The organism is Arcobacter aquimarinus (assembly GCF_013177635.1).
Classification (GTDB): Bacteria; Campylobacterota; Campylobacteria; order Campylobacterales; family Arcobacteraceae; genus Aliarcobacter; species Aliarcobacter aquimarinus.
The window spans coordinates 173014-288356 of the sequence record NZ_CP030944.1; the positions used below are offsets into that span (position 1 = coordinate 173014).

The window sequence follows — 115343 nt, forward strand, 5'->3', positions numbered from 1 at the left end:
TGAATATGTTCAAATTGTGAATGTTTTAAGCGCAAAAGATTTTAAGAAAGGGCATATAAAAGGTTCTATAAATATTGAAGCAGAAAAATTTAGTGCAAAAGAGTTATTTGAAAAACTTCCAAAAGGGAAAACAATTATTTTTAACTGTACAGCAGGTTCAAGATCTATTGAGGCTTGGAGTAAATTAAAAAAAGGAAATGTTGATATTTCTGATATTTTATATTTTGATGCTAATATAAATTGTGAAGGTGAAAAGTGTAAAATAGAGGTAAATGAACCTTTAGGAGCTTAAGAAATAAAAAAAGGGAGAAAGTTTGACTTTCTCCCTTTTTTAATGTAATGTTTGCAAATTTATTTTAGTGCGGCTTTAGCAGTTACCACTAAAGATGCAAATGCAGCAGAATCATTCATAGCCATATCAGCTAAGATTTTTCTATCTAATTCTAAACCAGACAATCTTAATCCATTCATGAATCTTGAATAATTAATATCATTTAATCTACAAGCTGCATTGATTCTTATAATCCATAATTTTCTGATATCTCTTTTTTTCTGTCTTCTATCTCTGAAAGCATAAACTAAAGATCTTTCTAATTGTTCTTTAGCTTTTCTAAAGTGTTTTCTTCTACCACTAAAGAATCCTCTAGCAGCTTTTAATACCTTTTTATGTCTTCTTCTTCTTACAAAACCAGTTTTTACTCTAGGCATATATATTTCCTTTCTTTACCATTATTTCTAATAAGGTGTCAGTATACTTACTGAACTTTTCCATCATTTGATGGAGGGACAAAATTACTTTTATTTTTAGTAATTACGCTTTACACAACGCTACAAGAATTCTACCAGCATCTGTACTATGCACAGTTTTTGGTCCTCTTAAGTTTCTTTTTCTTTTTTGAGTCATTTTAGTTAAGATGTGGCTTCTAAAAGCTGAACCTCTTTTAATTGACCCATTTTTCTTCACTTTAAATCTTTTTAAAGCGCCACTAACACTTTTCATTTTTGGCATTGAAGAATCCTCCTTATAAATTTGCAATTTCATTAATTTTATGAAAAAGTTTTGGATTTTACTGAAATTTTGTTTAGTTTAAGTTTAAATGAAAGTTAATTATAGAATAAAGAAGAAGAATCTTCTTTATTTTAATCTTTTTTAGGAAGAGCCATAAGGTTTACATATCTTCCTTCAAGTTTTGGTTCTTTATCCATAACGGCAATATCTTCTAACATTGGCCAGATTTTTTTAAGTACATCTATACCCGATTGAGGATTAGCCATTTCTCTACCTTTTAAGAAGACTCTGAATTTAACATGATTTCCATCTTCTAAAAATTCTCTTGCATGTTTTACTTTATAGCTAATGTCATTTTCTGCAATTTTAACAGATAATTTTATTTCTTTTATAACTATAACTTTTTGATTTTTCTTAGCTTCTTTTTTCTTTTTTTCTTGTTGATATCTAAATTTACCATAATCCATAATTTTTGCAACTGGAGGTTTTCCATCAGGAGCAATTAATACTAAATCTAAGCCCATTTCATCAGCAAGTTTAAGAGCATCTGCTGTGCTTATAATTCCATGATTAGTTCCATCATCAGTTGTACATCTAACCTCTTTAGCTGTAATCATTTCATTCATGATTACATCGTCTTTTCTTTTGTCTTTACTCAAATTTTGCTCCCGCTTATGATTTCATTTAGCATTGATATAAATTCATCTTTGCTCATATTTGACTGCTCTCTAGTTCTTCTATTTCTTAATGCAATAGTTTTATTAGCAACTTCTTCATCTCCAATTACTACAATCATTGGAACTCTTTGTTTTTCAGCCATTCTAATTCTTTTATTCAAACTCTCATTCATGTTATAAATTTCAGAATCCATGTCATTTTCTATAAGCATTTTCTGTAGTTCTTTAGCATATTCAAGATGTGAATCAGCAATAGGAACAAAAATAACTTGAGTTGGTGCAATAACAAAAGGAAATTCTCCTGCACAATGTTCTGTTAAAATCCCAATAAATCTTTCAAATGAACCAAGAATTGCTCTATGAATCATAACTGGTTGTTCTTTTTCACCTTTTTCATTAATATACTCAACATTAAATCTAGAAGGTAAGTTCATATCTACTTGAACTGTTCCACATTGCCATTTTCTTCCAATTGCATCTAAAATTTTGATATCAATTTTTGGACCATAGAATGCTCCTCCACCTTCATCAATACCATATTGGATATTTTTTTCATCCAATGCATCCATAATACCTTTTGTAGTTTTTTCCCAGAAGATATCATCACCAATTGCTTTTTCAGGTTTTGTAGAAACTTCTATTTCATATTTAAAATCAAACATTTTAAGTAAAGAATCAACAAATTCTAATACTTCAAATATCACTTCTTTTATCTGATTTTGTGTACAAAATATATGTGAATCATCTTGAGTAAATTCTCTTACTCTAAATAATCCATGCATTGCTCCACTCATTTCATGTCTATGAACTACACCATATTCAAAAAGTTTTTTAGGTAAATCTTTATACGAAACTAGACTATTTTTAAAGATTTGAATATGTCCAACACAGTTCATAGGTTTTATTCCATATTCTTGTTCATCAATAGTAGTAAAATACATATTTTCTTTGTAGTTCGCATAGTGACCAGAGATTTTCCACATTTCAGCTTTTAAAATTTCAGGACCACGAACAGGTTCATATCCCCTAACTCTATGAGCTTTGTATAAAAGATGCTCAAGTTTACTTCTAAGTCTTGCACCATTTGGTAACCACATAGGAAGACCAGCACCTACATCATCATTAAATGTAAAAAGTTCAAGTTCAGTTCCAAGTTTTCTGTGGTCTCTTTTTTTAGCTTCTTCAATCATTCTTGTATAATCAAATAATGCTTGTTTATCGAAAAATGCAATACCATAAATTCTAGTAATCATCTCGTTTTTTTCATCCCCACCAAGATATGCGCCAGCAACACGTGTGAGTTTAAAACTTCTAATCATTCTAGTATTTGGTAAATGAGGACCTCTACATAAATCTTCAAAATCACCTTGTCTATATATTGTTAAAGTATCATCTTTGATATTTTTTAGAACAGCTTGTTTTAATTCATCATTTTTGAATTTCTCAAAAAACTCTTCTTTAGTGGTTTCATGTCTAGTAATAGGAAGTTTTCTATCAGCTAATTCTTTCATTTTCTTTTCAATAGTAGGTAAATCTTCATCTGAAATTTTACTTTCTACTTTAAAATCATAGTAAAAACCTTCTTTTACAACAGGTCCAACGAAGAATTTTGCTTCAGGATAAAGTTCTTTAATAGCTTGAGCCATTAAGTGAGCACAAGAGTGTCTTAAAATATCTAAAGATTCTTTTGAATCATCAGCTTTTATTTCATCTCCTTGGATATTTAAAGCCATAGCAGTCTGAAGGTCATATACTTGACCATCTTTTAATATACCAATAGGTTCCAATAATTTCCTTTTTTTCTTAATTATTTATTAAATTGAAATTATTTTACCTCAAAACGACTTAAACTTAATTAGATATAAGATAATTTATAGAATTTTTGTTACAATTAGAGATGATTTTAAATATATCAAAAATAAAAACAGAAGCTTTATTATTGTTTTGTAAGGATTTGATTTTATCTTATCAAAATAATTTAAATGAAAATAGTTTTGAGATAGATAAAGAGATTATAGAAGAATTTAACAATATTAGTAATGATATGTTAAAGCAGATTTCAAATGTTACTTTACCAAATCAGTACTATTTACAAAATAGAAAACATTATAAAATAAAATCTATTTTAGATGCTTATAATTTCATAAATAATGAAATATCTACAAATTTAAAAAAGAATGAAGAATTTAATCCTTCAATGTTATATTTCTCACTTTTAGCACTTTGGTTTAAAGAGTTAAATAAAGAGTCACATTCAAAAGAGTATATATATTTTATTTTGTATCCTTATAGTTTCGTATATGACAAATTATTAGTAAAAATGCAAAATCAAGATTTTAAAAGATTAAATATAAAAATGATTGAATTAGCAGAAAAGATAATATATAAGTTTGATAGTTATAATTTAAAATAAAGAGAGAAAATTCTCTTTATTTTAAGATTTTATTAGCAAGAAGGAACATTTCCCGAATCACTAGCGAAGTCAACTGAAAAATCAAAAATATGTTCCATAACTGATTCTTTTAATTCACCTGCTTTTACATTTGGACAAATTTTTATAATTTCTTCTTCAAATTTACCATCTGTTTTAATTTGTTTCCACTCTGCTTGAGTGTGTTTAACTGCAAACTTTGCACCAGTCATACCGCAAGGCTCTTTTAATAATTTATTAAAAAGTTTTTGACCTTTAACCGAATCAGCTGATAAAGAAGTTGTTGCTAAACCTAAAGCTAAAGAACCAGCTACAATAATTTTTAATAATTTCATATTATACTCCTAATGAAAAATTAGGTACAATTATATCTAATGTATATAAAAAACCTCTTAGTTGATTTTAAGAGTATAAAGTGAAGTAATTGTGAAATATTTTTTATTAAAACAAATAGTACAATATTTGTCTTTGAATGCCCAATTTATAAGAACTATTAGAAGAATTGACAACAATTTAATTATAATAGAATTTAATGATAGAAATATAGTTTATTTTGATGTTTCTAAAGGAAATGCAACTATATTTAAACATAAAAAGATTTTATCTTCTAAAAAAGATTTTAATGCTCCTTTTGATGTAAATTTACAAAAAAGATTTAATAATTCTAAAATAGAAAATATTGAACTTTACAATGATGATAAAATTATTAATATAAAGGTTAATTCCTCATCTTCTTATAAAAAGCTTACAACAATTTTACAACTTGAATTTACAGGAAAACATACTAATATTATTATTTTAGATGAAAATAGGGTAGTTATTGAAGCATTAAGACATATTGATGAATTTTCTTCTAGTAGAGTTGTAAAGGTTGGACAAAAGTTAGATGAAGTTCCAAAACAAAGTTTTGTACCAAAAATAGATGAAGTTTCTAATATTGAAGAGTACTTATATGAGATTTACGAACAAAGAGAAAAAGAGAATCTTGAAAATGTAAAAAAACAAAAAATTTCTCAAATTGAGAAAAAGGCTAAAAAGTTAGAATCTACAATTAATTCTTTACCTAAAAAAGAGGAATTAGAGTTAGAATCAAATATGCTTTATGAAAAAGCTAATTTGATTCTTTCAAATCTACATAATATTAAACCTTATCAAAAAGTTTTAAAAGTTTATAATTATGAAGGAAATGAAGTAGAAATTGATTTAGAAGAAAAAGCTTCCGCTTCAAAATATTCAAATGAATTATTTAAAAAAGCAAAAAGAGCAAAACAAAAAGCTTCAAATATTTCTTTAGAAAAGGACAATTTAGATGAGAAGTTGGATTTCTTATTAAGGTTAATTAATAATATTAGAAATGCTATTTCTATCGAAGAATGCGAGTTTTTATTACCTAAAAAAGAGAGAAATCAAATAAAAACAAAAAAAGCTCAGATTTATGAAAGTTTCTTTTTTGAAGGCTTTAAAATAATGCTTGGAACTAGTCAAAGAGAAAATATATATTTATTAGAAAACTCAAAAGCTAGTGACTTCTGGTTTCATTTAAAAGATAGACCTTCATGTCATGTAATAGTTCAAAATACAAAAAAAGAGTTACCTTCTTCTGTGATAAACCAAGCCGCAAGTTTATGTGCTAAATTCTCTGTTGATTATGTTGGTGTTTATGAAGTAGATTATACACAAAGAAGAAATGTGAAAATTCAATCAGGGGCGAATGTGTTATATAATCCATATAATACAGTGGTTGTGAAGATTTAAAGAAGTTTTTCTAAATGATAGTAAATTTACATGATTATACTTGAGATTAATAATTAGAAAAAGTATTTTTACTTTTTTTTATTAAAAAATGAAAAAAAGAGTCATTTGTGAGTCATTTCAATTGTATAATTCAAATAATTTATTTAGAAGAGGAGAAAATGTGAAGGTAATTCTAAAAGTGGGATTAATAACAATTTTAGGGCTAGGATTCTTTAGTGGATGTAGCAGTAAGAATGAATTAGCAGTTGTAGATGATTTGACAAATAAAGAAGTAAAAATTAAATCGTCAACACCTTTTTCTGAAGATGCATTTATTAAAGCATCTATAAAAGAAGAGTGTGATATTCAGAAACAATTAGCAGATTATACAAAAAAGTATTCAAATGATAATTCAGTTGCTATTCAGATTGATGATAATGCAAATAAAGATAATAGTGAGTATTTTTTAGATCTTAAAATTATTGATGCAATTAGTGAGGGAAATGCTTTTTTAGGACATAATAAAAGAACAAGAATTGCAGGTGATTTATATAAAAATGGTAATAAGATAGCAACTTTTAAGGGGCAAAGACATTCAAGAGGTGGATTTGGAGCAGGATTTAAAGGTTCTTGTACAGTATTAGAAAGAACAGTACAAGCTTTAGGAGAAGATGTTAGTGAATGGATAAGATATCCTAAAAATGGTTCAATGTTAGGTGAATAATAATTATTAAATTATTTTAATGTATAATCTAATTTAAATTTAAAAACAAAGGAGACGAAAGATGAAAAAAGGTTTAAATTTACTTTTAACACTAGTGGTTACAGTAATTGGTGTTTTATTTTTAACAGGTTGTGGTCCAATGAAGGAGCCAACTCCTTCAATGCAAGGTACTATGTATACTCAAGTTAATATGTGGGAAGAAAAAGGCAAAATAATTGCAACTAATTACCAAAGAGGAAGATTAATTCCTGTAAATAGTTTAGTTACAATTAATGGATACTCATCAAAATCTATCAGTTTTACAATCAATGGTGAATCTACACCTTTAGAAGTTGTTAATGTAGAAAAATTTACTAAATTACCTGTTGAGGGATTATCTTCAAGATTATTCTCAAAATCAAAAGTTGATTTATCAAAATTTTCTAAAAAAGCAAGAGAAGCAATTGAATATGGTAATGTTGAAAATGGAATGACTAAATCGGAGGTTTTAATATCAAGAGGTTTCCCACCTGCGCATGTTACTCCTAATACACAAAGTAATTTATGGAAGTATTGGCAAAATAGATGGGTTACAAGAAATGTAGAATTTAAAAATAATAAAGTTTCTGGTTTAGCTGGATGGGGAACAGGTAATAATTAATAATTATAAATATAAGAACAATGTAAAGTTTTATTTTCATTGTTCTTAGTTTATTAATTATTAACAGAAATAATGATATTCTAAATACGTTAAATCTATTCTACAGGCATCAAATTTGAATCAAAAAAAAATTTTAGTAATTTCTTATTCCCAAACAGGTCAATTAACTAGTTTGGTAAATAGTTTTACAAAGCCATTACAAAATAATCCTGATATTAAATTATTTTATAAAAATATTCAACCTATAAAACCTTATCCTTTTCCATGGGATTTTATGACATTTATGGATACTTTTCCTGAATCAGTACATTTAGAACCTTGTGAAATTGAAAAGTTTGATGAAGATGAAAATGACTATGATTTAATTATTTTATCTTATCAAGTATGGTTTTTATCACCTTCTATCCCTGTAACATCATTTTTAAAATCTGATTGGGCTAAAAAGAAATTAAAAAATAAACCAGTTATCACTCTTATTGGTTGTAGAAATATGTGGGTAATGGCTCAAGAGAAAATGAAACAATTATTATTAGATATTGATGCAAAATTAATTGATAATGTTGTTTTAATTGACAAGGGTAATTCATTAGAAACTTTTATTACAACTCCTAGATGGATGTTAACAGGAAAAAAAGATTCAATTTTTGGATTAAGTACAGCAGGAATTGATGAAAATGAAATTAAAAAATCTGAAAGATTCGGTAAAGCTTTAGTTAAAGCATTAAAAGAAAATAAAGAAAAAGAGAATAGAAGTTTATTAAAAGGATTGAAAGCTGTTGAAGTAGATATTAAACTTATAAAAAGTGAGAAAATAGCTACAAAGAGCTTCAAAATTTGGGGTGCTTTAATTAGAAAATTAGGGAAACCAGGTGCTTTAAAAAGAAAACCAGTTGTATTGTTGTATTTAATATTTTTATTACTTATTATTGTTACTGTAGTTCCATTAAATATGATAATTCAAACAATATTAAGAGCAATAAATAAAGACTCAATAAATAAACAAAAAGAGTTTTATGAATTACCTTCTGGTAATAGCGATGAAAGAATAAAGGAATTTTTGTAAATGATAAATGTATATATAAATGATATTCAAAAATTTATGCCAAATGAACCTGTAGAAAATAAAGATATTGAGGAGTATTTGGGATATATTGGTGGGAAAAAATCAAAAGCAAAAAATATTGTTTTAAGAAGTAATGGGATTAAAAGAAGATTTTATGTTTTAGAGAAAGAGACACAAAAACCCTTATTTACAAATGCACAATTATGTTCAAATGCAATAAAAAAACTTGTTAATGAAAAATTTTCATTAAATGATATTGAGTGTTTGGCTTGTGGAACAACATCACCTGATCAATTAATGCCTGGGCATACTTTGATGGTTCAAGGAGAATTAGGTATTTCTAATATTGAAACTATTTCTGCTTCAGGAATTTGTCTTAGTGGAATTAATGCTTTGAAATATATTTATTATGGTATAAAAGCTGGAGAGATTAAAAAAGCTATATCATGTGGTTCTGAAGCTTCTTCTCCAATCTTAAGTGCGAGAAATTTTACTGAAGAATCAAATCATCAATTAGAAGAATTGGAAAAAAATGCAGGAATTGCATTTGAAAAAGATTTTTTAAGATGGATGCTTTCAGATGGTGCTGGAGCTATGAGAGTTGAAAATAAACCTAATGAAAATAAATTATCTTTAAAAATCGAATTTATTGAAGTATTATCGTATGCAGGGGAAATGCCAGTTTGTATGTATAGTGGTTTAGAAATTCAAGAAGATAAAAGTATAAAATCTTGGAGAGCCTTTGAGCAAAAAGAGGTTATGGAAAAATCCCTTTTAAGTGTAAGACAAGATGTGAAACTTTTAAATGAGAATATAATTGAATATACTGTGACAAAACCAGTGATTGAAATTGTAAAAAGAAAAAATATTAAAGTTGATGATTATGATTATTTTTTACCCCACTACTCTTCTACATATTTTAGAGATAAAGTATATGAAGGATTAAAAAGAGCAAATTTTGAGATACCTTATGAAAAATGGTTCACAAATTTAGTAACTCATGGAAATACAGGAAGTGCATCAATGTATATAATGCTTGAAGAGTTGTTTAATAGTGGAAAATTACAAAAAGGTCAAAAAATTCTTTGTTATATTCCTGAAAGTGGAAGATTCTCAACAGCATTTATGTCTTTAGAAGTAGTATAATGAAAAAAATTGAGGTACCACAAGAAAAAAACTCTACATTAGATGGACAAAGAAAAGTAATGTATGGACTAAATGAAAGTGGAGAATTTCAAAGAATAAATTATGCTAGTAATGTTGAAGAATTTGCAACGATTACAGCAGTAGAAGAATATAAAGAATTAGAAAAAGAGTGTTTAGAAGAGATTAAAAATAATATTTCTTCTCCTATTAAATATTTTATGTATAAAAATAGAATGGATTTACCAACTTTATCAAATGCAGTTAGTATGTTTTCTTTTAGAGTAAAAAGACATTTAAAAATGAAGCATTTTAGAAATTTGAATGATAAGATTTTACAAAAATATGCAATAGCATTTAGTATTAATATAGAAGAATTAAAGGATTTTAATTTATGATTAATGAATTTACACATTCCCAATTTGCTCATTGTGAAAGCGGTGTAGTTTCAACTTTATTAAGTCATTATGGTTTAAAAGTTAGTGAACCAATGGCATTTGGTATGACTAGCACTTTATCTTTTGTTTTTCTTCCTATTATTAAATTAAATAATATGCCTTTAATTGCATATAGAGATTTACCTAAAAATATTGTTAAAAATATTGAAAAGATTTTGGGTATAAAGGTTTTTAAAAAACAGTATAAAGATATTTTAGAGGCTAATATTGAATTAACAAGATTAGTCGAAGAAGAAAATAAGCTTGTTGGTTTACAAACTTCAGTATTTTATTTACCTTATATGCCAGAAAATATGAGATTTCATTTTAATGCTCATAATCTTTTAGTTTATGGAAAAGATGGAAAAAATTTTAAAATTTCGGATCCTGTTTTTGAAGATGTAGTTGAATGCAGTGAAAAAGATTTAACTAAAGCTAGATTTGCAAAAGGAGTATTTGCTCCTAAAGGCTTTATTTATTATCCAACATATATTCCTAAAAATATTGATTTTAGTGTTATTCTAAGAAAATCTATTAAAAAAAATGCTAAATCTATGCTCACTCCTTTCCCATACGCAGGGATAAAAGGAATGAAAAAATTAGCAAAAGCGATTGAAAAATTACAAAATAAAAAAGATGAAAGATATATTAAAAATTATTTAACTCATATTGTAAGAATGCAAGAAGAAATAGGAACAGGTGGAGGAGGTTTTAGATTCTTATATGCAGCATTTTTACAAGAATCAAAAGAATTTGGTTTAGATAATAAAAAACTTCAAAAAGCAAGTGAATTGATAGTTGAATCGGGAGATACACTTAGACTTTTTGCTTTAAAATGTGTTGAATCTGCAAAAAAAATTGAGAAATTTAATGCTAAAGAGATTTCAGAAGTTTTAATAAAAGCTTCTACCCTAGAAGAAGAAGCTTTCAAAATTTTAAAAACTATTTAGTATTTGTAAAATAGAATAAATAGGCTCTTTTTTTAGAGTCTAAGCTTATATAAATTGAAGAATTTTTATTTTCATTTAAAATATCAATAATATCAGATGCACTAGTTGTTCCATAAAAATTATCTTGATTTTTAAAGATTAAATTTTTATTTATTTCTAATTCACTTTGATATTTTTTAGCATATTGATTTAATCCTACGTTATCGTAATCAAGAGTTTGAAGATGTTTATTTAGTTCTTGGATATTTGTAAAAAAATCAAAAGATTCTATTTTTGCTATTGAGTTTTCTTTTTCATCATTTATATAAATCCATGATGAACCATCTTTTGAAATAAAATTCTCTAAATTATGAATTATTGAATTATGATTACAGATATTTTCTACTGATTCATCAACTCCACCAATCAAAATATCTTTTATATCTTTTGTAGTAAACTCAAAATATGCTAATTCAAAAGCTTTTTCAAATGATAAATCTTCAGATGAAATATTTACATTATTTCCTAAAGTATTTAAAGCTTGTGCTACAAGAAAACCAGTATTATTTGTATTAACATTTAAGAAATCAAATGGCATTAACATAGAATCTTCATCATTAATTTGTTCTAAAACTTTCACCAAATCTTCGACACAACCATATTCACTAGCTATATAAATAGATAAGTTTTCTTTATATTTTATATCTTTTAGACAATTTAATGCTCCATAAATTGACATAATATTAAATTTAGAATTTCTTCGTAAATTTAATTTACAAATACTTTTTAGTTCATCTCTATAAAATTTTGCAGGTTGATTTTCATTTATTTGTTTAAATATACTTTTAATATACATATTATTTCTCATTACTTAATATTATTGAAGTATTACTTCCTCCAAATCCAATAAAATGGAAAAGAATAGTTGCATGATTTATTTTTTTATTTTCTAGTAAAGGAGTAAAACTTACATCTTTATATTTTTCATTAAAATTGATAGTTTTAGGTAAAAAATTGTTTTTAATTGTCTCGCATAACAAAACAATTTCATTTGTTCCACAAGCTCCAAGTGTATGTCCAATATAAGGTTTTAAAATTACTACATCGGTTTTTTGATTATATTTTTTGAATAATTTATCTATCGCTGTTACTTCTGATAAGTTAGAGTTTTCACTTCCTGTTGCATGAGCTTTTAAACAGGTTAAATTACTAATCTGCAAATTTGCTTTTTCTAAAGCTTGTTCCATACACGAAAGAGTTATTTCTCCATTTGGATTTGAACTTGTAACTGAATAACTATCAAAACTGTTATTTGAAGATAAAATTTCGAAATCATTCTCTCTTTTTTTCAAAGGTTCTAAAATAACAGCAGAACAGGCTTCTCCTAAAATTAAGCCATCACTATTGATATCAAAAGGTTTATATTCTCCTGATGGACTTAATAACATTAATGATTGAAATCCTCTAAAAGTGGTATAATTGAAAAACTCAAAACCAACAACTAAAGCTTTTTTTATTTTATTTTGTTTAATTAAATCATTTGCATAACATATAGAGTTTACACTAGATGTACAGGCTGTTTGTACAATTGTACTATTATATTTTGAATTAATTAGTGTTTCAATAAAATTACCAATTTCTCCATAACCGATATTTTTAATAGCATATTCTGTAGAATCTTTTTTATGTTTTAAATGTTGTTCTTCAACTATTGATATAGACATAGAAGTTGAACCTAAAAATATATGTAAATCTTGTGCTTCTTCTTTTGTAAGTTTTGCATCTTCAATTGCTTTTAGAACAACTTCTTCTAAAATAGAGTAAAATTTCTCTTTATGGGAATTAAAATTTTTTTTAATTCTAAAATATTTTATATCTTCGTAGTTATTCTTTAAATATTCAGAATAATTATTATCATTTATAGTTTTAATATTTTCTATTGCTTCTTGTTTATTATTTCCAAGTGCGGAAATAATCGAATTTCCTGTAATATAAACCTTATTCATTATTGGATTCTATATAATCAGCTAGAGTATTTATTGAAACCATTATTTTTCGTAATTCTTTACTATCTGTAGTTTTTAATCCATATTTTTTATGTAAGGCCATTGATATTTGAAGTGCATCCATAGAATCTAGTTCTAAAATAGACTCAGGACCAAATAACAATTCATCATCTTTTATATCTTCAATTTCACACTCTTTTTCACATTCTTCAATAATTAACTGTTTTAATTCATATTTTAATTGTGACACTAATTTCTACCTTTCTTTAATAATATATATGCCAATAATATAGATATTGTAGCAAATAGTAATAAATATAACAAATAAATTTTTATATCATTAAAATTTCCACCTCTAACAAAAATTTCTAATAATCCCTCTAATCCCCAAGACATAGGGGAATAAGAAGTTATATTTTGCATAAATTCAGGCATTACAAATTTAGGAACCATTATTCCTCCTAATGCTGCAAAAATTATATTTATTACTCCTCCTATTGAAGTAGCTTCTTCAGTTGTTTTACTGATATTTGCAATAAATAAAGCAAAACAAATAGCTGCAATAGAAATTGCACTACTCATGCAAAATATGAGTAAATAATTCCCATTTATTACTAATGAATCCCCACCAAATATAGGGATAATATAAATACCTATTAAAATCATAATAATTACTTGAATTTGATTTATTATAAAGTAAGGTATGATTTTACTTGCTAATATAGGAAATAAAGATACATTAATACTTCTAATTCGTGAAATAGTTCCAAAATTTTTTTCATTTATGAAGGTATTTGAAATTGGAATTAAAATAAAAAACATCGAAAAAACAAGCCAAGAAGGAACACTTTGTTGTACAGAATTTGCTTTTGTTTCTATTTTATCATTTTTGTAAATATATGAATTATTTATCTTATTGTTTAATTCAGATAAAACTTTTGCATCAATTTTTGATTTTATAAAATAATCTTTCATAATTGTTTTTGAGATAATCTCAACAATAGAGTTTTTTAGAATATGAAAATGTTCTTTGTTTATATCTGCTTTACTAAAACTTTGAATTTGGAAATTCTCTTCGTTTGAATTTATTTTATTTTTAAAATCACTATCTAGCTTTACAATAAAATCATATTTTTTATCATAAATTAAAGTTTTTATTGATTCATCGCTAGTTAAATAAGCAGTAAAATAAGAGCTATTATTTAACTCTTTTATGAAAGTTTTAATATCTAAATTTTCTTTTGCAATAATTGCAACTTTTAATTTCACATCAAATGAATCTGAGTAAGTATTTTTCAAAGCTAAAGACATAATTAAAATAAAAACAGCTGGCATTACAAATAATACAAGAAGAGCGTGTATATCTCTAAAAATTAAAAGAAATTCTTTTTTCAAAATATATCTAAACATCAATCTCTAAGCTCTTTTTTTGTAATTGATAAAAACATATTTTCAAGATTTTTATCTGCAAAATTTATATTAACTATTTTTTCATTTTCATTTTTTAATTTTATGATTGTATCTGAAAAGCTATTATAAGAATTTGATATATCAATTTCAATAGTTTGATTTTCTGTTTGTATTGAAATGGTAGATTTCATTTGTGTTAGATTTTCTTTTGTATCTTGAAGTATGATTTTTTTGTTATCTAAAATAGCAATTTCATCACATAAAAATTCTATTTCTTCCATATAGTGTGAAGTATAAACAATCGTTGTATCTTCTGTTTTATTTAGATTCTTAATCATTTCTAAAATATATTTTCTTGATTGAGGATCAATTCCTACTGTTGGTTCATCAAAATAGATAATTTTAGGAGAATTTAATAATCCTATTGCTATATTTAATCTTCTTTTTACACCACCTGAATATGTAAAAGCTTTTTTATTTACAAATTTTTGTAAAGAAGTAACTTCAATACAATAATTAATTTGTTGTTTTAGTTTTTCACCTTTTAATCCATATAAAGCACCAAAAAACTCTAAATTTTCATAACTTGTAAGATTTGGATAAAATGCATAAGTTTGAGGAATATATGAAGATATATTTTTTATTTCATTTGAGTTTTTTTCTAAATTAAAACCATAAATTTCAATATTTCCTGAATCTTTTTTGATAAGTTGATTTAGTATAGAAACAAGTGTAGTTTTTCCGGCACCATTTGCTCCTAAAAGACCAAAAATAGAACCAGAGTTAATTTGTAAAGATAGATTCTCTAAAATAATTTGATTATTATAAGATTTATTTAAATTGTTAATTATTATAGACATAAAAACTCTTTCTTTTTTGATAAATTATTGAATTGCAAGTTTTTTCCCAACTGAAGAAGTTTTAATTTTATCAACAATTTTTAGATTTATAGAAAATTTTATATTTGATAGTTCTTCTTGTAAAATCTTTTTTATATCTTTATTTAGAAACTCTTTTTTACTTTCAATTGTAATATCTAGTATTTCATCTTTTAAGGTATCTTTTTTTGTATTTACAAAAACAACAGCTTTTTCAATTCCATCTATTTGTTCTAAAATATTTTCAATTTGAATTGTTGAATATCTTTTTCCTGCAATTTTTAAAATTTGAGAACTTCTTCCTATAAGTTTAAATTTATTATCTATGAATTCTACATAATCAAAAGTTTGTATTTGTTGATTTGTTTGTTTTAATTCTTTTTCAAAAATAATGTTTGAAATAAAATCTGATTCAACTTTTAATTCATTTTCCTCATTTAAAGATAAATTAACTCTTTCAAGAGGAGTCCAAAGTGTTTCATCATTGTATTTATATGCGATTCCACCAGTTTCTGTTGAACCAAATATTTGTAATATATTTGATGAAAATTTTTCATTAAACTCTTTTGCATCATCTTTTTGTAGCGGTGCAGTTGAACTAATAAAAATAGAATTACTTAAATTTTTTGAAGAACTTATTCTATTTAATGATTTAATATATAAAGGAGTTGTTACAACTAAAGAGTTATCTTCTATAATGTCTAATAAATCATTTGGTAAAAAATGTTCTTTTAAAACAATATCAATGTTGTTAAATAAAGGATAAAAAAGTCCCATTAAAGAACCATAAAAATGAATAAATGGAACAGTTACTATAACTCTTTTTATTTCATATTTTTTTAAAAGAGAAGTTAAAACTTCTATTTCTGAAATAATATTTTCTTTAGTTTTTAAAGCACCTAAAGGAAAACCTGTACTTCCAGAAGTAAAATATAAAAAAGAAAAATCTTCATTATTAAAGATATTTTTATTATTATAATCTTCATTAAATTCTTTAATATTTAAGTTTTCTAGTTCTTTTAGTATAGATTTATTTGTGCTATCGAATAAAATTGATTTTGCATTTGAAAAATATGATTTGAATATATTTAAGGCATTAGTTTCTTTTTTAGAAGAGGCAATATAAGAGATTTTATTTTTATATTTTTCATCAAAAAATAGTTCTTTTTTTATCTCATAGTTATTTATTAAACCATTATCATTTAAAACTTTTAAAATCATTTATTTTGACCTTTTTAAAATTATTAGTAAAATTGTAATTGCTAAAATTCCAATAGTAGCAGTAATTCCTATTGAAAAAAGAGCATTTATATTTGAAAAGATTAAGACACCAAATCCTGCAAATGTAGATAAAAGTGAATATAAAATTGCTTCATTATTATTTTGATTAATATTTAAAGAACCCATGTAAATGCCATAATCAATAGATATTGATAATATAATAAATAACATAAAAAAATGCAAAATATTAAAACTAGTAAAAAAAGATAACAATAAAATCAATGAAAATGGGAAAATAATATATGAAAGAGTATGAAGATAATTTTTTTTACTAGATATAAATACCATAATAATTATAAATAAAATTGTTAAAGAACCATACAATATCAATTCTTTGTATATAGAATTTAAACTTGCTTCAAACATTTTTTTTACACTTAAACTTTCAACAAAATCATATTTATAAAATTCATTTTCTTGATTTTTTGGAACATTAGCATAAGTGATTAAATAATTCTTAAAGGCTAAAATTTCTAATCCTAGATTTGAAATATCTTCCAAAGTATAGTCTGGTTTTTTCAAATCATATCTATAAGTTGTATCAAAAAAATTCTCTTTAAAACCAAAATCTAAAGATTTTTTTTCTAATTGAGTTTTGATTGAATTTATATTTATTTGCTTTAAAAATTCTTTTCTTTCTAAAAATTCTTCTTCTGTTATTAAAGTAGATAATGGAATAAAAGCATTAGGATATTTGTTTTTCAATATTTTTGAGTTTTTTATCAAAGAATTGATGGAATTTCCTTTTATTAAAACAGGAATATTATCTTGATTAGTTAATTTTTCATTAAAGAAATTTTCTAGTTGATTTAATTTTTTATTCTCAACATCAAGGTTTTTTAAATTTGAATCAAAATTTATTTGATTTAAAGAAATTAAAATTAAAATAATAGAAAATAGGATGATAATACTAGGTTTTATTTTTGAAAAAAGATGAAAATTTATATTTTTTCTTTTTGTATAAATGAAACCTATTTTAGGATATAAAAAAGAGAATTGTAAATAAGAAAAAATTAATGAAACAATTGAGAAATAACAAATTTGTTTTATTAAATCAAAAGATATAAATGAAATAATAAAAAATCCTCCAACAGTTGTAAACATTCCTAAAAAAACTTGTTTGTTAAATTTTTTTTTCTTTTCATAATGATTATGAACATAGTGGTGAAACATATAATCTATTGCTACAGTTGAAATTGATATGCCAAAAACAATCACAAAAATTGACAATTCTTTAAATAAAAATGAACTAATAAATAAAGCCAATAAAATAGATGATGAAAGGGTGATAAAACTATTTATTAATAATTTTATATCTCTTAGTATTAAAATATAAAGTAATATTAAAGTTATAGTTGAAAATAAAATAATAGTTCTAACATCTTGTTGAATAATTCTTGAATTTTCCACAAAGTAAAAAATAGGAGAAAAAATCTTTATATTCTCATACATATTAGTTTTACTTTGAATGGAATCGTAAATATCTTCATATTGTGATATTGAATTAATAGAATTATTTATCGTAAAAATAGATAAATAACCTAAATCTTTAATGATTAATTGTCCATTTTTTAAAGAGTAATTTCTTTCAATTTTATTTTTTTCTAAAAGTGATAAAGGATCATTTTTATCGAAAAAATATGAAAAATTTGCATTTAATAGATTGAATCTTAGTTCTTCAAGTTTAGAATCAATATCTAAATTTATTAAACTATTTTTATCAAAATTATTAATATAAAATTTATAATCTTCTTGAAATTTCTGAAAATTTTTATTAGTTTGATTTTTTTCTAGCTTTAAACCATTAATTTTGAGTAGTTCATTTTCAATTATTTTTAATTTATTAAGTGAATCTTTCTCTAAACCTTCTACAAATAAAAGTATTTTTTTACTATTTTGGAATTCATTAAATTTCTTTAATAACTCTTTTTGTTCACTATTTGGTAGAATAGTTTGTATTTGAGTTGAAATAGTTTTAAAAGAATCAAAATATATAACTAAAGCAACTAAAACTATTAGTATAAAGCTATTAATATAATTAGTTGATTTGAACAATATTTATCCAATCTTCATTTGAAAAATATATTTTAAGAAATTCTAATTTTTCTTCAATTTTTTTATATTCTATTTTTTGTATAGCATTTGATAAATATTCGTTTGGTACTAAAATAGTTTTTTCATTTTCATTTGTGATTTCAAAATATTCTGTTAATTCTTCTTGTTGATTTCTATAAATACCTTTAATTAATTTTGAAAATATTGTTAATTCCATATTCTCTTCATATTTTAGAATCTCTTCTTTTTCTTCTGTTTTTAAACCTATATAATCATCATAAAAAATAAAAGATTTATTAGTTCCTTGATAGATTATTTCAATTGAATTATCTTCAAATTTTAGGATTCCATTTTTTTGTATGCTTGAATGTAAAGCATTTATGTATTTTTCTTCTTTAAATTTTATTGGATTAGAGAATAAAAAAAGAGTTGTAGTTAAAAATAAAAATAGAATTCTAAACATGGATTTTTTCCTTAAAATAGATTTTTTTGTGTAAAAATTGAATAAGTCCTGCAAATATAAATAACAAGTACCATCCAATTGATGAATAAAAAGTCCAATAAATTATATTATCTAATTTTAAAATATATCCATGAACTAAAATATTTATAAATGAAACAAAAAACCAAAATAGTGTTGATTTTTGAATATAATCTTTCTCTTTTTCATTTACTTTTTTGTTTATTTTTTCTAAGAAAATAAATATAAATGATTGTTTAGAAATATAACTATATAAAATAAAAATTGATATTAAACTTGAAATTAATAATGGTAATATTTTTAGTAATAAAAAATCATCTAATAAAAATGCCAAAATAGAGACAAACATATAAAATAAAGGAAAAATAAATTCTTTAAAATCTTTTTTTATATTTGCTATAAACCATAAAAAAGAAAAAATAAATATTACAATAGAAACTGTTTTTAATTCAAAATTTTTAAGAGAATAAAATATAACAGGAGCATAAAGTAAAGATATGAGTAAGTTCATAAATTTATCTAACCATTGCTCCACTGATATTTAAAACTTCACCACTTACATAAGTAGCATTTACCCCTATAAAATAGGCACATGATGCAACTTCTTGAGGTTTTCCAAATCTTTTTAGTGGAATTGCTTTTTTCATCTCTTTTACATTTGGAATATTTTCAATCATTTCAGATTCAATAATCCCTGGTGCTAGAGCATTTACACGGATATTATATCTTCCTAGTTCGATTGATAAAGTTTTTGTAAAAGCTATTACTCCACCTTTACTTGCACTATAATTAGCTTGTCCTGAATTTCCAGTAATTCCTGAAATTGATGCTATATTTACAATACTTCCTCTTTTATTCATCATCATATTTCTAGAGATAACCTTTGTTACATAAAAAAGTCCCGTAAGATTTGTATTAATCACTTTTTCCCACTCATCATCGTCCATAAAGAAAAATAGGTTATCTTTGATAATTCCTGCATTATTTATTAAAACATCAACATCAAGATTTTCTAAAGCAGTTCTAATAGAGTTTTTGTCTTGCATATTAAAACTTATTAGTTCACCTTGATGATTTATTTCTTCTAAAATTTTACTTGCTTTTTCTATATTTGTATTGTAGTGAATATATACAAAAAAACCATTTTTTGCATACTCTTTTACAATCTCTTCACCAATACTTCCTGTTGCACCTGTAACTAATACTTTTTTTCCCATCATAATTATTTAAAATCCTTTTTAAACAAATTTTCCTTCTTTAATTAATGAAACCATAATATTAATTTCTTTATCCATTCTTCTATCTTCATAAAGAGGTTTTATGATTTTTCTAATTTCATCATAAATATTTTTTAGATGAGGTGAAACTTCACTAATTCCTCTAATATCAACAGCTTGTGCCATACCCATAAATGCAATTGCTAACATTAATTGTAAATCAGGAATCATTTTTGCAAAATCATTTGCAGCAGTTGTTCCCATAGAAACCTTATCTTGATTTAGTGATTCTGTTGGTCTTGAGTGAATAGATGCTGCTGTAGTATTTTTAATAACATCAGCACTCAATGAACTTAAACTAATTTGCATTGCTTTAAATCCATGGTAAAAAGGTTCATGTGAAAGTTTTAGATTTTCACCTAAACCTCTGTTAAATTTGTGGTCAACCAATAAAGCAAACTCTTTATCTAATAAATCAGCTAAATTTGCAGCACATATTTTTAAAGTATCCATAGCATGAGCTACATAACCACCATAAAAATTTCCTGATGTATAGATTTTTTTATTTTCTCCATCTATTAGAGGATTATCATTTACGGAGTTAATCTCAGTTTCAACCCAATTTTTAGAAATTATAAGATTATCTCTAATCACACCTAAAACTTGAGGTGCACATCTCATAGAGTAAGTATCTTGAATATTTAAATCATTATCAGCAAAGAACTTATCATATCTATCATCTCTTCCATGAGTTAATTTCGAACCTTGAATTTTATGTTTTATATTTTTTGCTGTTGTTATTTGACCACTAAATGGTTTAGATTCATGTACGAAATCTTCAACAGGTGTATCATCACCTAATAAAACTTCAAACATTCCAGCTACATAAGACTCCATTGATTCTAAAATAGTTTCAAATTCTTCAATGGCTACAAGTGCAATTGCACTCATGATAGTTGTACCATTCATAATAGCTAAGGCTTCTTTTGGTTTAAATTCATAAGGAGTAATGTTTAATTCATTATAAACTTCCATAACATCTTTGATTTCACCCTTATAATAAACTTCTCGCTCTCCTGCAACCACAGCAGCAATATATGAAAGAGGTGTTAAATCTCCACTAGCTCCTACTGAACCTTGAGAAGGAATAACAGGAATAATATCTTTTTGAATTAAAAGTTCAAGTCTTTTAAGCAGTTCTACACTTACTCCTGAACGAGCTTTACTTAAAGAAATAGTTCTCATAATAACAGCATATCTACAAACTTTGTGAGATAAATTTAGACCAATTCCACAACCATGAAATCTAAATAGATTTTTTTGTAAAGTTTTACTATCTTCATAAGTAACATAGTTTTTACCACTTGCTCCATAACCTGTCGTAATTCCATAAATTGGTTTACCATTTTTTATTTCATTCATCAAAAAATCATGTGTATGATTAATATAATCTAAAAATTCTTGATTTTTTGATATTTCAATATTTGAAGCTTTTGTTATCTCATCAAGTGTAATGTACCTTTTATCTATTTGTAAATTCATTTTTCCTCCCAGAAATTGTAGAAATTAAACCATTGATTTGGATATTCTAATAAAATATCTTCAAGTAGTTTGACATATTGCTTTATAGCTATTTCAATAGCTTCATCTTCTTTTAAATCAAAATTTAAATCCAGTTTTATAGTTTTAACTTTATAGGTTTGTAATCCTGAACTTATTACAAAAGCACATAAAATTGGAGTTTTAGTTTTATATGATATCTTAAATGGATTTTTATTAAAGTTAGCAATTTTTCCAAAAAACTCAACTTTATATTTATACTTTTCACTTGTTGGTCTATCTGCCATAATAGCTACAACTTCTTTATTTGAAATAGCATTAGCAATTGCAATTGAAACAGCAAGTTGACCCAAAGATTGGTCTATAATCTTTATGTTTGATGTTGTTTTATCAATATTTCTTTCAATATTTTTAATACTATCTAAGATAACTTCTTTCATTACAATGTTTATTTTATTTTTTGTAGATGGTTTACTTGAACTTGAAGCCCAACCTCCAAAATGAGAAAACAATAAAATAGTTCCATCATCTAAATTTTTTGTAACTCTTTCTCCATGTTCATAGATAAAATTGTATGAATCTGGGTCATATTTTGAAATAAATCTATCACAAAGACACATTGCAAACATTCTTAAATGTTCAAAATAAATCCAATTATTAAATTCTAAATTTAGTGTTTTATAGTATATTTTAAGTGATTCTTTAACATTTTTTGCAAAAATAAAATAAAAAAATGTAACAGGATACATTATTATATAAATAAATTTATAACCAAAAAGTTTATACAAGTTAAATGCAAGCCTTATGCTCCAACCACTACCTCTTTGTTTTACATTCATTTACTTATATCTTTTTTTTAACAAAAACTTAAATGGCAATAATCTAATATGTACCATTACAATAGCAGCTGTATCCCAAAATTTTTTAAAGTGACTAACTCTTTCTTCTGGAGTTGGATAATAACACTCTATAATAACTTCTTTTATTAATCTACCTTTCCAAGAGTGCTTTACAAGAACTTCCATTTCCCAATCAAATCTTAAAGTTTTAATATTTAAATCTAAAATTGAAGTAGGATATAATCTAAATCCTGATAATGAATCTTTAATTTCTTGTTCAGTATCCCAGCAAGCCCAGAAATTACTGAACCATCTACCAAATTTTGAACCATTTGGTACATTGTCAATATCGAAATTTCTTGCTCCAATGATTATTTGGTCTTTTCCATCGTGTGCACTTAAGATTTTTTCTATTTGACTTGCTAAATGTTGACCATCTCCATCTAAACTAATAAAATAGTCATGTCCTAACTCTTTTACTTTTTTTGCTCCAGTTAAGATGGCTTGACCTTTTCCTTGATTAATTTCATGTCGAAGAATTATAATATCAGGATGTGATTCAATTAAGTCAGTTACTTTAATAGTTGAGCCATCATCAACAATGATAAGTTTATATCCATTTTTTATCACATCATTAGCAACATTAACAATAGTTTTAGGATTATTATAAGTAGGAATTACTACGAATATTTTATCTTGTAACAAAAATAAACTCACTGCATTTTTTATTATCTTTTTTAGTAATTATTTTATAGTTTTGTTCTTTTTTTTCAATAATAAATAAAATTTTATCTAAAGGTAAAATAGCTTGCAAAAATTTCGCTTTGGTAATTTTTGATAATTCTTTATCTAATAGCTTACTTGCGATGTCAATGTGTAAAAAACCTGGTAACAAATGATTGTTTGGAAAATGTGCCTGAAAAATAGGATGTTTTTCATCTGTTAATTGAATTTCATATTCAATTAATGATTCTGATACTTTTGAATCAAGTATATGATATAAACCTTCCAATAAAAATACTCCAAAATAATTACTAAAATAACTTTTCACATTCTATCAAAAGTAAACTAAGTATATAATAAGATAATTAATTCTCAAGGAGATAAAGTGGAAAAATGTGATGTATTAATAATTGGTGGAGGACCAAGTGGGTCTTTGGCTGCTTCTAAGCTTTTAAAAAATGGTTTTAGTGTAATAATTTTAGAAAAATTAGATTTTCCACGATTTGTAATTGGAGAATCATTACTGCCAAGATGTAATGAAATATTAGAAAATAATGAATTATTTGAAGTAATAGAACAACAAAAATATATGACTAAAGGTGGAGCAATTTTTGTTAATGAAAAAAATGAAGAACAAGTTATTGATTTTAGTAAGAATTTAGGACAAAAATGGGGAACAAGTTTTCAAGTTAAAAGAGAAGAGTTTGATAATGTTTTATTACAAAATTCTAAAAAAATGGGAGCGGATGTACGTCATGGTTATGAAGTAATAGCTTATGATAATGAAAAAAATCAATTAAAAGCAAAAAATAATAATGGAAATATTGAAGAGTTTGAAGCAAAGTTTATTTTGGATGCTTCAGGATATGGAAGAGTATTGCCAAAACTTTTAGATTTGGATATTCCATCTGATTTAAGATTACGAAATGCAATTTTTACAAGAGTAAAAGGTGAACGAAGAAGAGAAAAAGATTTTGAAGGTTTTATAGATATTGTAATACATGATAATAATAAAGCATGGTTATGGGTAATTCCTTTTAGTGATGGGACAACATCTTGTGGAATAGTATGTGAAGAAGATTATTTTAAGAAAACAGGTTTAAGTCAAGCAGATTTCTGGGATAAAGTAATAAATGAACATGTTTATTTAAAAGAAAAATTTAAAAATGCAGAAAAAATAGTTCCAGTAGGAATTATTGGTGGTTATTCGGCTGCAATCAAAAAAATGTATGGAAAAGGATATGCATTAAGTGGAAATGCTACAGAATTTTTAGATCCAGTTTTTTCATCAGGTGTAACTTTAGCTCTTGAATCATCAAATAAAGTAGCTGAACTTATAATAAAAGAATTAAATGGTGAAAAGGTTAATTGGCAAAATGATTATGAAGATTATATGATGATAGGAATTAATGTCTTTAGAGAATTTGTATATGCTTGGTATGAAGGAAAGTTACAAAAAATATTTTATTCAAAAAATAAATCGGATATTATTAAAAATTCTATTAGTTCAATTTTATCGGGTTATGTTTGGGATGAAAATAATTATTTTGTAAAAGATACAAAACGAAAAATTGAAGCTTTAGTTGCAATGAGTAATTAAAATGTAAGATAGATAAAAGTACAAATTTTGTATAATCTTTACAATAAAATTAGATTTAGGAAAATAGAAAATGGCAGTTAAGAGTGATGAATTTAAGCAGTTTTTAATTAACGGTTTAAAGCTTGAAGATATTGGTGTAGATGATATTAATGATGATGATGCACTTTTTGGTGATGAAGGCTTAGGTTTAGACTCTGTTGATTCTATTGAATTAGTTTTAATTATCGAAAAAGAATATGGTATTAAAATAAATAATAGTGAACAATATCAAGAAATATTTAAATCTGTAAATAGTTTATTAAAATATATAAATGACAATAAATAACAAAGTATATATAAATTATTTTGATTCTGTATCTTGTGCAGGAAATGATTCTTTAGAATTATTTCAATCTGTATGTGAACAAAAAGATACTATTTTTACTGATACAAGTTATATAAAAGAAAAAGTTGTTGCTATTGGTAAAGTATCTAAAGATGAAAATCTGCAAAATATTTTATTAAAAAGATGTGAAAAGTTATTGGAAGAGACAAAATTAGTTGATTTTTCAAAAACTTTATTAATTGTAGGTTCTTCTGTTGGTGGAATGGATGAAACTGAAAGACTTTTTTTTCAAAATGCAAATTATAAAAAAATCAATTATAAAAAACATCCAGTTGATGCAATTGCTTATCATTTAAAAGAAAAATTTTCTTTTTATGATGATGTATCTTTTTCAACAGCTTGTACTTCAAGTGCAAATGCTTTAGGTTATGCAAAAGAAGTTATATCAAAAGGTATTTATGAAAATGTGTTAGTTATTGGAATAGATACATTATCTTATACAACTGTCTGTGGTTTTTCAGCGTTAAGTGTATTATCATCAAAACCATGTACTCCTTTTGATAAAAATAGAGATGGTATGAATGTTTCAGAAGGGTTTGCAATTTTATTACTTCAAAATAAAAAAGAAGAGAATTCTATTGAACTTTGTGGAGTAGGATATAGCTCTGATGCCCATCATATGACTCAACCCCATCCAGAAGGATTGGGAGCAAAAAGTGCAATGCAAAATGCTATTTATGATGCAAAATTAAATATTAATGATATTTCTTATATTAATGCTCATGGAACAGGAACGTATGCAAATGATTTTTCAGAACTAAATGCTATAAATTCTTTGTTTATTGATAAAAAACCAAAAGTAAGTTCAACAAAATCTATTACAGGACACACTTTAGGTGCTGCTGGTGCAATTGAAGCAGTCATTTGTTGTATGATTTTACAAAATCAAATAATTCCCCCAAATAAAGGTTTAGTTGAACCTGAAATAGATGGAATAAATTATTCAATGGAAATATCAAAAGAGAGGGTTAATTATGCAATTAGTAACTCTTTTGCTTTTGGTGGAAATAATACTTCTTTAATTTTTGGAATAACAAAATGAAAATAAATTTAGAAATATTAGAAAGCTCATATTTATTTGGGAATAAAGAAATAGAAAATCTTAATACAAAAGAGTTAGTTCCCACAATGGTATTAAGAAGAAGATTAACAAAAGCTGCAAAATTAGTTATCGAATTAATTAATAATGTAAATTTTAATAATGGAAGAATAATTTACGGTACAGCTTATGGAGAACTTTTAGCTACATCAAATATTTTAAATGCCATATTAAAAAATGATATATTATCTCCAACAGATTTTCAAAATTCTGTATACAATACTGCTGTTTCTTATTCATCTATTTTATTTAAAAATAATAGTGAAATTTTAACAATTTCTTCAGGTGATGAAACTTCTTTAAAAGCTTTAAAAGTGGGTGCGATAAAAGCACTAGATGGAGATGAATTGTTATTAATTTGTACAGAAACATTAAATATTGACAATATAGAAGAAGTGAACAATTGTATAGAATATTTGGAAGTTGCAGTTGCGTTAAAAGTTAGAGTTACAGATCAAGCTGCAACAATAGATATAAATAATATTTCAAATGAAGGTTTTCCAAAATCAGTGGAGCACTTTATGTATATTGCAAAAAAATTTTCAAATGATAAAAAAAATATTATTGAAGTTGATTTATAATGAAACTACCACATCAAGAACCAATTAGATTTGTAAAAGAGTTATTAGAAATAGATGCTGAATATGCATTTGTTTCTTGTATTTTCCCTCATCCCCCAACTTTAGCTATGGTTTGTGAAGCAGCAGCTCAAAGTAGTGCTGCATTTGCACAAGATGATAAAAATATAACTATGGGATTTTTGGTCTCTTTAAAAGATATAGAATTGTTAAATAATCTAGTTTATGATAATTATATTATTAAAATAAAAAGAGAGATGGTATTTGGTTCTATGAGTGAATTTAGATTTGAGTTATTAAATAATTCTACTATTTATGCAACAGGTAATTTAGTTATTGCCTTACAAGATGAAAACTCTAAGTAAAATCACTCTTTTTCTAATTTTAATTAGCTCATATTTATCTGCTAATATATTTTATATAGATGAACCTGTTCTTAATAGTAAAGTTTATATGGAAATACATGGCGATAAAAAGAATGAAGCAATTGTTTTTGTTCATGGATTAGGTGATGAAGCTTCTACAATCTGGAAAGATAGTGTTGAAAAGTTAAAAGAAAATTATTATGTAATAATTTTTGATTTACCTGGATTTGGAAAATCTTCTAAAAGTAGTGCTGAATATACTCCTGAAAAATATGCTTTAGTTCTTGATTATATTGTTTCAAAATATATTAATAAACCTTTTTATTTGATTGGTCATTCAATGGGTGGTGCAATTAGTATAAAGTATACGACATTATTTGAAAATAAAATAAAAAAATTATTTTTAATAAATTCAGCTGGTATTTTACATCGAGATGCTTATGGAGAATTTTTAATTAAAGTAGGAGTTGATAAATTTGTTGATGCAAAAGAGAGTGATTTTTTAAACACTAAAATAACAAATTTTATGTCAAAAGTTACAAATGGATTAAATAAGATGGTTAATGTTGATTTATATACCATCGTAAGAAATGATGAATTAAGACAACTAGTATTTCAAAAAAATTCAACAGCAATTGCAGCTATTGGTTTAATGACAGAAGTTTTTTTTGATATTAATAAGATAAATGTTCCAACTCTTATTTTATGGGGAGAAAATGATGATGTGGTTCCTATACGAGTAGGGTATATTTTAAATAAGTTGATAAAAAACTCAAATTTAGAAGTCATTAAAAATTCAGGACATGTTCCTATATTGGATTCAAAAGAGGTTTATCTAAATTATTTGGATAAATTTTTAAATAAAGAAATAGAAAAAAAAGAGAAAAATCAGACTAAAGTTTACTCTAAAGATGAAAAGACAATAATAGCAAATAACACTAAAATAAATTGTAATTCTAGAATTTTAAAAATTATAGATTCAAAGAATCTTCAATTAAATAATTGTAATTTAGAAAAATTAATTATTGTAAATTCAACAGTTTCTTTGATAGATTCAAATATTAATTCAGATAATGTTGCAATAAGTGCTACAAATTCTATTCTTAATATAACGTCAAGTGATATTAAAGGAAGAATAGCAATTGAATTAAATAATTCAAAACTAGATATAGCAGGAACAAATTTAGTTTCTTCTGAAATTTCTATTTTAAGTAAGGGTATTAATCAAGTAATATTTTCTTTGACAACTTTAATTGGACCAATTACAACTAAAGTTTTTCATAAAAAAGTAACAATGCAAAATAATAATAAATTTTAGGATAAAAATGAGAAAAGAATTTTTTAAAAATAATGATAACTTAAATGCTTTAGATGCTCAGTATGAAGCACAAAAAATAGCTTTTGCTCCTATTATATTTCAAGTAGCTAGAACAATGAGAGATTTAAAATTATTAGAATTATTGTCAAAAAATAAAGATGGATTAACTTATTTAGAACTAGCAAATAAATCTAATTTAACAAAATATGCAGTCCAAGTTTTATGTGAAACTGCGTTAAGTGCAAATATAGTTTCGATAAAAGATGAAAAAGTTTTTTTAACAAAAATAGGATTTTTTATAAATAGCGATAGAATGACAAATGCTAATATGAATTATAATCATCATGTTAATTATTTAGGATTGTTCAATTTAGAAGAATCAATCAAAAATGGAAAAGCTGAAGGCTTAAAAGTATTTGGAAATTGGGAAACAATTTATCCAGCTTTATCAACATTACCTGAAGAGGTTAAGAATAGTTGGTTTGAATTTGACCATTTATATTCTGATTCAGGATTTCCAAAAGCAATAAAAATTTTAAAAAATTTAAAGCCTAAAAATATTTTGGATATTGGTGGAAATACAGGAAAATTTGCTACGTTATTTGCAAAAGAAAATCCTGAAATAAATATTACTATTATGGATTTACCACAACAAGTAAAATTAGCAAAACAAACAATTTATGAAAATAATATTACAAATGTTTCAACTTATGAGGGAAATATATTGTTAGATGAAACTTTAGTTCCAAAAGGGTTTGATATTATTTGGATGAGTCAATTCTTGGATTGTTTTAAGGAAGAACAAATAGTTAATATTTTAAATAAAATTAGAGATTCGATTGATGATAATGCTGAAATTTGTATTATGGAACCATTTTGGGATAGACAAAATAATGAAACAGCCTCTTTTTGTGTTATAAATACTTCACCATATTTTACAGCAATGGCAAATGGGTATAGTAAAATGTTTAAATATACAGATTTTGAAAAATTACTTATTGAATCAGGTCTTAATGTAATCGAAACAATTGATGATATAGGATTATGCCAAACAATAATTAGATGTAAAAAATAGTTAATTTAATATAAAATTTTAGTTTAATTTTTTTCTAAGTATTTACAATTAACAAAGTCAAATAATGTTAAGATTCAACAATTAAAATAAAGGTTGTTTATGTTTAAAATAATATCAGAGAGTTCAATACGTATAAAAACGGCATTAGTTCTTTTTTTTGTATTTATATTAGTATCATATTTTGATACATTGTTTTTAGTTTGGTTATTTCTTGGATTTTTTATGATAGTAGGTGTATCAGAATCAAGAAAATTATTTGGGTTAGAACACAATTATCTTATTTTTCAATACTCAGCTATTATATGGATTGCAGCTTATTTTTATCCAAATCCTATGGAATTAGTTTTTGTATCATTGATTGCAATAGCATCAATAATTGCATATAGAAAAAAAACAAATCCTAAAATTATTTTACCAATTTTATATCCTTTAGTTTCTTTTTTATTTTTATTATCTTTATATATTGAATTTGGGATACAAGTTTTATGGTGGTTATTATTTGTTGTAGCAAGTGCAGATACTGGTGCTTATTTTGTAGGTAAAAGTATAGGAAAAACTAAATTTTGTGAAACAAGTCCTAAAAAAACGGTTGAAGGTGTTATTGGAGGAGTTTTATTAGCTGGAATATTAGGTCCATTATTTGCTTTAAGTGGTATTTCTTATGGTTCAGCATTAGTTATTTCTTTGGTTGTTGCTGTTTCTTCAATATTTGGAGATTTATTTGAAAGTTATTTAAAAAGAGAAGCAGGGGTAAAAGACAGTGGTTCTCTTTTACCTGGACATGGTGGAGTTTTAGATAGAACAGATGGATTTTTATTTGGAGCTGTTATAATGCTTGTTCTTTTAAGGATTGTTGTTTGATCCTTCTTGGAAGTACAGGATCAATTGGTGTAAATACTTTAAATATTGCACGTAAATTTAATTTAAATGTTGAAGTTTTAGTAGCTGGAAGAAATATAGAGTTACTAAATCAACAAATAAAAGAATTTAATCCAAAAAAAGTTGTAATTGATAGAGAAGAAGATATAAAACTTGTTTGTCACAACAACATCTCTTTTGGAGAAGAAGCAATTTTAAATGCCATACAAGAGAGTTCATCAAATACTGTTGTAAATGCACTTGTAGGATTTTTAGGTCTAAAACCAACTTTAAAAGCTATAGAGTGTGGGAAAAAAATTGCTCTTGCAAATAAAGAATCTTTAGTTGTAGCCGGAAAATTTATAGACCAAAAAAACTTACGTCCAATAGATAGTGAACACTTTGGTCTTTGGTATTTACTTCAAGATAAAAAAATAGATTCAATGCTTATAACTGCAAGTGGTGGTTCTTTTAGGGATTATCCACTTGAAAAACTTCAGAATGTTTCCATAAAAGAAGCGTTAAATCATCCAAACTGGTCAATGGGAAATAAAATAACTATTGATAGTGCAACTATGACAAATAAAATGTTTGAGCTACTTGAAGCTGCTTGGCTTTTTGATACAAAAAAATTGGATGCAATAATTGAAACAAAATCTTTAATTCATGCTTTAATAAATTTTAAAGATGGAAGTACAACCGCCCATATAGCAAATGCTTCTATGCAACTTCCAATTGCATATGCAATACTTGGACATTGTGATGAGCAAATTTTAAAGCCAGTTGATTTGGTTGAAATTACAAATTTAGAATTTAGAAAAATAGAGAGTTCAAGATATCCAATTTGGAATATTAAAGATGAAGTATTAAATAATCCTGATTTAGGAGTAGTTTTAAATGCAGCAAATGAAGTGGCTGTTTCTAAATTTTTAAGTTCACAAATTGGTTTTATGGATATTTCAAAAATGACTTTAAATGCAATTAATAAATTTCATAATTTAAAAGCTAATAATATAGAAGATATTTTTGAAATTGATAAACAAGTAAGGAATTATTGTGAGTCTTGATTTACTTATTCCTTTTGCAATACTTCTTATTTTGGTTATATATTTGATATATACAAGAAATAGTTTTGAAAAAAATATCGTAAGTTTATATGAAAAAAAATTCGATGAATGGAAAAAACATAGTACAATAGATAAAGAGCAAACTTCACATAAAGAGTTAGTAGGTTTGATTTATAAAAAAGATTATAAATTAAGCATAGAATTAATTGATAAAAGTGTTGAATCACAGTTAAGTAGAGGGAAGTTTGAGGTAACTAATCTAAAGGATAGCTAATGAAATATTTGTTTTTAATATTTGTTTTATTCAATTTTATTGAAGCAAAAATTTATAGAGATGGCTCAAAAGAGATAGTTATTGATGATAGTGCAAAATTAATGTGGGTTGATAATGTTTCAGTTATTAAAAATATGAAAAATCATGATGATGGTGAAAAATATTGTAATGAGATAACACATGGTGGTTTTAGCAATTGGAGACTTCCAAAAATAGAAGAGTTTGAATTAATTGTAGATAAAAAAAATACAAGAAATTATATCAATAAAGCATTTAAATATAATGTTCCTGATGGATATTGGGCATATAAAGCACATTGGAGAACTTTTTGGTATTATGCTGATTATATGCATTTTGTAAGTGGAACACCATATTTTGATAGCAGGCATAAAACTAAATATATTAGATGTGTAAGAGATTATTAATAAGGATTAAAAATTGAGTAAAAGAGTTTTAATACTTCATGGATTAAGTGGAAGTGATTTTCCACATTGGCAATCACAGTTAGCTATGGATTTAATAAAAGAGAACTTTATTGTCTCTTTTCCTTCTTTTCCTAATAAAAATGAGCCAAAGTTAAATGAATGGAAAGAGTTCTTAAAAAAAGAGCTAGAACATTTTAAACCAAATATTGTAGTTTGTCACTCATTAGCAAATATTTTATGGTTTCATACTTGTGATGAACTTGATATAAAACTTGATAAATTAATGTTAGTTGCACCTGTTTCAAGAAATAGAGATATTCCTGAAGCGAAAACCTTCTTCCCTTATCCAATAGCAAAAGATTTAAAAGCAAATGAAATAATTATGGCAGCTTCAACAAATGACCCATATATGAGTATTGAAGAAGCTATAGAACTTCAATCTAAATTGAATATCGGTATGAAAATTATGGAAAATGCAGGACATATAAATGCAGCTTCTGGATTTGGAAAACTTGATTGTGCATTAGATTGGATAAAAAGAGTTGATGAATGTCAAATAAATGAAGAGTTAGAAAAATGATTTTGAGTATAGAATCTTCATGTGATGATAGTTCTCTTGCTATAACAGATATAAAAACTAATAAATTAATTTATCATAAAAAAATATCTCAAGAGATACAACATAGTTTTTATGGAGGAGTAGTTCCTGAGCTTGCAGCTAGGCTTCATGTTGAGGCATTACCAAAAATTCTTGAAGAGTGTAAAGAATATTTTCCTTCATTAAAAGCAATAGCTGTTACAAATGCACCAGGACTATCTGTTACTTTAACAGAAGGTGTAACAATGGCAAAAGCTTTATCTATTTCTTTAAATCTTCCATTAATTGCTGTTAATCATCTAAAAGGACATATCTATTCACTTTTTATTGAAAAAAATGAAGTTTTACCAATGACTGTTTTATTAGTTTCAGGTGGACATACTCAAATTATTGAAGCAAATAGTTTATACGATATGAAAGTAATTGCAAGTACAATGGATGATAGTTTTGGAGAGAGTTTTGATAAAGTTTCTAAAATGTTAGGACTTGGATATCCAGGTGGACCAATTGTTCAAGAGTATGGTTTAAAAGGTGATGAAAATAGATTTGAATTACCTATTCCTCTTAGCCAAAGTTCTAAAATAGAGTTCTCTTATTCAGGACTTAAAAATGCAGTTAGAATGCAAATAGAAAAGCTTGAAAATCAAGAAGGTGGAATTAAAGAACAAAATAAATATGATCTTTGTGCATCTTTTCAAAAAACGGCAGTTTTACATATTATGCAAAAATTAAAAAAACTATTTAAACAAAAAACTCCAAAAAATTTCGCAATAGTGGGTGGAGCTAGTGCTAATATATATTTACGTTCACAGCTTGAAGAGTTATGTAAAAAATCAAATACAAATTTATATCTTAGTGAATTAAAATATTGTGCTGATAATGCAGCGATGATTGGACGAGTTGCAGTTGAGCAATATAAACAAAATGATTTTATTAGAATTAAAGATATAGATGTTCAATCAAGAATCAAGGAGTTAGTATGGGCTTAGCAGATAAATTAGCTTTTGGATTGGGTGCAAAACTAGAGGGAAATAGTTTTGATACAGTAAAAGAAGATAAAAAAAAACCAAAAAAATCATCAAATGAAATAATTCCAAAAAATCAACATCAATTAGTTTTTACTTTTGAAAAAAGAAATGGAAAACCAGTTACAAATGTAGGAAGATTTAATATCTCTTTGGATGAAAAAAAAGAAGTTCTAAAACTTCTAAAGAAAAAACTAGCTTGTGGTGGAGCTATAAATGAAGAGTGGCTTGAACTTCAAGGTGATGTAAAAGATAAAATAAAAATTATTTTAGAAAGTGATGGTTGGAAATTTAGAAAATAAAAGGAATATGAAATGCAAAAAATATTTGATGAGGTTACTTCCTTAGATAAAAGATGTTATGAAGAGTTTTTTTTAACAGAAGATATTTTGATGGAACATGCATCAAATTCTATTGCTTTATATATTAATCAAAATTTATTTGATAAAAAATCTATTTTAATAGTTTGTGGAAGTGGGAATAACGGTGCTGATGGAATCGCACTAGCAAGGCTTTTATCCTCAAAATTTGAAGTGAATTTATATCTAGCAAATGAGCCAAAATCTTATATGGCACAACAACAATTTAAAAGAGTAAAAGCTTTGAATATAAAAATAATAGATGAAATTTTTGAAGCAGATATTATAGTTGATTGTTTGTTTGGAACAGGTTTGAATAAACCTTTAGATGAAAAATTTATAAATCTTATAAATACTCTAAATTCTTATAACTCTTTTAAAATTGCATGTGATATTCCAAGTGGAATAAATAGTTTGGGACAAGTTAATACTATAGCTTTTGAATCTGATATTACAATTACAATGGGAGCTTTAAAAACTTCACTTTTTAGTGATGTATCAAAAGATTATGTTGGTGAAATAATAGTTGTAAATTTAGGCGTTCAAAGAGATATATATGAAATAGAAGCTAATAAATTTTTATTAGATGAAAGTGATATGAAACTTCCTTTTAGAAATAAAAAAAATTCACACAAAGGTTCATACGGACACTTAAATGTAGTTGCAGGTTGTAAAAAAGGTGCTGGAATAATTGCTGCAAAAGCAGCATTTGGATTTGGAACTGGACTTGTAAGTGTAGTTTGTCATGAAAATTTAGATTTACCTTATCATATTATGCAAACACATTTTATTAGTGAAAATTGTAGTGCAATTGCTATTGGAATGGGTTTAGGAAAATATGAAACTGATGAAATTAGAAAAATATTAAATAAACCAATTCCAAAAATAATAGATGCAGATTTGTTTCATGATAAGCTAATTTGTGAAGTTTTAGACCAAGAAATAGTTTTAACTCCACACCCAAAAGAGTTTATTTCTTTATTAAAACTTTGTGAAATAGCTGATGTTTCTATTGAAGAATTACAGAATAATAGATTTTTATATGTGGAAAAATTTTGTAAAAAATATCCAAATGTAGTTGTAGTTTTAAAAGGTGCAAATGTGATTATTGCACAAAATGAAAAACAATATGTAAATAGTTTTGGAAGTGCAGTTTTAAGTAAAGGTGGAAGTGGTGATGTTTTAAGTGGTCTTATAGGCTCATTATTAGCACAAGGATATAAACCACTTGAATCAGCAATAACTGCGAGTTTAGCTCATACTTTAGGCGCAAAAAATTATAAAAAAAACAATTATTCTTTAATTCCATCTGATTTAGTAGAGGAGATTAGAAAATTATGAAAGCAGTAATTATTCAAACAACTTGTGCTTCAAAAGAAGAAGCGCAAAAAATTGCAAAAGTTTTAATTGAACAAAAACTTGCCGCATGTGTACAATTATCTCAAATTGAATCTTTTTATACTTGGAAAGACGAGTTTTATTGTGATAATGAAACACTTCTAAACATAAAAACAAGAAAAGCAAATTTTGAAAAAATTAAAAGCAAAATATTAGAATTACATAGTTATGATTTGCCTGAAATTATTCAACTCGATATTACAAATGCAAGTGAAGAATATTTAAAATTTATAAAAGGAAATACAATATGAGTGATATTTTAAAAATAGGTAAATATGAATTTAATAGTAGATTAATTGTTGGAAGTGGTAAATATAAAGATTTTCAAACAACTAAAGATGCAACATTAGCTTCAGGTTCTGAACTAATAACAGTTGCTATTAGAAGAGTAAATATTACAAACCCAAATGAAGAGAATTTATTAGATTATTTCAAAGATACAAATGTAAAACTTTTACCAAATAGTGCAGGGTGTTTTACAGCTGAAGAAGCAATTACAACTTTTAGACTGATGAGAGAAGCTACAGGAATTGATATTATTAAACTTGAAGTTATTGGTGATGCCCAAAAAACTCTTTATCCAGATGTAATTGAAACAATTAAAGCTTGTGAAATTCTGAAAAAAGATGGTTTTACAATTATGGCATATACAAATGATGATCCTATTATTGCAAAAAGATTAGAAGATTCAGGAGCTGATGCTATTATGCCATTAGCTGCACCTATTGGTTCTGGTCTTGGGATTCAAAATAGATACAATATTGCATTTATTAAAGATGCTGTAAAAGTTCCAGTTATTGTTGATGCGGGTGTTGGATGTGCAAGTGATGCAACAATTGCTATGGAATTAGGTGCAGAAGCTGTTTTAACAAATACAGCAATTGCTTGTGCAACAAATCCAATACAAATGGCTGAAGCTATGAAGTATGCAGTAATTGCAGGAAGAATGGGATATAAAGCAGGAAGAATCCCTAAAAAACCTTATGCAACGGCTAGTTCTCCTATTGATGGATTAATTCAATTTTAATAGATATTGAGGAAATTTTGAAAATTTTTAAGATTTCCTCAAAAAAGACTTGACAAATGTTAAAAAACTTAATATAATTCCGTCCACTTTTTGTGAAACTTCAGTTTGTCGGGGCGTAGCGCAGTCTGGTTAGCGCACCTGGTTTGGGACCAGGGGGCCGGAGGTTCGAATCCTCTCGCCCCGACCATTTAATTAATTTAAATCTTGTGGTAGGTATAGCTCAGTTGGTTAGAGCATCGGGTTGTGGTTCCGAGGGTCGTGGGTTCGAGCCCCATTATCTACCCCATTTATTTTTAGTGCTTCCATAGCTCAGCTGGATAGAGCAACGCCCTTCTAAGGCGTAGGCCGTACGTTCGAATCGTACTGGGAGTACCACTTTTTGGTTTAGATTTATATCTAAATCTTTTTTTATAAAAAAATTTGCGGATGTGGTGAAATTGGTAGACACGCCAGACTTAGGATCTGGTGCCTCACGGTGTGGAAGTTCGAGTCTTCTCATCCGCACCACCATATGAAGCGGGAGTAGCTCAGTTGGCTAGAGCTTCTGCCTTCCAAGCAGACTGTCGCGAGTTCGAGTCTCGTCTCCCGCTCCATTTTTAAAGCCTTATATAAAAAGTTTTTTACTTGTTATATAAGGCTTTTTTTAACCTTATTTTTTAGTGCTTCCATAGCTCAGCTGGATAGAGCAACGCCCTTCTAAGGCGTAGGCCGTACGTTCGAATCGTACTGGGAGTACCACTAAGCGGGAGTAGCTCAGTTGGCTAGAGCTTCTGCCTTCCAAGCAGACTGTCGCGAGTTCGAGTCTCGTCTCCCGCTCCACTTTAAAAAAATCATATAAACTTTATTTTAATATCACTTTAAATATCAAATCTTTATTTTAATTACCTAATTTATAAGCATAAAAAAAGCTCTTATAACTTAAGTTATAAGAGCTTTAAAATTATATTTGAATGTTTCTTATTTAAATATCGATAAAAGAACACCAGCAGCGACTGCTGAACCAATAACACCAGCAACATTAGGACCCATCGCATGCATTAATAATACATTCGATTTATCATAAAGTTGACCTTCTTTACTTACAACCCTCGCTGCCATTGGTACAGCTGATACTCCAGCTGCTCCAATTAAAGGATTTATCTGATTATCTTTTGAACTAACTAAATTCATTAATTTAGCCATTATAACACCCATAGCTGTTCCTGCTGCAAATGCTAAAAGACCTATTGCCATAATTCCCATTGTCTCTGCTACTAAGAACTGCTCTGATGCTAATTTTGAACCAACACCTAATCCTAAGAAGATTGTTACAATATTAATTAATGCATTTTGCATTGTATCAGAAAGTCTATCAATAACTCCTGATTCTTTTGCAAAATTTCCAAAACAAAATGCTCCAATCAATGGTGCAGCATCTGGTAAAATTAATAATGTTAAACATAAAACAACTATTGGAAATACAATTTTCTCTACTTTTGACACTTTTCTTAATGTCGACATCTTTATTTTTCTCTCATTAACTGTTGTTAATGCTCTCATAATTGGAGGTTGAATTACAGGTACTAATGCCATATAAGAATAAGCAGCAACAGCAATAGCTCCAAGTAATTCAGGTGCAAGTTTTGAGGCAACAAAAATAGACGTTGGTCCATCAGCTCCACCAATAATTGATATAGCAGCAGCTTGTTCTAATGAAAAATTAATTCCTGGAACATATTGTGACAATATAACTGCACCTATAAGAGAACCAAAGATTCCAAATTGTGCAGCTCCACCTAATAAAGCTGTTTTTGGGTTAGCTAATAATGGACCAAAGTCTGTCATAGCTCCAACACCCATAAATATTAAAAGTGGGAAAAATTGATTAGTAATACCCATATCATAAATAATTCCCAGCATCCCATCAGGTCCTGCCATATTTGCTATTGGAATATTTGCTAATAAACCACCAAATCCAATTGGAATTAAAAGTAATGGTTCAAATCCTTTTTTAATTGCTAAATAAAACAGTAAAAAACAGATTAAAATCATTATAATTCTTCCATAACCTTGAGCAAACAAACTCATATCTTTTCCATGAGAATCTTTTACTCCCTCTTTTGGTTCAAATAATGCTTTTATACCTGTAGTTGCATAAAAAGTTTGAACTAATTCACCCATTGTTTTTGAGTGATATGGTTCTTTCTCTTGTTGCTCTACTACAACCGTATTTGAAGCTAAGCTATTTGACGAAAAGATTGTAAAGCAAAGAAAAAAAGCTATAAAAATATTTTTTATCATTTACGACCTTCTAATAAACATTAACCAATAATGGCTAATGTTTGTCCTTCATCTACTGCTTGTGCAGGATTTACTAATATCTTTGTAATAACACCTGAAACTGGAGCTGTTATATCAATTTCCATTTTCATTGCTTCAAGGATAATAATTTGTTGATCTTTTTCAACTCTATCACCTTCTTTTACAAGTATTTTCCAAACAGCACCATTTACAGCAGCTGGAACTTCTGTTCCACCATTTGAAGCAACAGGAGTTGATGAAGTTGTTGTATTTGAGTTAGCAACAGGAGTTACTTGAATATCTGCGTTACCTTCTGCGATACTTACATTAAATCTTTGACCATCAACTACAACTGTATAGTTTCCACTTGCATTTGCCATTTTGTTTTCTCCTAATTTACAATCTTTATCATTTTCACAAACAGAATCATTTTTTCTAACATTTAAAGGTGCTTCACCTTTTAAAAATGCTATTCCTTTTTCATCACAGGCAGCTGCAATAAAAATATTCTCTTCAGTTGTTTCTATACCTTCTATTTCTAATCTTTGTTTCCATACTGATATTCTTTTTTTCTCATCAGCATCAGCTATATCTAAAGGATTCAAAGTAGTTGGTTCTAGTTTTAGTTTTTCACTTGCTAGTTTTACAATTTCAGCATCAGGAGCAACAGGAGTTTTACCAAAGTAACCTAAAACCATTTTTCCATAACCAGGAGCTATTTGTTTCCAAGGACCAAACATTACATTTGCATATGCTTGTTGCCAATAAAATTGTGAAACAGGAGTTACAGATGTTCCATATCCACCACGTTCAACTACTTCTTGCATTGCTTTTATAACTTCAGGAAATTTATCTAAAGTACCATTATCTCTCATCATTTGAGTATTTGCAGTTAATGCACCACCTGGCATTGGAGAGAATGGGATTAAAGGAGATACTTGAGTAGCTTCTGGTGGAATAAAGTAATCTTTTAAGCAATCTTTTAAAACTTCTTCATATTTTAAAATTTTATCTATTTCTAAACCACCCAAGTCAAAATTTTTACCTTTTACTGCATGAAGCATAGTAAGAATATCTGGTTGAGAAGTTCCTCCACTTACAGGTGATGCAGCTAAATCAATACCATCAGCTCCAGCTTCTAAAGCAGCTAAATAACATGATACTGAAACACCTGCTGTTTCGTGAGTATGAAGTCTAATATGAGTATCATTTCCTACTAATCTTCTTGCCATTTGTATTGTTTCATAGATTTTTTGAGGAGATGAAGTTCCTGAGGCATCTTTAAAGCAGATTGAATCATAAGGTAATCCACTATCAAGAATATTTCTTAATGTTTTTTCATAAAAAGCAACATCATGAGCGCCAAAGCATCCTGGAGGTAAATCCATAAGTGTTACAACAACTTCATGATTTAATCCATATTTTTTTATACATTCAGCACTATATTCAAGGTTTTGTACATCATTTAATGCATCAAAGTTTCTGATTGTTGTTGTTCCATGTTTTGCAAATAATTTTGCATGTAAGTCGATTAATTCTCTTGAACCCGTATCAAGCATAACTGTATTTATACCACGAGCTAAGGTTTGTAAGTTTGCATTTGGACCTACGATTTCTCTAAATCTATCCATCATATCAAATGCATTTTCTTGTAAGTAGAAGAACAATGATTGGAATCTTGCTCCTCCTCCAAATTCAAAGTGATTTATTCCAGCATCTTTTGCAGCTTCTACAGCTGGAAAAAAATCATTCATTAAAACTCTTCCTCCAAAGACAGATTGGAATCCATCTCTAAAGGTTGTATCCATAATATCTATGTACTTTTTAGACATTTTAACCCTTTAGATTTTTATGATGTTGCACTGTGGCAACTATTGCAGCTATTTTTGCAGACTCTGATTTTACGTTATTGGTATGATTACTCATTGGGGGTACATTTACAACTTTTTTCTCTTCTTGTGGAAAAATCTTTGTTAATATTATCCCTTGAGCTTTTAGGATTAGTATCATTATTGCTAAAAATGCAAATACTACTCCCATCCCCAAAAACATAAACTTTATTGACTCTGTTATTAAGTTTATCTCTTCCATAAAGAAATCCTTTATTTTTAATAAATCACCAAAATGATTCAAACGGCGTAATTTTAGAGAAATTTAATAAAATCTTCTTCTTATTTAGTGCAATAAAAATTGTTTTATAGTGCTTATTTTATAGTTTATATTTGCTACAATACGATTATGAAGAAAGAAACCTTACAAAAACGAACAAAAATAGCAAATGATATTATGTATTATATTTATACTCACATTGAAACACATATAGATATAGAAGAACTAAGTATTGATTTGGGTGTAAGTAAATTTCACATGCATAGAATTTTTAAAGAAGCATTTGGAAAAAATATTTATGAAAGTATAAAATCAATAAGACTTCAAAAAGCTTCAAATTTACTTTTAACAAATAAGTATTCAACTATTTCAAATATAGTAAATCAATGTGGATATTCATCTTTATCATCTTTTATTAAAATATTTAAAGAGAGATTTGAAATGAGTCCAAAAGAGTGGAAAAATGGTGGGTATAAAGAATATTCTCATAAAATATTATTGCAATCACAAAATGCAGTACATTCAAAAGCAAAATTTGATTCCATTACACCAACAATCGTAAAAATGCCAGCAATTGAGAGTTTTTATATTAGAAATAAAGGTTATAATGAAAATATAAAAGAGACTTGGCAAAAGCTTCAAACATGGGTTCTTACAAATAATATTAATTCATATAAAAGAATAGCTCTTTTTCATGATAATCCAACTATTACACCTTTGAGTGAGTGTCAGTATATAGGTTGTATAAAAGTGGATGATACAAAAGAGATAAAAAGTGATAGATTACCAAATTTTAAAATTGCTGAAGGAGTTTATGCAAAATTTGATTTAAAAGGTAAAACAGGAGATGTATTACCTTTTATTCATTGGGTTTATCATGAGTGGCTTCCAAAAAGTGAATATGAAACAACGACAAAACCCTCTTATGCAATTTATGAAAAATTAGATTTTTTAGATGAAAATGGAGAATTTGAACTTAGTTTTTATGTTTCTATAAATTTTTAAAGAAAAACTACTATAATTGCAAAAATTTATTTTTAAAAAGGTCAAAAATGTTTTTATTTTTAGGGGCAATTGTTGCAGGTTTTGCAATTCTTGTTTGGAGTGCAGATAAGTTTGTAGAAGGAGCCGCTTCAACAGCTAAACATCTTGGAATGCCAAGTTTATTAATTGGTATTTTAATAGTTGGATTTGGTACAAGTGCACCTGAAATGGTGGTTTCAGCAATAGCAGCAATGGAAGGAAATCCTGGACTTGCACTTGGAAATGCAATAGGTTCAAATATTGTAAATATAGCCTTGATTTTAGGAATTACGGCAATTGTTGCGCCAATTACTGTAAATTCAAAAATAGTTAGAAAAGAGATACCACTTTTATTATTAATAGTGTTATTTTCGGGATATTTACTTTTTGATAATACTTTGACATTTGTTGAAGGGATTGTTCTTTTAGTTGGGTTTTTTAGTTTAATTGGCTGGTCTATTTATGCTGCAATTAAAGGTAAAGGTGATGCTTTAGAATCTGAAATGGATGATGAACTAATAGAACATGAAATGAGTTTAAAAGCTGGAATTCTTTGGCTTATATTAGGTCTTGTTTTATTAATAGCAAGTTCTAGACTTTTAGTTTGGGGAGCTGTTGGAGTTGCTACTGAATTTGGAGTAAGTGATTTGATAATTGGTCTTACAATTGTAGCTCTTGGAACTTCTTTACCTGAACTAGCAGCTTCAGTTATAGCTGCACGTAAAGGTGAGCATGATATTGCTATTGGAAATGTTGTTGGTTCTAATATGTTCAATCTTTTAGCAGTTATTGGAATTGCTGTGGTAATAGCTCCTATGAATAATATTCCATATGAAGTTTTACAAAGGGATTGGATAATAATGTTACTTTTAACAATAGCTCTTTTATTTATGGCTTATGGATTTAGAAATAAAGAAGGAAAAATTACAAGATTAGAAGGATTTATTCTTGTTATTTGTTATGTAGCATATAATACTTATTTAGGAATGACACTTACAGGAAATATATAAAATAAGGCTTTAAAGCCTTATTTTAAAAAGATTCCCATTCCTCTTCATTTTGTGTAGATTTTTTTTCTACAGATTCTTTTATTTCAGGTTCTACAATTTTTTTAGATTTGATAACGGAAGTTTCTTTAATGGATGCATTTTCTTTTTTTGAGGATTTGCTAGTTATTTCATTTTTCCCTGTAAACTCTTTTTTCATTGCATCTGCAACAATCTCTTTTGCAATATTATCTGTTTCTAAAGCAATTTCTTTTGTTTGTGAAGCAATTTGTGCATTTTGTTGAGTTTGTCTATCAAGTCCTGTTACAGCATCGTTTATTTGTGTAATCCCTGCTTCTTGCTCTTTTGAAGCTCTTGCAATTTCTTCAATTGTTTGAGTAGTTTTTGTGATATTCTCAAGTAATTCTTCATATCCTTGAATCATTTCATAACTAATTGATTTACCATGTTTAGCTTTATTAGTTGCATTTTCAACAATAGTTTTTATCTCTTTTGCAGCTTCAGCACTTCTACTTGCAAGATTTCTAACTTCTTGAGCAACAACTGCAAATCCTTTACCAGCTTCTCCAGCAGTTGCTGCTTCAACAGCTGCATTTAATGAAAGAATATTTGTTTGGAAAGCAATTTGGTCAATTACACTAATTGCTTCATTTATTAGATTAACTTGATTTGTAATATCATCCATTGCACTTGTTGTACTTCTTGCCAATTCTTGACCTTTTTTAGCAGAAGAACTAACTTGCTCTGAATATTTAGCCATTTGAGCAACATTTGTTGCATTACTTATTACTGTTGAAGTTATCTCTTCTAATGCCGCTGCTGTTTCTTCAAGTGATGCTGCTGCTTGATTCGAACTTGTATTTAATATTTCAACATTTTTAAGAAGTTTATCAGAACCATTATCTAAAGTTAGACCAATACTTAAAGATTGTTTTAGTAAATTAGAAATAACATCACCTAAATCATTTATGATAACAGCAACTTTTGCATAAGGTTCAGGAAATCTTGCTGTAAAATCTTCTTTTTTAAATCTTTCAAGAACAGAAATTAATGTATTTAAATCTCTTGCTATTGTATGTTCTAAATAATCTTGTAATTTATCAAGTAGGATTTTTAATTCTTTTAAACTTGGATTATCAGAATCTTTTTCTATTTTTACTAGCATATTTCCGTTGCTTAATTCATTTATAAATCTTGTAACATCATTTACAAAATCATTATCTTTTTTAATTGAAGTTTCAGTTTTTACAATATTATCATTTATTATTTGTGCCATTTGACCAAATTCATCCTTAGATGAAATTTCAATAATTGATGATTTTTTTGTCTCATTATTTAAAAATGAGAAGAAACCTGTAATTCCATTTTTAACTTTTTCTAGAGAATTTATAATTAAATTTATTGAAAAAATTGTAAAAATTAAACCAATAGATGAAATTATTAAAAATACAACAATAGTTATAATAACTGATCTATCAGCAATTACAATAGAATCATTCATCATATCAAGTGAATATTTAACAGTTCTATTTTTTTGATCAATAATTAATTTCCCAAATTCATTTGAAATAGGAACCATTATATCAACTCTATTTTTGTATTGTAAAAGTAGATTTTTTTGTGTCTCTAAATCTTGATTAGTTTTTAATTCTGAAATTAATCCATCAAGTTCAATATAAATATCTCTCCAACTTTTATAAGCATCATTTATTTTTTGTGCGGCTTTTTTCCCAGCTTCAGTATTTCTAGGAATTGAATTGAAATTTTTCCAGTTTTCATCTATACTTTTCCAACTCTCTTCTCTTTGGGTAGCTATTTTTTCAAGAGTATTTTTTATATTTGAACTTCCATCCAAAGTTAAAACTTCAAGTGTTTGAGCTCTTATAGCCATTCTCTCAGTATTTAGATTTCCTAAACTTAAAAGTGCAGGAACTCTCTCTTCTCCAATTTTGTGCATATCTTTAGACCAAGTTTTAGCATTGTCAAATGCAATAAATCCAATAAGAGCTAAACCAAAAAGTAAAATTCCAGATAATAGACGTAATCTATTTTTTACAGACATAAAGACTCCTTTTTATAAAAAGATACATTATTATATGATTAAATCTCTTAAAATGGCGATATTTATAATATTTTAGAATATATTTAATATAATAATTTTTTAACTAAAGGAATAATTTTTGAATAACTTAATTTCAAATACAAATGTAGATAATTTTTATAATCATCTTTTAAAATTACTTTTAGAATCTAAATCATTTATTTTTAATGTAGCTTTTATAAATTTTTCAGGAGTTCAACTTTTATTGGAAGTTTTTTCAAAACTAGAAAATAAAAATATAAAAGGAAAAATTTTAACTTCTACATATTTAAACTTTACTCAAATAAAAGCCTTAGAAAAATTAAAAGAATTTTCAAATATAGAATTAAAAATATATGATTGTAACTCTACAAACATTGGATTTCATTCTAAATCTTATATCTTTGAATTTGATGATTTTTATGAAGTAATGGTTGGTTCTTCAAATATTACAGCAAGTGCTTTTAAAACAAATATAGAATGGAATGTAAAAACAACTTTGAAAAAAGATGATGAATATTTAATAAATATTTTAAATGAATTTAATAATTTATGGAAAGAGTCATTTGAAGCAGATGAAGATTTTTTAGAAAAATATTCAAAATTTATAGAAAATCAAAAAAAAGAGTTTTTGCCAACTTTTTTATATAAACAAAATATAAAAATAAATATTATGCAAAAAAATGCTCTAGAAAAATTAAAAATTTTAAGGCAAAAGAATCAAACAAAAGCTTTGATAATTGCAGCAACAGGAAGTGGAAAAACATACCTTAGTGCTTTTGATGTGAAGGATTTTAAAGCAAAAAGAGTTCTTTTTTTAGTTCATAGGGAAAATATTTTAATAAGTGCAAAACAGAGTTTTGAAAATATTATAGAAAATAGAAGTTTTGGATTATTTACAGGAAATAAAAAAGAGAAAAGTAAAGATTATATTTTTTCAACTATTCAAACAATGAGTTTATATTATAAAGAGTTTAAAAAAGATGAGTTTGATTACATCATAATTGACGAATCTCATCATGTCACAAGCCCTACATATAAAAAAGTGATAGAGTATTTTCAACCAAAATTTTTATTAGGATTAACTGCAACATCAAACAGAATGGATGGAAACTCTATTTATGAAATTTTTGATGAAAATATCGCTTGTGATATAAGACTAAATGATGCTTTGGAATATGATTTAATAACTCCTTTTCACTATTTTGGAATAAGTGATATAAAATCTATTGATTATGAAAATGTTGATTTAACTAAAATTGATGTTTTAGCCAAACTTTTAAGTGTAAATAAAAGAGTAGATTACATAATAAAACAGATGAATTTTTATTCTTTTACAGGAGTTAAAAGAAAAGCTATTGGATTTTGTGTTTCAAAAGAGCATGGAACTTTTATGAGTGAAGAGTTTAATAAAAGAGGTATAAACTCAACTTTTTTATCAAGCGAAGATAGTGTTATAAATAGAGTTAAATATATAGAAAAATTAGAAGATGATAATGATGTTTTAGAAGTGATTTTCACCGTTGATATTTTTAATGAAGGAGTTGATATTCCTTCAATCAATACAGTTCTTTTTTTACGTCCTACAAATTCACCTATTGTTTTTATTCAGCAGTTAGGTCGAGGTTTAAGAAAATCTAAAAACAAAGAGTTTTTAACTGTTCTTGATTTTATTGGAAATCATAAAAAAGCTTATTTAATAGCACTTGCACTTGCTGGAAATAAAGCTATTGATAAAGATAGTTTGAAACTTTTTTTATCAAATAACTTTGCAAATTTTAAAAATGCACATATTTGTATGGATGAAATCTCTAAACAAAGAATTTTAGAGCAAATAGAAAAAGAGAATTTTAATAGTTTAAAATATCTAAAAGAGCAATATTTTGAATTTAAAACTTTAATGAACAATAAAATTCCAAAGCTAGTCGATTTTTTACATTTTAATGATGTAATTAATCCAATAAAATTTATAAATGAGAGTTATTCGTATATTGAGTTTTTAGCAAAAGTTGAAAACAAAAATGAATTAAAAGAGTTAGTTTTAAATGAAGAATTTAAAAAATCTATTAGATTTATAGAAAATTTACTTCCAATAAAAAGAGTTTATGAATTTGTGATTTTAAAATATCTTTTAGAAAATGATTTTTGTGATGAAAATATTGCTTTTAGAATCTTAAATAAATATTTAAATAGAGTTGATAAAGAGACTATTGTTCATTGTTTTTCTTTTTTAAATCAAGATTTTTTAGATAAAGCTCAAATAAATAGATATTTAAAATTAATTGATTTTGATGGAAAAAAAGTAGTAAAAACAGATGACTTTACAAAACTTTTGGAAAATAAAAAATATAAAGAGATTTTTGAAGATAGTTTAAATTATGGAATTTATCTTTATGAAAAAGAGTTTGGTAGTGTTGATTTTGGGAAGCCATTTTTAAAGCTTTATGGAAAATATAATATGTTAAATATTGCCAAGCTTTGTAATTTCCCAAAAATTCATAGTTCATTTAGAGGAAGTGGATTTTTGAAGTATGAAAATGATTTCTTTTTATTTATAAATTTAGAAAAAGAGAAATTTTCAAAATCAGAAAAGTACAATAATACTTTTTTATCAAAAGAAATTTTTACATATCAAAGTAAGCCAAGTCATACGCAAATTAGCCAAGATGGAAAAAAGCTATGTAAAAATAAAGATTTTGGTGTAAAACTTCATATTTTTATGAGAAAATTTACGCAAGTTGATAAAAAAACACAAGATTTTATATATTTAGGATTAGCTAATACGGTTTATTATGAGGGTAATAAGCCAATTAGTTTACATTTAAAGCTAGAAAAATCTCTGAATGATGAACTATATTTTGAATTTACAAAATTTGTATAAAATAATTTATCTTTATTTTATTTAACTTCGATAATATTCGCAAAAAATTGCATCTAAATAGGAAAATAAAGTGGAAAATGAGCATAAAAAGAGTTTTATTGAAAAGACGTTTTTAAAAGTAAGTAGTATAGATAAAGTTTTAGAAGATAGAATAGATTTTATTTTATTAAGAATTGTAACTATGCTTAAATATTTTTTTATTTTAGCAATGATTTTATATCTTGCTATTTGTATAATGAGTCTTTCTCATAAAATAATTTCTTTTACTCTTGCTCAAGGTGCTTTGGATTTTGTTTCAATTAAAAATATATTAACTGATGGTTTATTTACTTTAATTGTTATTGCTATTGTTAAAACACTTTTTATTAAAAATGGTTTTGATTATGCTTTAACTTTTTTAGAAATAGCATTTGTCGTGATTATTAGAAAACTTATATTATTAGAAACAATTCCTTCTGAAACAGATTTGTTGATTGCATTAGGAGTAACTTCTTCTTTATTTTTTGTATTGATAATTTATATACATAATCTAAAAAGAAAATGGTTAAAAGAGGATAAATAATAATTATTGGTTCAGAGGAATTATTATTTTGAACTCTGCTCCTTTACATTTATTATTGTCATAAATATATTCTTTATTGGAAACTAAAAGTTCTCCATTCATATGTTTTTTTATAATTTCTAAAGACATATAAAGCCCAATTCCAGTCCCTTGGCTTTTATGTTTAGTAGTAAAATAAGGTTCAAATATTCTGTTAATTATTTCTTCTTTAATTCCACCTGCATTATCTCTTATTGTTAAAATTAGATTTTGCTTCTCTTCATAAGAGTTTATAAAAATGTATTTATCTTTATCTTTTATCGTTTCAAAAGCATCAATTGCATTATTGATGATATTTAATATAACTTGAATAAATTCATTTCTAAGACCTAAAATAATTATTTTATCTTTTGATTTAATAATCTGAATATCTCTATTTTTTAATTTGCTAGTTACAAGGCTTAATGCTTTATCTATTGCTTCATTTACATTAAAAGAGATAATCTCTTTGTCATTACTAAAAAAATTTCTAAAATCATCAATAGTATTTGACAAATGTTGTGAAGAGTTATTTATGATTTCCATGGTTTCATAAAATTCATTATCAGTTAGTAAGTTTAAATCTTTTTTTAATTTAGCTCCTGTTGCAACAGTTGAAATTACAGATAATGGTTGTCTCCATTGATGCGCAATATTTTCAATCATTTCCCCCATGGCTGCCATTTTTGATTGTTGATTTAAAATAGTCTCTTTTTGAATTAATTCTCTAGTTTTTCTTTCAACTAAATTTTCAAGATTTTTATTCATTTCACTTAATTGTTTAGTTTTTTCTTCTACTTTTATTTTCAAAGTTCGATTTAAATTTTTTAGTGTGAAGTTTCTATATATAAAAGCTAATAAGATTATGAAAATAGCTAATGTTATTTTCCAAAAAATATCATAATCAAAACTAGTTTGAAATTGAACATTATTCCATTTATTTACAATTGTATTTAATTCATTATATGAAACAGAAGAAATGGCTTTATTTAAAATTGATTCTAAAATAGGGTAATCATCTCTTATCATAAATTTAAGACTAAAATTTAGTCCTGTATTTCCAGAAACTTTTAAATCATCAAAATCATATTTTGAAATGTTATAGAGTAATACAGGTTTAATATCAATAAAAGCATAGACTTTATTTTTAGAGACTAATTCTAAACCTTCTTTTACACTTTTAACAGGAATGAGAGCTATTTCAGGATAATTGTTTTTTAGTACATTATGTGCTGTGAAATTATTTCCAATAGCAATTTTTTTATTTTTTATAGAAGAAATATTTTCTATAAAATTTTCATCTTTTTTTGTAACAATTGAAATAGGAAAATTTGCATATTCTTTTGAAAAAATTGAAAATTCTTTTCTTTGAGGAGTATCTGCTGTACTGTAGATTAAATCTGTTTCTTTATTTTTTATACTTTCAATTTGTTGATTAAAAGTTTCAAAAAATATATTTTTTGTTTGTAAATTTAATTTTTTAGATATTAAATACCAATATTCAGATGAAATTCCAATAGCTTCATTATTTTTTGATTTGAAAGTAAATGGTTCCCAAGCATTTGAAATAGATACTTTTATTTTATTATTTTTAATAAATTCTATCTCTTCAGAAGTTAAATTTATTTGATATTTGAAGTTTTGGTAATAGTAGTCATTTTCGTTTAAAATCCATTTTTTTTCTATATTTAAAAGTTCATTTATTGGGATTTTTAAAAATCCTTTGTTAAAAATTTCAACTTTTGCTTTATCTAAAGTTATTGCTTGAGTTTTAGTTTTTTTAATTAATTTATTTAAAGGTTTTATTAGATGAAATTGATTGTTTTGAACAGTATAGTATTCAAAGGCAAGTTTATCTTCATAGATTAAATCAATTTCTTGATTTTTTAAAGCATCAATAATATCTTTATAATCTTCATAAATTTTTATATTTGCAGTAGGAATATTTTCTAAAATTAATTCTTTGAAAGTATTGCTAATTAATCCTATTTTTAAATTAGTAGATAACTCAAATGGAGTATTATTTTTAGTAAGAGTGAAAAAACTACTATTTGTTTCATAAAAAAAATCAGAACCAATCATCCAATCTTCATAGGTATCTGTTCCTAAAAAGAAATCAACTTTTTCTTCTTTTGCCAAATTAATAGCTTCATTCCAAAGTTTTCCATCAATAAACTCTACTTTATAATTATTATATTTAGCCCAAAGCTTCCAAATATCAATATATAGTCCTGTCTCTTTCCCTTCTTGTTTATATGAAAAAGGAGTATAATTAGGATCATAAGAAACTTTGAAAATAGGCTCTTTTGTATGAGCATTAAGAATAAATAAAATGAGAATAAGAAGAAGTTTCATTTTAGCCTAATTAAAAAAATAATTTAGAATTCTATTAAGAAAGCATTATATCAAAGAATTATTAAAGTTTATTAAGCTTTTAATAATCTAGTCTATAACCAACTCCTGAAGTATTTATTATAGAATCTTTTCCTACTTTTTTTCTGAGTTTATTTAAAAGATTTTTTAATGCAGAATCTGTAGCTTCATATTCATCTTCCCATAAATAACTTTTTAATTCTTCACTTGAAACAATTCTATTACTATTTTTTATCAAAAAATCTAAAAGAGTTAATTCTTTTGATGTTAATGATAATTCTTCTTCTTTTTCTGTATCTATTAGTTTTTTATGAAGAACATTATAATTAATGTTATTTTTAAAAGAAATTATATATCTTGAATTGTCTAAAATTTCATCGACACATTTATTTAAAGCTTGATTTAAACTTTTAAAATCTATAGGTTTTGTAAGATAATCTATTAATTTTAATTTTGTTGCTTCAAGTAAAAATTTTTTATCAGTGTATGCACTAAGTATGATTATAGGAATTTTTTTGTCTATTAGTCTTATTTCTTTAATAAAATCTATTCCTGATTTATCAGGTAAATTAATGTCTGATAATATGATATCAATTCTTTTTTCATGTAAGATTTTTTTTGCTGATGCTATATCTTCAGCATCAAAGACATTATCACTAAATAACAACAGTGTTTTTTTTACATTTAATTTGATATTTTCTTCATCTTCTATATAGAGGATATTTAATTTTTTTAAAATATTCACGTATTGATTAGTAATTGACATAATTAACTCTTGAAACAGATTTTTTTTATGATATAATAAATAAGCTTAGAATTTATTAATTAGATTAAAAAAATAATAATTAGTGATATTTAATTTCAAATTAAGTAAAAACTGTGTAAAGTAAGAAAAAAAATTATTTTTAAATAGAATAAGTGGAGTTAAAATGTATAAAACAAAAATATTAAAGTTTGCGTGTATCTCAGTGTTAGCTAGTTCATTCTTACATGCATCAAGTTTAAAAGAGAGTGTTGAAAAAGTACTATCTACTAATCCAGAAGTAATTTCACAAAGAAATAATCAAGAAGCTTTTAAAAAATATATAGATGAAAGAAAAGCTAATTATTTACCTAGAATAGATATAGATGGAAGAATTGAAAAGAGCAATTCGGATAAAAAGTATGATAGAGAGACTCCACCTAGTGTTGTTAATGGATCAGAACAAGAAGATGGATATAATTTTGGAATAGCATTGAATCAAATGCTTTATGATGGTGATTTAACTCCGAGTCAAGTAAGAGAAGCTAAACATAATGATTTAGCAAATAAATTTAGAACTGAAAATATTATTGAAAATGTAGTTTATGAAACGATTTCTGCATATCTTGGATTAGTTCAGTATGATGAAACACTTGCTTTGACAGCAGATATGATTTCAACTAATGAAGACAACTTACAAATAGCAAAAGAAAAAGAGTCTATAAGTGGTGAAGTTTTAGAGACATATGAAGTTGATTCTAAATTGAATTTTGTAAAAGAGAAGTATTTAGAAGAAAAAGATTTAAAGAGTTCAAGAATTAGTACATTTAAAAGATATGTAGGTGTTGAACCTTCAGGAAATGAATGTAGACCTAAAATGGATTTATTAAAAATTCCAGATAATTTACAACAATTAATTGAGCTTGCAGTTTTAAGAAACAATGAAATTCAAGAACAAATTGAAAGAATAAAAGCACAAAGAGAAAAAATAGCTCAAGCTGATTCTAAATTCTTACCAAATTTAAATTTAGAATTAAAAGCATTAACAGATAATGATTTATCATTAAATGAAAATGGAATTGAAAATCAAGTTTTTGGAAGAATTAATCTTGCTTGGAATTTATATAATGGTGGAGGAGACTATGCGGTTTCTCAACAAGAAGCATTATTCTTAAAAGAGCAAAAAGAGAGATTAGATGCAATAACAAATAAAGTTGTTGAATCAATGAAAGTAAATTATCAAAGATTCCTAAAGAATCAAGAGAGAATAGATGTTCTTAAAAAATATGTTGTAGCAAATGAAAATATAGTTGAAGTATATAAAAGTGAATTTGAATCAGGAACTAGAACTTTTGTTGATATTTTAGATGCTCAAACAGATTTATATGAAGCTAAAAAAAGTTTAGTAAATAGAGAATTCGAATTATATAGAAATTATTATGATATGTTATTATCTTTATCTATGTTAACAGATTCTGTTTTAGATCCTAAAAATGATGTTTGTTCTGATAATAAAGCTTTAGCAAGTGTTGTTTCGGAGCAAAAAGAGTATCAAAGAAGTGAAAATACAAATGAATTAAAAGCTCTATTAGGTGATGAGCCAACTATTGTAAAAGATGAGTTAAAAGAAGATTTAATTGTTGAAGAAAAAGAAGTTTTAGGTACTCAGAACTCTGAATATAAATCATTTTTAGAAGCTCCAGAAGGATATTATACTATAAATATTACAACAACAGAAGGTTTAGATTCAGCAAAAAGATTTGTTAATACGAACTCTTTAAGTTCAAATGATTCTTATGTTTATCCTTTTGGTCCTGAAATGAAAAGTGCTAAGGTAATTTATGGTATATTTAAATCAGTAAAAGAAGCTTCATTAGCTTTAGAAAATTTACCATCTTCTGTAAAAGCAAATAAGCCTTATATAGACAATATATTAAAACATCAGAAATTATATTTCAAATATAATAAATAAGGTTTATAAAAAGGTACATATTGGAAAATAATCATTCTAATTTAATAGAAAATGAAACATTAGGTGACTTAAAAGATAGAAGAAAAGTAGATGACTTATTGGGTTGTCTACTTTTTTTATCAAAATATCATAATAGAGAAACCTCTGCTGAATCTCTTACATTTGGTCTACCAATACATAAAGCATCAATGAATATATCAATGTTTCATCAAGCATCTTCAAGAATAGGATTAGTTACCAAAACAGTCAAAAGAGAAAAGATAAAAGATATAACAAAATTAGCACTTCCTTCTGTATTAATTTTAGATAAAAGAAGAGCATGTGTTTTACTAGATTATGATCTTAAAAAAGGTGTTGCACAAGTAATAATTCCTGGATTAATTTCTGGCGAAACTCAAATGACTATAGAAAAATTGGAGAGTGAATATACGGGTGAAGTAATAATTATTAAACCTGAGTATAATTTTAATAATAGAATAGAAAAACAAGTGGTAGTTGACAATCCAAAAGATTGGTTTTGGGGAACATTAAGAAGAAATGCAGGTATTTATAAACAAGTTGTAGTTGTTTCTTTATTTATAAATATTTTCATTTTAGCAACACCTTTGTTTACCATGAATGTGTATGATAGAGTTTTACCAAATAATGCAATAGAAACTTTATGGGCATTATTTATTGGAATTTCTATTGTTATGATATTTGATTTGTTATTAAAAGTATTACGTTCATATTTTTTAGGAATTGCAAGTAAAAGAGCAGATACAATAATGTCAAATAAGATATTTAATCATTTACTAAACATAAAACTTGAGGCTAAACCAGCTTCTACAGGACAATTTGTAAGTAGACTGCAATCTTTTGAAAGTGTAAGAGAGTTTTTTACAGGTGCAACCATTGCTGCTATGGTAGATTTCCCATTTGTTATTATATTTATTATGGTTATATTTTTTATTGCTGGACCTTTAGCTTATATCACTATTACTACAGTAATTATATCTTTATTAATATCTTGGTATTTACAAAGACCATTAAAAACAATAATAGAAAAATCTGTAAAAGAAGAGCAGATAAAACAGACTACTCTTATAGAGACAGTTTCTGGATTAGAGATAATAAAAAGCGTAAAAGCACAAAATAGAATGAAAACACATTGGGATAATTCTATAAATAAAACAGTTCATTTTGCTGATAAAGGTCATTTTTTATCTCAAAGTATTACTTATTTGACAGGATTTATATCTCAATTTTCAAATATTGCTATTGTTGCTGCTGGTGTTTATTTAGCACAAGAAGGTGAAATAACAATGGGGGCAATTATTGCTGCAATGATTTTAAATGGAAGAGTAATAGCGCCAATATCTCAACTTGTAGGAATGATAATTAAATTTGATAGAACAATGTTGTCATTAAACAATCTTGATGAAGTTATGAAAATGCCTGTTGAAAAAGAGAATAAAACATATATTAGCCGTCCTAATTTAAAAGGTGATATTGAATTAAAAGATGTTCAATTTTCATATAAAGAACAAAATCATCAGACTTTAAAAGATATTAATTTAAAAATAAAACAAGGTGAGAAAGTTGCAATTTTAGGAAAAATTGGTTCAGGTAAATCTACTTTGTTAAAACTTATAATGAATTTGTATGAACCAACAAAAGGCTCTGTTTTAATAGATGGGTTGGATACAAGACAGATTGATCCAGTTGATTTACGGCATGCTATAGGAAGTGTTCCTCAAGAACCATTTTTATTTATGGGTACGATTAAAGATAATCTTACAATAGGTGAGCAGTATGTTTCAGATGAAGAATTATTAAGAGTTTCTAAAATTGCTGGACTTGATGATTTTTTGGGGAAACATGAAGCAGGATATGATTTATTAGTAGGTGAAAGAGGAGATGGACTTTCAGGTGGTGAAAGACAATCTGTAACTCTTGCTCGTGCTTTAATTTCTGATCCAAATATTATAATGCTTGATGAACCAACAAATTCTATGGATAGACAATCTGAAAAATCTTTTATAAATCGTCTACAAAATATTGTGCAAGATAAAACTTTAATAGTAGTAACTCACAAAACTTCACTATTACAATTAGTGGATAGAGTAATAATTATTGAAAATGGTAAAATAATTGTTGATGGCCCTAAAGATCAAGTTTTCACAACTAAGTTAGGATAAATGATGAGTATTGAAAAAAATCTTATTGAAGAAGAAACTATAGAAAAACCTGAACATTTGACTGTTGCTGAAAATAAAAATAAGAAAATAAAAACAAAAGAGAATGGAAAAAAAATCTCATTTGGTATAATTGATAGCATAAAAAAACTATATGGATTAGGAGATGATAAAAAAGAAGAAGATTTGAATTTTATATATTCTTCTTATTCTGATTCAAACGAAAAACCAAATTCGGTGAGTAAAATTATATTTATTTTAATAACAGGTATTTTTTTGATTTTATTACTTTGGGCAAGTCTTGCTGAAATTGATGAATTAGCAAGAGGTAATGGAAAAGTAATTCCAACAGATAAAATACAAACAGTTCAATCTTTAGATGGTGGGATTATTTCAGAAATTTTTGTAAAAGAAGGTGATACTGTAAAGTTTGATGATCCATTAATGAAAATAGATACTACGAGATTTCAAGCAACTTTAGAAGAAAGTAGACAAGAATATTTATCTTTATTAGCATTAAAAACTAGATTAGAAATTGAATCTACAATTGATATAGAAAAAGAGTTACCAGAATTACAATTTGATGAAAAAGTTATGAATGATTCATCGAAATATTATATAAATGAAAAATTATTATTAGAAAATAGATTCAGAGAATTAAAATCTTCTATAAATGTTCTTCAAAGCCAAGAAAATCAAAAGATTCAAGAATTAAAAGAGATTGAAAGCACTATAAAAAAACTAAACGATAGCTTAGGATTTATTGAAGAGCAAAGAAAAACTATAAGAAAATTGGTTGAAAGAGGAATAAAATCGAATTTTGATTTGTTAAATGTTGAAAAAGAATATAATCAAACAAAAGGTGATTTACAAACTGCAAAACTATCTATTTCAAGATCTAATTATGCAATTATTGAAGCTAGAAATAGGATTCAAGAAAGATTAAATACTTTTAAATCAGAAGCATCAAATGAACTACAAAAAACGGTTAGTCAAATAAATAGATTTGAAGCAAGACTAATCGGAGATAAAGATAAAGTTGATAAAACAACTATTACTTCACCAGTTGATGGGATTATTAAACAATTAAATTTTAATACTATTGGAGGAGTTGTTCAATCAGGAGTTGATTTGATTGAAATAGTTCCTTTAAGTGATGCTTTAGTCGTAGAAGCAAAAATTGACCCGAAAGATATAGCATTTATAAATCCAAGCCAAAAAGCTATAATAAAGATTACAGCTTATGACTTTTCTATTTATGGTGGTTTAGATGGAAAAATTGTTGAAATATCAGCAGATACTATAGTTGATAAAGATTCAAAAGAAGGTAAAAGTTATTATCGTGTATTAGTAAAAACTGACAAAAATTATTTAGAGAGAAAAGGGAAAAAACTTCCAATTATTCCTGGAATGATAGCTACAGTAGATATAGTTACTGGTAAAAAAACAATCTTAGATTTTATATTAAAACCTATTTTAAAAGTAAAACAAGAATCACTACATGAAAGATAAATAAATTAGGTAAATTTAAATTAACTTTATTTATTTAAAATAATAAAAAAATTAACAAAAAAAAACTTTTTAGAGACTTTATTATTATAATATACTAGAATAAAATAGTTAAAATATTAATGGAGATATCAAATGAAGTTAACAATAAAATCAGATAATCAAGTTAAGATTATAGACCTAAACAAAGATTTAGAGCTTAGTGCTGTAAAAGGTGAACAGTATGTATTTTCTAATGGATTCACTAGTTATACACTTAATTTTAAAGATGATCAGCAGACAGTATCTTTACAATTTAATGTTGATGGAAAAGTAATAAAAATTGATTTAAAAGGAATAGTACCTTTTCTTCAAGAAAATTCTTCAGAGATTGAAAACCCTACAGCTATTATTATTAATAAAACAATTAATGAAGGTAGTATTGATAATGTTATTCAAAATGATGCTTTTAATGGTAGTGAAATAATTGATAAGTTAGAAGCATTAATAACTAATCCTGTAGATTTAGGAAAAGATTTAACTTTAATTTCAGATTTTCAAACTTTAATTGAAGCATTGGATGCAGCAGCAGCTGGTGGAGAGCAAGGTACTAGTAACACAAATGCATCTTCTTTTAATTCAATTTTTTCTCCATTAGAAGATTCGTTAAATGATATAGGCGAAACAGATATATGGGAAAATTTATCTGAATCTATATCAAGTGTGCCTGTTGATACAGGTACTCCTATCGGAATTGTAAGTGAAATTACGCCAATAATAAATGTAAATATAAAATTATTTCCTGTTAAAGTAGATGTAATTGAAGGTGAAAATGCAATATATAAATTAACATTAACTGATGATGAAGGAAATCCTATTATAGCTATTGAAGATATAGAGGTAACATTTAGATATACATATATTACTGCTTCAGGTGATGATATTATTGAGGTGAAAAGTGTAATTATTCCAGCTGGTTCAAGTGAAATTACTTTTGAAGTTGAAACAATTAATGATAATATCTATGAAATAACAGAAGAATTTACTATTGAAATAGAAACAGTTTCTAATCAAGAACAATTTGATAGTGTGGTAATTGATAATACTCCTATTTTAACTGTAATAAATGATGAAGATGATAATAACCCAGATACGCCAGATGTTCCAACAGATGGAGATAAACCAGTAGTATCAATAGTAGCAACAGATGCAGTAGCAACAGAGGGACCAACAGATACAGCAACATTTACAATATCTCAAACAAATACAAGTAACTTTGATACAAAAGTAAAAGTAACTCTTAATTTAACAGAGATTACAAAAGAAGATATAAGTAAAGTAGAGTATACAGATGCAAATGGTAATACAGTAACATTAACATCATCTCAAATAGATGCATTAGTAGCAGGAACATTTGAAGTAGTAATTCCAAAAGGAAGTACAGGAACACCAAGCTTTACATTTACAGCAACAGATGATGATATCTATGAAATATCAGAAGGGTTTGGATTAAGTATTTCTAATGCTGAAAATGCAACATTAGGAACATCTTCAGCAACAGCTGTAATAAATGATGAAGATGATAATAACCCAGATACGCCAGATGTTCCAACAGATGGAGATAAACCAGTAGTATCAATAGTAGCAACAGATGCAGTAGCAACAGAGGGACCAACAGATACAGCAACATTTACAATATCTCAAACAAATACAAGTAACTTTGATACAAAAGTAAAAGTAACTCTTAATTTAACAGAGATTACAAAAGAAGATATAAGTAAAGTAGAGTATACAGATGCAAATGGTAATACAGTAACATTAACATCATCTCAAATAGATGCATTAGTAGCAGGAACATTTGAAGTAGTAATTCCAAAAGGAAGTACAGGAACACCAAGCTTTACATTTACAGCAACAGATGATGATATCTATGAAATATCAGAAGGGTTTGGATTAAGTATTTCTAATGCTGAAAATGCAACATTAGGAACATCTTCAGCAACAGCTGTAATAAATGATGAAGATGATAATAACCCAGATACGCCAGATGTTCCAACAGATGGAGATAAACCAGTAGTATCAATAGTAGCAACAGATGCAGTAGCAACAGAGGGACCAACAGATACAGCAACATTTACAATATCTCAAACAAATACAAGTAACTTTGATACAAAAGTAAAAGTAACTCTTAATTTAACAGAGATTACAAAAGAAGATATAAGTAAAGTAGAGTATACAGATGCAAATGGTAATACAGTAACATTAACATCATCTCAAATAGATGCATTAGTAGCAGGAACATTTGAAGTAGTAATTCCAAAAGGAAGTACAGGAACACCAAGCTTTACATTTACAGCAACAGATGATGATATCTATGAAATATCAGAAGGGTTTGGATTAAGTATTTCTAATGCTGAAAATGCAACATTAGGAACATCTTCAGCAACAGCTGTAATAAATGATGAAGATGATAATAACCCAGATACGCCAGATGTTCCAACAGATGGAGATAAACCAGTAGTATCAATAGTAGCAACAGATGCAGTAGCAACAGAGGGACCAACAGATACAGCAACATTTACAATATCTCAAACAAATACAAGTAACTTTGATACAAAAGTAAAAGTAACTCTTAATTTAACAGAGATTACAAAAGAAGATATAAGTAAAGTAGAGTATACAGATGCAAATGGTAATACAGTAACATTAACATCATCTCAAATAGATGCATTAGTAGCAGGAACATTTGAAGTAGTAATTCCAAAAGGAAGTACAGGAACACCAAGCTTTACATTTACAGCAACAGATGATGATATCTATGAAATATCAGAAGGGTTTGGATTAAGTATTTCTAATGCTGAAAATGCAACATTAGGAACATCTTCAGCAACAGCTGTAATAAATGATGAAGATGATAATAACCCAGATACGCCAGATGTTCCAACAGATGGAGATAAACCAGTAGTATCAATAGTAGCAACAGATGCAGTAGCAACAGAGGGACCAACAGATACAGCAACATTTACAATATCTCAAACAAATACAAGTAACTTTGATACAAAAGTAAAAGTAACTCTTAATTTAACAGAGATTACAAAAGAAGATATAAGTAAAGTAGAGTATACAGATGCAAATGGTAATACAGTAACATTAACATCATCTCAAATAGATGCATTAGTAGCAGGAACATTTGAAGTAGTAATTCCAAAAGGAAGTACAGGAACACCAAGCTTTACATTTACAGCAACAGATGATGATATCTATGAAATATCAGAAGGGTTTGGATTAAGTATTTCTAATGCTGAAAATGCAACATTAGGAACATCTTCAGCAACAGCTGTAATAAATGATGAAGATGATAATAACCCAGATACGCCAGATGTTCCAACAGATGGAGATAAACCAGTAGTATCAATAGTAGCAACAGATGCAGTAGCAACAGAGGGACCAACAGATACAGCAACATTTACAATATCTCAAACAAATACAAGTAACTTTGATACAAAAGTAAAAGTAACTCTTAATTTAACAGAGATTACAAAAGAAGATATAAGTAAAGTAGAGTATACAGATGCAAATGGTAATACAGTAACATTAACATCATCTCAAATAGATGCATTAGTAGCAGGAACATTTGAAGTAGTAATTCCAAAAGGAAGTACAGGAACACCAAGCTTTACATTTACAGCAACAGATGATGATATCTATGAAATATCAGAAGGGTTTGGATTAAGTATTTCTAATGCTGAAAATGCAACATTAGGAACATCTTCAGCAACAGCTGTAATAAATGATGAAGATGATAATAACCCAGATACGCCAGATGTTCCAACAGATGGAGATAAACCAGTAGTATCAATAGTAGCAACAGATGCAGTAGCAACAGAGGGACCAACAGATACAGCAACATTTACAATATCTCAAACAAATACAAGTAACTTTGATACAAAAGTAAAAGTAACTCTTAATTTAACAGAGATTACAAAAGAAGATATAAGTAAAGTAGAGTATACAGATGCAAATGGTAATACAGTAACATTAACATCATCTCAAATAGATGCATTAGTAGCAGGAACATTTGAAGTAGTAATTCCAAAAGGAAGTACAGGAACACCAAGCTTTACATTTACAGCAACAGATGATGATATCTATGAAATATCAGAAGGGTTTGGATTAAGTATTTCTAATGCTGAAAATGCAACATTAGGAACATCTTCAGCAACAGCTGTAATAAATGATGAAGATGATAATAACCCAGATACGCCAGATGTTCCAACAGATGGAGATAAACCAGTAGTATCAATAGTAGCAACAGATGCAGTAGCAACAGAGGGACCAACAGATACAGCAACATTTACAATATCTCAAACAAATACAAGTAACTTTGATACAAAAGTAAAAGTAACTCTTAATTTAACAGAGATTACAAAAGAAGATATAAGTAAAGTAGAGTATACAGATGCAAATGGTAATACAGTAACATTAACATCATCTCAAATAGATGCATTAGTAGCAGGAACATTTGAAGTAGTAATTCCAAAAGGAAGTACAGGAACACCAAGCTTTACATTTACAGCAACAGATGATGATATCTATGAAATATCAGAAGGGTTTGGATTAAGTATTTCTAATGCTGAAAATGCAACATTAGGAACATCTTCAGCAACAGCTGTAATAAATGATGAAGATGATAATAACCCAGATACGCCAGATGTTCCAACAGATGGAGATAAACCAGTAGTATCAATAGTAGCAACAGATGCAGTAGCAACAGAGGGACCAACAGATACAGCAACATTTACAATATCTCAAACAAATACAAGTAACTTTGATACAAAAGTAAAAGTAACTCTTAATTTAACAGAGATTACAAAAGAAGATATAAGTAAAGTAGAGTATACAGATGCAAATGGTAATACAGTAACATTAACATCATCTCAAATAGATGCATTAGTAGCAGGAACATTTGAAGTAGTAATTCCAAAAGGAAGTACAGGAACACCAAGCTTTACATTTACAGCAACAGATGATGATATCTATGAAATATCAGAAGGGTTTGGATTAAGTATTTCTAATGCTGAAAATGCAACATTAGGAACATCTTCAGCAACAGCTGTAATAAATGATGAAGATGATAATAACCCAGATACGCCAGATGTTCCAACAGATGGAGATAAACCAGTAGTATCAATAGTAGCAACAGATGCAGTAGCAACAGAGGGACCAACAGATACAGCAACATTTACAATATCTCAAACAAATACAAGTAACTTTGATACAAAAGTAAAAGTAACTCTTAATTTAACAGAGATTACAAAAGAAGATATAAGTAAAGTAGAGTATACAGATGCAAATGGTAATACAGTAACATTAACATCATCTCAAATAGATGCATTAGTAGCAGGAACATTTGAAGTAGTAATTCCAAAAGGAAGTACAGGAACACCAAGCTTTACATTTACAGCAACAGATGATGATATCTATGAAATATCAGAAGGGTTTGGATTAAGTATTTCTAATGCTGAAAATGCAACATTAGGAACATCTTCAGCAACAGCTGTAATAAATGATGAAGATGATAATAACCCAGATACGCCAGATGTTCCAACAGATGGAGATAAACCAGTAGTATCAATAGTAGCAACAGATGCAGTAGCAACAGAGGGACCAACAGATACAGCAACATTTACAATATCTCAAACAAATACAAGTAACTTTGATACAAAAGTAAAAGTAACTCTTAATTTAACAGAGATTACAAAAGAAGATATAAGTAAAGTAGAGTATACAGATGCAAATGGTAATACAGTAACATTAACATCATCTCAAATAGATGCATTAGTAGCAGGAACATTTGAAGTAGTAATTCCAAAAGGAAGTACAGGAACACCAAGCTTTACATTTACAGCAACAGATGATGATATCTATGAAATATCAGAAGGGTTTGGATTAAGTATTTCTAATGCTGAAAATGCAACATTAGGAACATCTTCAGCAACAGCTGTAATAAATGATGAAGATGATAATAACCCAGATACGCCAGATGTTCCAACAGATGGAGATAAACCAGTAGTATCAATAGTAGCAACAGATGCAGTAGCAACAGAGGGACCAACAGATACAGCAACATTTACAATATCTCAAACAAATACAAGTAACTTTGATACAAAAGTAAAAGTAACTCTTAATTTAACAGAGATTACAAAAGAAGATATAAGTAAAGTAGAGTATACAGATGCAAATGGTAATACAGTAACATTAACATCATCTCAAATAGATGCATTAGTAGCAGGAACATTTGAAGTAGTAATTCCAAAAGGAAGTACAGGAACACCAAGCTTTACATTTACAGCAACAGATGATGATATCTATGAAATATCAGAAGGGTTTGGATTAAGTATTTCTAATGCTGAAAATGCAACATTAGGAACATCTTCAGCAACAGCTGTAATAAATGATGAAGATGATAATAACCCAGATACGCCAGATGTTCCAACAGATGGAGATAAACCAGTAGTATCAATAGTAGCAACAGATGCAGTAGCAACAGAGGGACCAACAGATACAGCAACATTTACAATATCTCAAACAAATACAAGTAACTTTGATACAAAAGTAAAAGTAACTCTTAATTTAACAGAGATTACAAAAGAAGATATAAGTAAAGTAGAGTATACAGATGCAAATGGTAATACAGTAACATTAACATCATCTCAAATAGATGCATTAGTAGCAGGAACATTTGAAGTAGTAATTCCAAAAGGAAGTACAGGAACACCAAGCTTTACATTTACAGCAACAGATGATGATATCTATGAAATATCAGAAGGGTTTGGATTAAGTATTTCTAATGCTGAAAATGCAACATTAGGAACATCTTCAGCAACAGCTGTAATAAATGATGAAGATGATAATAACCCAGATACGCCAGATGTTCCAACAGATGGAGATAAACCAGTAGTATCAATAGTAGCAACAGATGCAGTAGCAACAGAGGGACCAACAGATACAGCAACATTTACAATATCTCAAACAAATACAAGTAACTTTGATACAAAAGTAAAAGTAACTCTTAATTTAACAGAGATTACAAAAGAAGATATAAGTAAAGTAGAGTATACAGATGCAAATGGTAATACAGTAACATTAACATCATCTCAAATAGATGCATTAGTAGCAGGAACATTTGAAGTAGTAATTCCAAAAGGAAGTACAGGAACACCAAGCTTTACATTTACAGCAACAGATGATGATATCTATGAAATATCAGAAGGGTTTGGATTAAGTATTTCTAATGCTGAAAATGCAACATTAGGAACATCTTCAGCAACAGCTGTAATAAATGATGAAGATGATAATAACCCAGATACGCCAGATGTTCCAACAGATGGAGATAAACCAGTAGTATCAATAGTAGCAACAGATGCAGTAGCAACAGAGGGACCAACAGATACAGCAACATTTACAATATCTCAAACAAATACAAGTAACTTTGATACAAAAGTAAAAGTAACTCTTAATTTAACAGAGATTACAAAAGAAGATATAAGTAAAGTAGAGTATACAGATGCAAATGGTAATACAGTAACATTAACATCATCTCAAATAGATGCATTAGTAGCAGGAACATTTGAAGTAGTAATTCCAAAAGGAAGTACAGGAACACCAAGCTTTACATTTACAGCAACAGATGATGATATCTATGAAATATCAGAAGGGTTTGGATTAAGTATTTCTAATGCTGAAAATGCAACATTAGGAACATCTTCAGCAACAGCTGTAATAAATGATGAAGATGATAATAACCCAGATACGCCAGATGTTCCAACAGATGGAGATAAACCAGTAGTATCAATAGTAGCAACAGATGCAGTAGCAACAGAGGGACCAACAGATACAGCAACATTTACAATATCTCAAACAAATACAAGTAACTTTGATACAAAAGTAAAAGTAACTCTTAATTTAACAGAGATTACAAAAGAAGATATAAGTAAAGTAGAGTATACAGATGCAAATGGTAATACAGTAACATTAACATCATCTCAAATAGATGCATTAGTAGCAGGAACATTTGAAGTAGTAATTCCAAAAGGAAGTACAGGAACACCAAGCTTTACATTTACAGCAACAGATGATGATATCTATGAAATATCAGAAGGGTTTGGATTAAGTATTTCTAATGCTGAAAATGCAACATTAGGAACATCTTCAGCAACAGCTGTAATAAATGATGAAGATGATAATAACCCAGATACGCCAGATGTTCCAACAGATGGAGATAAACCAGTAGTATCAATAGTAGCAACAGATGCAGTAGCAACAGAGGGACCAACAGATACAGCAACATTTACAATATCTCAAACAAATACAAGTAACTTTGATACAAAAGTAAAAGTAACTCTTAATTTAACAGAGATTACAAAAGAAGATATAAGTAAAGTAGAGTATACAGATGCAAATGGTAATACAGTAACATTAACATCATCTCAAATAGATGCATTAGTAGCAGGAACATTTGAAGTAGTAATTCCAAAAGGAAGTACAGGAACACCAAGCTTTACATTTACAGCAACAGATGATGATATCTATGAAATATCAGAAGGGTTTGGATTAAGTATTTCTAATGCTGAAAATGCAACATTAGGAACATCTTCAGCAACAGCTGTAATAAATGATGAAGATGATAATAACCCAGATACGCCAGATGTTCCAACAGATGGAGATAAACCAGTAGTATCAATAGTAGCAACAGATGCAGTAGCAACAGAGGGACCAACAGATACAGCAACATTTACAATATCTCAAACAAATACAAGTAACTTTGATACAAAAGTAAAAGTAACTCTTAATTTAACAGAGATTACAAAAGAAGATATAAGTAAAGTAGAGTATACAGATGCAAATGGTAATACAGTAACATTAACATCATCTCAAATAGATGCATTAGTAGCAGGAACATTTGAAGTAGTAATTCCAAAAGGAAGTACAGGAACACCAAGCTTTACATTTACAGCAACAGATGATGATATCTATGAAATATCAGAAGGGTTTGGATTAAGTATTTCTAATGCTGAAAATGCAACATTAGGAACATCTTCAGCAACAGCTGTAATAAATGATGAAGATGATAATAACCCAGATACGCCAGATGTTCCAACAGATGGAGATAAACCAGTAGTATCAATAGTAGCAACAGATGCAGTAGCAACAGAGGGACCAACAGATACAGCAACATTTACAATATCTCAAACAAATACAAGTAACTTTGATACAAAAGTAAAAGTAACTCTTAATTTAACAGAGATTACAAAAGAAGATATAAGTAAAGTAGAGTATACAGATGCAAATGGTAATACAGTAACATTAACATCATCTCAAATAGATGCATTAGTAGCAGGAACATTTGAAGTAGTAATTCCAAAAGGAAGTACAGGAACACCAAGCTTTACATTTACAGCAACAGATGATGATATCTATGAAATATCAGAAGGGTTTGGATTAAGTATTTCTAATGCTGAAAATGCAACATTAGGAACATCTTCAGCAACAGCTGTAATAAATGATGAAGATGATAATAACCCAGATACGCCAGATGTTCCAACAGATGGAGATAAACCAGTAGTATCAATAGTAGCAACAGATGCAGTAGCAACAGAGGGACCAACAGATACAGCAACATTTACAATATCTCAAACAAATACAAGTAACTTTGATACAAAAGTAAAAGTAACTCTTAATTTAACAGAGATTACAAAAGAAGATATAAGTAAAGTAGAGTATACAGATGCAAATGGTAATACAGTAACATTAACATCATCTCAAATAGATGCATTAGTAGCAGGAACATTTGAAGTAGTAATTCCAAAAGGAAGTACAGGAACACCAAGCTTTACATTTACAGCAACAGATGATGATATCTATGAAATATCAGAAGGGTTTGGATTAAGTATTTCTAATGCTGAAAATGCAACATTAGGAACATCTTCAGCAACAGCTGTAATAAATGATGAAGATGATAATAACCCAGATACGCCAGATGTTCCAACAGATGGAGATAAACCAGTAGTATCAATAGTAGCAACAGATGCAGTAGCAACAGAGGGACCAACAGATACAGCAACATTTACAATATCTCAAACAAATACAAGTAACTTTGATACAAAAGTAAAAGTAACTCTTAATTTAACAGAGATTACAAAAGAAGATATAAGTAAAGTAGAGTATACAGATGCAAATGGTAATACAGTAACATTAACATCATCTCAAATAGATGCATTAGTAGCAGGAACATTTGAAGTAGTAATTCCAAAAGGAAGTACAGGAACACCAAGCTTTACATTTACAGCAACAGATGATGATATCTATGAAATATCAGAAGGGTTTGGATTAAGTATTTCTAATGCTGAAAATGCAACATTAGGAACATCTTCAGCAACAGCTGTAATAAATGATGAAGATGATAATAACCCAGATACGCCAGATGTTCCAACAGATGGAGATAAACCAGTAGTATCAATAGTAGCAACAGATGCAGTAGCAACAGAGGGACCAACAGATACAGCAACATTTACAATATCTCAAACAAATACAAGTAACTTTGATACAAAAGTAAAAGTAACTCTTAATTTAACAGAGATTACAAAAGAAGATATAAGTAAAGTAGAGTATACAGATGCAAATGGTAATACAGTAACATTAACATCATCTCAAATAGATGCATTAGTAGCAGGAACATTTGAAGTAGTAATTCCAAAAGGAAGTACAGGAACACCAAGCTTTACATTTACAGCAACAGATGATGATATCTATGAAATATCAGAAGGGTTTGGATTAAGTATTTCTAATGCTGAAAATGCAACATTAGGAACATCTTCAGCAACAGCTGTAATAAATGATGAAGATGATAATAACCCAGATACGCCAGATGTTCCAACAGATGGAGATAAACCAGTAGTATCAATAGTAGCAACAGATGCAGTAGCAACAGAGGGACCAACAGATACAGCAACATTTACAATATCTCAAACAAATACAAGTAACTTTGATACAAAAGTAAAAGTAACTCTTAATTTAACAGAGATTACAAAAGAAGATATAAGTAAAGTAGAGTATACAGATGCAAATGGTAATACAGTAACATTAACATCATCTCAAATAGATGCATTAGTAGCAGGAACATTTGAAGTAGTAATTCCAAAAGGAAGTACAGGAACACCAAGCTTTACATTTACAGCAACAGATGATGATATCTATGAAATATCAGAAGGGTTTGGATTAAGTATTTCTAATGCTGAAAATGCAACATTAGGAACATCTTCAGCAACAGCTGTAATAAATGATGAAGATGATAATAACCCAGATACGCCAGATGTTCCAACAGATGGAGATAAACCAGTAGTATCAATAGTAGCAACAGATGCAGTAGCAACAGAGGGACCAACAGATACAGCAACATTTACAATATCTCAAACAAATACAAGTAACTTTGATACAAAAGTAAAAGTAACTCTTAATTTAACAGAGATTACAAAAGAAGATATAAGTAAAGTAGAGTATACAGATGCAAATGGTAATACAGTAACATTAACATCATCTCAAATAGATGCATTAGTAGCAGGAACATTTGAAGTAGTAATTCCAAAAGGAAGTACAGGAACACCAAGCTTTACATTTACAGCAACAGATGATGATATCTATGAAATATCAGAAGGGTTTGGATTAAGTATTTCTAATGCTGAAAATGCAACATTAGGAACATCTTCAGCAACAGCTGTAATAAATGATGAAGATGATAATAACCCAGATACGCCAGATGTTCCAACAGATGGAGATAAACCAATATTAATAATAACTGGAAGTATTGTTGAAGAAAAAGAAAGTGGAATTTCTACTGGTGAAAAAGTTTTAGGTACTGTTGAAATCAGTATTTCAAATGGAAAATTTTTTACTGAAGATTTAAATATTACATTAAGTACAGGGCAGGTTGTAACTATTAAAGCAGGTGAAACAACAACTGGACCTATCAATGTTGAAACAAATAGAATTGATGATTATTATAAACAAGGTACTACAACATATGATGTATCAATACAAGAAGTATCAAACTCTAAAATAGATATAACTGGAAAAACAGCTACTATAACTATTAATGATGATGTTGATCCAATAGGTATTGAAATTACAGCCACAGCCACAGCTCCAAAGATTATAGATGTAAATACTGAATTCAATGATCTTACAGGAGTTAAAATTAGTGCTACAGATACAGATGGTAATTTAAAAAATATTTCTGTTGTTACAGGTACAAATCATGATGGATTTGGTGTGGAAGGAAATACTACAGGAAGTGGAGCTAGTTCAGAATTAGGAAATCTTGGAAATGGAAAGAGTGAAAAATTAATTTTTGAATTTGATAAAGACATTAATTCTTTGGATGTTGCTTTTGCATGGAGACATAATGGTGAAACAGCAAGAATTACATTTATAAATGATGGCAATATTGTAGGATATGCAGAAGTTAAAGGTGGAGGAAGTAATACGAAAGCAAAAGTAAATTATTATACTCCAGATGGTGAATTAATAAGATCTGTTGAGGCGCAAGGAGGAACAGATAGAGTAGATTTATCTTATACTTTTGAATTAGTAAATAATGATGGTAGTTTGGGAACTTTTGATCAAGTTGAGTTTACAGCACCAAATCATGATGATGATTATTTGATTAATAAAATTACATATAAAGAGGTTTTAAATCCAGAAATAATAGATGTTTCAGCAGATAATGGTAGTGTAACATTTGATGTTCAACTTCAACATCCACCTCAAGGAAATGCTACGGCTAAAATAGAGGTAAATGGAGTGATTTATAATAATGTTGTTATAAATGCAACAGGAAGAGCGACATTAACAGTTGATGGAAAAGATTTAGGTGATTTATCTAATGTTGTTATAAAAGTATTAGAAATAAATGGTGGAAATTATGAAAAAGTAAATTCTGTAGAAAAAACTTTTGATTTTACACCTGTTTTAAAATCTACAGATGATAGTATGATTACTAATGAAGATGAAACTTATACATTAAAAGTGACAGATTTTGGTGAAGTATCAGTAAATACAAAAGAGTTTAAAATTACTGAATTACCAAATTTAGAAAGTGGAAAACTTTATTTATTGGTTAAAGAAGGTGAAACAATAATAGATAAAGAAGGAAATATAAGTGTAGCAACACAAGATACAAAAATTGAGATTTTTGAAAATCAAATTATTAAATTAGCGGATGTAGGTGCAGAAAAAGTTATTTTTGAACCAAAAATTAATAGTGATATTGATGGAAGCTTTAAATTTGAGGTTGGAGATGGAAATGGAAAATTTAGTGATGAATATACAACAGTTATTAAAATTAATGCTGTTTCAGATACACCAACAACAAGTATTGATGCAGTAAAATTATCTTCAGGAGAATATACTGTTGAAATTAATGCCGCATTAAGAGATATAGATGGAAGTGAAACATTAACAGTTAAAATTAGTAATGTACCAAATGGTGCTGAATTATCAAGTACAAAATATGAAGTTACAAAAAATTCAGATGGTTCTTGGAATGTAAAAGTTCCAGCTGGATCAACTTCTATTTCTGATACTTTAGTTATGAATAATGTACCTCAAGGAACAGATTGGGTAAATTTAAAAATTACAGCAACTGCAACAGAGAAAAATGATAATAATGATGGTAAAAACTTTGCAATAGCAGAAGCAAATGATTCAACAGTTCATTCTGTAGGAGAGAGTGACCAAGTTTGTATGGAATCATTTAAATATAATATAATGATTACTTTAGACAACTCTGGAAGTATGAGAGGTGATAAGATAACTTTAGCAAAAACTGCAATGGTTAACTTAGTAAATAAATATACAGACTTAGGAGAAGTAAGAGTTACATTAAATGTATTCAATCAATATGGTGAAATTAAAGGTTTATGGGTAACACCAGCAGAAGCAATATCTTTAATTGATCAAATAACGGCTAGTGGTGGTACAAACTACGATGATGCTTTATTAAAAAATATTGATACTTTAAGTAAAAACCCTGCTCCATTAGATGGAAAAACAATTTCTTACTTTGTATCAGATGGACAACCAACATATAAAATGGTTAAGAATTCTAATGGTGAGTGGAATATATCAGGAAATGGTTCAACTACTGAATCTGTTACTAAAGAAATTGCAGATCAATTTAAAAATTTAAATATTGATGAATCTTATGCTATTGGAATAGGTACTTCAGAATTAAATACACATCTAAATAATATAACAGATGATGTGACAGTTATTAGTGATGCTAATCAGCTAAGTGATACTTTAGAAGGAACAATTCAAGAGTTAATTTATGAAGGAACAGTTGCTGATAATATTTCAGGTGGCGATGTAAAAGTAAAAATTGATACTATAGTGATAGATGGAAAAACATATACAAAAGATACATTCCCTATAAATGGAGTGATTACTGGAGATAATAAAATTAAATTAACATTTAATTTTGAAACAGGTGAGTATAAATATTATGCTAAATCATCTAAATTTAGTGTTGAAAATGTTGGATTTAAAGTAAATGCAAGTGATGTAAATGGAGATACAACAACATTTGATGTTGGGTTAAAAGTTTCGGTTATATCTGAAGTTTATACTCCTGTTACAAGTATTGATGTTAGAAAAATATCATCTTTTGAAGATATAAATGAGATAGTTGCGAAAGTTGGAAACAAAACATATAATATTTCTGATATATTAAATAATAAGGGTAGTTATACTGAGTTGAAAAATATTGGAAATAATACTACAACTAGTGCAACTAATATAATTGTTAATGAAAATTTAGATAATAATGATTTCTTAAAAGCTTCATCTGCTGATAATATTATTGTAATAAATGCTAATCTTAATGGAAATGCTAAAATAGAACCAATGGGTGGTAATGATTTTATAGCAATTTTAGGAGATTTAAAAGGTTATAATAATACTCTTAATGATAGTGCTGGTAAAGATACATTATTTTTAGGTAAAGCTTCAACATATTATTCATGGAATATAAACACTCATTCAGGTGAAACAGGACTAGATGGAACAATTACTCAATATTCTGATAAGGATAAAACACAGGTAATAGGAACATTAGTTATAAATAATATAGATGGTGTTATTTTTGCAGATGGTAAAACTATTGGTAATGTTACAATTGAAAAAAATATTTCAACATTAGAATATGAAGTTGATTTTAGTGCAGCATTAAAAACAGGTACAGATGGAGTTTTAAGTGTAAAGATTAGTAATGTTCCAGAAGGTGCAAGCTTTAATTTACAAGATATTAAAAATTTAGGAAATGGAGTTTGGGAAGTAATAGTTCCAGCTGGAGCTAAATCAATTGATTATAACAATATAAAAATGATTGTTCCAGAAGGTACAAAATATGTTGATTTAAAAATTACAGCAACAGCAAGTTCACAAGCTGCTTGTAGCTTAAATAATGTAAAAGAGGCAATAGATAGCGATGCAACTCTTTATGCAGTAAGTGAGTCTGAACAAGCTAAAATGAATTCGTTTAAATATAACTTAGTATTAACTATAGACAATTCTGGAAGTATGAAAGGTGATAAGATAACTTTAGCAAAAACTGCAATGGTTAATTTAGTAAATAAATATACAGAATTAGGAGAGGTTAAAGTATTCTTAACTACATTTAGTAATACAGCAGAAATCAAAGGAGTTTGGGTTGATTCACAAACAGCTATAAATTTAATAAATAATATTTCTACGAAAAATATGACAAATTATGATGATGCATTGTTGAAAGTTATTAATACAATGAATTCTACACCAGTACCTTATAGTGATGGAAAAAGTGTTTCTTATTTTGTATCTGATGGGCAACCAAATTATGGGATGAAACAAGATAGTAACGGTGAGTGGGTATTAAATACTAGTGCAAATGGTGTAAATCAAACATTATCTACACAATTTAAGAGTTTAGATATTGACAAATCATATGCTATTGGAATAGGAACAAGTTCATTAAATACACATTTAAATGCAGTGTCAAATGATGTAACAATTATCTCTAATGCTACACAATTGAGTCAAACTTTAGAAGATACAGTTCAAGAATTATTAGTTGAAGGTAACTTCTTAGATAATGTTATTGGTGGAGATGGAAAAATTACAGCTGATACTATTACATTTGAAGGAACGGTATATACAAAAGATACATTCCCAATAAATGGAATAGTTAGTGGTGATAATCATATTAAATTAACAGTTGATTTTGAAACAGGTGAATATAAATATTATGCTAAATCTTCTAAATTTACAGAGGAAATAAAAGTATTTACAGTTGAAGCTAGTGATAACAATGGAGATAAAGTAAAATATGATATTGAAGCTGAAGTCAAAGTTATTAATGAAAAAGCTGAAAATGTTCAACAATTAACTGGAGAAGATATAGATTTATCTAAAGTTATTACTAAAACTACAGATGTTATTGATATGGAAAATAGTGATACAAGTGATAAATTAAAAGTTGAATTACAAGATATTTTAGATTTAAATAATAAAGAATTAATAATAAAAGGAGATTTGGGAGATATTGTAGAACTTGATAAGCCAGCTACTGATTGGGTAAAAGGACAAACTCAACAAATTGATGGAAAGAATTATAATGTTTATACTAATGCAACAGTAAAATTGTTGATAGAAGATGATATTGATGTTATTCCAGATATTTAAAAAGAAGAGAAAATTCTCTTCTTTTTATAACAATAGAGTAAGTAAATGAGACAAACAAAAATAGATGATTTTTTAGAACTTGAACATCATAATAAAGAACTTGAAAAAAAAATACAAGAAGAAGTTGCAAAAAATAGAGAAAAAGACAAATTGATGTTTCAACAATCAAAATTAGCATCTCTAGGTGAAATGTTAGGAAATATATCTCATCAATGGAGGCAACCACTTATGGAAATAAATTCTTTATTTTTACCAATCGAAGCAAAACTTTCTTTAACAGATACTTTAGATAAAGAGGAAGTTTTAGAAGCTATACAAAAATTGAATCATATCACGCGATATATGTCAAATACAATTGATGATTTTACAGATTTTTTTTCAACAGATAAAGAGAAAATAAAATTTAAACTCTTAGAACAAATAAATTCAACAATAAATATTATAAGTGGAGGATTAAAAGCACATAATATAAAACTTGACATCATAATCCAAAAAAATCCAGAGTTAATAGGATATAAAAATGATTATTCACAAGTTTTAATAAATATAATTAGTAATGCAAAAGATATTTTAGTGCAAAGAAAAATAGAAAATCCATATATTAAAATCTCTATATTTGAAGAAAATAATAATATTGTGACAACTGTTGAAGATAATGCTGGAGGAATAAATGTAATTCCTATTGAAAAAATATTTGAACCTTTTTTTACATATCAAAAAACAAATGGTTCAGGACTTGGCTTATTTATGTCAAAATTGATTATAGAAAAAAATTTAAATGGAAAATTAGAAGTAAAAAATTATTCGCAAGGTGCTTTTTTTAAGATAACAATTCCGAAAAACTAGATTTTACTTCATTTTGTATTCAAACTAATTTAGATATAATCCACAAAAAAATTAGAAAACCTCACTTTCAAATAGGATATTTATGTCAAAACAATTACTTCAAAAACAAGCAGATACAATCAGATTTTTAGCAGCTGATATGGTACAACAAGCAAACTCAGGACATCCAGGTGCTCCTATGGGACTTGCAGATATTGCAACTGTATTAAGTAAACACTTAAATGTAAACCCAGCTGATGAAAAATGGCTAAATAGAGATAGATTAGTTTTTTCAGGTGGACATGCTACTGGATTAGTTTATTCATTATTACATCTTTGGGGGTTTAATGTATCGATTAATGATATGAAAAACTTCAGACAAACACATTCTAAAACTCCTGGACATCCAGAATATGGTCATACTCATGGTATAGAAATTACAACTGGACCATTAGGTCAAGGTATTGCAAATGCAGTAGGTTTTTCAATGGCCGCAAAATATGCTCAAAATCTTCTTGGACGTGATGTTATCAATCATAAAGTTTATTGTTTATGTGGAGATGGAGATTTACAAGAGGGAATCTCTTATGAAGCAACATCAACTGCTGGACACTTAAAACTTGATAATTTGGTAATTATTTATGATTCAAATAATATTACAATTGAAGGTGATACTTCTTTATCTTGGAGTGAAAATGTTAAAAAAAGATTCCAAGCTATTGATTTTGAAGTTATTGAAATAGATGGACATAATTTTGAACAGATTGATAAAGCATTGGTTACTGCGAAAGCATCTACACTTCCTGTATTAATTATTGCAAAAACAGCTATCGCTAAAGGTGCTGTAACAATGGAAGGAAGTCATCATTCTCATGGAGCACCATTAGGTGAAGATGAAATTGCTAAATCAAAAGAAAAAGCTGGATTTGATCCAAAAGAGAAATTTTTTGTACCTGCTGATGTTAAAGGTGCATTTGATAAATTAATTGTAGGTTCTACTGCTCAAAATATTTGGAGTGAATCATTATCAGAAGAAGCTAAAACTAAAATAGCTCAACTTCAGAATCCAAACTTTGATTCTATCGAATATCCAACATTTGAAGCGGATAGTAGTGTAGCTACAAGAGATTCAAATCATAAAATTTTAAATGCTATTGCAAAAGCAATTCCAGGATTTTTAGGTGGAAGTGCTGATTTAGGACCTTCAAATAAAACAGAATTAAAAGATATGGGGGATTTTCCAAATGGAAGAAATATCCATTTTGGTATTAAAGAACACGCAATGGCTGCAATGACTAACGCTATGAATTTATATGGATTATTCAAAGTTTATAGTGCAACATTCTTTGTTTTCTCTGATTATTTAAAACCAAGTGCAAGAATTGCAGCACTAGCAGGAATTCCTCAACACTTTATTTGGACACATGATTCTATTGGAGTTGGGGAAGATGGACCAACACATCAACCAATTGAGCATTTAACACAATTTAGAGCATTACCTAATTTTTATACATTTAGACCTGCTGATGCAAGCGAAAATGTTGAATCTTGGAAAGTTGCTTTAAAAATGAATGCTCCAACAGCGTTTGTTTGTTCACGTCAAGGTTTAAGAGTTTTAAAAGATGAAAAAGCATTTGGAAGTGTAGCAAATGGAGCATATTTACTTAAAAAAAGAGATAATGCAAATATTACTATTATGGCTTCTGGAAGTGAGTTGATGTTGGCACTTCAAACAGCTTGTAAATTAGAAGAAGAGGGAATTTTTGCAAACATTGTTTCTGTTCCTTGTTATGATTTATTTGTTGAGCAAGAGCAATCTTATATAGATCAAGTAATTGATAAAAATACAAAAGTTTTTGCAGTTGAAGCAGCTAGAGGTTTAGAATATTATAAATTTGCTGATTTTGTATATGGAATGGATACTTTTGGAGCATCAGGACCTGCAAATGATTTATTTGAAGAGTTTGGATTTACTATAGATAAATTAAAAGCTAAAATCGTAGCAGACTTCAAAAAATAACTTTTAAAATAGATGAGTTTTTCTCATCTATTAACTTTTTAATTAATTTTCAAATATCATCTTTTTTTTATGTTATTCTTCTATAATGTAATTATTAATCTAAGGAGAAATTTATGTCAATAGGATTTATAGGGCTTGGAAATTTAGGGCAAGCTATTTGCAAAAGATTGAGTGATATTGGTGAAAACTTACTTGTTTACAATAGAAATAAAGAAAAAATAAAAAATCTACCTTATGAAAAAGTAGAAACTCCAAATGAGTTATTTAAAAAATGTGATGTTGTATTTATCTGTTTATTTGATAGTAATGGAGTAAGCGAAATATTAAACAAATTTACAAGTGATGATTTAAAAGGTAAAACAATTATTGATTTAACAACAAATCATTATGAAGATGTTTTAAAATTTCATGAAGATGTGAATTCAAAGGGAGGAAATTATCTTGAAAATCCTGTTTTTGGTTCTGTTGCACCTGCATTAAAAGGTGAATTAACAGTTGTAAGTTCTGGAAAAAAAGAGACTTTTGAAGCTGTAAAACCTATTTTAGAAAAAATTGCAAAAGAGATTTTTTATCTTCCTATACCTTCAAGTGCAACAAAAATGAAACTAATAAATAATTTGTGTTTAGGTTCATTTATGGCTACAATTGCTGAATGTACAGCTATGGCTGAAAGTTGTGAAATTCCTAAAGAAAAAGCTTTAGAAATTTTAGGAGTAGGTGGTGGTCAATCACTTGTTTTAAAGGCGAAAACACAAAAAATAATAGATGAGGATTTTTCTGCACATTTTTCAAATAATGCAATAAATAAAGATTTACATTTATTACAAAATTTAGCCTATGAATTAAAAAAGCCACTTTATAGTGCTGCTATTCCAAAAGAGTTATTTTCAAAAATGAAAATGTTGGGAAAAGGTGAAGAAGATTTCTCTTCAATATATCAATTATTTAAAAACTAAAAGGAAACCAACAAATGCCACATTTACAATTTGAGATAAATAAAAAAGTATCAAATGATACTAAAGAAGAGTTTGTAAAAGAGATTAGAAATGCATTTAGTCAAATTATGGATACAGGAACAGACCATATAGCTATTAGTTTAAGAGAATATGATAAATATAGTTTAACAATTGGAAGAGCTTTGCCAACTGATGATATTTGTTTGATGAATTTAGATATTAGAGAAGGGCGAACAATTGAAAAAAGAAGAGAATTGGCTTTAAAATTTATGGATGTTATAAAAGAAAACTTTGGGATAAATCCTAAAAATCAATATATAACATTTACAGAACATAAAGGTGAAGATTTTCATTTAGTTGAAAAATATTTAGCTACTTGGACATCTGGAGAAGACCCACTTGCATAAGGAAAAGGTTTGTTAAAAGGTATTATAGTTTTATTAGTTTTTCAGTTTATAGGTGAGTGTATAGCTAAATTATTTGAGTTATTAGTTCCAGGTCCTGTTATTGGGATGGTTTTGCTTTTAGTTTATTTACTTATAAAAAAAGGAAGTTTCCCTAGTTTGGATAATGCTGTAGCACTTCATTTAAGATATCTTCCTTTACTTTTTATTCCAGCAGCAATGGGAATAATCACACAAATTGATATTATAAGTAAAGAGTTTTGGGCGATAAGTATAGCTTTATTTTTTGGTACATTAATTGCACTTGTTTTTGCAGCAAAATTTATGGATTTTTTAACTTCGAAGGCAGATGAAAAATGAATTTTGAAGCATTAACAAATTATATAAATTCAACGCCACTTACTTGGCTTATTATTACTTTAGCAGCTTTTAAATTAGGAATTATTATTTATGAAAAATTTAATAAGCATACACTTTTACAACCAATAATCATAGCTTATGTGATTATTTTATCTTTGATTGTTTTTACAAATACTTCTTTTGAAAAGTATTTTAAAAGTGTTGAGATAATTCATTTCTTTTTAGGACCTGCAACAGTTGCTTTAGCACTTCCTTTATATAGAAACTTAAAATATATAAAATCACTTTTTTTACCTATAGTTTTAACACTATTCATAGCAGGATTTTTTTCAGTAGCTATTGCTATTGGGTTTTTATATATTTTTGATGCACAACTTCCAACTATTTTATCAATGACAACAAAATCAATCACTGCTCCAATTGCAATAATCACATCTGAACAAATAGGTGCAATACCATCTTTAGCTGTTGGATTTGTACTTATAACTGGAATTATTGGAGCTTTATTTGGAACAATTGTTTTTAAAATTTTTAAAGTAAAACACGATACTTCAAAGGGTTTTGCTCTTGGACTTGTATCTCATGGAATTGGAACAGCAAGAGCTATTGAAATAAGTGAAAAAGCAGCAGCTTTTGGAGCATTGGCTATGGGACTTAGTGGAATATTTACAGCAGTTTTTCTTCCAATTATAATTAGTTTTTTTAAATAAGGAAAAAAATTGAAAGAGACACTTTTTGTATATGGAACTTTGATGCCAAACTGTCCAAATGGACATGTTTTAGAAAATATTGTAGGAAAATTTATTCCTGCAACTGTAAAAGGAAAATTAATAGATGCAGGATGGAGTGCTAGTATGGGTTATCCTGGAATCAAACTAAATGAAAATGCAGACACAGTTCATGGATTTTTGTTTTATTCTGATAATCTAATAAATCATTGGGATTTTTTAGATGAATTTGAAGGAGTTGAGTTTGAAAGAGTTTCTGTTACAGTTGAAAGATATGATGAACTAGAAGTTGATACATTTATTTATGTTTTAAAAGCTAGTGAGGAAGAGTTAAAAGAAGAGATTTTATGATAGGAAATCTTGGAATATTTTTTCTTGCAGCCTTTTTTGAAATATTTGGCTGTTTTGCTTTTTGGTTATATTTTAGACTTGAAAGAACTCCTTTATGGTTAGCTTTGGGAGTTATCTCTTTAGTTCTTTTTGCTTATGTTTTAACAAAAATTGATGTGGAAAATGCAGGAAGAGTTTATGCTATTTATGGTGGGATTTATATAGTTGCTTCTTTGTTGTGGTTGGTTTTTATTGAAAAAGAGAGTTTTAATCGCTGGGATATCATAGGTGCAAGTATTTGTATATTGGGTGCTAGTGTGATATTTTTGGGTAATCAAAAAGTTGGGTAATCATAAAACCAATGAGTTATTAATAACTCATTGACCCTGCATTTAATAATCCAATTGAAATTGATAAAAATGCCATCAAAATTCCAACTGGAATAACACCTTGTGATATTTTTGTTTCAACTGAATATTTACCTGTAATTCTTGTAACAATAAGTGCAAAAATCAATTGAATTAATATTGCTATTGCTCCCCAAATCACAAAATCAGTATAAGAAACAGAGTTAACTAAAGCACTATAAAGTGGAATTGAAACTCCAATTATTGCTCCTCCAAAACCTAAAGCAGCAGCGATGTTATTATCTTCAAAGATAAGTTTGTAATCATCGTAAGGTGTAACAATTGCATATAAATAAAGAAAAGCAATTATTAAAGCTATTGCTGTGAAAAAGAAACTTATAAATCCTACATATAATTCTATTTCCATGTTAATCCTTTTTTGTTTGAATCTTAGCTAAAAGTAGCTATATGCCTTATTATGATAAAATATTTCCCAGAAAGAATAGGAGTTTTGTATGTTAATTTGTCCACTTTGCAAAGATATTTCGACACCATTTTATAAAGATGAATTTTATGAGTGTTGTGGCTGTGGTGGAATATTTAGACCAAAAGAGAAACTACTTGATAATGAAAAAGAGAAACAAAGATATGAAAGCCATACAAATAATAGTGATGATTTAGGTTATCAAAATTTTGTTTCTCCTATTACAAATGCGGTTTTGAAAGAGTATAAAAAAGAGGATATTGGACTTGATTTTGGATGTGGAAAAGATTCTCCTATTGTTAAAATTTTAAAAACAAATTATTATAAAATATTTGAGTATGACCCATATTTTTTTGATGATAAAAATCTTTTAAAACAAAAGTATGATTATATTGCTTGTTGTGAAGCTATTGAGCATTTTTACAATCCAAAAAAAGAGTTTGAACTTTTAAAATCCTTATTAAAAGAGAACTCAACTTTGTATTTGATGACAGGAATTTATAAAGATAGTATAGATTTTTCAAAGTGGTGGTATAAAAATGATTTAACTCATGTTTTTATCTATAGGGAAAAAACTTTTGAGTGGATAAAAAAAGAGTTTGAATTTGAGAATATGAGTATAGAAAAGAATTTTATAAAATTTTCAAATAGAAAAGATTGATTCTTTTCTATCTAAAAAGTAAAATAGGTTTTTTAATTTTTCTTAACATTTCACTTGTAAAACTTCCAAAAATAAACTCTTTTAATCTTGAATGCCCAAAAGCTCCCATCGCTAAAATATCGCAATTATTTTGTTCAAAATAGTTATAAATAGCCTCTTTGGGTTCACCACTTAAAACAGAAGTATCTACTTCTATATTTTGTTTTGCAAAAATCTCTTTTGCTTCATTTAGAAGTTTTGCAGATAAAATTTTATCTGCATTTATATTTACAATATCTCTTTTTATATTTTTAAAGATAGGTTTTTTTGAAGTTTCATTTAAAAGTTTTTTTGATTCATTTGAACCATTGTAAGCGATTAATAATTTTTTTGGTTCAATAAATTCGCTGTTTACTAAAAGAACTGGTTTATGAATTGCTCTTATAATATCTTTTACATTTTCACCAATTATATGCTCTTCATGACTCTTTATTCCAATTACTAAAACTGATATTTCTTTTTCAAAATCCAAGATAGTCTCTATTACATCTCCATGTACTTGTAAAATAGTAATTTCATTTTTACAAGTTTGTAGAGCTTTTTGTTTTAAAGTATTTAAAAGCTCTTTTCCTGTTTTGATTGCACATTGACTTTTTGTTGCTTCTTCATTTGTATACTCTTGCAGTAAATCATCTTTTTCACCTAGTTTTATATTTCCTGATAGATTTAGTTTTTCTACTTTTGAAGAGTGTTCTATAATGTTTAAAAATTTTAAAGGAAGATTCATATTATTTGAAATCATAACAGCATAATCACAAGCACTTTGTGAATAGTTTTTCCCATCAACACAACACAATACATAACTCATTTTAGTGTCCTCCCATAACTTTTTCTATCTCTTGAGGTTTATCATGAATTCCAAATCTATCGATGATAGTTTTACTTGCTTCATTTTGACCAATAACTTCAACAACAGCACCTTCACGTCTTAGTTTTATAACTGCTTTATCAAGTGCATAAACAGCTGTAATATCCCAAAAATGAGCTCTTGAAACATCAATAATTACTCTATCTAAAACCTCTTTAAAATCAATATGTTCATAAAATCTATCTGCACTATTAAAAAACACTTGTCCTACAAACTTGTAAGTTTTAACACTTTTATTTTCATTATATGAAGTTTCACAGTACATAAAGTGTGAAATCTTATTTGCAAAAAATAAAGAAGCAAATAAGACTCCTGTTATTACTCCAAGAGCTAAATTGTGAGTATAAACAGTAACTATAACAGTTGAAAGCATTACGATGTTTGTAGAGAGCGGTAGAGTTTTTAGATTTTTTATTGAAGCCCAATCAAAAGTTCCAATAGAAACCATAATCATAACAGCAACTAAAGCAGCCATAGGAATAATAGAGATAATATCACTTAAAAATACAACCATTATAAGTAAGAAAAAACCAGCTATAAATGTAGATAATCTTCCTCTTCCTCCTGATTTTACATTGATGATTGATTGACCAATCATTGCACATCCAGCCATTCCACCAATACAACCAGAAGCTATATTTGCTATTCCTTGACCTCTTGCTTCTTTTGTTTTATCCCCTTTTGTATCTGTTAGTTCATCAACTATTGTTGTTGTCATAAATGACTCAAGTAATCCAACAACTGCTAAAGCAACAGAATAAGGTAATATAATCCATAAAGTTTCTAAATTAAAAGGAACATCAGGCCATAAAAATATAGGTAAAGTATCAGGAAGTTCTCCCATGTCTCCTACATTTCTTACATCCCAACCTACAAAATATACAAAAATAGTTAAAACAACAATTGTAACAAGTGGAGAGGGAAGCATTTTTCCTATTTTTGGAATATAAGGAAATAAGTAAATTATTCCAAGTCCAACAATTGTAAGTGCATAAACATGCCAAGTTACATTAGTTAGTTCTGGAAGTTGAGCCATAAAAATAAGAATAGCCAAAGCATTTACAAAACCAATTACAACAGCACGTGCTACAAAACTCATAAGTTTTGCAATACCCAAATAAGCTAAAATTATTTGAATAACACCTGTTAAAAGTGTGGCTGCTAACAAATATTGAAGTCCATGCTCTTTTACAAGTGTTACCATAACTAAAGCCATAGCTCCGGTTGCTGCACTAATCATTCCTGGTCTTCCTCCCACAAAAGCTATAACAACTGCAATACAAAATGAAGCATAAAGTCCAACTTTTGGATCAACTCCTGCAATAATTGAAAAAGCTATTGCTTCAGGTATCAGTGCAAGGGCTACTACAAGACCTGAAAGAGTATCTGCTTTTATGTTTGAGAACCACTCTTTTTTTATGGTTTGATACATTAAAATCCTTATTTTTATAAAATTTTTGATTATTTATTTAGGAAAAGTCTCGATTATATCTAAAAAAACTTATATTTTTATGAGAGTGATTTTATTATTTAAATAGTAAATGGTAAAAGAACTAAAAAGTGTGTATAATCTTTTTTTCTAAAAATTATTGTTGTTAGGGAATATTAATGAATAAAATAAATAATTTAACAAATATAAAAATTGCATTTTTATTTGTGGTTTTTTGCAATGCAGTTGTTGATGTTTCACATAAAGTATTACTTCAAAATATAGCTTTTAAAATCTTTGATGGTTCAACGCAAGTTATTTGGATTTCTATAATAAATGCTTTAATAATTATTCCTTTTTTACTTTTGTTTACTGTTAGTGGATATTTGTCTGATAAGTATAATAAAAAAGATATTTTAGTTTATGGTGCTGTTTCATCATTTTTGTTATCTGTTTTAATGGTGATTTCCTATTTAAGTGAAAATTTCTATTTTGCTATGTTTGCTTTAGTTTTATTAGCTGTTCAAAGTGCTATTTATTCTCCTGCAAAATTCGGATTGATTCTTGATATTTATGGTAAAAAAGAGTTGTCTCGTGGAAATGCTGCTTTACAATCAATCTCAATTATTGCTATTTTATTTGCAATAGGAACTACTTCTTTAGTTTTTGAAAATTTTTATAATCTAAATAATCTTCAAAATTTAAATACAAAAGAGCAGTTATTAACAGCAATTTTACCTTTGACTTATTATATTTTACCAGTGGCTCTATTAGAAATGATAGTCTCTTTTGCATTTTTACGAAGAATAAATACAAGTCATAAAAAAAATGAAGAGTTAAGTTTAAACAAGCAAGAGTTATTTCAAGGCAAATTATTAGTAAATAATATAAAAACAATTGCTTCAAATAATGTAATTTTTTTAAGTGTAATTGGTCTATCAATTTTTTGGGGAGTTTCACAAGCTTCTATGGCTGTATTTCCATCTTTTGCAAAAATGTATTTAAATATTACAAATGTATTTGTAATAAATGGAGTTATAGCTGCTTCAGGAGTTGGAATAGCAATAGGTTCTATTATTTATTCAAGATTTTCAAAATTTTATATAGAAGTTGGAACAATTCCTCTTTCAGCACTTGGAATGGCTACAACTTTATACTTATCTACAATCGTAGAAACACCATTTTTACTTGCTATTAGCTTTTTGTTTTTTGGAATTTTTGGAGGAATGTTTGTTGTTCCTTTAAATGCATTAATTCAGTTTAATGCTAAAAAAAAGGTTTTAGGTACAGTTCTTGCAGGAAATAATTGGTTTCATTCACTTGCCATGTTTTTGATGCTAACTCTTACAACAACAGTATCATATTTTGATTTAGACCCTTTAAAAACTATTTATTTAATAGTTGTGATAATAGTTTTAGGAACAATTTATACAATTGTTAAATTACCACAATCTTTAATCTTGATTTTTTTAAAAACAATTGTTGGTTTTAGATATAAACTTGAAGTAAACGGAATAAAAAATATTCCTTCAAATGGTGGAGTTTTATTATTAGGAAATCACATTTCATGGCTTGATTGGGCTATTATTTTGATGTCAGTTCCAAGAGAAGTTAGATTTGTTATGGATAAAACTATTTATAATAAATGGTATATAAATTGGATTTTAAAGTTATTTAAAACAATCCCAATATCAAGTAATTCAAGTAAAACAACTATTAAACTTGTTGCAAAAGAGCTTGATGAGGGAAATATTGTTGTACTTTTTCCCGAAGGTTCAATCACTAGAAATGGTCATTTAGGGGAGTTTAAAAGAGGTTTTGAAAAGATTTTAGAACTTACGAATACAGATGTGAAAGTTGTTCCTTTTTATATTAGGGGACTTTGGGAATCTATGTTTAGTAGAGCAAATAAAAAGTTTAAAAATTCTAAAAAAACTTCTATTGTGACTGTTCTATTTTCAAGAGCATTAAGTAAAGAAAAATCAAATACAATAAGAATCAAACAAGAAGTTATAAATCTTTCAACAAAGGCTTGGCAAGAGCATATAAAAAATCTAAAACCTTTAAATGAGACTATTTTTGATAGATTAAAAGAGCTTTCAAATGAGTTGATTTTTGTTGATTCAACAGGAGTTGAGTTAAGTGGACATAAATTTTTAACTGCTTCAATTTTATTTAAGAATTTACTAAAAAAAGAGTTAAAAGAACAAAATGTTGGTCTATTATTACCTTCAACAGCAGCAGGAGCTTTTATAAATTATACGATGTTGCTGATGGGAAAAACAGCCGTAAATTTAAACTATACAAGTGATACAACTTCTTTAAAAGAAGCATTGATTCAAGCAGAGATAAAAACAATTATAACTTCTAAAAAATTTATAGAAAAATTAGAATCAAAAGCAATAAATTTAAAAGAGATTTTAAATGTTGTAAATGTGATTTATCTTGAAGATTTAAAAACAAAAATCACTAAAACAAAAGGTTTAATAACACTAATTAGCATAAAACTTTTACCTAGTTTTATTCTAAAAATATTACATCTAAAAAAGATAAAAAAAGATGATACTGTTATTATTTTATTCTCTTCTGGAAGTGAAGGAAAACCAAAAGGAGTTGAATTAACATCAGATAATATTTTAGGAAATGCTCAACAAATAGCAAATATCATAAATGTTTCACATGAGGATATAATGTTAGGAACATTACCTTTATTTCATGCTTTTGGAATAGTTGTAACAACATATTTACCTTTGATTGAAGGAATAAAATGTGTAGCTCATCCAGACCCAACAGATGGACTTGCAATTGCAAAATTAACAGTAACTCACAAAGCAACTATTATGACGGGAACTTCTACATTTTTTAGACTTTATGCAAAAAATACAAAAATACATCCTTTGATGTTTGAAAGTTTAAGATTGGTTGTTGCAGGAGCGGAAAAATTAAGAGAAGATGTTAAATTTGAGTTTAAAAAAAGATTTGGAAAAGATATTTTAGAAGGTTTTGGAACAACTGAGACTTCACCTGTTGCCACTTGCAATTTACCAGATGTAATAGCACCTGATTTTACTATTCAAATAGGAAATAAAAATGGAACGGTTGGTATGCCAATTCCAGGAACTACAATAAAAATAGTTGACCCTCAAACCTATAAAGAATTAAATACAAATGAAGAAGGAATGATTCTAATCTCAGGTATTCAAGTAATGCGTGGATATTTAAACAATCAAGAAAAAACAGCTGAAGTTTTAAAAACTATAAAAGGCAAAATTTATTACATCACAGGAGATAAAGGACGTATTGATGAAGATGGATTTTTAACTATAGTTGATAGATATTCAAGGTTCGCTAAAATTGGTGGGGAAATGATAAGTCTTAGTTTAGTTGAAGAAAAAATTTCTAAGTTAATAGATTTTGAACAAAATCCGTTAGTTGATTTTATAGTTACAAATATTGAAGATGAGAAAAAAGGTGAAACTATAGTTTTACTTATTACAAATGTAAATGATGAGTTTATTTTGGATTTAAAACAAAAGATTATAAGCAATTTTGATAATAAATTAATGATTCCTTCAAATATAAAAGTTATTAATGAAATCCCTAAATTAGGGAGTGGAAAGAGAGATTATAACACTTCAAAGGCTTTAATAAAAGAATAAATAATTTCATAAATACAAAAAAGAGTAATTTGTGAGTCATTTGTTTGTTACAATTTATTTTAATGATAAATTGTAATAAAAAAAGAGTTTAAAATGACTATATTTGAACTAAAATGCGAAGCATATTTAAAAGAGAATATTGAACTAAAAGATAGTTTTGATATTTTGTCAAAATCTATAAGTGGTTCAATTTCTTTTAATAAAAAACTTGATGAAGTTGTTAAAAATTCTATTAAAGATTACTGTTTTGGAAACTTTTATCCAATAGAAAAAGATAGAATTTATAAAAAAGATAAAACTTATAAGTTTGTGATTAGAAGTATAAATAAAGAATTAATAGATTGTCTGGAATTTTTACTTGTAAAAAATATAAATAATAATTTTTTGCAGGTTTTAAATTGTGAAAAAAAAGAGATAGAACAATTTTTTATTAGTGAATTGTATAGTGCAACACCTGTGATTGTTTCAGACAGAAGAGATGAGAAAGGAAAACAACTTTTTTGGTCTTTACATTATAATGGAGATATGCAAACTTTACAAAATAGACTTCATAATAATTTAGAAAAGAAATTGAGATATTTTTATAGTGAAGAGTTAAAAGAGTCTAAGAGTTTTATTCAAGAAATTGAATTAAAAAATGAAAAACCTCAATCTATATATTTCAAAACTATAAAAAATAAAAAAGAAAAAATTATAAGACTAATAGGAAATAAATTAAAGATTATTCCAAAGAGAGATGAAACTTCACAAAAACTAGCTTTTTTATCACTAGCTGTTGGACTTGGTGAAAAAAGTGGTTTAGGTGGAGGTTTTTGTTTTGGTAGGGGATAAAATTTTTTAAGAAGATTTATCACCTACACACATAAGATTGAGTATTTTTTCTTGATTTGAGCAAAAACTTCCATCTTTTTCAATCAAAATCAAATCTTTTGCATAACCATTTAAAGTATGAAGTTTAGCACTTTCTATTTCTACATTAAAATCATCAAATATTTTAGCAATATAAGCAAATAAACCTTTTTGGTCTTTTGCAACTATATGCATAGAAGCTAGATAAGCTGTATGATTACAGTCTATTTTTATATTTTCTTTTTTTATAATTGGCGTTATTAATGAAGTTCTTTTAGTCATGTCAAAAGAGTCTTTTATAATCTCTTCGATAAAAAATAGGTCTTCATCACTTATTTTCTCAGAAAATGATATTTCGAAAGCTTTTTTATTATCATAAAGTTTAAAGATATTCATAGAAGCAATATTTAGAAATTCTAATTTTCCAAGTAAATATCCCAAATTTAATGGAGACTTTCTAATAATTCTAATAGTTAATTGTGATTCATTTATAATCTTGTAAATATAATTATCAACATCTTTTGCTTTTATTGCAATATCCAAAATATCTTCTGCTTTTAAACGTAAAAATATCTGATTAGAAGCTATATACATAATTTTCTTTTTTAAGATATTAGGTAATTCTTTATATTTTTCAAGATTTTTTATAGCATTTTGTTTTGCAATTCTTCTTTTACTTTCATTTAAATACTCTTGATTTTCAAAAGCAGGAAGAGATTGATTATACAACTGTTTTAATAGTGAAGCTGTTGAACTATTAAAGATATTTTTCCCAACAGCAGAAATATCACAATAAGTAACCACATATAACATCTTTAAACTCTCTTTTGTTTTTAAAAGACCAGTAAAATTTAAAATAGTTTTTTCAGAATATATATCTTCATTTGTTGCCATGTAAGACATCATATTATGGTATCTAACAAGCCTTGCTCCTGTTTTTATAAACTCTTCATCAAAATCAAAAGATTTCATCATACTTTTAAATAGTTTTTCACCAACAATATGATGGTCTTCTTTTCTTCCTTTTCCAATATCATGAAAAAAGGCTACAAGTCTTACAAGAGTTCTTTGTTCATTAGTAAGTTCATCAAAAATTGATTTTATGTGAACATCTTCTATATTTTGTGCAAATTTCAAAGTATTAATAGAGTGAATATCAACAGGATGCTTGTGATAACCATCAAATTGAGGTTGGTCAATCATTTTTTTTGTACTGGGAAGTACAGCTTGAAATAATCCAGCATTATAAATAAGTTTGATTAAAGGATATAAGTTAGGTCTTGATAAAAGATTTTTAACACTTTTCTTAAGTTCTTTTGTTTGAACTTTAGGAAGTTTTGCTTTACTTGCATAATAGATATATGACCTATCAAACTCTTGTACATGAGTTGGAAGTTCTATTAACTCTTTTAATAAATTATTCAAAGTTTGAGGTTTTGTATTAAAAGAGCAAAATAGTTTATTCTCAATAATATAAAGGTTTTTTTTGAATCTAAATTCTTTTAGTTTAGAAATATTTGAACTTTCAAATAAAACTTCCCTTGTAAATTTTTTTACCATAGTTGCTGTGAAATTGTGAATAATATGTAAGCTAGATAAAATTTTTGCCATACAAAGTCTATCTTTTGTATATCTAGTTCTATTTTTAAACCCAAGTTTAGAACTTAAATCAGGTAAAATATCAAAGGTTACTTGGTCTTGTTTTTTTCTTGCAATATTATGTAAAGCATTTCGCACTTGAAAAATAAACTCTAAAGCTTGTCTATATTTTTTATACTCTTCTTCACTAAATTGAACACCAATTAAATCTTTTGTATTAGTAACTCCATATAAAACATTTGCTATCCAATACATTAAGTTTGACTCTCTCATTCCACCATAACCATCTTTTATGTTTGGTTCCATTTTTAGTGGATATTTTAAAAGTCTTTGTTTATGTTCTTCTAGTTTTGCAAGAATAAACTCTTTTTGTTCAGTTTTTCTAATAATTTTTAAAATATTTTGATAACCATACCATAAAATTTTTGAGCCATAAATCATTCTTGATTCTAAAATAGAACTTTTTATAGTTATGTCACCTTTTACAGCTTCACTTATCTCTTTTAATTCATGAACTCTTGAACCTAATTTTAATCCACAATCCCAAGCTAAAGTTATGAATTCTTCCATGATATCTTTTAGGTTATAACCCTTTATATTTTCATATAAAATCATAATGTCAATATCTGAATAAATACAAAGCTGTTCTCTTCCATAAGAACCAAGAGCAACTAAACTAATAGGAATTGATGAACTCATAGGTTGATGCGAACCAAAATTTTTTCGTAATATATATTTGTATAAAAGAACTAAAAATCTATCAGTATGTTTTGTATGTTTTATAAAAAAATCTTTTCCACCCGTTGTTTCAACAGTTGTATCTATTGAATCTAAATAGTTTTTGTAGTAGGTTTTGAAAACCTTAGAGATTTGAAAATCTGTAGCATTATTTGAGATTAACTCTTCGATTTGTATATTAAGTTCTGTCATAATAAATCTTTATAAATTTCCAATTTTTTTCTTAATGTTATCCTATTTAAGCCTAAATGTTTTGCAACTTGCACTTGAGATTTATATTTTTTTGTAGAAGCTTTTAACAAAGGAACTTCAAAGATATATGATAAATCTTTATATGAATTTTCTCCATATAAGTTTTCACTAATATATTTTTCTAAAAACATTAAAATTTCATGCTCTCCAATAGTTTCAAATAGATATGAAAAATAAATAGACTTTCTTAAACTATGAGTATTATTTGAGATATTTATGATAAGTTTTGATTGGGGAATTAAAGGCATATCTAAAATAGAACTAGCTTCTTGTGAAAATTTATTTATTAAAGCTTTGGTATCTTCTTCTCTTTTTGTTAAATTTGGTATTTCAAGATTTATTGAAAAAATATCTTTGATTTTTTGGTTTAGATTTTCAGTTTGAGATATGGCAATTACTCTAATGGAATTTTCTTCAATCCATCTTAGAAAAAGATCTATGTTTGTTATTTCATTTATTTTATCAATAATAATTGCTTCATTTTGTAAGATTAATACTTCATCTGTAATATCTTTTTGTAAGTTTTTTGCTTCGTAAATTTCTGAATGGGGTAATATATATTTTGCTAGTGATTTTTTTCCAACACCATTTTCACCTAAAATAAGGGCATTAACTTCTACTGCTTGTAAAAGTTTAGCAGAGTTTAAAATTTCTTTGGAAATACTATCTTTTGCTATATATTCTTGCATATAAAATTACCTCTATAAATCTAAAAATTTGAATTACTTACCAATCATAAAATATTATACTGTATAAAAATGAAAAAATTTCAAAATATTGTATAAAATTTATACAATATCCCAATTGAAATAAAAATAATTATTTTTAATAAATAATGTGTAATAATACAAATTATATAAATAATACAAATAAGGCTCAATTTTGAAAAATAAGGAAAGATATATAGTTATCAATGTAATAGTATTGTTATTTATTTGTTTGTTGACTATATTTATTGGAGATTATTTAATATCAAAAAAAGAGAAAGAGTTATTAGAACAAAAATATAGTTTGATATCAAAAAATTTAAAAGAAAAAAGTTATTCATTGATTGAATCTAAAAAAAATGCAACATTAGCTTTGACTTTAACACTAAGTGAAAATGAAAAAATAAAAAATGTTCTTTTATCAAAAGGTGAAATAAAATATGAATTAAATCTTTTAAGTGAAAAATTAAAAAATTATACAGATTTTAGAAACGTTTGGTTTCAAATGATTGATAAAGATGGTGTATCAATATATCGAAGTTGGACAGAAGATAAAAATGATAAAATTAAACTCTTTAGATCAGATTTACATCCATTACTAAAAAGTCCGAAAATTCAAAATAATATTAGTGTTGGAATTTATGATATTACTTTTAAATCACAAATTCCTATTTATAACCAAAATAATTTTTTAGGAGTTTTAGAAGGAATTACACATTTTAACTCTATTACTAAAGAGTTGAAAAATAGTGATTTGGTTGAAGTAGTTCTTTTAGTTGAAAAAAAATTTACAGAACAATTAAGAAAAAATAGCTTTACAAATATATTTTTAAAAGATTATTATGTTGCAAATTTTGATTCATCAACAGAATTATTAAAATATTTAGAAAATCAAAATTTTGATGATTTATTGAAAATTGAAAATTATTTTATAAAAGATGGAATGTTGATAACAAACGTTATTATAAATCAAGATAATGACAAACTTGCAAATATGTTATTATTTAGAAATTTAAATTCCATAGATATTTCAGAGATTAATCAATTTAAAAAACATGCTTTTTCATATTTGACGTTTTTTTTGATTGTGTTTTGTTTGACAATTTTTGTAATAGGATATTATTTATATTCTAAAAGGTTAAGAGAGTTAAATCAAATTTTGCAACAAACTGTAAATAAAGAGATTTTAAAAAATGATGAAAAGAATAAAATTCTTTTTCAACAAAATAAAATGGCTGCAATGGGTGAAATGATAGAAAATATAGCTCACCAATGGAGACAGCCATTATCTGTTATAACTACAGCTGCTTCATCTATTAAATTGAAAAAAGAGTATGGATTACTTGAAGATAAAGAGTATGAAGAATCTATGAATTATATTATTGATACAGCAAATTATTTATCAAATACTATTGATGATTTTAGATATTATTTTTCTCCAAATAAGAGTAAAAATCTTTTTAATAGTAAAAAATTAGTTGAAAAAGCAGTCTCATTATTAAATTTGTCTTTTAATGATAATCAAATAGAAATAATAAAAAATGTAGAAGATTTGGAAATTACAAGTTTTGAAAATGAACTTTTACAAGTAATTATCAATATTTTAAATAATGCACAAGATGAATTAATCAAAAAAGAAAAAGATGAAAAAAGGTATATATTTATAGATTTATTTAGACAAAATGATAATCTTAAAATAAAAATAAAAGATAATGCAGGCGGAATAAAAGAAGAAATTAAAGATAGAATTTTTGAGCCTTATTTTACTACAAAACACAAAAGTAAAGGAACAGGAATTGGTCTTTATATGTGTGAAGAGATAATAATCAAACATATCAAAGGAAAAATAGAAGTTTCAAATGAAAAATACACCTACAACAATAATGAGTTTGTAGGTGCATTATTTAAAATAACAGTTCCTTTAACTTAATTTACTTCAACACTATTTTGTTTATATCTTTTTGAGGAAAAATTAATAAATATAGTCAGAGATATTAATATTAGTGCGATACCAGCTATTAAATAAAAAGCATTTATCATTTGGTCATAGTCATTAATAGCTATTTTAAATACTACAATTAAAGCTTCAATAGACAAAGCAATTATAATAGTTGTTAAAAACTTTGTTAATATTTTTGTTTCTACCTTTGAATTTTTTGAATAAGATTTGAAAAATACTTCTTGTTCTAATATAGTTTTTGCTAAATCAAAAATAGCAATACTTAAAGTAAGAGCAATGATGGGTTTAAATATCATCTCTAAAGATAATTCATTTTTTGAAAATAGATAAAAAGTAAAATCATATAATGAAAATAAAATTGTAATAATTGATAAAACCATCATAGAAAAACCAGCTACTATATAAAAACCTTTTGTAACACTATGAAAGGGTTTATTTAATTCAACTAAATTTAGTTTTTGTAACAAAATATCTATTTGAAAATCAAGAAAAAATATTTCATCATCCTCTTTTATAGTTACAGTCACACAAGTATTTCTTGTAGCACTACTTATATAAGGTTTTGAAAAAGCGATATTTGATTCTTTAAAGTGTAGTTTTGAAATAAGATGTGATCTATCTTTATTTCTTGCATTATCATCATTTTTATATCTATAAAAATTTGATGAGGTTTGTATTTTTGTATCTTTATTTATTATGTAAACAAGTTCAAGAGAAGGAAAAAGTTTATATAGTTGTTTAAAATCATTTTTTTTGTGATTTGATAAACTCCCTATATTTTTAATACTCTCTTGTAAGAAATATTCTATATCTTCTTGGTGTTGTATATAGGTTTCAAAAAATTCTTTCATTATAAACCTTTGAATATTTTTTATTTTATTATATAAGATATTAGGTTTTTATTTTGATGTAATTTGTTTATTATTTATACAACTGTTATTTTTTGATATTAAACTCTTTTATCATATTATCAGCAAGTAGTTTTAAATTTGCCTTATCAACTTCTTTTTCTACTCCATTTTCAAGATTTAGTATATTTACATGGAATTTTTCTAAAAAAGTAAGAATTTTAGGATCTTTTTTAAATGAATTATTAACCAATGCTCCTTCATCAAGCATTTCAATAACCAAATCTTTTTTACCCATAAAAGCAGCATAATTTATAGGTCTAATTCCAAAAGCATCAGGTAAGTTTATAATTTCCTTATTATAGTGATGCAATAATTTAAAATATTTAGTTGTATTTTTCCAAATACAACTATGCATAATACTTCTTCCTTTTTTATCTCTAGCAAAACAATCAGCACGAAGCTCTAAAAGTAATCTTATAGTGTATTCACATTTTTCAGTAACTGCAATATGTAAAGCAGTTAAGCCTTCATTGTTTTTTGCATTTATATCAACACCTGAATTTACAAGGCTTTTTATTGTATTTAAGTATAACTTTTTGTCTTTGATAAGATTTTTATAGTTATATTCCATAAGTTTAAAGATTATGTTATTCCCATCTTTATCTTTTTGATTTAGATTGATGTTTTTAACTCTTAAAATTTTAAATAGTTTAAAGTTAAAGTGTAAAATAGATTCAAAAAATAAAGGTTCACCTTTTGAATTTAATTTATTTATATCAATTGTACAATTTCTTAAAAGACCTTCCAAAACAGTTGGATATTCACCATCTTCATTTAAAAGAATTTCATATGCAAAGTCTAGCTCTTTTCTATTTTGTGAATGTAAAATAATATCTATTAAAATTTCAATAATTGATTTCCCATAACTATTCTCTTTTATTGGGTCTGCGCCTTTTTCTAGATAGAATTTGATTAAATCACTGTTTTTAATTCCACCTAACACTAAAAGTAATAAAACTGTATCTCCATTGAAATTTTCATGATTTAGATTAAAATCTGAAGATTCTAAAAGTAAATTTATAAGTTCTCTATTTTCACTTCTTGTTGCATAAAATAGAGCATTTTCTTCTTTATTATCTACAGCTTCTACATTAACTCCAAGTTTTATTAACTCTTTTATCATTTCAAAATGACTCTCTTTTTGAGCTGTATCATCTTTTGGAGTTTCTAAGAAGTGATTTATTGATTCCATTAAAAGAGTTGTATTATCAGCGGTTTTACTATTTATATTACAACCTAGTTCAACAGCTTTGTGAAGAATCGAAATATTTTCTATTCCTTTTGATATTGCATAAAATAGAAAATTCTTGCCATTTTTATCTAAAATCGTTGGATTTGCACCTAAATCCATCAATAGTAAGGCTAATTGATTGTTTTTTAAAACTATTTCTTTATGTAAAACTGTATTTCCATCTTCATTAATTTGATTTATATCTACTTCTTTTAATAAAGCTACTTTTTTTATAATATCAAGATTTCCATTCGCGATAGCGTCAAAAATAAGATTATTCCCATGAATATCACAATTTCCTTTTGAAGAAGTAATTTCTATCAAATAAGTAACAATTCTATTATTTGCACTAATAACAGCATCTTGTAAAGCAGTTCTTTTATAAATATTTAGGTGATTAATATTTGCTTTGTGTTCAACTAATGCTTGCATAATAGCAGTGCTTTTTGCATGAACTGCATAAAATACTGCTGTTTCTTTTTGAGAGTTTTCAATTTCGATATCAATTTTATTATTTAATAACCATAATAAAGATTGAAATAAATCTTTTTTACAACAGTAGTGTAAGATATGTTCTTCATTATAATATAGACTATTTAAATCAATGTTCAATTCTGTGTAAATTTTAGTTATTTTATCTAAATTAGGAGTTGTACTAACCAACTCTTTTACTAGTTCTTCCTCTGTAAACTTGATTTTATTGAGAAACTTATCAAACATTATTTTACCCATTTTAAATTATAAATTTTTTGAGATTATATAATAAAAAAGCATAATAGTGCTTCATAAGTAGATAAATTTGAATAAAAATATATTATGGATAATTAATATACAGACAAACTGTTTACAAGATAGATAAAATTTTTTATAATGGTGATATATAATTTGACAAAGGAGTCTTATGGAAAATTTTACTGATGTAAAATATATTTTAGATGGTTTTCTGTTTGTATTTGCAGGAATCTTAGTTATGTGGATGGCGGCTGGTTTTGCTATGTTAGAATCAGGTTTAACAAGAACTAAAAACACAGCAACAGTTTTAACAAAAAATATAGCATTATTTGCAATATCTTGTATTATGTTCTATTTTGTAGGATATAACTTTATGTATGGTGATGGTGGAGCATTCATTGGAAGTGGAGCTATGTTATCAGGAAAAACAAATGAAGAAATGGGATATCCTGTTATGGCTGATTTCTTTTTTCAAGTTGTGTTTGTAGCAACTGCTGCTTCAGTTATATCTGGAACAATAGCTGAAAGAATGAAATTATGGCCGTTCTTAATATTTGTGGTAGTTTTATCAGGTGTTATTTATCCGATTCAAGGACATTGGTCTTGGGGAGGTTCTGAATTAGGTGGATTAATTTCTGGATTCTCTGATTTTGCTGGTTCTACTGTTGTTCACTCTGTTGGTGGATGGGCTGCTTTAGCTGGTGTATTAATTTTAGGTGCTAGAAAAGGTAAATATGGAAAAGATGGAAATGTAAGACCAATTCCAGGTTCTAATCTTACTTTAGCAACACTTGGAACATTTATTTTATGGATGGGATGGTTTGGATTTAATGGCGGTTCTCAACTTGCATTAGGTTCAAAAGAAGATATAGATGGAATTGCTTCTGTAGTTGCAAGTACAAATATGGCTGCTTGTGCAGGTGCTATTATGGCTGCTATTTTAACTCAACTTATTTACAAAAAAGTTGATTTAACTATGGTATTAAATGGAGCATTAGCTGGACTTGTATCTTGTACAGCAGGACCAGATTTAGGTATGAACATAGCATTTATTGAAGGTTTAGTTGGTGGTGCTTTAGTTGTATTTGCTGTTCCTTTCTTTGATAAGTTAAAAATTGATGATCCCGTTGGAGCTTTATCTGTTCACTTAGTTGCAGGTATTTGGGGAACATTAGCTGTAGGTATTTTTAATTCAGAAGTAGCAATATTAGACCAAGTTAAAGGTATAGTAGTTATTGGTGCATTTGTATTTATTTCATCATTTATTGTATGGAAGATTTTAGATTTACTAGTTGGATTAAGAGTTGATGAAGAGACAGAAGTAAATGGTCTTGATATTCATGAAACTGGATTAGAAGCATATCCAGAATTTAAAAGAGCATAATTAAGGAAGTATAATGAAAAAAATAGAAGTAATAATTAAACCTTTTAAACTGGAAGATGTGAAAGATGCTTTAGTTGAAGCTGGAATTACAGGTATGACAGTTTATGATGTAAAAGGATATGGTAGACAACAAGGACATAGTGAACTTTACAGAGGTGCTGAATATGTAGTTGATTTTTTACCAAAAATAAAAATTGATATTATTGTAAAAGATGAAATGGTAGAGTCTGTAATAAGTACAATTACAAACTCTGCAAAAACAGGAAAAATTGGAGATGGAAAAATATTTGTTTCATCTTTAGATGAAGTAGTTAGAATTCGAACACAAGAAAGAGGAAGCGAAGCTGTATAAAAAAGATAGAAGAGAATAATCTCTTCTATCTTGTATAAAAAATATACAATAATATTTTTATTAATAGATTATGTATTGTTATAATTACTAAAAAAAGGAGTAATTATGGATATGCAATCTATCTCTTATATAATAGATACACTCTATGCGATTTTCGCAATGACACTTATTATTTTTATGGTTCCTGGTTTTGCCATGCTTGAAGCTGGAATTGTAAGAACAAAAAACGTAACTTCAGTTTTGACAATAAATACACTTATTTATGCAATAGCATCTTTAGCTTTTTTACTTTTTGGGTATTCTTTAGCTTTTGGCGAGTTGGGAAATGATAGTATGAGTAAATATGCTGCATTTTTATTTCAAATGGCATTTGTAGGAAAAGTAATAAATATTATGAGTGGAGGAGTTAGTGAAAGAGCTAAAATTATCCCGTTAGCTATTTTTACAGTAATTATGGGATCAGTTCTTTACCCTTTAGTTGTAAATATTACTTGGGGAGCAAATTTTTTAGAGGGTACTATACTTGAACTTTCAATGTATGATTTAGCAGGTTCAACAGTAATTCATAGTACAGGTGGTTGGGCATTACTTGCAGCTATATTAATTATTGGAGCAAGAAAGGGAAGATATACTAAAGAGGGTGGAATAAGAGTAATTCCAGCATCAAATATTCCTTTAGTAACTTTAGGTGCATTTTTATTGTGGATTGGATGGTTTGGATTTAATGGTGGAAGTGTTGGATCTATTGCAAGTAAAGAGAATGCGGATTTAGTTGCGTTAACTATTTTAAATACTAATACAGCAGGTTTAAGTGGTGCTATAATGGTAGCAATTATTATGCATTTAATGTATAAAAAACTAGATTTAACTATGATTTTAAATGGTGCTTTAGGTGGATTAGTTTCAATCACAGCAGGACCTGACTTGTATGATATTTATACACCAATTTTAGTTGGAGCAATAGGTGGAGGATTAGTTGTATTAGGGGTTAGTTTATTTGATAAATTAAGAATAGATGATCCAGTTGGAGCTTTATCTGTTCACTTACTAAATGGTATTTGGGGAACGTTAGCTGTTGGTATTTTTGCTTCAAATGGAAATGATATAACTTTAATTGGTCAATTAAAAGGTATTTTAGTAATTGCTGTGTTTACTTTTATTAGTTCATATATAATTTTGTATATAATAAATAAAATAGTACCTTTAAGAGCAGGAAATGATGAAGAGATGCAAGGATTAGATGTTCAAGAGTGTGGATTAGAAGCTTATCCAGAGTTTAAACGAGCATTCTAAATTTAGTATTATGTGGCTTTTCTTGGGCAAAGATAATATTAGTTTAAAAAAATTTTGTTAAAATACGTGAACTAAAAAAAGGATTAATAGTGAAGAAAATTGAAGCTATAATTAAACCATTTAAACTTGAAGATGTAAAGGATGCTTTAGCAGAAGCAGGAATTACAGGAATGACAGTATCTGATGTTAAAGGTTATGGAAGACAACAAGGTCATAGTGAACTTTACAGAGGTGCTGAATACGTGGTTGATTTTTTACCTAAAATCAAATTGGAATTAATCGTTGCAGATGAAAATGTTGATTCAACAATTTCAGTAATCATAGATGCTGCAAAAACAGGAAAGATTGGAGATGGAAAAATATTTGTATCTCCAGTTGAAAAGGTTATAAGAATTAGAACAGGTGAGCAAGATGAGGAAGCTATTTAATGGCTTCTTTATCAACTTTTGAAATAAATGAACCTTTGGATATGCATCTTCATTTAAGAGATGCAGATATGTTAAAACTAGTTGGTCCATTGACTTCTAATACTTTTAGTGGTGCTTTAATCATGCCAAACTTAGTACCACCTATTACAACAAAAGAAGCACTACTTGCTTATAAACAAAGAATAAAAGAAGCTTGTGTTAAAGATAAATTTGAGCCTTATGTAACACTGTTTTTTAAAAATGATTATTCATATGAATTCTTAGCGGATATTAAAGATGATATTATAGGTATTAAACTTTATCCTGCTGGGATTACTACAAATTCTGAAACAGGTGTTGCTTCTATGGATGTTGAAGTATTAAGACCTACTTTAGAATCAATGAGTAAATTAGGTATTCCTTTATGTATTCATGGTGAGACTAATGGTTTTGTAATGGATAGAGAAAAAGAATTTATGCCAATTTATGAATCAATTGCAAAAGTTTTTCCTAATTTAAAAATTATTATGGAACATATTACAACAAAAGAAGCTATTGAATTATTGGATAAATATGATAATTTATATGCGACGGTTACTTTACATCACTTATTGATAACTTTGGATGATGTTGCAGGTGGAATGTTAAATCCTCATCTATTTTGTAAACCAATAGCAAAAAGACCAGAAGATAGAAGTGCTTTATTAAATGCTGCATTAAAAGCTCATCCAAAACTTATGTTTGGTAGTGATTCTGCTCCTCATCCAAAACATAAAAAAGAGTGTTGTGGTTGTGCTGCTGGTGTATTTACTTCACCAATTGCTTTACAAGTATTAACGGAACTTTTTGAAAAACATGATGCTTTAGAAAATTTAAATGCATTTGTTTCTTTAAATGCACAAAGAATTTATAATCTAACTTTAGAGAAAAAAACTATTACATTGATAAAAAAAGATTTTATAGTTCCTGCTATTTATGAATATAAAAATGAAAATGTAGTTCCTATGTATGCTGGCGAATCAATTCCATGGAGTATAGAATCAATAAATTAAAAAGGAGAGCTTAAAATTAGCTACCTTTTTGATTTAGAAGTCTTTTTATATTTTCAGCAGTCTCTTTTGCTTTTATTTCTCTTTCTTCTCTCATAGCTCTTAATGTGTCAAGTGTTTCTTGTTTTTCTCTATCTAAATTTGCTCTTATTTGTATTGCTTTTCTATTATTTGATATTCCAGAAATTGCAGAAAATTTCTCTTTTTTATTTATATAAATTGTTGCAGATGAAGAAGTAGCATTTTTATTAAAAACTATTACATCATCTTCTTTTAAATTTAAAATCTCTTGAGTTGTAAGTTCTGTTTCTGCCATAATAGATTCAATTTTCATTCTAGCACCTGAAATAAGAGTTTTAATATCTCTTTTTCTACTTGATTTTCTATTTTTACCTTCACTAAATATTTTTTCAACAATCTTATTTAATAAAGGTTCAAAATAAGATATTGGATAACAAATAGATAAAAATCCAGATTCTTCATCGATTGTTATTTCTAATACAACAAGTAAAACTATTTCATGGTCAGATACAATTTGAATAGCATTTGCATTTGTATCTCTTGATTCAATTTTGAAATTTAAACTTGAAATATCACTCCAAGTTTTATATAAAATTTTGATAAACATTTTGTAAAAGTGTTCAAGAATTTCTACTTCAATTTCAGTTAATTCTCTATCAATATTATCAGTTGTATTTACAGCACCAGAACCAAGTAAATCAGCTATTATTTTATGTGAAATAGCAGGATTGCACTCAACAACAATTCTTCCATCAAGAGGTTTTATTGAAAGAGTATTTAGTGACGTAATTTGTGGAATAGATAAAATAAATTCTCCATAAGTCATCTGTTCTATTGAGTAAAGTTTTACATCTACAAGTTTTCTAAGCATTGAAGATAAATCATTGATAAAATCTCTTAACATTTTATCATGCATTGTTGAAAATGCTTTTAGTTGATCTACTGTAATTCTATTTGGTTTTTTAAAATCATAAATAGAGTAGTTTTTCTCTTTTGATGCAACTTTATCAAGGGGATTCGTACCATCTATATCCTCACCTTGTTCAGCAATATCTAAAAGAGCATCAATTTCATCTTGACTTAAAAATTCAGCCATATTATCCTCTTATCTCTATATCAACATCAATTGCACCCATCTCTTTTATCATTTTTAGTGTGTCAATTATTTCAGTCATTGGAAGTTTCATTACTTTCATAGAACGAACCAAATCAGATATTGTTGGAGTTCCTTTTGTATTTATCATTGCATTATCAATATTTATAATAGGTTTATCAGCAATTTTAACATCATCTCCTATATCAACACCAGGATTTTTAGCTGCATCGTTCCACTCATTTTCATCTAAAGTAGATTTATCTATTCTTATTGTAAAGGTATCTCTTGCTATTGTTACAGGATCAATTGGAATATCTCCTCCTGTTATAATTGATTCTCTATTTATATCAATAATTAGTTTTTTCTTGAATGTTGCGTCTAGTTCTATATTTTGAACTATTGATAAAAATTTAACAGTAGACATATTTTGAGGTTTTTTTACTTCAATAGTTCTTGTATCAATTGCAGTAGCTAATTTTTTACCAAATTTTTCATTTATTTTTGTCTCTATTAAATCTGCATTTTTAGCTGAATTTTTAAGTAAACTTAATTGAATAGAATCTTCATTTCTTAAATCAAAATCAATTTCATTTTCAACAGTAGCACCTTCATAAATAAAGCCAGTAGTTTTATTATTTTCATTTGAAATAATTGTTCCTTGTGCTAAAGCGTAAACATTTCCATCTACACCTTTTAATTGAGTGATTAAAAGCTCTCCATTATCGACAGATTTTGCATCTCCAATTGTTGAAACTTTTACTTTTATCTTATCTCCTTGTCTTGAAAAAGGAGGTAAATCTGCAGTTACCATAACTGCTGCAATATTTTTTGAGTTAATTGAACCAGCAGGGATTTTTATATAAGAATTTCTAAGAAGATTCTGTAATGATTGCATAGTAAATTTAGATTTATCACCAGTTCCTGGAAGTCCTACTACCAAACCATAACCAATTAATTGATTTTCTCTAATTCCTATAACATTTGAAATATCTTTGATAGTTTGCGAATACAAAGATGATAAAAATAATGTAATTATAAGTAAATACTTCAATATCATCCTCCATTATTAAATATCCAAATATTTTATCGAAAATTTAATAAAAAAAGGTATAATCTATGGTATTAAAATTATTTTATAGGGTTATAGGTTGAATATTTATATTTATGGCAATCAAAGTTTTAAAAAAGAGATTCATGAAACACTTGAACATTCAAACATAAAATTTAAACTTGATAGTAATACTTTAATAACAGAATTAAAGAGCCTAAATGAGCTTAAAGAAGCTATTGAAAATAATCCTAAAGATGTATATATAATTGATGATGAAAAAATTATTAAAAAAAATTCTTTAAATAAAAAAATAAAATTTTTAGCTCCAAAAGATGGAATAGAAGAAGAATTTTTACTTGATAGTGGTATTGCTGATTTATCAATAGATTCTTTAAAAGAGATACCTAAATATATACTAAAAAAATATGAAGAAGAGAAAAGAAATCAAGAAAATATTTCTTCAACTGAAGAACCTAGTGGTGAAGAAATAAAAGAAGAAGAAAGCTTAGAACTAGATGAAGAGTTATCTCAATTACTTTCTAAAGAAGAAACACCAAAAGAAAATCCACCTAAAAATTTAAAAGATACTTTTGATTTAGGTTCCCCCGTTGATTTAAATGAACTTGAAAATTTAATAGCATCGGATGAAAAAGATGGTTCTAGTATGGAAGAGTTTGTTGGACTAGAAGATTTTAATGATAATTTTGGATTAAATAATATATCATATGACTATGATGATGAGGATATTATAACTGAACATGATATCTCTGAAAAAGATGAAGATATTTTAGCAAGTCTCTTAGATGAAAATATAACAGAAGATGATTCAATTGAAGAAATATTTGAAGATGTTGATTTTTTAGAAGAAATATTTTCAAAGAAAGATAAAGAAAAAGAAGAGAATTTAGAAGAAGAATTGAATTTTTTTGAAAATGAAACAGAATCAATAGAAAATGAAATTCTAGAACAAGTTGATACAAAAGTAGTTGAAGAAAAAGAACCTTTTAAAGGAGAAAATATGAGTGATGATTTTTCAGAATTAGATTTATTAACTGAAAAGGATTTATTAGAAGCTTTAAATTCTATAGATTCTTCGTCTGTGACTGAAAAAATAGAAAATAAAAAAGAGTTAATTAAAACACAAGAGTCGATTAATACAATTGATTCAACTAATATTGATGATCTTTCAAAGCTTATTTCTAAGTTATTAAATAATAAAACTTTAGAGATTACTATTAAAATAAAAGATTAAAAATGGACTTAATGGCTATTTCTGAAAATACAGTTAAAATTATTTTGATATTAGGTTTACCTTCATTAATAGTTAGTATGATTATTGGTTTAATAATATCAATATTTCAAGCAGTTACGCAAGTAAGTGATGCTTCTTTGTCTTTTGTTCCTAAAATGATTTTTGTATCAGCTTTTATTTTAATTTCATTACCTTGGATTGGAGATCATATAGAAACTTATACAAAAGATTTATGGGATCTTATCTTAATTTTTGGGAGTTGATTTTGATTGATAAATTATATGATTTAAAAAAAAATCAGACTGACCAGAAATTAATGCAAAAAGCGTTAATTGAATCAAAAATAGAACAAATTGATGTGGAAATAGTTTTTACAAAAAATAAAATTGATACATCAACGGTTGAAAAATTTGGAGCTATTTCAGATTTTATGATTTTAACAATTCATAAAAATACTATGAAAGCACATATTGAGAAACTAAAAAAAGAGAAAGAAGTATTAGTTAATAGTTTAAATAATTTGATAAATGAGATTGTTGAATTACAAAAAGAGAGTGAACAATTTAAGTATATTTTAGAAGAAGAAAGAAAAGAGAATTTAAGAAAAATTTTACTTGCAGAAGAAGAAGCTTCAAATGAATATGTTCAAAGTAAATATATAAAAAAGATAGGATGATATTTTGAGTTATAGAATTTTAGTTTTATTGTTTTTTTCAGTTTGTTTAAATGCACAAGAAACAAGTAGTTCTTTAACAAGACAGAAAATTGAAGTAATGGAATTAAAAAAAGAATTAAATAATTTTTATAATGAAAAAGAGCAAGAGTACCAAGAAAGAAAAAAAGAGTTGGAAAGTATATTGTCTCAAATAGAAAAAGAGAAAAATGAGATAAAAAAATTACATGATAATAACTTGGAAATACTAAAAGATATTCGATTAGAAATTGAGAGTAAAACAGCAAAAATTTACAATGGAATGAAAGCAAAAAATGCTGCTGATATTTTCAATCAAATGATTAGTGAAGGCAAAATTGATGATGTTTTTGATATAATTTTAAAATTAAAAGAAAATAATGTTACTCAAATCATGAAATTTTTAAGTGTTACAAATGCATCAATATTAACTCAGAAACTTGAAAATTTTAATTTAGATAATAACAAAAAGGATAGATAATGGCAGAAGAAAATAATCAAGAAGTAAAACCAGCAGGTGGTGGAAAAGGTTTAATGATAGCATTGATTGCTTTAGTCGTTATCTTGTTAATCAGTGTTGTTGGTGGAGGTTATTTTTTATACTCTCAATTAAATGCAAATAACCAAAATACAGAAGAAGTACAAAAAGCAGATGCTGTTGAAGGAGGAACTTCTTACAAAGCAGATATAAATGATTTGGTATTAAATCTAACAGATTCAAGAGGAAGAGAAAAATTAATGAAATTATCTTTTTCTATAAGAAGTACAGAACCAAAGATTGCAACTATAGTTGAAGAATATAAAGCTGAAATTATAGATGTAGTTATTTCTCAAATTAGTGCAAGAAGTTCAGAGGAGTTACTAACAGTTGGTGGTAAAAATTTATTAAAAGATGAATTAATGCAAGATATAAATAATGTAATTAATACTGTTACACAATCTGATAGTAAAATAGCTAAAAATAATGTTACTACAATATTATTCACAACTTTTGTAATTAAATAATGATTGTAGCTGTAAAAAGAAATAGAAAACAAAAACTTATTAAGTTACTATCATTAATTGCTTTAATAGCAATGTTTGGTGGATATTATTATCATATGAATAAAACATATGAAGAAAAACAAAAAATAGAATTAGAAGAAAAACTTGCTAAAAAAGCAGAAGAAGATAAAAAAGAGAATGCAAAAAAAGAAGTAGAAAAAGCAATAATTTCAGAAGTAGAAAAAGCTGTTGATTTAGTAGGACAAGAACATATAAGACATGTTAAATTAATAGAGAACAAAATAGTAATTGTGTGTGAGCCAAATACAAATTTAGATGCTTTGATAGTACGATATGGCGTAATGGCTTTAATTAAAAGAACATTAAATGAAGTAGTAATTGCAGTTGATGTTAATTTTATTTTAAAAAGTAAATTAAATGAAAAATAATATTATTTTAATAGCTGTATCATTTTTGTTTGTTGCTTGTTCTGCAACTAAACCTGAATTAGAATTTAACAAGCCAGAGGTGCAAGTTCCAAAAGAATTACCTCAAGCAAAAAAAAATAAAGGCTCTTTGTATTCTATGCAAGGAACATCTTTATTTGCAGATAAAAAAGATTTGCAAGTGGGTGATATTATACAAATTGTAATAAATGAGGATTTAACTTCTAAAACAAATAATAAAAGAGAATTATCAAGTGATAGAGGTAATAACTTAGGTGGAGGTTTATTTTCATCAATGGGCACAAATACTCTTGGAGGTACGGCTCAAAAATATACTGATAAGTTAAATGCAAATCTTGGAGTAAATTTTGAAACTAATAGTTCAACATCTGATAAAGGTTCAGTTAAAACGCAACTTGATGAAACCTTTGAAACTACAATATCTGCAATAATTGAAGAAACATATCAAAATGGAAATTATTATATAAAAGGTAAAAAGGAAATGCTTATTGATGGGCAAAAACAAGAAATTATAGTAAGTGGTGTTATAAGACCTTATGATATAACGTCGGATAATTCTATTAATTCATCACAAATTGCAAACTTAAAACTTTTATATGAAAAAGATGGAGTTGAATCAGATGTATTACAAACTCCGTGGGGAAGTAAATTGATTAGAGCTATTTGGCCATTTTAATCTAATTTTAAGAATTGTAATGCAATAATTTTATATATTATATAAAGGAGTCTCTATGTTAAGTACATTAAATGTGTCTCATACAGGGCTAAATGCTGCTAGAATAGCGATTGAAAATGTATCTAATAACATAGCTAATGAGAATACTCCAGGATACAAAAAAAGAGTAGTTCAATTAAGTGAGCTAGCACAGTCTGATTCCAGATTTACAGGGCGAGGGGTTTTAGCTGATGCTACATATAGAATTACTTCTCAATATATGTATGATAAATTGATATCTGAAAATACAAAATCTAATTATTATGATAAATTATCTGATATGTTAGGAAGTGTTGAAGCTATTTTTAAAGAAACAGAAACTAGTGGTTTTTCAGTTAATTTAAGTAGATATTTTCAATCAATTGAAGATTTAAGAACTAATCCAAATTCAGAAGTTTATAAGAGTGCATTAAAAAATCAAGGCTCTATTTTAGTTGATTCACTTCAGAATCTTTATTCTAGTATCGAAAAACAACAAGAGTTTGAAAAAAATGAATTAAATGTTAATGTTGGTAAGGTAAATGGTTTATTAAAAGAAATAGGCGAAGTTAATCAAAAAATAGAAAAGTTTAGTGCTACAAATGATTTATTGGATAAAAGAGATCAATTAGAATTAGAATTATCAAAATATGTAGATATTGAAGTAAATGGACAAAGTAGTGGTTACTATGAGTTAAAAATTGGTGGACAAGTTGCTATTAGTAATAATACTAATGTTAGAACTATAGAATTTTTAGATGAAAAAAGTTCTCAAATTGATAAATTTAGTTTTAAAGATTATGATCCAGTTACAAGAACTACAACTATAATAGATTCAATAAAAAATGATTATGATCCAGCTACAAGAACAGTAACATCAAAAAATTTAGATGCTAATGATATTGTAACTTATAAGTTAAATAATCAGGTTGAAGTATCTGTAACAATCGGAGAATCTTTAACAATGGATTGGAATGGTGATGGAACTGAAACTACAGAGCCAGTTACAATTGATAATATTACAAGAGCGTTAGTACATAAAATAAACACAAATCCTGATACAAAAGGCTTAATTACAGCATATAATGGTGATTATGCATTAGATTCAAGTGGTAATAAAATTATTAATAATTCAAAGGATAATTATTTAAGGATTGAGTCAAATTTTCCTGGTGTTGAAAATAGTTTTGAAGCAAGAGTTAGTATCGAAAAAAGAGATAATGTTGATCCATCAATTGTTGAAACAGATGGGAGAATGGTAGTATATAAAAGTGATATTGAAAGTAGAGAACCAGAAAATAAAGTAGGAATAGGTATTTTTGGTAAAGAAATACCTTTAAAAAGTGGTCTTATAAAAGCTCAAATAGAAAATTTATCTTCAGAATCACCCAATAATAAATTTCAAGTTTATCTTGATAAATTAGACTCTTTAGCACAAACATTGGGAGATATTGCAGATAAATATATTAAAACAGGTTCTGATAGTTATATATATGGTGAAGATGCTTCTGATTCATCAATGGGAGATATAACTTTTATTGGATTATTTAGTGGTGCAAGTGTAAAAACATTAAAATTTGATAAAAATGTAGTTAATGAATTGAATCAAGAGAAATTAGATTATTTAGCTACGATTCAATGGAAAACAGATTTATCGTATGATGGTAAAGGTCAAGACACTTCATCAACTTCTGGAAAAACTTCATTATTAGAGTATTTTAGAGAAGTAAGAGTTAATGTCTCTGCAGATAAAGAAAGTAGTAATTTTTTATTAGATACTCAAGAAAATATTAAGCTTTCTTTAGAAAATTCGTATAATCAATTGGTAAAAGTTGATAAGGATGATGAAATGTTAAATTTAATGAAGTTTCAAGCAGCGTATACTGCAAATGCTAAAATAGTGACGGCAATTGATGAAATGATTCAAACGTTACTAGGATTAAAAAGATAAAGGATAAATCATGGCTAGTGGAATATTAGGATTAGGTATGGGGCAAGCAGCTTCTTTAAATAGTGATTTAATAGAAAAGTTAAAAACTGCAGAAAGAAAATCAACTGTAGAGCCAATAGAAAAAAGAATTGAAAATATTACTAGTGAAAAAGAAGTCTTTACATCTATTTCAAATAAAGTAAGTGAATTATTAGAATCTATAAAACCTTTTGATTTATTTGTTTCAGGTGGGGTTACAGCATTTGAACAAAAATCAGCAACTACTTCAGGAGATTCTGTAACATTTGATGCAGCAGATATAAAAGCTTTAAAGAAAGGCTTTACAAGTGTTGAAGTAACACAACTTGCACAAAAAGATGTTTACCAGTCAAATACAGTTAGTAGTGCAACTAAAGATGCTGTTATAAATGCAGGTGAGTTAGTAATAAATGGTGAAACATTTGATACTACAAACATGACATATGCACAATTAGCTGATTCAATAAATGCAAAAACAGGAATGAGTGCATCACTTGAACAAGTTGGAACAGATTCTTTTAGACTCGTAATAAAAAGTGAAGATACAGGATTAGAGAATAACTTGAATATAAGTGGAGCAGCAAGTCAAGCTTTAGGTTATACTACAGATGGAACGACTGTTAATTCAACAAATCATATCCTAGAAGCCAAAAATATGATAGCTAAAGTAGATGGAGTAGAATATAATGTTTCAACAAATAATATTACTGTTGATGGTCTAAAAATAACAGCAAATAAAGTAGGAACATCAACAATTAATGTTGTTGAAGATAATTCTCAAGTTGAAAATCAAATGAAAAATTTTGTTACAAAATATAATGAATTAGTTGCATTAGTTGATAGTGAAGTTTTTAGTGTTGATTCAAAAATAGCTGATAAATCGTCGATTAGAGATGTTGTAAACCAAATTAAGGCTAAGTTATTTGGATCTTATGGAGAAGATGGAAATAAATCTGTATTTAATTATGGAATAGAATTAGATAAGTATGGTGGATTATCTATAGATTCAAAAAAATTTAACGAAGCAGTTCAGAATGATATGGCTGGATTAAAAGATTTATTTTTGGGTTCTGCTGAAAATAAAGGATTAGGTACAACCATAAAAGAATCTTTAGATGATATGAATTTTACAGGTGGTGCTTTAAGTACTTATGAATCAGGTATGTCAGCAAGAGAAGTATCTTTAAATAGTGAAAAAGAAAAAGCAGAAAAAGCGTTAAATGCAAAATATGAACAATTAGCTTTACAATTTAGTGCATATGGTTCATTAATTAATCAAATGGAATCTTCATTTTCTGGATTAAAAATGTTGATTCAGCAATCAACATCTAGTAACTAATTTAATTAATATAAGAAGTTAAATATAAGTTTTTAACTTCTTATTTAAGTAAATCTATTATATACTGATAAACAAAAATAATTATTTGGAGTTAGGTTTTATGGGAATAGAAGTATACAATCAACAAAATGCAATATCTGATGATCCTTATATCTTGGTATTAAAACTTTATGAGGGAGTTATTAAATATCTTTCTTTTGTAAAGAGTGCTATGGAAGATGGTGAAGTTGAGACAAAATTTACTTATATAAATAAAAGTATAGCTATTTTTGACGAATTAAGAAATGTGCTAGATTTTGATGGTGGAGAAGTTGCTTACTATTTAGATGGTTTATACTTATATCAAATTGAAACTCTGTTTAGTGCTGGAATTGATGATAATATCAATGCAGTTAATCAAGTTATGAAAGTTACTCAAGGATTGATTGACGCATGGAAAGAAGAAACAGGTCTATAAAAGCTTTGAGTGAATTAATTTATATTGATTCACTTGAGTCATTTAACAAAGCAGATGCATTGGTTGAATGGTTTAAAGAATATTTAGAAAAAGATTCTATAGAAAATTTTGATTTGAATCTAGAAGAGTTAAAATCGATGGAAGAACTTTTTTTCAAAAATATTAATTTTTTAAAAAAACAACAAGAAATTACAAAAGAAGAATTATTAAAAACCCAAAAATTAAAAAGATTTTTGAAAAATTAGTTCTTCTAAATTTATATTTTTTAAATATAAATATGCTCTAATATTTTGTGGGATTTTTAATAATCTACATCTTTCTTTAAAATTTTTATCCATAGTTATAGTTAGCTTAGGAGCAATCCAAATATAGTCTTTTTCAATTGAGATATTTATTTTATGGCAAACAGTAATTTCCTTTTGTTTTAAAATTTCATATCTTTGGGCAGAACTTAATAAAATCCCTCTTTTTTTAAGATTTAAATCAATAATTCTGATATTTAAATTATCATCTTTTTGGTTTAAAAATATTACTAATTCTTCTATTTTTTTTATAGGTTTTGTTTGAATATTTAAAGAATTTAAATCATTTTGTAAATATTGAAAAGAATTTTTTACTCCATTACTAAATTCTTCCAAGAATTTATTAGCAAAATTGTGTCTAAAATAATTTCTTTTATATTTTTCATCAAAGTTAGAGTTATCTATAAAATATTTGTAGTTATTCTCTTTTAAATAAATTTCCAATTCATTTTTTGTAATATTTAAAAGTGGTTTATATATTTTATAATTTTCTTTTTGTTCAAATTCATTAAAACCAATAAGTTCTATTAATCCAGCACCTTTTGATAATTGCATAAAAAACCACTCTAATTTATCATTTAATTGATGGGCTGTGATAAGGTTTTCATAGGAATTTTCTGAAATTATTTCTTCAAAAAATTTATATCTTATATCTCTTGCCATTTTTTCAAAATTTGAATTATTTTCAAGTTTTATATCTTTTATAAAGATTCTTTTATTGTATTTTATTGCTAGTTCTTTAGCGTAAGAGATTTCTTCTTTACTTTGAAATCTCAAATTATAATCAACAATAGCAATATCAAAGGAAATATTTTGTCTTAAAAGTAAAAAAAATAGTGCACTAGAATCAACTCCAGCTGAAAAAGCTAGAAGATTTTTTTGATTCTTTATAGCACTAAAATCTAAGTTCATAATTTATTTAATAACAGTTGCTAGAAGTTTGTCTCCAACAAGTTCTGTAACTTTTACAGTATAAATTTGTCCAAATTTTATTTGTTCATTTTGGGCTAGTTCATTATCATTTATATAAATTTCTCCATCAATATCTGGTGCCCAAATAGTTTTTCTAGCACTTAATAGATATTCATGTTCATCACTTTCACCATCAACATAAACTTCAAAGATTTTTCCAACTTCATTTTCTAGTGATTCTTGAGTAGTCAAAGCGATTATTTCACCAATCTCTTCAGCTCTTGCATCAATAATTTCTTGTTCAATTAAATCTTTAGAAAGAGCTGCTGCTGTTCCTTCTTCAGTTGAATATGAAAATACATTTGCTCTATCAAATTTAAATTCTTCAATATATTTACAAAGTGCTTCATGGTCTTCAACTGTTTCACCTGGGTGTCCAGCAATAAATGTAGTTCTTACAAATGAGTTTGGTTTACTTCTCATATGATTCATAAGTTCATTTAGTTTTTCAACACCTTTTCCTCTTTTCATGATTTTAAGCATTGATGGAGTTATATGTTGTAAAGGCATATCAAAATAGTTTACAAATACTTTTGAATCAGCGATTTTATCAATTAGTGATAAAGTTGTAGTTGATGGATAAAGGTATAAAATTCTAGCCGTTTTAATTCCTTCAATTTTTTCAACTTCTTCTATTAGAAGTTCAAGACCATTTTTTATATCTTGGTCTCTTAAAAATGAAGATGAATCTTGTGATACAAACGAAAAATCAACATAACCTTTTGATACAAGAGATTTAACCTCTTTTACAAGTGATTCAAGAGTTCTTGAGTGAAGTTTTCCTTTAAATGAAGGAATTGCACAAAATGAACAAGTTTGATTACAACCTTCACTTAGCTTTACATAAGCGTGATATGAAGAACCTGTGATAACTCTTTCATTTTCATCACTAGCCAAAAATACTTCATTTGAAAATGCACTTCTTTTTTCATTCACAAGTAAATCTATTTTATCATAATCTCCAACACCTGTAAAAACATCAATTTCAGGTAACTCTTTTTGAAGTTCACCTTGGTATCTTTCACTTAAACATCCAGCCATTACTAAAACTGACTCTTTTTTTCTTTCATCATGTAGGTTAAAAATTGTATTCAAACTCTCTTGTTTTGCACTATCAATAAATCCACATGTATTTACAATAATAACATCAGCATTTGATGCATCATTTGTGATTGTATAATCTTTTAATTTACCTAACATAATCTCTGAATCTACAAGATTTTTAGTACAACCAAGGCTTACTAAATGTAGAGTTTTTTTAGGATTTTTTACTGAAAATTTCATATATCTATTCTTTTTATTTTAATTTTTTTTGCAATTTTATCATAAACTCTTTTTAAAGCCAAATATTATCTAAAAGCCTTGTTGTTCCAAATCTAACAACTACTAAAATAACAGTATTTTTTGGTTCAATTATTTCAAGTTCATTGAATTCTCTATCAACAATAGCTACATATTCAATATCTAAAGTTTTCATAATTTCATAAATTTTATTTTTTACAGCCTCAACACTTCTTTCACCACTTGCAATTAAAGAACCAGCCATATATAATGACTTTGAAATCAATAAAGCATCTTTTCTTTGAGTTTGATCTAAATATACATTTCTAGAACTTAATGCTAATCCATCATCTTCTCTGATGATTTCACAAGGAACAATATTTATCGGTAAAAATAAATCTTTTACCATTTGAGTTATAAGTGAAAGTTGTTGGGCATCTTTTTTCCCAAAATATGCATTTGTTGGTTGAGTTAAATTAAATAGTTTTAATACAACTCTTAAAACTCCATCAAAATGTCCAGGTCTTGTTTTACCTTCTAAAATATAACTTTTATTTGGAGCTTTTATTAAAACTTCTTCTTTACCATACATTGTAGAAATTTCTGGCATGAAAAGATAATCAACTTTACACATTTGACAAATTCTTTTATCAGCTTCATCCTTTCTTGGATATGCATCCAAATCTTCACCAGGTAAAAACTGAGTAGGATTTACAAATATTGAAACAATTACAATATCATTTTCATTTCGTGCTTGTTTAATAAGTGAAATATGCCCATTATGTAATGCTCCCATTGTTGGTACAAATCCAACTGTAGTAGAAATATTTTTTCTAACTTCTTGTAACTCTTCAATTGTTTTTAAAACTTGCAATTCTTTTCCTTATAAAATCATCTAATCTATTTTTCTTCATAATTTGGGTTTAGTTTTAATAAAACTAAATCAGCAATCATATTACCAATTAGTGTCAAAAAGGCACCAATTATCAAAATCCCCATAATTACGGGATAATCATGGCTTAAAGCACTTTGATAAAATAATAATCCCATTCCATCAATTGAAAAAATGGTTTCTAAAATAACAGAACCACCAATAATCCCTGGAAGAGAAAGACCAAGAAGAGTAATAACTGGTGGATATAAATTTGGTAAAATATAGTATCTTAAAATCTGTTTTTGAGTCAATCCTCTTGCACGTGCGAAAAAGATGTAATCAGATTTTAAAATCTCAAGAGTTAAACCTCTAATATATAAAATTAAACTTCCAATTCCTCCAAAAACAATAATAAAAATAGGAAGTATCAAATGCCAAGCATAATCTAAATAATAATCTAAACTTCCATCATTTGGCACACTATGAAGTCCTGCTATTGGTAATATTTCAAAATTTATAGCAAAAATTAAAACCAATAAAAGTGCTAGATAAAAAGAAGGCATTGAAAAACTTAAAAGTGATAATTGACCTGTGAACTTATCAAAAAATGAGTTTTTATTGAGTGCTGATTTAATTCCAAAATATAATGAAATTATAAATATTAAAACCATAGAAACTATATTTATTGTAAGTGTAACGGGAATTCTGCTTAATATCTCATTTTTCACCATCTCTCCACTTGCAAAAGAGATTCCAAAATCAAGTTGAATAATAGAATAAATCCAAGAAAAGAATTGAATATATAAGGGTTTATCAAGTCCATAAATAGCTTTTAATTGCTCAATTGATTCAGGAGTGATATTTGGATTTAATTCACCACTTGCAAAAAAAGAGTTTGGTGCAGCATTTATTGCAATAAATGAGATTAAACTAATTATAAAAAGCATAGTGATAAGGTATAATAATTTTTTAAAAAATAGTTTCATTTTGGGATTATACAAAAGATAGGTTTAAATGATAGGTATAGATATAACTTCAATAGATAGAATAAAAAGAATGTATGAAAAGTTTGGAATAAAGGCTTATGAAAAGTTTTTGAATCCACAGGAAATAGAACTAATAAAAAAACCTGAAACAGCAGCT

The 115343-nt window shown here is 26.9% G+C and carries 100 protein-coding genes, 7 tRNA genes and 2 pseudogenes (2 of these 109 only partly in view); 70 read left to right on the plus strand and 39 right to left on the minus strand.

Going from position 1 to position 115343, the window contains the following annotated elements:
• Positions 1 to 292: the 3' portion of a rhodanese-like domain-containing protein gene (locus tag AAQM_RS00890; protein WP_129094094.1), read on the plus strand. It extends 887 nt beyond the left edge of the window; only the last 292 of its 1179 coding nucleotides appear in the window; the start codon falls outside the window, past its left edge; it ends in the stop codon at positions 290 to 292.
• Positions 293 to 351: 59 nt separating this feature from the next.
• Here AAQM_RS00890 and rplT read toward each other — a convergent pair whose 3' ends face one another.
• From rplT to thrS, 4 genes are all read right to left on the minus strand, one after another.
• The gene (rplT, locus tag AAQM_RS00895; protein WP_129094093.1) at positions 352 to 708 is read right to left on the minus strand and encodes a 50S ribosomal protein L20; all 357 of its coding nucleotides are present in this window, start codon (positions 706 to 708) and stop codon (positions 352 to 354) included.
• Positions 709 to 811: 103 nt separating this feature from the next.
• The gene (gene rpmI, locus AAQM_RS00900) at positions 812 to 1009 is read right to left on the minus strand and encodes a 50S ribosomal protein L35 (protein ID WP_118916186.1); all 198 of its coding nucleotides are present in this window, start codon (positions 1007 to 1009) and stop codon (positions 812 to 814) included.
• A gap of 131 nt (positions 1010 to 1140) precedes the next feature.
• Positions 1141 to 1635 (minus strand): translation initiation factor IF-3, encoded by a 495-nt coding sequence (gene infC / locus AAQM_RS00905; RefSeq protein ID WP_171920721.1) that lies wholly within the window; start codon positions 1633 to 1635, stop codon positions 1141 to 1143.
• A gap of 29 nt (positions 1636 to 1664) precedes the next feature.
• A complete protein-coding gene (thrS, locus tag AAQM_RS00910; protein ID WP_228254485.1) occupies positions 1665 to 3419 on the minus strand; it encodes a threonine--tRNA ligase in 1755 nt (584 codons plus the stop codon).
• 164 nt (positions 3420 to 3583) lie between these two features.
• Here thrS and AAQM_RS00915 point away from each other — a divergent pair, with 164 nt between their 5' ends.
• A complete protein-coding gene (locus AAQM_RS00915; protein WP_129094090.1) occupies positions 3584 to 4099 on the plus strand; it encodes a hypothetical protein in 516 nt (171 codons plus the stop codon).
• 32 nt (positions 4100 to 4131) lie between these two features.
• On the opposite strand, the gene AAQM_RS00920 is transcribed toward AAQM_RS00915, so the two are convergent.
• Positions 4132 to 4452, minus strand: a complete 321-nt coding sequence (locus AAQM_RS00920) for a cytochrome C (protein ID WP_129094089.1) — start codon at positions 4450 to 4452, stop codon at positions 4132 to 4134.
• A gap of 91 nt (positions 4453 to 4543) precedes the next feature.
• On the opposite strand from AAQM_RS00920, the gene AAQM_RS00925 reads away from it, so the two are divergent.
• From AAQM_RS00925 to darH, 7 genes are all read left to right on the plus strand, one after another.
• Positions 4544 to 5872 (plus strand): NFACT RNA binding domain-containing protein, encoded by a 1329-nt coding sequence (locus AAQM_RS00925; RefSeq protein ID WP_129094088.1) that lies wholly within the window; start codon positions 4544 to 4546, stop codon positions 5870 to 5872.
• Between the two features lie 178 nt (positions 5873 to 6050).
• Entirely contained in the window at positions 6051 to 6575 is a 525-nt protein-coding gene (locus AAQM_RS00930) for a hypothetical protein (protein WP_171920634.1), read from the plus strand.
• A gap of 61 nt (positions 6576 to 6636) precedes the next feature.
• The gene (locus tag AAQM_RS00935) at positions 6637 to 7215 is read left to right on the plus strand and encodes a hypothetical protein (RefSeq protein ID WP_129094086.1); all 579 of its coding nucleotides are present in this window, start codon (positions 6637 to 6639) and stop codon (positions 7213 to 7215) included.
• A 115-nt stretch (positions 7216 to 7330) separates the two neighbouring features.
• A complete protein-coding gene (locus tag AAQM_RS00940; RefSeq protein WP_129094085.1) occupies positions 7331 to 8278 on the plus strand; it encodes a dialkylrecorsinol condensing enzyme in 948 nt (315 codons plus the stop codon).
• Positions 8279 to 9424: a beta-ketoacyl-ACP synthase III gene (locus AAQM_RS00945; RefSeq protein WP_129094084.1), complete on the plus strand. Its 1146-nt coding sequence runs from the start codon at positions 8279 to 8281 to the stop codon at positions 9422 to 9424.
• Positions 9424 to 9819: a DarG family dialkylresorcinol biosynthesis protein gene (locus tag AAQM_RS00950; protein WP_129094083.1), complete on the plus strand. Its 396-nt coding sequence runs from the start codon at positions 9424 to 9426 to the stop codon at positions 9817 to 9819. Before AAQM_RS00945 ends, AAQM_RS00950 begins: the two co-directional genes overlap by 1 nt.
• Positions 9816 to 10808 carry a BtrH-related acyltransferase DarH gene (gene darH / locus AAQM_RS00955; RefSeq protein ID WP_129094082.1) on the plus strand — a complete coding sequence of 331 codons (993 nt, stop codon included), beginning with the start codon at positions 9816 to 9818 and terminating at the stop codon, positions 10806 to 10808. Before AAQM_RS00950 ends, darH begins: the two co-directional genes overlap by 4 nt.
• Here the strand turns inward: darH and AAQM_RS00960 are convergent.
• From AAQM_RS00960 to AAQM_RS01025, 14 genes are read right to left on the minus strand one after another with little or no spacing between them, the layout of a single operon-like run.
• On the minus strand, positions 10801 to 11643 hold the full coding sequence (locus tag AAQM_RS00960) for a hypothetical protein (protein ID WP_129094081.1): 843 nt from the start codon (positions 11641 to 11643) through the stop codon (positions 10801 to 10803). The genes darH and AAQM_RS00960 overlap by 8 nt on opposite strands.
• 1 nt (position 11644) lies before the next feature.
• A complete protein-coding gene (locus AAQM_RS00965) occupies positions 11645 to 12793 on the minus strand; it encodes a beta-ketoacyl synthase N-terminal-like domain-containing protein (protein ID WP_129094080.1) in 1149 nt (382 codons plus the stop codon).
• Positions 12786 to 13043: an acyl carrier protein gene (locus AAQM_RS00970; protein WP_129094079.1), complete on the minus strand. Its 258-nt coding sequence runs from the start codon at positions 13041 to 13043 to the stop codon at positions 12786 to 12788. The genes AAQM_RS00965 and AAQM_RS00970 overlap by 8 nt, the downstream gene beginning before the upstream one ends.
• The gene (locus AAQM_RS00975) at positions 13043 to 14203 is read right to left on the minus strand and encodes an ABC transporter permease (RefSeq protein WP_129094078.1); all 1161 of its coding nucleotides are present in this window, start codon (positions 14201 to 14203) and stop codon (positions 13043 to 13045) included. The genes AAQM_RS00970 and AAQM_RS00975 overlap by 1 nt, the downstream gene beginning before the upstream one ends.
• Entirely contained in the window at positions 14203 to 15063 is an 861-nt protein-coding gene (locus AAQM_RS00980) for an ABC transporter ATP-binding protein (RefSeq protein ID WP_129094077.1), read from the minus strand. Before AAQM_RS00980 ends, AAQM_RS00975 begins: the two co-directional genes overlap by 1 nt.
• Before the next feature lie 24 nt (positions 15064 to 15087).
• Positions 15088 to 16302, minus strand: a complete 1215-nt coding sequence (locus AAQM_RS00985) for an AMP-binding protein (RefSeq protein WP_129094076.1) — start codon at positions 16300 to 16302, stop codon at positions 15088 to 15090.
• Positions 16303 to 18417: an MMPL family transporter gene (locus AAQM_RS00990; RefSeq protein ID WP_129094075.1), complete on the minus strand. Its 2115-nt coding sequence runs from the start codon at positions 18415 to 18417 to the stop codon at positions 16303 to 16305. It abuts the gene before it with no gap.
• On the minus strand, positions 18401 to 18880 hold the full coding sequence (locus AAQM_RS00995) for a hypothetical protein (protein ID WP_129094074.1): 480 nt from the start codon (positions 18878 to 18880) through the stop codon (positions 18401 to 18403). Before AAQM_RS00995 ends, AAQM_RS00990 begins: the two co-directional genes overlap by 17 nt.
• A complete protein-coding gene (locus AAQM_RS01000) occupies positions 18873 to 19409 on the minus strand; it encodes a hypothetical protein (protein ID WP_129094073.1) in 537 nt (178 codons plus the stop codon). Before AAQM_RS01000 ends, AAQM_RS00995 begins: the two co-directional genes overlap by 8 nt.
• A 4-nt stretch (positions 19410 to 19413) precedes the next feature.
• Positions 19414 to 20118, minus strand: a complete 705-nt coding sequence (locus tag AAQM_RS01005) for an SDR family NAD(P)-dependent oxidoreductase (RefSeq protein ID WP_129094072.1) — start codon at positions 20116 to 20118, stop codon at positions 19414 to 19416.
• A gap of 18 nt (positions 20119 to 20136) precedes the next feature.
• Positions 20137 to 21657 (minus strand): HAL/PAL/TAL family ammonia-lyase, encoded by a 1521-nt coding sequence (locus AAQM_RS01010; protein ID WP_129094071.1) that lies wholly within the window; start codon positions 21655 to 21657, stop codon positions 20137 to 20139.
• Positions 21654 to 22514: a lysophospholipid acyltransferase family protein gene (locus tag AAQM_RS01015; protein ID WP_129094070.1), complete on the minus strand. Its 861-nt coding sequence runs from the start codon at positions 22512 to 22514 to the stop codon at positions 21654 to 21656. The genes AAQM_RS01010 and AAQM_RS01015 overlap by 4 nt, the downstream gene beginning before the upstream one ends.
• On the minus strand, positions 22515 to 23231 hold the full coding sequence (locus AAQM_RS01020) for a glycosyltransferase family 2 protein (protein ID WP_228722697.1): 717 nt from the start codon (positions 23229 to 23231) through the stop codon (positions 22515 to 22517).
• On the minus strand, positions 23206 to 23565 hold the full coding sequence (locus tag AAQM_RS01025; RefSeq protein WP_216678754.1) for an ApeI family dehydratase: 360 nt from the start codon (positions 23563 to 23565) through the stop codon (positions 23206 to 23208). The genes AAQM_RS01020 and AAQM_RS01025 overlap by 26 nt, the downstream gene beginning before the upstream one ends.
• 57 nt (positions 23566 to 23622) lie before the next feature.
• On the opposite strand from AAQM_RS01025, the gene AAQM_RS01030 reads away from it, so the two are divergent.
• From AAQM_RS01030 to AAQM_RS01145, 24 genes are all read left to right on the plus strand, one after another.
• Positions 23623 to 24837 carry an NAD(P)/FAD-dependent oxidoreductase gene (locus tag AAQM_RS01030; protein ID WP_129094068.1) on the plus strand — a complete coding sequence of 405 codons (1215 nt, stop codon included), beginning with the start codon at positions 23623 to 23625 and terminating at the stop codon, positions 24835 to 24837.
• 70 nt (positions 24838 to 24907) lie between these two features.
• The gene (locus AAQM_RS01035; RefSeq protein WP_129094067.1) at positions 24908 to 25162 is read left to right on the plus strand and encodes a phosphopantetheine-binding protein; all 255 of its coding nucleotides are present in this window, start codon (positions 24908 to 24910) and stop codon (positions 25160 to 25162) included.
• Positions 25149 to 26264: a beta-ketoacyl-[acyl-carrier-protein] synthase family protein gene (locus AAQM_RS01040; protein WP_129094066.1), complete on the plus strand. Its 1116-nt coding sequence runs from the start codon at positions 25149 to 25151 to the stop codon at positions 26262 to 26264. The genes AAQM_RS01035 and AAQM_RS01040 overlap by 14 nt, the downstream gene beginning before the upstream one ends.
• Positions 26261 to 26902, plus strand: coding sequence for a beta-ketoacyl synthase chain length factor (locus tag AAQM_RS01045; protein WP_129094065.1), 642 nt, complete (start codon positions 26261 to 26263; stop codon positions 26900 to 26902). Before AAQM_RS01040 ends, AAQM_RS01045 begins: the two co-directional genes overlap by 4 nt.
• On the plus strand, positions 26902 to 27264 hold the full coding sequence (locus AAQM_RS01050; RefSeq protein ID WP_129094064.1) for a hypothetical protein: 363 nt from the start codon (positions 26902 to 26904) through the stop codon (positions 27262 to 27264). The genes AAQM_RS01045 and AAQM_RS01050 overlap by 1 nt, the downstream gene beginning before the upstream one ends.
• The gene (locus tag AAQM_RS01055) at positions 27248 to 28582 is read left to right on the plus strand and encodes an alpha/beta fold hydrolase (RefSeq protein ID WP_129094063.1); all 1335 of its coding nucleotides are present in this window, start codon (positions 27248 to 27250) and stop codon (positions 28580 to 28582) included. Before AAQM_RS01050 ends, AAQM_RS01055 begins: the two co-directional genes overlap by 17 nt.
• 7 nt (positions 28583 to 28589) lie before the next feature.
• Positions 28590 to 29657: a class I SAM-dependent methyltransferase gene (locus AAQM_RS01060; RefSeq protein WP_129094062.1), complete on the plus strand. Its 1068-nt coding sequence runs from the start codon at positions 28590 to 28592 to the stop codon at positions 29655 to 29657.
• Between the two features lie 99 nt (positions 29658 to 29756).
• The gene (locus AAQM_RS01065; protein ID WP_129094061.1) at positions 29757 to 30518 is read left to right on the plus strand and encodes a phosphatidate cytidylyltransferase; all 762 of its coding nucleotides are present in this window, start codon (positions 29757 to 29759) and stop codon (positions 30516 to 30518) included.
• Entirely contained in the window at positions 30515 to 31582 is a 1068-nt protein-coding gene (gene dxr, locus AAQM_RS01070) for a 1-deoxy-D-xylulose-5-phosphate reductoisomerase (RefSeq protein ID WP_128986045.1), read from the plus strand. The genes AAQM_RS01065 and dxr overlap by 4 nt, the downstream gene beginning before the upstream one ends.
• A complete protein-coding gene (locus AAQM_RS01075) occupies positions 31572 to 31856 on the plus strand; it encodes a hypothetical protein (protein ID WP_129094060.1) in 285 nt (94 codons plus the stop codon). The genes dxr and AAQM_RS01075 overlap by 11 nt, the downstream gene beginning before the upstream one ends.
• On the plus strand, positions 31856 to 32281 hold the full coding sequence (locus tag AAQM_RS01080; protein WP_129094059.1) for an Lcl C-terminal domain-containing protein: 426 nt from the start codon (positions 31856 to 31858) through the stop codon (positions 32279 to 32281). The genes AAQM_RS01075 and AAQM_RS01080 overlap by 1 nt, the downstream gene beginning before the upstream one ends.
• Before the next feature lie 13 nt (positions 32282 to 32294).
• Positions 32295 to 32861 carry an RBBP9/YdeN family alpha/beta hydrolase gene (locus AAQM_RS01085; RefSeq protein WP_129094058.1) on the plus strand — a complete coding sequence of 189 codons (567 nt, stop codon included), beginning with the start codon at positions 32295 to 32297 and terminating at the stop codon, positions 32859 to 32861.
• Positions 32858 to 33868, plus strand: coding sequence for a tRNA (adenosine(37)-N6)-threonylcarbamoyltransferase complex transferase subunit TsaD (gene tsaD / locus AAQM_RS01090; protein WP_129094057.1), 1011 nt, complete (start codon positions 32858 to 32860; stop codon positions 33866 to 33868). Before AAQM_RS01085 ends, tsaD begins: the two co-directional genes overlap by 4 nt.
• Positions 33859 to 34206: an SUI1 family translation initiation factor gene (locus tag AAQM_RS01095; protein WP_129094056.1), complete on the plus strand. Its 348-nt coding sequence runs from the start codon at positions 33859 to 33861 to the stop codon at positions 34204 to 34206. Before tsaD ends, AAQM_RS01095 begins: the two co-directional genes overlap by 10 nt.
• A 12-nt stretch (positions 34207 to 34218) precedes the next feature.
• The gene (locus AAQM_RS01100; RefSeq protein WP_129094055.1) at positions 34219 to 35604 is read left to right on the plus strand and encodes an NAD(P)H-hydrate dehydratase; all 1386 of its coding nucleotides are present in this window, start codon (positions 34219 to 34221) and stop codon (positions 35602 to 35604) included.
• Complete coding sequence (gene cutA, locus AAQM_RS01105) at positions 35601 to 35912, plus strand: divalent-cation tolerance protein CutA (RefSeq protein ID WP_128986052.1); 312 nt, start codon at positions 35601 to 35603, stop codon at positions 35910 to 35912. The genes AAQM_RS01100 and cutA overlap by 4 nt, the downstream gene beginning before the upstream one ends.
• Positions 35909 to 36688, plus strand: a complete 780-nt coding sequence (locus tag AAQM_RS01110; RefSeq protein ID WP_129094054.1) for a thiazole synthase — start codon at positions 35909 to 35911, stop codon at positions 36686 to 36688. Before cutA ends, AAQM_RS01110 begins: the two co-directional genes overlap by 4 nt.
• Positions 36689 to 36797: 109 nt before the next feature.
• Positions 36798 to 36875 (plus strand) — tRNA-Pro (locus AAQM_RS01115).
• 22 nt (positions 36876 to 36897) lie between these two features.
• Positions 36898 to 36974, plus strand: a tRNA-His gene (locus AAQM_RS01120).
• A 12-nt stretch (positions 36975 to 36986) separates the two neighbouring features.
• A tRNA-Arg gene (locus AAQM_RS01125) sits at positions 36987 to 37063 on the plus strand.
• A 47-nt stretch (positions 37064 to 37110) separates the two neighbouring features.
• Positions 37111 to 37195, plus strand: a tRNA-Leu gene (locus tag AAQM_RS01130).
• Positions 37196 to 37204: 9 nt separating this feature from the next.
• Positions 37205 to 37281, plus strand: a tRNA-Gly gene (locus tag AAQM_RS01135).
• Between the two features lie 68 nt (positions 37282 to 37349).
• A tRNA-Arg gene (locus AAQM_RS01140) sits at positions 37350 to 37426 on the plus strand.
• Between the two features lie 4 nt (positions 37427 to 37430).
• Positions 37431 to 37507: transfer RNA gene (locus AAQM_RS01145), tRNA-Gly, on the plus strand.
• A 138-nt stretch (positions 37508 to 37645) separates the two neighbouring features.
• On the opposite strand, the gene AAQM_RS01150 is transcribed toward AAQM_RS01145, so the two are convergent.
• The 3 genes from AAQM_RS01150 to AAQM_RS01160 are packed head-to-tail and all read right to left on the minus strand — an operon-like array spanning position 37646 to position 41059.
• On the minus strand, positions 37646 to 38968 hold the full coding sequence (locus AAQM_RS01150) for a sodium ion-translocating decarboxylase subunit beta (RefSeq protein ID WP_216678751.1): 1323 nt from the start codon (positions 38966 to 38968) through the stop codon (positions 37646 to 37648).
• Positions 38969 to 38988: 20 nt separating this feature from the next.
• Entirely contained in the window at positions 38989 to 40800 is a 1812-nt protein-coding gene (locus AAQM_RS01155; RefSeq protein WP_129095826.1) for a biotin/lipoyl-containing protein, read from the minus strand.
• A 1-nt stretch (position 40801) separates the two neighbouring features.
• On the minus strand, positions 40802 to 41059 hold the full coding sequence (locus tag AAQM_RS01160; protein WP_129095825.1) for an OadG family protein: 258 nt from the start codon (positions 41057 to 41059) through the stop codon (positions 40802 to 40804).
• A 147-nt stretch (positions 41060 to 41206) separates the two neighbouring features.
• Between AAQM_RS01160 and AAQM_RS01165 the strand changes: the two genes are divergently transcribed.
• Both AAQM_RS01165 and AAQM_RS01170 read left to right on the plus strand, forming a co-directional pair.
• The gene (locus AAQM_RS01165) at positions 41207 to 42082 is read left to right on the plus strand and encodes an AraC family transcriptional regulator (RefSeq protein ID WP_129096104.1); all 876 of its coding nucleotides are present in this window, start codon (positions 41207 to 41209) and stop codon (positions 42080 to 42082) included.
• A gap of 47 nt (positions 42083 to 42129) precedes the next feature.
• Positions 42130 to 43110: a calcium/sodium antiporter gene (locus tag AAQM_RS01170; protein WP_129096103.1), complete on the plus strand. Its 981-nt coding sequence runs from the start codon at positions 42130 to 42132 to the stop codon at positions 43108 to 43110.
• A gap of 22 nt (positions 43111 to 43132) precedes the next feature.
• Here the strand turns inward: AAQM_RS01170 and AAQM_RS12820 are convergent.
• A pseudogene (locus AAQM_RS12820) lies at positions 43133 to 43972 on the minus strand (methyl-accepting chemotaxis protein); the annotation flags it as partial.
• An 825-nt stretch (positions 43973 to 44797) separates the two neighbouring features.
• Positions 44798 to 45169 (minus strand): annotated as a pseudogene (locus tag AAQM_RS12825) (MCP four helix bundle domain-containing protein); the annotation flags it as partial.
• Between the two features lie 118 nt (positions 45170 to 45287).
• Between AAQM_RS12825 and AAQM_RS01180 the strand changes: the two are divergent.
• Both AAQM_RS01180 and AAQM_RS01185 read left to right on the plus strand, forming a co-directional pair.
• Positions 45288 to 48068 (plus strand): DUF3427 domain-containing protein, encoded by a 2781-nt coding sequence (locus tag AAQM_RS01180; RefSeq protein WP_129096101.1) that lies wholly within the window; start codon positions 45288 to 45290, stop codon positions 48066 to 48068.
• 70 nt (positions 48069 to 48138) lie between these two features.
• Positions 48139 to 48630 (plus strand): hypothetical protein, encoded by a 492-nt coding sequence (locus AAQM_RS01185; RefSeq protein WP_129096100.1) that lies wholly within the window; start codon positions 48139 to 48141, stop codon positions 48628 to 48630.
• Positions 48631 to 48633: 3 nt separating this feature from the next.
• On the opposite strand, the gene AAQM_RS01190 is transcribed toward AAQM_RS01185, so the two are convergent.
• Both AAQM_RS01190 and AAQM_RS01195 read right to left on the minus strand, forming a co-directional pair.
• Positions 48634 to 51003, minus strand: coding sequence for a transporter substrate-binding domain-containing protein (locus tag AAQM_RS01190; protein WP_129096099.1), 2370 nt, complete (start codon positions 51001 to 51003; stop codon positions 48634 to 48636).
• A 79-nt stretch (positions 51004 to 51082) separates the two neighbouring features.
• Complete coding sequence (locus tag AAQM_RS01195; protein ID WP_129096098.1) at positions 51083 to 51787, minus strand: response regulator transcription factor; 705 nt, start codon at positions 51785 to 51787, stop codon at positions 51083 to 51085.
• Between the two features lie 163 nt (positions 51788 to 51950).
• Here AAQM_RS01195 and AAQM_RS01200 point away from each other — a divergent pair, with 163 nt between their 5' ends.
• From AAQM_RS01200 to AAQM_RS01255, 12 genes are all read left to right on the plus strand, one after another.
• Positions 51951 to 53735: a TolC family protein gene (locus AAQM_RS01200; protein ID WP_129096097.1), complete on the plus strand. Its 1785-nt coding sequence runs from the start codon at positions 51951 to 51953 to the stop codon at positions 53733 to 53735.
• 20 nt (positions 53736 to 53755) lie between these two features.
• Complete coding sequence (locus AAQM_RS01205; protein ID WP_129096096.1) at positions 53756 to 55915, plus strand: type I secretion system permease/ATPase; 2160 nt, start codon at positions 53756 to 53758, stop codon at positions 55913 to 55915.
• Between the two features lie 3 nt (positions 55916 to 55918).
• Entirely contained in the window at positions 55919 to 57424 is a 1506-nt protein-coding gene (locus AAQM_RS01210; protein WP_129096095.1) for an HlyD family type I secretion periplasmic adaptor subunit, read from the plus strand.
• 132 nt (positions 57425 to 57556) lie between these two features.
• Positions 57557 to 74176: a vWA domain-containing protein gene (locus AAQM_RS01215; RefSeq protein ID WP_171920635.1), complete on the plus strand. Its 16620-nt coding sequence runs from the start codon at positions 57557 to 57559 to the stop codon at positions 74174 to 74176.
• A 45-nt stretch (positions 74177 to 74221) separates the two neighbouring features.
• Positions 74222 to 75022 carry a sensor histidine kinase gene (locus AAQM_RS01220; protein WP_129094519.1) on the plus strand — a complete coding sequence of 267 codons (801 nt, stop codon included), beginning with the start codon at positions 74222 to 74224 and terminating at the stop codon, positions 75020 to 75022.
• An 82-nt stretch (positions 75023 to 75104) separates the two neighbouring features.
• Positions 75105 to 77021 (plus strand): transketolase, encoded by a 1917-nt coding sequence (tkt, locus tag AAQM_RS01225; protein WP_129094518.1) that lies wholly within the window; start codon positions 75105 to 75107, stop codon positions 77019 to 77021.
• A gap of 113 nt (positions 77022 to 77134) precedes the next feature.
• The gene (locus tag AAQM_RS01230; RefSeq protein WP_129094517.1) at positions 77135 to 77977 is read left to right on the plus strand and encodes an NAD(P)-dependent oxidoreductase; all 843 of its coding nucleotides are present in this window, start codon (positions 77135 to 77137) and stop codon (positions 77975 to 77977) included.
• A 14-nt stretch (positions 77978 to 77991) separates the two neighbouring features.
• Positions 77992 to 78384, plus strand: a complete 393-nt coding sequence (locus AAQM_RS01235; RefSeq protein ID WP_128986884.1) for a tautomerase family protein — start codon at positions 77992 to 77994, stop codon at positions 78382 to 78384.
• A gap of 9 nt (positions 78385 to 78393) precedes the next feature.
• A complete protein-coding gene (locus AAQM_RS01240) occupies positions 78394 to 78741 on the plus strand; it encodes a CidA/LrgA family protein (protein WP_129094516.1) in 348 nt (115 codons plus the stop codon).
• Complete coding sequence (locus AAQM_RS01245; protein WP_128986886.1) at positions 78738 to 79451, plus strand: LrgB family protein; 714 nt, start codon at positions 78738 to 78740, stop codon at positions 79449 to 79451. Before AAQM_RS01240 ends, AAQM_RS01245 begins: the two co-directional genes overlap by 4 nt.
• 9 nt (positions 79452 to 79460) lie before the next feature.
• Positions 79461 to 79820, plus strand: coding sequence for a gamma-glutamylcyclotransferase family protein (locus tag AAQM_RS01250; protein ID WP_129094515.1), 360 nt, complete (start codon positions 79461 to 79463; stop codon positions 79818 to 79820).
• Positions 79817 to 80149, plus strand: coding sequence for a YnfA family protein (locus tag AAQM_RS01255; protein WP_129094514.1), 333 nt, complete (start codon positions 79817 to 79819; stop codon positions 80147 to 80149). Before AAQM_RS01250 ends, AAQM_RS01255 begins: the two co-directional genes overlap by 4 nt.
• A 19-nt stretch (positions 80150 to 80168) precedes the next feature.
• Here AAQM_RS01255 and AAQM_RS01260 read toward each other — a convergent pair whose 3' ends face one another.
• Complete coding sequence (locus AAQM_RS01260; RefSeq protein ID WP_129094513.1) at positions 80169 to 80573, minus strand: DUF350 domain-containing protein; 405 nt, start codon at positions 80571 to 80573, stop codon at positions 80169 to 80171.
• Between the two features lie 88 nt (positions 80574 to 80661).
• Between AAQM_RS01260 and AAQM_RS01265 the strand changes: the two genes are divergently transcribed.
• The gene (locus tag AAQM_RS01265) at positions 80662 to 81291 is read left to right on the plus strand and encodes a methyltransferase domain-containing protein (RefSeq protein ID WP_129094512.1); all 630 of its coding nucleotides are present in this window, start codon (positions 80662 to 80664) and stop codon (positions 81289 to 81291) included.
• A gap of 7 nt (positions 81292 to 81298) precedes the next feature.
• Here the strand turns inward: AAQM_RS01265 and AAQM_RS01270 are convergent, their stop codons facing one another.
• The gene (locus AAQM_RS01270) at positions 81299 to 82138 is read right to left on the minus strand and encodes a universal stress protein (protein WP_129094511.1); all 840 of its coding nucleotides are present in this window, start codon (positions 82136 to 82138) and stop codon (positions 81299 to 81301) included.
• Between the two features lies 1 nt (position 82139).
• Positions 82140 to 83630 (minus strand): SulP family inorganic anion transporter, encoded by a 1491-nt coding sequence (locus tag AAQM_RS01275; RefSeq protein WP_129094510.1) that lies wholly within the window; start codon positions 83628 to 83630, stop codon positions 82140 to 82142.
• Between the two features lie 176 nt (positions 83631 to 83806).
• Between AAQM_RS01275 and AAQM_RS01280 the strand changes: the two genes are divergently transcribed.
• Both AAQM_RS01280 and AAQM_RS01285 read left to right on the plus strand, forming a co-directional pair.
• A complete protein-coding gene (locus tag AAQM_RS01280; protein ID WP_129094509.1) occupies positions 83807 to 87286 on the plus strand; it encodes an acyl-[ACP]--phospholipid O-acyltransferase in 3480 nt (1159 codons plus the stop codon).
• A gap of 93 nt (positions 87287 to 87379) precedes the next feature.
• Positions 87380 to 88117, plus strand: a complete 738-nt coding sequence (locus tag AAQM_RS01285; protein ID WP_129094508.1) for a CRISPR-associated endoribonuclease Cas6 — start codon at positions 87380 to 87382, stop codon at positions 88115 to 88117.
• 6 nt (positions 88118 to 88123) lie between these two features.
• On the opposite strand, the gene AAQM_RS01290 is transcribed toward AAQM_RS01285, so the two are convergent.
• Positions 88124 to 90664: a [protein-PII] uridylyltransferase family protein gene (locus AAQM_RS01290; RefSeq protein ID WP_129094507.1), complete on the minus strand. Its 2541-nt coding sequence runs from the start codon at positions 90662 to 90664 to the stop codon at positions 88124 to 88126.
• Positions 90661 to 91413 carry a sigma 54-interacting transcriptional regulator gene (locus AAQM_RS01295; RefSeq protein ID WP_129094506.1) on the minus strand — a complete coding sequence of 251 codons (753 nt, stop codon included), beginning with the start codon at positions 91411 to 91413 and terminating at the stop codon, positions 90661 to 90663. The genes AAQM_RS01290 and AAQM_RS01295 overlap by 4 nt, the downstream gene beginning before the upstream one ends.
• Before the next feature lie 193 nt (positions 91414 to 91606).
• Between AAQM_RS01295 and AAQM_RS01300 the strand changes: the two genes are divergently transcribed.
• Positions 91607 to 93361 carry a sensor histidine kinase gene (locus AAQM_RS01300; RefSeq protein WP_129094505.1) on the plus strand — a complete coding sequence of 585 codons (1755 nt, stop codon included), beginning with the start codon at positions 91607 to 91609 and terminating at the stop codon, positions 93359 to 93361.
• On the opposite strand, the gene AAQM_RS01305 is transcribed toward AAQM_RS01300, so the two are convergent.
• Entirely contained in the window at positions 93358 to 94242 is an 885-nt protein-coding gene (locus AAQM_RS01305; protein ID WP_129094504.1) for a hypothetical protein, read from the minus strand. The two genes, AAQM_RS01300 and AAQM_RS01305, sit on opposite strands and share 4 nt — an antisense overlap.
• An 85-nt stretch (positions 94243 to 94327) precedes the next feature.
• On the minus strand, positions 94328 to 96253 hold the full coding sequence (locus AAQM_RS01310; RefSeq protein ID WP_129094503.1) for an ankyrin repeat domain-containing protein: 1926 nt from the start codon (positions 96251 to 96253) through the stop codon (positions 94328 to 94330).
• A gap of 181 nt (positions 96254 to 96434) precedes the next feature.
• On the opposite strand from AAQM_RS01310, the gene AAQM_RS01315 reads away from it, so the two are divergent.
• The 5 genes from AAQM_RS01315 (at position 96435) to pyrC (ending at position 100753) form a co-directional block, all read left to right on the plus strand.
• A complete protein-coding gene (locus tag AAQM_RS01315) occupies positions 96435 to 97649 on the plus strand; it encodes an ammonium transporter family protein (RefSeq protein WP_129094502.1) in 1215 nt (404 codons plus the stop codon).
• 13 nt (positions 97650 to 97662) lie between these two features.
• Positions 97663 to 98001, plus strand: a complete 339-nt coding sequence (locus AAQM_RS01320; protein ID WP_129094501.1) for a P-II family nitrogen regulator — start codon at positions 97663 to 97665, stop codon at positions 97999 to 98001.
• Positions 98002 to 98106: 105 nt separating this feature from the next.
• Positions 98107 to 99294, plus strand: coding sequence for an ammonium transporter (locus tag AAQM_RS01325; RefSeq protein WP_129094500.1), 1188 nt, complete (start codon positions 98107 to 98109; stop codon positions 99292 to 99294).
• Between the two features lie 89 nt (positions 99295 to 99383).
• Positions 99384 to 99722, plus strand: coding sequence for a P-II family nitrogen regulator (locus AAQM_RS01330; protein ID WP_128986906.1), 339 nt, complete (start codon positions 99384 to 99386; stop codon positions 99720 to 99722).
• Positions 99722 to 100753, plus strand: coding sequence for a dihydroorotase (pyrC, locus tag AAQM_RS01335; RefSeq protein ID WP_129094499.1), 1032 nt, complete (start codon positions 99722 to 99724; stop codon positions 100751 to 100753). Before AAQM_RS01330 ends, pyrC begins: the two co-directional genes overlap by 1 nt.
• A gap of 16 nt (positions 100754 to 100769) precedes the next feature.
• Here pyrC and fliM read toward each other — a convergent pair whose 3' ends face one another.
• Both fliM and AAQM_RS01345 read right to left on the minus strand, forming a co-directional pair.
• The gene (fliM, locus tag AAQM_RS01340; protein WP_129094498.1) at positions 100770 to 101867 is read right to left on the minus strand and encodes a flagellar motor switch protein FliM; all 1098 of its coding nucleotides are present in this window, start codon (positions 101865 to 101867) and stop codon (positions 100770 to 100772) included.
• Between the two features lies 1 nt (position 101868).
• Complete coding sequence (locus AAQM_RS01345) at positions 101869 to 102924, minus strand: flagellar basal body P-ring protein FlgI (RefSeq protein ID WP_228254492.1); 1056 nt, start codon at positions 102922 to 102924, stop codon at positions 101869 to 101871.
• A gap of 91 nt (positions 102925 to 103015) precedes the next feature.
• On the opposite strand from AAQM_RS01345, the gene AAQM_RS01350 reads away from it, so the two are divergent.
• From AAQM_RS01350 to AAQM_RS01400, 11 genes are all read left to right on the plus strand, one after another.
• Positions 103016 to 104170 (plus strand): hypothetical protein, encoded by a 1155-nt coding sequence (locus AAQM_RS01350; RefSeq protein ID WP_129094496.1) that lies wholly within the window; start codon positions 103016 to 103018, stop codon positions 104168 to 104170.
• A gap of 2 nt (positions 104171 to 104172) precedes the next feature.
• Positions 104173 to 104433: a flagellar biosynthetic protein FliQ gene (locus tag AAQM_RS01355; protein ID WP_129094495.1), complete on the plus strand. Its 261-nt coding sequence runs from the start codon at positions 104173 to 104175 to the stop codon at positions 104431 to 104433.
• 2 nt (positions 104434 to 104435) lie between these two features.
• Positions 104436 to 104846, plus strand: coding sequence for a hypothetical protein (locus AAQM_RS01360; RefSeq protein ID WP_129094494.1), 411 nt, complete (start codon positions 104436 to 104438; stop codon positions 104844 to 104846).
• A gap of 4 nt (positions 104847 to 104850) precedes the next feature.
• Positions 104851 to 105342 carry a MotE family protein gene (locus AAQM_RS01365; RefSeq protein WP_129094493.1) on the plus strand — a complete coding sequence of 164 codons (492 nt, stop codon included), beginning with the start codon at positions 104851 to 104853 and terminating at the stop codon, positions 105340 to 105342.
• A complete protein-coding gene (locus tag AAQM_RS01370; RefSeq protein WP_129094492.1) occupies positions 105342 to 105866 on the plus strand; it encodes a flagellar basal body-associated FliL family protein in 525 nt (174 codons plus the stop codon). Before AAQM_RS01365 ends, AAQM_RS01370 begins: the two co-directional genes overlap by 1 nt.
• Positions 105866 to 106294 (plus strand): hypothetical protein, encoded by a 429-nt coding sequence (locus AAQM_RS01375; RefSeq protein ID WP_129094491.1) that lies wholly within the window; start codon positions 105866 to 105868, stop codon positions 106292 to 106294. Before AAQM_RS01370 ends, AAQM_RS01375 begins: the two co-directional genes overlap by 1 nt.
• Positions 106284 to 106988 (plus strand): flagellar basal body L-ring protein FlgH, encoded by a 705-nt coding sequence (locus tag AAQM_RS01380; protein WP_129094490.1) that lies wholly within the window; start codon positions 106284 to 106286, stop codon positions 106986 to 106988. The genes AAQM_RS01375 and AAQM_RS01380 overlap by 11 nt, the downstream gene beginning before the upstream one ends.
• Before the next feature lie 55 nt (positions 106989 to 107043).
• Positions 107044 to 108957 (plus strand): flagellar hook-associated protein FlgK, encoded by a 1914-nt coding sequence (gene flgK / locus AAQM_RS01385; protein WP_129094489.1) that lies wholly within the window; start codon positions 107044 to 107046, stop codon positions 108955 to 108957.
• 10 nt (positions 108958 to 108967) lie between these two features.
• Complete coding sequence (gene fliD, locus AAQM_RS01390; protein WP_129094488.1) at positions 108968 to 110314, plus strand: flagellar filament capping protein FliD; 1347 nt, start codon at positions 108968 to 108970, stop codon at positions 110312 to 110314.
• Positions 110315 to 110414: 100 nt separating this feature from the next.
• Positions 110415 to 110771 (plus strand): flagellar export chaperone FliS, encoded by a 357-nt coding sequence (fliS, locus tag AAQM_RS01395; protein WP_129094487.1) that lies wholly within the window; start codon positions 110415 to 110417, stop codon positions 110769 to 110771.
• The gene (locus AAQM_RS01400; RefSeq protein ID WP_129094486.1) at positions 110747 to 111016 is read left to right on the plus strand and encodes a hypothetical protein; all 270 of its coding nucleotides are present in this window, start codon (positions 110747 to 110749) and stop codon (positions 111014 to 111016) included. Before fliS ends, AAQM_RS01400 begins: the two co-directional genes overlap by 25 nt.
• Here the strand turns inward: AAQM_RS01400 and tilS are convergent.
• Genes tilS through AAQM_RS01420 form a run of 4 tightly spaced genes read right to left on the minus strand, consistent with a single transcriptional unit; the run spans position 110993 to position 115186 of the window.
• The gene (tilS, locus tag AAQM_RS01405; protein ID WP_129094485.1) at positions 110993 to 111985 is read right to left on the minus strand and encodes a tRNA lysidine(34) synthetase TilS; all 993 of its coding nucleotides are present in this window, start codon (positions 111983 to 111985) and stop codon (positions 110993 to 110995) included. The two genes, AAQM_RS01400 and tilS, sit on opposite strands and share 24 nt — an antisense overlap.
• Positions 111986 to 111988: 3 nt before the next feature.
• A complete protein-coding gene (rimO, locus tag AAQM_RS01410) occupies positions 111989 to 113329 on the minus strand; it encodes a 30S ribosomal protein S12 methylthiotransferase RimO (protein ID WP_129094484.1) in 1341 nt (446 codons plus the stop codon).
• 52 nt (positions 113330 to 113381) lie between these two features.
• The gene (panC, locus tag AAQM_RS01415) at positions 113382 to 114200 is read right to left on the minus strand and encodes a pantoate--beta-alanine ligase (protein ID WP_129094483.1); all 819 of its coding nucleotides are present in this window, start codon (positions 114198 to 114200) and stop codon (positions 113382 to 113384) included.
• Positions 114201 to 114226: 26 nt separating this feature from the next.
• Positions 114227 to 115186, minus strand: coding sequence for an ABC transporter permease (locus AAQM_RS01420; protein ID WP_129094482.1), 960 nt, complete (start codon positions 115184 to 115186; stop codon positions 114227 to 114229).
• Positions 115187 to 115214: 28 nt separating this feature from the next.
• Between AAQM_RS01420 and acpS the strand changes: the two genes are divergently transcribed.
• Positions 115215 to 115343, plus strand: the 5' end (the start) of a protein-coding gene (acpS, locus tag AAQM_RS01425; RefSeq protein ID WP_129094481.1) for a holo-ACP synthase. It continues 222 nt past the right edge of the window; the window shows 129 of its 351 coding nt (coding positions 1-129); the start codon lies at positions 115215 to 115217; the stop codon falls past the right edge of the window.

What these genes read in the sequence shown, in the direction of transcription:
- rplT (WP_129094093.1), bottom strand. Translation starts at nt 708, where the DNA reads ATGCCTAGAGTAAAAACTGGTTTTGTAAGAAGAAGAAGACATAAAAAG.
- rpmI (WP_118916186.1), bottom strand. Translation starts at nt 1,009, where the DNA reads ATGCCAAAAATGAAAAGTGTTAGTGGCGCTTTAAAAAGATTTAAAGTG.
- infC (WP_171920721.1), bottom strand. Translation starts at nt 1,635, where the DNA reads ATGAATGAAATGATTACAGCTAAAGAGGTTAGATGTACAACTGATGAT.
- thrS (WP_228254485.1), bottom strand. Translation starts at nt 3,419, where the DNA reads ATGGCTTTAAATATCCAAGGAGATGAAATAAAAGCTGATGATTCAAAA.
- AAQM_RS00915 (WP_129094090.1), top strand. Translation starts at nt 3,584, where the DNA reads ATGATTTTAAATATATCAAAAATAAAAACAGAAGCTTTATTATTGTTT.
- AAQM_RS00920 (WP_129094089.1), bottom strand. Translation starts at nt 4,452, where the DNA reads ATGAAATTATTAAAAATTATTGTAGCTGGTTCTTTAGCTTTAGGTTTA.
- AAQM_RS00935 (WP_129094086.1), top strand. Translation starts at nt 6,637, where the DNA reads ATGAAAAAAGGTTTAAATTTACTTTTAACACTAGTGGTTACAGTAATT.
- AAQM_RS00945 (WP_129094084.1), top strand. Translation starts at nt 8,279, where the DNA reads ATGATAAATGTATATATAAATGATATTCAAAAATTTATGCCAAATGAA.
- AAQM_RS00950 (WP_129094083.1), top strand. Translation starts at nt 9,424, where the DNA reads ATGAAAAAAATTGAGGTACCACAAGAAAAAAACTCTACATTAGATGGA.
- darH (WP_129094082.1), top strand. Translation starts at nt 9,816, where the DNA reads ATGATTAATGAATTTACACATTCCCAATTTGCTCATTGTGAAAGCGGT.
- AAQM_RS00960 (WP_129094081.1), bottom strand. Translation starts at nt 11,643, where the DNA reads ATGTATATTAAAAGTATATTTAAACAAATAAATGAAAATCAACCTGCA.
- AAQM_RS00965 (WP_129094080.1), bottom strand. Translation starts at nt 12,793, where the DNA reads ATGAATAAGGTTTATATTACAGGAAATTCGATTATTTCCGCACTTGGA.
- AAQM_RS00975 (WP_129094078.1), bottom strand. Translation starts at nt 14,203, where the DNA reads ATGTTTAGATATATTTTGAAAAAAGAATTTCTTTTAATTTTTAGAGAT.
- AAQM_RS00980 (WP_129094077.1), bottom strand. Translation starts at nt 15,063, where the DNA reads ATGTCTATAATAATTAACAATTTAAATAAATCTTATAATAATCAAATT.
- AAQM_RS00985 (WP_129094076.1), bottom strand. Translation starts at nt 16,302, where the DNA reads ATGATTTTAAAAGTTTTAAATGATAATGGTTTAATAAATAACTATGAG.
- AAQM_RS00995 (WP_129094074.1), bottom strand. Translation starts at nt 18,880, where the DNA reads ATGTTTAGAATTCTATTTTTATTTTTAACTACAACTCTTTTTTTATTC.
- AAQM_RS01000 (WP_129094073.1), bottom strand. Translation starts at nt 19,409, where the DNA reads ATGAACTTACTCATATCTTTACTTTATGCTCCTGTTATATTTTATTCT.
- AAQM_RS01005 (WP_129094072.1), bottom strand. Translation starts at nt 20,118, where the DNA reads ATGATGGGAAAAAAAGTATTAGTTACAGGTGCAACAGGAAGTATTGGT.
- AAQM_RS01010 (WP_129094071.1), bottom strand. Translation starts at nt 21,657, where the DNA reads ATGAATTTACAAATAGATAAAAGGTACATTACACTTGATGAGATAACA.
- AAQM_RS01015 (WP_129094070.1), bottom strand. Translation starts at nt 22,514, where the DNA reads ATGAATGTAAAACAAAGAGGTAGTGGTTGGAGCATAAGGCTTGCATTT.
- AAQM_RS01035 (WP_129094067.1), top strand. Translation starts at nt 24,908, where the DNA reads ATGGCAGTTAAGAGTGATGAATTTAAGCAGTTTTTAATTAACGGTTTA.
- AAQM_RS01040 (WP_129094066.1), top strand. Translation starts at nt 25,149, where the DNA reads ATGACAATAAATAACAAAGTATATATAAATTATTTTGATTCTGTATCT.
- AAQM_RS01045 (WP_129094065.1), top strand. Translation starts at nt 26,261, where the DNA reads ATGAAAATAAATTTAGAAATATTAGAAAGCTCATATTTATTTGGGAAT.
- AAQM_RS01050 (WP_129094064.1), top strand. Translation starts at nt 26,902, where the DNA reads ATGAAACTACCACATCAAGAACCAATTAGATTTGTAAAAGAGTTATTA.
- AAQM_RS01055 (WP_129094063.1), top strand. Translation starts at nt 27,248, where the DNA reads ATGAAAACTCTAAGTAAAATCACTCTTTTTCTAATTTTAATTAGCTCA.
- AAQM_RS01060 (WP_129094062.1), top strand. Translation starts at nt 28,590, where the DNA reads ATGAGAAAAGAATTTTTTAAAAATAATGATAACTTAAATGCTTTAGAT.
- AAQM_RS01065 (WP_129094061.1), top strand. Translation starts at nt 29,757, where the DNA reads ATGTTTAAAATAATATCAGAGAGTTCAATACGTATAAAAACGGCATTA.
- AAQM_RS01080 (WP_129094059.1), top strand. Translation starts at nt 31,856, where the DNA reads ATGAAATATTTGTTTTTAATATTTGTTTTATTCAATTTTATTGAAGCA.
- tsaD (WP_129094057.1), top strand. Translation starts at nt 32,858, where the DNA reads ATGATTTTGAGTATAGAATCTTCATGTGATGATAGTTCTCTTGCTATA.
- AAQM_RS01095 (WP_129094056.1), top strand. Translation starts at nt 33,859, where the DNA reads ATGGGCTTAGCAGATAAATTAGCTTTTGGATTGGGTGCAAAACTAGAG.
- AAQM_RS01100 (WP_129094055.1), top strand. Translation starts at nt 34,219, where the DNA reads ATGCAAAAAATATTTGATGAGGTTACTTCCTTAGATAAAAGATGTTAT.
- cutA (WP_128986052.1), top strand. Translation starts at nt 35,601, where the DNA reads ATGAAAGCAGTAATTATTCAAACAACTTGTGCTTCAAAAGAAGAAGCG.
- AAQM_RS01110 (WP_129094054.1), top strand. Translation starts at nt 35,909, where the DNA reads ATGAGTGATATTTTAAAAATAGGTAAATATGAATTTAATAGTAGATTA.
- AAQM_RS01150 (WP_216678751.1), bottom strand. Translation starts at nt 38,968, where the DNA reads ATGATAAAAAATATTTTTATAGCTTTTTTTCTTTGCTTTACAATCTTT.
- AAQM_RS01155 (WP_129095826.1), bottom strand. Translation starts at nt 40,800, where the DNA reads ATGTCTAAAAAGTACATAGATATTATGGATACAACCTTTAGAGATGGA.
- AAQM_RS01160 (WP_129095825.1), bottom strand. Translation starts at nt 41,059, where the DNA reads ATGGAAGAGATAAACTTAATAACAGAGTCAATAAAGTTTATGTTTTTG.
- AAQM_RS01165 (WP_129096104.1), top strand. Translation starts at nt 41,207, where the DNA reads ATGAAGAAAGAAACCTTACAAAAACGAACAAAAATAGCAAATGATATT.
- AAQM_RS01170 (WP_129096103.1), top strand. Translation starts at nt 42,130, where the DNA reads ATGTTTTTATTTTTAGGGGCAATTGTTGCAGGTTTTGCAATTCTTGTT.
- AAQM_RS01190 (WP_129096099.1), bottom strand. Translation starts at nt 51,003, where the DNA reads ATGAAACTTCTTCTTATTCTCATTTTATTTATTCTTAATGCTCATACA.
- AAQM_RS01195 (WP_129096098.1), bottom strand. Translation starts at nt 51,787, where the DNA reads ATGTCAATTACTAATCAATACGTGAATATTTTAAAAAAATTAAATATC.
- AAQM_RS01200 (WP_129096097.1), top strand. Translation starts at nt 51,951, where the DNA reads ATGTATAAAACAAAAATATTAAAGTTTGCGTGTATCTCAGTGTTAGCT.
- AAQM_RS01210 (WP_129096095.1), top strand. Translation starts at nt 55,919, where the DNA reads ATGAGTATTGAAAAAAATCTTATTGAAGAAGAAACTATAGAAAAACCT.
- AAQM_RS01215 (WP_171920635.1), top strand. Translation starts at nt 57,557, where the DNA reads ATGAAGTTAACAATAAAATCAGATAATCAAGTTAAGATTATAGACCTA.
- AAQM_RS01220 (WP_129094519.1), top strand. Translation starts at nt 74,222, where the DNA reads ATGAGACAAACAAAAATAGATGATTTTTTAGAACTTGAACATCATAAT.
- tkt (WP_129094518.1), top strand. Translation starts at nt 75,105, where the DNA reads ATGTCAAAACAATTACTTCAAAAACAAGCAGATACAATCAGATTTTTA.
- AAQM_RS01230 (WP_129094517.1), top strand. Translation starts at nt 77,135, where the DNA reads ATGTCAATAGGATTTATAGGGCTTGGAAATTTAGGGCAAGCTATTTGC.
- AAQM_RS01235 (WP_128986884.1), top strand. Translation starts at nt 77,992, where the DNA reads ATGCCACATTTACAATTTGAGATAAATAAAAAAGTATCAAATGATACT.
- AAQM_RS01245 (WP_128986886.1), top strand. Translation starts at nt 78,738, where the DNA reads ATGAATTTTGAAGCATTAACAAATTATATAAATTCAACGCCACTTACT.
- AAQM_RS01255 (WP_129094514.1), top strand. Translation starts at nt 79,817, where the DNA reads ATGATAGGAAATCTTGGAATATTTTTTCTTGCAGCCTTTTTTGAAATA.
- AAQM_RS01260 (WP_129094513.1), bottom strand. Translation starts at nt 80,573, where the DNA reads ATGGAAATAGAATTATATGTAGGATTTATAAGTTTCTTTTTCACAGCA.
- AAQM_RS01265 (WP_129094512.1), top strand. Translation starts at nt 80,662, where the DNA reads ATGTTAATTTGTCCACTTTGCAAAGATATTTCGACACCATTTTATAAA.
- AAQM_RS01270 (WP_129094511.1), bottom strand. Translation starts at nt 82,138, where the DNA reads ATGAGTTATGTATTGTGTTGTGTTGATGGGAAAAACTATTCACAAAGT.
- AAQM_RS01275 (WP_129094510.1), bottom strand. Translation starts at nt 83,630, where the DNA reads ATGTATCAAACCATAAAAAAAGAGTGGTTCTCAAACATAAAAGCAGAT.
- AAQM_RS01280 (WP_129094509.1), top strand. Translation starts at nt 83,807, where the DNA reads ATGAATAAAATAAATAATTTAACAAATATAAAAATTGCATTTTTATTT.
- AAQM_RS01285 (WP_129094508.1), top strand. Translation starts at nt 87,380, where the DNA reads ATGACTATATTTGAACTAAAATGCGAAGCATATTTAAAAGAGAATATT.
- AAQM_RS01290 (WP_129094507.1), bottom strand. Translation starts at nt 90,664, where the DNA reads ATGACAGAACTTAATATACAAATCGAAGAGTTAATCTCAAATAATGCT.
- AAQM_RS01295 (WP_129094506.1), bottom strand. Translation starts at nt 91,413, where the DNA reads ATGCAAGAATATATAGCAAAAGATAGTATTTCCAAAGAAATTTTAAAC.
- AAQM_RS01305 (WP_129094504.1), bottom strand. Translation starts at nt 94,242, where the DNA reads ATGAAAGAATTTTTTGAAACCTATATACAACACCAAGAAGATATAGAA.
- AAQM_RS01310 (WP_129094503.1), bottom strand. Translation starts at nt 96,253, where the DNA reads ATGTTTGATAAGTTTCTCAATAAAATCAAGTTTACAGAGGAAGAACTA.
- AAQM_RS01315 (WP_129094502.1), top strand. Translation starts at nt 96,435, where the DNA reads ATGGAAAATTTTACTGATGTAAAATATATTTTAGATGGTTTTCTGTTT.
- AAQM_RS01320 (WP_129094501.1), top strand. Translation starts at nt 97,663, where the DNA reads ATGAAAAAAATAGAAGTAATAATTAAACCTTTTAAACTGGAAGATGTG.
- AAQM_RS01325 (WP_129094500.1), top strand. Translation starts at nt 98,107, where the DNA reads ATGGATATGCAATCTATCTCTTATATAATAGATACACTCTATGCGATT.
- pyrC (WP_129094499.1), top strand. Translation starts at nt 99,722, where the DNA reads ATGGCTTCTTTATCAACTTTTGAAATAAATGAACCTTTGGATATGCAT.
- fliM (WP_129094498.1), bottom strand. Translation starts at nt 101,867, where the DNA reads ATGGCTGAATTTTTAAGTCAAGATGAAATTGATGCTCTTTTAGATATT.
- AAQM_RS01345 (WP_228254492.1), bottom strand. Translation starts at nt 102,924, where the DNA reads ATGATATTGAAGTATTTACTTATAATTACATTATTTTTATCATCTTTG.
- AAQM_RS01355 (WP_129094495.1), top strand. Translation starts at nt 104,173, where the DNA reads ATGGACTTAATGGCTATTTCTGAAAATACAGTTAAAATTATTTTGATA.
- AAQM_RS01370 (WP_129094492.1), top strand. Translation starts at nt 105,342, where the DNA reads ATGGCAGAAGAAAATAATCAAGAAGTAAAACCAGCAGGTGGTGGAAAA.
- AAQM_RS01375 (WP_129094491.1), top strand. Translation starts at nt 105,866, where the DNA reads ATGATTGTAGCTGTAAAAAGAAATAGAAAACAAAAACTTATTAAGTTA.
- AAQM_RS01380 (WP_129094490.1), top strand. Translation starts at nt 106,284, where the DNA reads ATGAAAAATAATATTATTTTAATAGCTGTATCATTTTTGTTTGTTGCT.
- flgK (WP_129094489.1), top strand. Translation starts at nt 107,044, where the DNA reads ATGTTAAGTACATTAAATGTGTCTCATACAGGGCTAAATGCTGCTAGA.
- fliD (WP_129094488.1), top strand. Translation starts at nt 108,968, where the DNA reads ATGGCTAGTGGAATATTAGGATTAGGTATGGGGCAAGCAGCTTCTTTA.
- fliS (WP_129094487.1), top strand. Translation starts at nt 110,415, where the DNA reads ATGGGAATAGAAGTATACAATCAACAAAATGCAATATCTGATGATCCT.
- AAQM_RS01400 (WP_129094486.1), top strand. Translation starts at nt 110,747, where the DNA reads ATGGAAAGAAGAAACAGGTCTATAAAAGCTTTGAGTGAATTAATTTAT.
- tilS (WP_129094485.1), bottom strand. Translation starts at nt 111,985, where the DNA reads ATGAACTTAGATTTTAGTGCTATAAAGAATCAAAAAAATCTTCTAGCT.
- rimO (WP_129094484.1), bottom strand. Translation starts at nt 113,329, where the DNA reads ATGAAATTTTCAGTAAAAAATCCTAAAAAAACTCTACATTTAGTAAGC.
- AAQM_RS01420 (WP_129094482.1), bottom strand. Translation starts at nt 115,186, where the DNA reads ATGAAACTATTTTTTAAAAAATTATTATACCTTATCACTATGCTTTTT.